Genomic DNA, 110,380 nt, shown 5'->3' with positions numbered 1-110,380 from the left:
AGGGTGCTCCTGTCGGGTTACACCGGTGCACCGGCCGGGAATTCGCCAATTTTGACCATTCGTGATACAACTGAACAGAAAAGGCCGGCTCGGATAAAAGCCGTTACAGGCCCGCCATTAATTGATGGCTTCCCTGCAAAAAGGGCATTTTGGAACGCAAAGGTGCAAAGGCGCAAAGAAACGCAGGAGAGAGCAACCCGAATCAGCGTTTATCTGCGTGGGTCAGCGTCCTCATTTGACCTTTGTGCAGTAGAGCTAATTTAGACGGATACGCAAATTATACGGAGGAAAACAATGACCGAAATCATCAGCATCGTCGGCCGGGAAGTCCTGGACAGCCGGGGCAACCCCACGGTGGAAGTGGAGGTGGAACTGGCCAGCGGAGCTGTCGGCCGGGCCATGGTGCCCAGCGGCGCCAGCACCGGTGCCCACGAGGCCGTGGAGCTGCGGGATGGCGATAAAGGGCGCTACGGCGGCAAAGGCGTCCTCCAGGCGGTGAAAAATGTCAACGAAACCCTGGCCGAGGAGCTGCTGGGTTTTGACGCCCTGGAGCAGGTCGCCATCGACGAATACATGGTGGCCCTGGACGGCACCCCCAACAAGGGGAAACTGGGCGCCAACGCCATCCTGGGGGTCAGCCTGGCCGTGGCCAAAGCCGCCGCCGAGGCCCTGGGCCTGCCCCTCTATCGCTACCTGGGCGGCGTCAACGCCCGCACCCTGCCCGTCCCCATGATGAACATCCTGAACGGCGGTAAGCACGCAGCCAACAGCACCGACTTCCAGGAATTCATGGTAATGCCGGTGGGCGCAGCCAGCTTCGCCGAGGCCCTGCGCTGGGGCTCCGAAATCTACCACAGCCTCAAGAAAGTGCTCCACGACGCCGGCTACAGCACCAACGTGGGGGATGAGGGCGGCTTCGCCCCCAGCCTGGGCGGCAATGTCAAGGCCGTGGAGGTGATCCTCCAGGCCATCGAGCAGGCCGGCTATCGACCGGGGGAGGACGTCTTCATTGCCCTGGACCCGGCCACCAGCGAGCTCTACAACCCCGAGAGCGGACGCTATCAACTCCCTATCGAGGGAAAGGAGCTGACCAGCGCTGAGTTGGTCGACCTCTGGGCGGACTGGTGCAACCGTTTCCCCATCATCAGCATCGAGGATGGCATGGCCGAGGACGACTGGGAGGGATGGAAGCTGCTCTACCGGCGACTGGGCGGGCAGGTCCAGCTGGTGGGGGATGACCTGCTGGTGACCAACGTGGCGCGCATCGAGCGGGCCATCCAGGAGCAGGCCTGTAACGCGCTGCTGTGCAAGGTCAACCAGATCGGCACCCTCACCGAGAGCATCGCCGCCATCGAGATGAGCCACCGGGCCGGTTGGGCCGCGGTGGTCAGCCACCGCTCGGGCGAGACCGAGGACGCCACCATCGCTGACCTGGTGGTGGCCTTTAACACCGGTCAGATCAAGACCGGGGCACCGGCCCGCAGCGACCGGGTGGCCAAGTACAACCAGCTCCTGCGCATCGAAGAGCAGCTGGGAGAGGCCGCCGTTTACCCCGGCCTCCAGGCGTTCCCCCACCTGCGAGGGGGGGCAGGCCGCTAACCCGCCGCCCGCTGGAAGCCGGCCGGCGGGCCATCCATTCACCTGAATATGCCGGGACCCCGCCCAAAAACCGGTGGGGTCCCGGCATGTTATTCCGGCCGTCGAATTTCGCCGACACCGAATTGAGACTTTTGACGTAGAAAATCTCCGCGGATCACGGTGTTGTTCCCATCCATAGCCGCGTAAACTGAGGAGGATGCCTTGCAGGGCTGGCCATCGCCGGGGAATCACTGTCTTTACTGCCAAAAGGGCATTTTTTTACGCAAGGGAGCGAAGAGGTAGAGGATTACCAGAAAGGAATCTGGCCAAATCCGTGTTCACCTGTGAAATCTGGGGTTCCTGCAGTAAAGCCATCTCTGGCACCTTTCAACCATATCACCCAATGCGCAATCCATGTTGACCTTGATTCCTGGGCTGTTCCAACGTCTGGAAGCGGAAATCGGCAGGCTTACCGCCCGGGCCGACGGCCTCTATACCCGCTACACCCTCCAAACGCTCCTGATTTTCCTCATCGGGGTGGTCAGCGTGTACGTGGTGGTGGCGACTGTCTTGTGGCAACTGGGGTTCATCGCCTATATTTCGCCGCTGACCAGTGGTCTATTGCTGCCCTTCTTCTGGGTCGGGCTCTGGTTGATCCGGCGCGACCGGTTTCGGGCGGCAGCCTATGTCTGTATCCTGGCCGTGTTCGGCTGTATTGGGCTGGTCATGGCCTTCTGGGGGGTCAGCCACTCCCTGGTGTTGGGGCTAACCCTGGTGACAATCCTGGCCGGGCTGAGCCTGGGTGGACGGGCGGCTGCCGCTTTCTTTGTGGCCGGCATGGCTGTCTATGCCACCGTCGTCCATCTGGAGCAACAGGGCATTTTCCCCCTGCTTGGGGATGTCAACCGAAGCTTCCTCCAGGAATTTTTGGACCTGGGCACCATGATGGGCTCGCTGGTCCTCTTCATCTGGTTTTCCACCCAGAAGCTCAAGCGCGCCTGGGAAAGCGAATCGGCCCTGGTAGCCCAACTCCAGGACAAGCAGGACGAGCTGGAATCCCAGGTGGTGGAACGAGCGAAAGAGCTGGCCACCCTGCAACGCCTGGCCGAACTCTTGCGGGACACCGAGTGTCCCCTGGACGAACTATTCCAGGCCATTGTGGCTGCGGTCCGGGGCGGGCTCTACGATGGAGAGTCCAGGGGCGTCAGCCTGAGCTTTGATGACATCTCGGTGCGGCAACCCGCCTACCAGCAGCCGACCCGGGTCGACCGGGTGGATTTCACCGCCGTCGGGAAGGCCGGCTTCATCGAGGCCGTCTACCTGCGCCCCTTTGGTACACCGGCCGACCGCACCCACATTGTCCACGAGCAGACGCTGCTCCATGCGGTAGCAGCCTATCTGACCCTCTACCTGGGACGACGGGCCGCGCTGACTTCTCTGGCCCATTCCAACAAAACCCTGACGGCCCTCTTCCAGGCAGCTCCGGTGGGCATCGTCGTCCTGGACGGCCAGCAGGGCCATGTGACCATGTGGAACCCCGCCGCCGAGCGCATCTTCGGCTGGAAGGCGGAGGAAGTCCTGGGCCAGCCCAGTCCGGTCATCCCGCCGGACAAACAGGAAGAATTCCGGGAACTGCTGGCGAGGGCCAGCCAGGGGGAATCGCTCCAGAACCTGGAATTGGTGCGCCAGCGCCGGGATGGCAGCACCGTCATCATCCAGCTCTCCACCGCCACCATCACCAACCCGGTCACCGGCTCCAGCGAGATCATCGCCATTGTGTCGGATATCACCGGGCAAAAGCGCTATGAGCGGGAGCTTCAGGAAGCCCTGCAGGCTGCCGAAGCGGCCACCCGGGCCAAATCGGCCTTTATCGCCAACATGAGCCACGAGATCCGCACGCCCCTCAACGCCATCGTGGGGATGTCCACCCTGCTCCGGGACAGCCGCCTGACGGCCGAGCAGAAGAGTCAGGTGGCCCTCATCCGCCAGAGCAGCGACCTGCTTCTCTCCCTCATCAACGACATCCTGGATCTGTCCAAGCTGGAAGCGGGCCAGCTGGAGCTGGAGCTGCGCCCCTTTGCCGTCCTGGAATGTGTCGAACAGGTTATTGAGCTTTTTGCCTGGCATGGAGCCGAAAAGGGCATCGAGCTTTTCTACCAGGTCGCCCCGGAGACCCCGGCCCAGGTCGTGGGCGACATGTCCCGCATTCAACAGGTGTTGGTCAACCTCCTGAACAACGCCATCAAGTTCACCGAGCACGGCGAGATCCTGGTCTCGGCCGAAGTGCGGCTGGCTGAAGCGCCCCAAAGCCCCCAGCTGCACATCGCGGTCCGGGACAGCGGCATCGGCATTCCGGCAGAGCGGATCCCAGAGCTTTTCGAGCCCTTCACCCAGCTGGACAGCTCCACCACCCGCCGCTACGGGGGTGCGGGCCTGGGGCTGGCCATCTGCCGCTACCTCACCCAACAGATGGGGGGCCGCATCCAGGTGGAGAGTGTGCCCGGCCAAGGGTCCACCTTTCACTTTTGCGTCCCCGTACACGTGGCCGATGCCAGGCCGGCGCAGGCATACCCGCCCCTGGCCGAGCAGGATAAGACGGTCCTCATCTGGAGCCATGCTTCCACCGGCCGCCAGCTACTCCAGGATCTCTGCCGTCGGTGGGGCCTGGAAGCCCTGGCCCCGGCCGACGAGGCCGAGGCTGTGGCGCTGTTGACCTCAGGCCGGCGACTGGATCTCTGCCTGGTGGACCTGCCCGCTGCCGCCGAAGCGACCCCCTCGGCGATCCTGGCAGCCATCCAGAAACGGTGGCCCCACCTGGCCACCATTTTCCTGCACCCCGTTCACCGCCCGCACCAAAATTTCAAGGCCGAGCATCTGGCCATTGTCTCCAAGCCAGTCAAATATGGCCAGCTCCACCAGGTCTGCCGGCGCCTGTTGACCCGCCGGCCAGAAGAGGCCGAGCCGCTAATCGGGGTGATCGGACAGACTTCCCGCCACTGCACATCCCTTCGCATTCTGCTGGTCGAGGACAACCTGGTCAACCAGAAGGTCGCCCTCAACCTGCTGCGACGCCTGGATTGCAGCGCGGACGTGGCCGCCAACGGGCTGGAGGCCCTGGAAGCCCTCAGCCGCCAGTCCTACGATGTGGTGCTCATGGACATCATGATGCCCGAAATGGACGGCCTGGAAGCCACCCGGCGCATCCGCCAGGAGTGGCCTGCCGAACGCCAGCCCTGCATTATTGCCCTCACCGCCAACACCCAGCCGGAAGACCGGACCCGTTGCATGGAAGCCGGCATGAACGCGTTTCTCAGCAAGCCCATTCGGGTCGAGCAGCTTCAGGAGGTCCTCCAGGCCTACTGCCAGGGTCAGCTGACCGCTGCCCGGCGCCTCTCCTGAGAGCCACGCTGCATTCTCCCAAGCCTCCCCGTGCACCCTGACGGCCCGGGCCTGGCGGGCCACTTTCTGGATTGTGCCCCAGGCCGGCGAGGAGGAGAGCTACCTGGCCGTGCTGCGGGTGGAGGGAGAAGGGTAAATCGACCGGGGGCGTGCTTTTCGGGCGCTGGCAGCCGCCTACTACAGTCTGGCGCAAATACCACGCCAGAAATTCGGCGGCACTACCTCTGGTGGAAACTATCGGCGGATTTCTGCCGGGATTTACTACTTCTTGAGGGGACCGATCCGCGCGATGGCGGCCTGGAAGGAGGCTCAGCCCGCGGCAGGAGAGGCGTCGCCTGCCTGGTCCAACAAACGCACGGTCAACGCCGTCCCCTGGCCGGGTTCGCTGTGGAGGCGCAGCCACCCACCATGGAGCTGTGCCCGTTCCCGGATCCCCAATAGGCCCAGGTGGCCCTGTTGAGCCAGGCGTGACGGATTAACAGGCACCTCGAAACCCCGACCATTATCTTCGATCCGGATGGTGATCCCATCCGGATCGAAGACGAGTTCCACATGGGCCCAGGTGGCATGGGCATGGGCTGCCACGTTTTGCAGGGCTTCCTGGATAATGCGATACGCACTGATTTCCACTGCCGGGTCCAGGCGACGTCTCTCGGTCCCGGAGACTTCGAAATCGACCACCAGGTGATGACGTTCGCCGACCTGGCGCACCAGCATCTCCAGGGCGGGGATAAAGCCCAGATCCTCCAGATACAGGGGCCGCAGGGCGTGGATCTGACGTCGGAGTTCCGCGAGGGTAGCTGTGATCCAGGGGCGCAGCTCCTTCACCCGGAGCAGGGCCTCCTCCGGCTGATGGGGCAGCCCACGTTCGATCAGTTCTGCCTGTTGATTGAGGGCAATCAACATCTGCACCGTCCCATCATGTAGTTCCCGGGCTAGGCGTCGGCGTTCCTCTTCCTGCCCCATGGTGATGGCACCGATATAGCTTCGGAACTCCTGCTGGTACTGCCGGAGCCGGCGGGCCATGTCGTCTAACGCCAGGCGCAAATCCTCGATCTCCTGGACGCCACCGACCGGGGCTTCGGCTGCATCAAAATCCCCCCAGCCAATCGAGATGGCCATTTTGTTCAGACGGCGCAGGGGATACACGATGTTCCGCAAGCCGAAATAGGCGGAACCCAGCGAGATGGCGGCTGCGGCAGCCACCACCAGGAAAACCAGGTTTTCGAAGCGAAGGACGGGCGGTGCCAGTTCGGCCCATGAGGCCTGCAGCGTTACCTGCCATGGAGCCAGGGGGACCTGAACGGTGGACTGGACAATTTTCCCGGTATCCGATGGATCATTGGGCCGGGCCAGCGAAAACACCGGGGTGCCGGTCTCGTCCGCGATCTCCAGGGTCACGTAATCGCCAGGCGATAGTATCTGTGGAATCTCGGCCAAATTCAACGCCGAGACCGGTAGCGCGCCCGCCACCAGCCAGAAATCGTCGTCGGTGGCTGGGGTCGCGATGGCCAAAATCAAATGGGGGTCATCCGGTGTCGGCCACCAGGTGATACTACCCGGCTCCCCCGCCTGGATTCGCGTCGTGAGCCGGTCTCGGACAGCCGGAGCGTCGGCCCAGGAGGCGGCCTCTGTCCGGGTCAACAGTTGACCGCTCCGGTTCCACACAGCCAACCCGGCAGGGAACCCATCCTGGAAGTCGGCCAGAAACTGAGACCAGGTCGCCGGGGAGCGTGTATGAAAGAAGGGGACAGCGGTCAGTTGAAGCAGCCGATCTCGCTCCCTGTCGAGCCGCATCCCAATGAACGCAGCGGCCGCCTGAGTCCAGTTATCGGCGCGCTCCTGGACCAGACGCGCCATGGCCCGCTCATGGCTGCGCAGTTCGGTCAGGGAAAGGGCAAAGAGAATGATGGCCACCGGGAGGGCGATCCACAACAGAAGCTGGACCCGAAGGCTGCGCAAACGGGCGATGGAGGACATGGACCGGGGCCCCTACGGCTGGGTGTCTTCCAACGTAATCAGGCCCTGTTGCAGGGCCACGGTGACGGCCTCGGTGCGGGAGGCGACGTGCAGCTTGCCGAAGATATTGGCCAGATGCCCTTGCACCGTCCGATCGCTAATGCCCAACCTCTGGCCGATCTCCCGGTTGGTCCACCCTTTGGCCACGCCGCGCAACACGTCCAACTCCCGGTCGCTGAGGGGTTCCAGGGAGCCGGCCCCGGTCAGGCCAGCAATCACCTTGGGGGCGATCTCGGCATCCAGTACCGCTTTACCTGCCGCCACGGTCTTGACCGCCCGAATCAGCTCGCCGCTGTCAGCCGTTTTGAGGATATACCCATCGGCACCGGCTCGGAGCAGGGCGAAAACGTAGGGCTCGTCGTCGTACGCGGTCAGGATGAGGACGCGTACCTGTGGGTAGTGGGCCTTAATCCGCTTCGTCAGTTCGATGCCCGAGAGGCCTGGCATGCGGATATCCAGCACGGCGACATCGGGCTGTTGGCGTGTCAACAGCGCCCAGGCTTCACCACCGTCGGCGGCCTCGGCGATTACCCGGATCTCCGGGTCCTCTGCCAAAAAATCCCGGATTCCCTTCCGCACGACCGCATGATCGTCCACCAGAAGGACATGTATCGGATGCATAGAACCGTTCCTGGGATTTGATCTCCGTCAACTTCACTCGATCTTGAAACAGCTTCTGTCGGCCGTGATATAGCGGGCCTACCACGCTATCATAGCCCACCTTCGCGACGAGGTCCAGTCCAAACGTGGGTGGGGTGGGTCCCAGATTGTTGGCCAGTAGGTGCGGTTTCCATACCGCACGGATGCGGTCCCGTATGGAAACGGGACCGACAACCTTGGAGGCGCCAGGGGACCGACACCGGGGACCCTGGCGGACGCCGCGTGCTGCGCCCGCTTTCCCAAAAGTCTGGGACGCACCCTCCGCCGGGTGCGTCCCAGACTTTTGGCCCATGCTGCCGGGTAGGGGCGTCAAACCTGCGTAGATGGGTTGGCAGAAGTTCGACTTATCGCGGCAGGCCGTCATAGGGGCAAGGATATCCCAGGTATCCAGAGGGCTCATGGGCCAGTTGTACGATATGCCTTTCCGGCATCCGTGCAAAGTGTTCCTGACACTGCTGACAGCAGAACCTGTATTCCTGTCCCATGAACACGATGGTCGGGGCGTCCCGGTTTGCCTCAAGCCGCCTGCCGCACATGGGGCAAATGGGCCGATACCGACCTGAGGGGCTGGATCGCATCCTGTTCATGGCTCCCTTCCTACCCGATCTACTGATGCCCAGCCATGGCCGATGCGGGGTGAATCATCTGCAAATGCGGCACGTGTGTCGCATTTGCAGCCCCTGGTTTCCCCCGCATGGACAAGGGTGCCCCGCGGAAAAGGTGCAGTTCATGGGGAGAGCAGGATAGCTGCCCACCGATCTTGAAAAACACGGTTGCAGTAACTGGAAATTTCTGCTACCTTTTCCCAGGGGAAGCCCCCCAAGCTGGCCTTTAACCGATGATTGAAATCATCGGCTGGTACAAAAAATCCTACCCCGGCACAACCCACGTGACAGCGCCGTACCGTCTGTCCACCCATTGGCGACTGATCCAGATTGACTTGAGCGATGCCCAAAATGACACGATTGCCCCAGATCCTGTTGACCACGGCCCTGTTCCTGGCGGGTTGTGTGCCCGTGCAGCCCATCACCGTCCGGGCCCAGGCCGGCAGCGGGGAGACAGAAACGCTATGGGTCGATGTCAGCCTGGGTCCGGGCATGGTGGACTGGTTCAACCGCACGGCCCGCTCCGATGACATTGCCCGCATCGATCATCTGAACATGCTGGATTTGCTGGACCAGATCACGGTCGGACAGACGCTGGTGGTCTTTAAGTCGATCCAGGAAGCCAGAGAGATCCTGCCGTCCATCAGCCACAAGGTGGATATCATCGGCTATAACCTGGAAAATGGTCCGGCCAATCTTCCTGGCGAAAAACGAGACCCGGTGGGCAGTGTGCGTCAGATGCGGGAACTGGCCGACCGCTATGGCGCGCGCCTGGCAGTTGGACCCGACCACGATTTTGCCCTCAACTACGGTGTAGCCATGGCCACGTATGCCGACCTGGTGGTCCTGCAGGTGCAGCGGATTCAGACCGATCCGGAGACCGTGGGAGAATTTGTCCTGCCCTTATCGGCTGCCATGCGCCAGGCCAACCCAGAGGTCGCGATCAGTATGCAGGTAGCTGCCACCGGCGATATGGCTGCCGTGGCGGCCCTGATCCGATCCGTAGCCCCCCACCTGGACGGCGTCTCCATCTTAACCGACCACGAATCCGCCGAGGTGGTATCCGCCTTGATGAAGGAGCTGCGGATGTCCCGGGAGACTCCTCCTGCACCGCCCCAGCTACCCACAGCCGTCTCCCCTGTGCCGCCCGCGCCATCCCCTGGGCCGGCCACCCTGTCCTTCAGCGCAACGGACTCCACCCGCCCATCGCCTTCACCGGCAAACCGCTCCCAGGCTGCGGCCTCTCCACCGGATTCCGTGGGCAAACGACCTCCACTGCTGGTGTATCTGGGCGTTTTGGTGTCCATTCTCCTCTTGGGGGCCATCACCTTCACGGGGCTCATCTATATGGCCCCATCGATCCGGCGCTATCTTGAGCCGAAAAAGAAGCCCTGAACCGGTGACAGATGTTCTGTGGCGCGGCCTCCTCCGGTGGGCATCGCTGCACTGCTTCATCAGCGGCGCCCTTGGGAAACCCGGTGGGGGCTGCCCGGGGCCGCTGGCCCCTTGCCCTGCCTCCTGTCCCCATCCAGAGGACAGCCCCCGTTCAGACGTCGTGGCTACTGGCTCACCAGCTCATATCCCGCCGCTTGCCAGGCGTTGAAGCCGCCATCCAGCTCATAGATGTTGGTGTAGCCGGCAGCGACCAGGACCTCGGCCGCGGCCGTGCTCATCCTGCCGCTGCGGCAGTAGAGCACAATGGGAGCATCGGGGGCCGACAGTTTATCCAGATTGGCCCCGATCTCGTTGTAGGGGATGAAGAGGTCGGTGTTGGGCAGTTCGCCTTCGTAGGGAATGTGGACGTTCACCAGGACAAAGTCCTTGGCCTCCATGGCGGCGGCCAACTGCTCCACGCTCAGATCCCTGTAGCCGTCGGCGTTCTTGGGCAGGTCGGGCAGGGCCATGGGGGTCGAGCCGGCGTAGGCCACCGAGGTCATCTGTACGCCATAGGCGCCGGCGCCCACGGCCACGGTGGCGACGAGGGTTTCCTGGGCCAGATCGATGATGGAGAGGGTGGCGTCACCGTTGTTGCTGACCACCAGCCAGCGGCCATCGCCGCTCAGGTCAAGCTGTTCAGGCGTTGCGCCCACGGCCAGGGTGCGGCGCACCTGGCCGCTCTGCACATCCACCAGGGCAACCGCGTCTTCCTGGCTCAGGGAGACATAGGCCGTCTCGCCGTCAGGGCTGAGCCGCACGGCGTGGGCCCCTGCCCCCACCGGGACCGTCATCTGCACTGTGCCATTGGGAATGTCGACGATGGATAGGGTGCCGTCGCCCTTGTTGGTGACATAGGCCAGCTCGCCGTTCACGCCGCCGGCAACAAGACCCCGGGGCTTATTGCCTACCGGAATCGTCTTGATGACCGCGAAGCTTTCGGTGTCCACCACGGTCAGGGTGGACGTGCCGGCCGTGGCCAGATAGAGCAGCCGGCCGTCGGGCGTCAACGCACCGTCATGGGGTTCGGGCAGATCGGAGATCGTGGTCACCACCCCCCAGGTAGCCGTGTCGATGACGGTCACCGATCCTTCGTCAGTATTGGTGACATAAACCCGGCTGCCGTCGGCGCTGGCGATGGGATGGGTTGGCCCCATGCCCACGGGCACCTGGACCAGGACCTGGCCGCTGGCAGCGTCGATGGCCCACAGGCTATAGCTCGTTCCATCCGGCTGATCCATGCTGCTGTCCGCTTTGTCCTCGTCTGCCTTCCCCGCTTCAGCCGATGGAGCCGTGTCCGCGCCATTGCCGCCGTGACCATGGGGATCGGGAGTCGCCTGGCTCGCTGCCTCCTCGGCGTGGGCATTGGGATCCCGGTCGTGCCCACCGGCATTGACGACATAGAGGATGCTGCCGTCGGGGCTGGTGGTCAGGATATGGGGATTCATGCCCACCGGAATGCGGGCCAACTCCTGGCCCGTGGCGAGGTCCACCACGCTCAGACTGTCGTCCATGCCGTTGGCGACCCAGGCCGTCCAGCTGAAACCAGCCGGCTGGGGGGTCTCGACGCCGGCGGCCTCGCTGGCCGTTGTCTCCACCGCGGTCGCTGCCTCGGTGGCAGCGGCCCCAGCCTGCTCGCCCTCGACCGCGGCGGGTGGGGAGGCCGTCGGCTCCACCAGGCCGCCGCAGGCGGCCAGCACCGGCACGGATAGCGCCAGCACACCGGTTATCACAACACTGCGAAGGTTCATGGTTCGGGTCTCTCCTTTACCTTTGACTCAATCCCGTTACATCCAATCATGTTGATACCTGATCATGCTACACAAAGGTGTGCTCCCGGGCCAGGGTTCTTTGGCCGGGAGCACACCGGGCAATTTGGCGCGGTCGCCGGGCTACCGCTTCAGCGTCTGGCGCATTTCCTCGTACTCTTCGCGGCTGATCTCGCCCCGGGCATAGCGTTCCTGGAGAATCTCCTCGGCTCTCTCCACCCTCTGGGGAGGATGGAAGCCATCGGGATTGCCGCCCCGATTGGAGGGACTGTTGTTGAGGAGCCACATGCCGCCCAGTACCAGCAGGAGGATGGGCAACAACCAGCCAAGTAGCATACCACCACCGAACATCATCGTGTGTTTTTCCTTTCTCGTGTGATCCTTCTGGGTAAACCAGCCCTGAATCAGGTGTTCACGCCCGATTGATTTTCGACTGCTTCCACCGGCTCCACCTGTACCTCCAGGCCACGGATGTCGACGATGCGCACCCGCTGATGGGGCAACAGGGGCCGGGCCTTCCACCATTCGCCCTGCCAGCGGATCGAGCCGTCGTCGCCGGTGGTCACCACCTGGCCCAGCAGGGCTTCTGGCCCGGTGGCGACGGGTACCTGCATGCTCTCCATGATCTTGTAGTACAGCAACAGCGACAACAACACGAGCACCAGGTAGAGGGCAAGGGCCGGGCTAAAGGGCAGCACAAAGAACAAGGCGAGCCCCAACAGTGGCATGGTCAGAAGAATGTGGCACCACATACGATCCTCCTCTGACCCCATGGGCCTACCGGCCCAAGCCGCCCATCATGCCCCCGCCCATGCCCTGGAAGCCACCCATCATGCCGCGGAAGCCATTCATCATGGTTCCCCAGGGGCTGTTGCCGCTGCCCATCATACCGCCCCCGTTGCCATGGCAGCCGCCGGTCTCGTTCATCCACTGGAGCATCTGCCCGGTCCACTCCGCGCCGTGGACCTGGGTCATGTGCTGGATCATCTCACCCCAGGCCTGGGGCCCCATCCACTCCTGCATCTGCTGGAGCGGTGTCTGGGTATCCGGATTGGGCGTCTCAGGGTCGGTGCCCTGGGCCAGCGCTGTGCCGGCAAAGATGAGCAACGAAACGACCAGGAGCCCCACAACGGTCAGATACTTCTGAACTCGGCTATTCATGATCTTTCCTCCCTTTGAATTGACTCACATGTGACCGAGATGGCCTTGTTGCTTCTCCGGGCCTCGCTGTCGACCCGTTCTGCTTCCATTGTGCGCCAGATTTGTGAAGGGAATATGAATCGATTGCGGACAATTTGTGTTTGTCTCATCGACCACCCATGGGCGCTGGCCAACTGGACGCCACCGGTGCCCCCCCAGGGCCGCGCCCATTGGAGAAAGGGGCGTCTGGGTTCAGGGTTCCTCCGGGACCTGCCTGGGTGGCCAGGTGTGACCGGGCCATTCTGCCTGCTCCATGGGCGGCCAATGGCGCGTGTCCCAGCCCCAGTCCAGGGGCCATACTGGTGACGAGCAGTCAAAGTCACCCGGGCCACCCTGTTGGCACCTGTTCGCAGGAGAACGAAGATGCACGACCAGAACCACCCAAACCACGGTCCACGGGAGAGGGGCCAGATAGGGCTGCTGATGCGCATTAGGCGGCCACCACGTCAGCGGGCTCCTCCAGTTCGCGCCGGCAGGCGACATCCTGCAGCCGCGCCCAGAGGGCGCCCCCACCACCCTGGAACTGGAACTCCAGGGCATCTCCGGCGTCCCCAGCCGGGTCTTCCGCTGGACACTGGATCCGTAAGTCGACGGCAAAAAGGGTCAAATGTACCGCTGAGTGATTCAAGTAAGGCGAGTGGAGAAGGCTCATGGGTTCAAAATCACGAAGACTCCGCAGACAGCCACCACCCCGTTCCCAACGACCCTTCGGCCCTCTGGCCTACGGTCTACTGGTGGTGGCCGTGTTAGGATTGGCAGGATACTTGCTCGTCAAGGCCTTCGTGCGCCCACCCCTGCCCGAACTGGCGGGCCATGTCATCGACGTGGCCGCAGACATGGGCGGTTTCGACCGGAAGGAGATCCGGGTCAAGGCCGGGGAACCGGTAACCATCCGGCTCCGGAGTCTGGACAACCAATACCACACCGACGGCGGCGGCCAGCACCAGTGGGCGGTGGATGAACTCAACGTCAGCGTCATCGCCCCACCCCTGGGCAGCAACACCATCACCTTCACGCCCACTGAACCGGGCGAATACCAGTTCTACTGCGACATCTGCTGCGGAGGCCGTGCCAATCCCAACATGCAGGGCACGCTGATCGTGGAGGCCTAGCCCATGGAGACTCCCTTCCTGCGCCGCACCGTCGTCCTCTCGGGGCTGCTGGTGGTTGCCATGGGGGCTGTGGCCCTGGCCGGACTCTGGCACCCCAACGCGCCGGACCCATCCATGCAAACGTATCTGCCCGCCATCACCCTGCCCACGGTCATCACCGCAGCCCTGGTGGACGGCATCAACCCGTGCGCGTTCACGGTGCTGTTGCTCTTCATCACCGCCATGCTGGCCACGGTCAAAGGGGAGCTGCTGGCGGGAAAGGGAGCCATCCAGGCCGACGCCCAGGGGCTGCGGGCCCTGGTGGGAGCCCCCCGGGCACGCCTCCTGGGCATGGGCAGCATCTTTATCGCTGCCATCTTTTTCACCTATCTGTCCCTGGGCGTGGGGTTGCTCAAGGCGACGGACCTCTTCACCCGCCAACATCTGCCCGCGCGCATGGGTGCGCTGCTGGCGATCCTTTTGGGGCTGTGGATGGTCAAAGATTTCTTCCTGCCGGACTGGGGCCCCCGCCTGCAGGCACCGAGCCAGGTGGGCGCCCTGGCGCGCCGCGCGGCGCGTACGGCTACCGTACCGACGCTGATGGTCAGTGGCTTTCTCATCGGCCTGTGCACGGTACCCTGCAGCGGAGCGGTCTATCTGGCCGTACTCAGCCTGCTCGCCCTGCAGCCAACCGCCCTGTTGGGCTACGCCTACCTGGTACTCTACAATCTGATCTTCGTGCTGCCGCTGGTGGCGATTCTGGTGGCGGCCTCGGCCCGCCCCACCCTCAACCGGCTGGCCCACTGGAACCTGCATCACAGGGAATGGGTGCGCCTGACGCTGGGCGGCGGTGTCGTCTTCATGGGGCTGCTCATCCTGGCGACGACATAATACCGATTGTCTAATCAAGAGGCATAAACCGCTTGTCCGGTATGGAAACCGGACCTACGAAATCATGAGCGCCACTTCGTAAGGCAATCGGTATAACTTGTAGGGATGCGGAGTACGGCGGCAGCACAACGGGCCGCCTACGTCCCCCGAACCCCGCCGTACCCCGGGCTTCTGGTTGGGAGCACATCTTTGTGGTAGATGAGCCAAAAACGAGGAGACCATGAACCTTACCCGAATGGGCGTCGGCCTGGCCGGCGTTGGCCTGGCCGCCTTTGTCTTGAGACAGGCATGGAGAACCGCCGACAGCGTGCGATGGTTGGAAATCCTCGCCCGGCCCACCGTACGCCAGGCCGCCCGCCGGGTCCTGCTGGAGCGCAACCGCAACCGCCAGCATCCAGAGCAAGGACGCTTCACCGGGGCAGACGTAAACCAGATCCTGGCGGAGACCTGGCAGCGCTACCGGGTGCTCGCCGCCGCCGGGAGCCCCCTGGGCACGGCGGAACCCACACCCGGCAGCCGGCTGACCGTGTTGCTGGCCTGTCTCTCCCTGGCCTGCCTGCAAACGTTGCTGAACCGGGGGCTGGATCGGGCCTACGCAGTGGAACTTTGCGCCGACATGGCCTGGCACATCTGTCAACGGTGGGCGCGCCTTCCGGACCATGGGATTCGGCTGATCGCGCGCACGCCGTTGCAGCGACTGCGTATGAACGTGGAGCTCTTTCTGCGCTTTCCCTTCAATCCGCCCGGCTACATAGTCGAGCGGCTGTCGGATGCAGGGGACGTCGCCTTCAACATCCGGCGCTGCCCCATCGCCGAGTATTTCCAGGCCCACGACGCGGTCGATCTCTGCACGGCGTCCTGGTGCAACCTGGACTACGCCCTGGCTGAAAGATGGGGTGGCCGCCTGGAGCGAAAGGGCACGCTGGCCTGGGGCGACGCCTGCTGCGACTTTCGGTTTCTACCGGAAAAAAATCGGGATACGCCCAGAACTGCCAGTAAATCCCGACAGAAATTCGGCGGTTGACAAACCACTCGAAACCTGGCCCGGTCGGGCAGTAGGCAAAATTGCCTACTGCCCGACCGGTCAAACGGCGCTATCCAGCATACCTGGGCTACCCTATACTCATCCCCGTGCGGACGAGACCGTATCAGTCTCTCGTCTCCCCTTGTCCAGCCAATGGGCTCTCCCGCCCTTCTTCCCTGTCACGCTGCTCCCCACATCCAATTTCACAATCCAGTCACCTGTATGGGCGGCAATCGTGCCGCAGCCGGGTATGGCATATCTGCCCACAGGGGATGCAGACATGCCTGACGGGGGGGATCTTCCTTCAGGTTGACGGCTACATCTCCTGGGGCCCATCCGTGATCCATGTTTAGAGATAGAAAGAGACCCCAAAACGTATGTTGAAACAGAATCAGTGGCAATGGAACAAACTGGTTGTAGCGCTCCTGGCAGTCATGTTGGTGGTCGGTGCTTACGGGGCGGGGAGACTCTCTTCCCCCCAGGCCCTGGCGGCCAAAACCGCAGTCACGCCCACAGCTCCCATCGAAAGCAGTAAAACAGAGGCCGGCCCCAGGGCCAGCGACGGCGGACATGACATGGGGCAAATGGGAAGCGCGCCCCCCACAGACGAAATGGGCGAGATGGATGCCATGGACACGATGGATGAAATGGGCCATGGGTCGAGGCCTATCCCATCGACAGGAGTGCCAGACGCCAGCGAGACCGTGGGTGGCCAGCCATTGGCCTACCGGGAAGAAGACGGCGTCAAAGTCTTTGAACTCACGGCCAGGCCCGTACGCTGGCCCATCCTGAGCGGCGATGGGTCCGTGGTGGTGACCGCCTGGAGCTACAACGGCACCGTCCCCGGCCCGATGATCCGGGTTACCGAAGGCGATCGGGTACGCGTCGTCTTGAAGAACGAACTGCCCACCGCCACCAGCATCCACTGGCACGGCATTCCTCTACCCAATGCCATGGACGGCGTGCCCCCCTTCACCCAAGAGCCTGTCCAGCCCGGCGAGATCTTCACCTACGAGTTCACGGCGCCGCCGACGGGCAGCTTCATGTACCATTCCCACGTAGACACCGACCTCCAGATCATGGCGGGACTTTACGCCCCGTTCATCGTCGACCCAGCGCGACCTCGGGCCGCGGGGCCCGACGTGGACGTGATGTGGATGTTGTCGGAGTGGCGGGTGGGGCCTGATGGGGAGACCTACCCGGCCATGCCCATGGCGGGCAGCGAGCCCAACTACTTCACCATCAACGGCAAAGCCTATCCGGACACGGAGCCAATCGTGGTGAAGAAGGGCGAGACCGTGCGCATCCGCCTGGCTGCCATCGGCCAGTTCACCCATCCCATGCACCTGCACGGCATGAATTTCCGTATTGTGGGCTACGACGGCGTGCCCCTGCCCCCTGCCCAGCAGCTCACGCGCAACACCGTGCCCGTCAACCCTGGCGAGATCATCGACATTGAGTTCACCGCCGACAACGTGGGCACGTGGATTTTCCACTGCCATGTCCTACACCATGTCACGAATGACGGTGTGGAGCCAGGCGGGTTGATTGGCGTGATCCAGGTGGTCGAATAGAGGACCGTCTATCCATCCATGGGTTTGACGGATGTCCCAGCGGGTGTGTCCCATTTGGGAGGACAACAGGCAGCGACGTTCATGCTGTGGCTGCTGTTGCCCCCAAATGGGGTACACACCCTGTCCCAGCGGTGACAGTCCCTGCAAGAGGCAACCGCCCCTATGGGCAGGGGCTGTCACCCTGCTCGCCGTGCCGGCGACTTGGCGGCAGGCTTACCCAGGATGCGGCGCCCGGTGTCCACCACAACTTGGGCAGACAAGGCCCAGGGGGTCCCCCGAACGGCAGGTGGAACAATGGCGTCTTCTGTCTCTTGGGTCGTGGCCACCACGACTCCATCCTGCACGATTTCGACCACGAACTGGTCCAGCGAGCGGGGAGCCGGGCCCTCGATGTAGTCACCCTCGGCCGTGAACTTGGAGCCATGGCAAGGGCACTCGAAGCGCTGGTTGGACTCGCTCCATTTGTAGAGGCAGCCCAGGTGGGTGCAGACCTGGTACAGGGCCTTGACGCCCACCTCTGTATGGACCAGCCAGTACTTGCCCGCCGTGCTCAGAACTGGGGGCAGTGTTCCCGGCGGTGGCAGGGAACTGGTCGGGCCCAGTTGAAACTTGCCGCCGAACTCCCCTGCGCGAAAACGCGGGAGCAGGAAGAAATAGGTGGCGGCGCCCCCTTCCGCTGCCAGGAGCCCCATGGCGACGCCCCAGGCGTAGGTCAAAAACTCGCGGCGATTGATGCCAGGCTGTCCGACTGCTTCCTCCCCCTGCGATGGAGTCTTCGCGCTCATGCCCTGTACGCTCCTTTCCCATGCACCTGAAAGCCAGCAACGCCTTTGCAGGATGGCTCCTCTGCCCCCAATATGGCGTGTTTTTCCGTTTCCATAAGCGCTGTTTCGCCTGGCGTCCATAGGCAATGTTGCCTGTCGCGGTGCCGGATGGGCGCCCTTAGTAAATCCCGACAGAAATTCCGGGAACCCTCTGGGTGCTGCGTACTCTGCTGTGAAACTTCCCAATATCAACACAACCTGACCAAAGGACGGAGAATTTCCCACACCCCGGCCGAGAAGGGGGAAATCTACTGGGGGGTCTTCATAAGGCCAGGCATCTTTGCCTATTGGAACGTGGCCAAATCGCCCTTGGCGTGGAGGCCCAGGGATGGTTACATCAGAGACAGAAGAGACCTTTCCTCTGTGGACACAGGCTGCCCTGGGGTTTTGGGATTTCAACCACGGCCAGGCATTGATGGCCGATGGCCGGCGACTGGCTAAACACTATCTGGCTGAAATGCCTGACCCTCGACCCTGGTATCTCCGGTGGCAAGACTGGTTGCGTCCCCTGCCGGGCAGAGTCTGTGCCGCGCCAGTGGGAGAAGCGACCCCTGGACAACAGGAGATGACGGTGCCAGACGAGATCACCTTGCACTGCTCGCCCAAGTTGCTGGTACAGATCGGAGCGGCGGTCGCTGCCCTGGGGCTGGCACTCTATCTGACCGATGTACTGATCCTGTTGGCGGTGGCCATGCTGCTGGCGGCCGTCATGCAGCCACCTCTTAACTGGTTGGCACGGCATGGGTTGCCCCGCGGCGTGGGTGTGTCGCTGCTCTATCTGCTTCTGTTGGCCCTGCTCGCCCTGGCCCTCTATGCCCTGGTCCCCGGGATCGTAGAGCAGGCCAGCCAGATCGCCAACGGTTCGTGGGCCGCCTGGCTGGATCAGATGACCATGCAATGGCAGCAGGAGACCGCCCGCTATCCTGGGCTGACCCCTCTACTCGAACTGCCTGTCCAGATGGGGGCCATGGTGCAGAACTGGATGGCTGGCATGGGACGCTGGGCCATTAACCTCAGCAGTCTGCTGATGGATGGGACGCTGGTCCTGGCCCTGGCCTACTTTCTGGCCATCGATCCCAACGCACCCCGTCGCCTGCTGTTTGACCTGTTGCCCGAACCCTATCACCTGCGCGCCTGGTACCTTTCCGCTCACCTGGGCCAGCAGGTGGTGCGCTGGACTTGGAGCCAGGGGCTGCTGGCGCTCTACATCGCCGTGGCGTTTGGGGTGGGGTTGTATCTGCTCGGGGTACCCTACGCCCTGCTCCTGGGCCTGGTCGGTGGGGTGCTGGAGGTGATCCCCTTTCTGGGGGGCGCCGTAACCATGCTGGCCGCAGTCCTGGTCAGTCTGCCCCACTCCTGGAACATGGCCTTGGGCGCGGTGGCGTGGTACATCGTCGTGAACCTGGTGGAGGGCTATGTGCTGGTGCCCCGCCTCTACCAGCGCACACTCCGGCTGCATCCGCTGCTGGTCCTCATTGCCTTCGTGGCTGGCGGACGACTGCTGGGGCTGGCGGGTGCCCTGTTGGCTGTTCCCTTGGCTGCAGCGATACAGGCGGCCTGGCAGCACCGGGATCGGGTGATAGCGGTCCCAGAGCAGGAGGGTGAGGCGGTGGCCCAGGACCCGGTGTGCGGCATGCGGCTTACCCCCGAGCTGGCTGCCTGCAAGCAGATTTACCGGGGACAAACCTACTTCTTCTGCTCCGAGCGATGCCACGACCTTTTCCTGACCTGGCCCGTGGACCCGGTCTGCCGACAGAAGGTGAGGCCAGAGGTAGCCGAGCAGGTCACTTACCAGGGTAAGATCTATTATCTGTGCAGCCCGGATTGCGCCCGCCGCTTTGCCGAGGCACCAGCGTCCTGGCTGGAACCGACGTCTGGGCCTGCCCAAGATAAGGAGGCAAGACCCATTCCCGCGTTGAAACCACCAGGTTGAGCACCGGGGGAAAGATTCCTGCTGGCGTGGGTACCGGCCATCTACGGCGTCGAGGTGGATTTTATCGGAAGATAGGAGGCATCATGGCCAATAAAAAACTGCTGCGCTGGGTGGGAGCCTTCCTGCTCCTGGACGGTGTTCCTTTGTTCACCTCAGGTCGCGCCTACGTGCGGCTGTGGCAAATCCCTCCAGCCCCAAAGGCCTATCGTCGAACGATGGCATGGCTGGCCGCCTGGCCCAACTGGCTGTTACGGGCCGCCGGTATGGCCGAAATCGGCCTCGGCCTGGCCGTACTGGCTAGAGCACCGGTGGAAGTACCAACCCTCTACCGCGCCGTCGCCAGCCGCTACGACGCCGCAGCCCCCCTCTGGCGGGACTGGCTCTACCCCGACGCCCACCTCGCCCTGGACCGGGCACTGGCCACCCATCTGCCTCCAGGCGGGCGTGTCCTGGACCTGGGTTGTGGCACCGGCGCCAACCTGGAGCGCTTGCTGGCCCTGGGGCTGCCCTTCGGCGCCTACAGCGGGGTCGATCGCTCCCCCGACATGCTGGCCCAGGCCCGGGCCAAGTTCGGCCATCTGGCTCACGTTGAGTTCCAGCAATTGGATCTGCTGGTCGATCCCTGGCCCGAAGGTCCCTTCGACCTCATCGTCTCTACCTGGGCCTTCGAACATCTACCTGAGCCGGAAGCGGTGGTGGCCAAAGCCTGGACGCGACTGCGTCCAGGCGGCCACATGATCCTGCTCACCGAAATCGCGGGGGATGCCTGGCGCATTCGCCTGTTGGCATGGATAGGGCACTTTTTCAGCGCTCGCCTCCTGAACGAGGAGGAGTACCGGCGCTTCCCAGGGCTGATCGCGGCCGAACACTTCAACGGTCCCCTGGCCCCCCTGGCCTTACTTATCCTCCACAAACCGGAGCACCCTCTCTGAGTCTCCCATTGGCCGTTGCGTGACCTTGGCCAATGGGGCCACACGGCCGGCCAGAACCATCTGGAGCTGGTACGCCTATTCGAGATGGAACCAGAAGGCACACTTTCTGGCGCGCGAGGCAGCCGGCCGGCGGAGAAGGAACTGCAGGAGATGGACTTGCGAAGCTGGACCGCGCCATTTTGCCTATGGATCACAGGCCAAACACCCCTCCCCCCATGGGGAGGGGTGCTCTATAGTAACAGCGTGGAGAAAGGAGCACGACGCCATGGACGTCCAAACCCGTACCGAAGTGACACGCCGGCTCCGCAGCGTCGAAGGCCACATCCGGGGGGTGGCTCACATGATAGACGAAGATCAGCCCTGCATGGCCATCCTGCAGCAGATGCAGGCAATCCAGGGGGCCATCAGGCAAATCAGCCTGCTGTTGTTGGCCAGCCACCTGGACCACTGCCTGCAGACTGTAGAGACGGCGCAGAGTGCCAAGGCACACCAACAGCTACGTGAAGAGTTGACGGCGCTTTTTGCCCAAATGTCTTGAGGAGGCGAAATCGTGAAAGAAACAAGTGGTGAAGTCCATGTCAGACAGACCGTGACCGATCCGGTCTGCGGTATGGAGATCAACCCGGCCGACGCAGCCCAAACCCGCACCGTGGATGGTGTGACGACATACTTCTGCTCGGACCGTTGCGCGGAGCAGTTCGACCGGGAACATGGCGGGCAAGTTGAGACAGTCATGCCTCACTCGGCCACAACCGGCTTCAATCCAGAGCTGGCAGGCCCCCTGGAATTGGAGCTGCCTGTGGCCGGGATGACCTGCTCGTCCTGTGTGGTGACGGTCGAGCGCACCTTGCAGTCGGTTCCAGGGGTCGAGAAGGCCCATGTCAATTTCTCCCTGGGCAAAGCCCATGTGGCCTACCACCCAGAGCAAGTGGACGTGGGAACCCTTGTCGGCGCTATCAAGCAGGCGGGCTACGACGTGGGGGCAGCCGAGATGCACGTGCGCATCACACCTGGACTGCACTGTGCTTCCTGCGTCCGCTTTATCGAGGAGGCCCTGTACCAGGTCCCCGGCGTGCTGGAAACCACGGTCAACCCGGGCACCGATTCGGCCCACATCCGCTACATCGCCGGCCAGGTGGAATTCGCCGCCATCAAACAGGCCATCGAATCCACCGGCTACCAGGCGGCTCGACCGGTGGAGCAGGAAGAGACCGTGGACGAGGAGACCGCGGCCCATCAGCGGGAATACCGGAACCTGATGCGCAAGTTCTGGTTCGCCGCCGCCATTAGCATCCCGGTGATGCTGGTGGCCTATCCGGAGCTGCCCTGGCTCTACCTGCCCAATCTCTTCGTAAAAAACGCATCGGAAAGCCTGATCTGGTGGCTCTTCGTCTTGTCGGGCATCGCCACCATCCCGGTGATGGCCTACTCCGGGCGACAGTTCTTCACCGGGGGCTGGACGGCCTTTAAGCATCACACAGCGGACATGAACACGCTGATCGCCCTGGGCACCAGCGCGGCCTGGATCTATTCGACTGTGGCCATCTTCTTTCCGAGCCTGTTCCCAGAAGGCACGGCCACACCCTTCTACGATGTGACCGCCGTGGTGACGGCCCTGGTGGTGTTGGGCCAGGCCCTGGAGGTGCGGGCGAAAGGCCAGACCAGCCAGGCCATCCGCAAGTTGATGGACCTGCAGGCCAAGACCGCCCGGGTCATCCGCAACGGCCAGGAGGTGGAGATCCCCGTGGAAGAGGTGCTGGTGGGCGACATCGTGGTGGTGCGCCCCGGCGAGAAAATTCCGGTGGACGGCGAGATCGTGGAGGGCCGCTCGGCCATTGACGAGTCCATGGTCACCGGCGAAAGCCTGCCGGTGGACAAAGGGCCGGGCGACGAAGTGATCGGCGCCACGGTCAACACCACGGGCAGCTTCAAGTTCCGGGCCACCAAGGTGGGCAAGGACACGGCCCTGGCCCAGATCGTCAAGATGGTCCAGGACGCCATGGGCAGCAAGGCGCCCATCGCCCGCCTGGTGGATGTGATCTCCGGCTACTTTGTGCCCACGGTGATGATCATTTCCATCCTCACCTTCCTGGTCTGGTTCAACTTCGGGCCCAGCCCTGTGCTGGCCTTTGCCGTGGTCACCGCGGTGACCGTGCTGATCATCGCCTGCCCCTGCGCCATCGGCATGGCCGTGCCCCTGAGCCTGGTGGCCGGTGTCGGCAAGGCCGCCGAACATGGCGTGCTCATCCGCAACGGCGAGGCCCTGCAGATGGCCTCCCAGCTCAAGGTGATCGTGCTGGACAAGACCGGCACCATCACCAAGGGCAAGCCGGAACTGACCGATGCCGTGCCGGCCAACGGTTTCGACGAGGCGACGCTGCTGCGCCTGGCCGCCAGCGCCGACCGGCCCAGCGAGCATCCCCTGGCCCAGGCCATTGTGGACGGGGCGCGCGGCCGCAACATCGAGCTGGTTGAACCGACCGAATTCGAGGCCATCCCCGGTCACGGCGTGGAGACCGTGGTGGACGGCCGTCAGGTGCTGGTGGGCAACGCCAAGCTGATGCAACGCTACAAGGTGGACACCTCCCTGGTGGATGCAGAGGTGACCCGGCTGCAGGAGGAAGGCAAGACGGCCATGGTCGTGGCCGTGGACGGTCAGGCCGCCGGTGTGGTGGCCGTGGCCGACACCATCAAAGAGGACTCCATCGAGGCCATCCGGGTGATGCAGGAGATGGGGCTGGAGGTGGTGATGCTGACCGGCGACAACGAGCGCACGGCCCGGGCCATCGCCCGCCAGGTGGGCATCGACCGGGTGCTGGCCGAGGTGTTGCCCGAGGACAAGGCCATGCAGGTGCACCTGCTGAAGGGCGGAAACCGCAAAGTGGGCATGGTGGGCGACGGCATCAACGACGCCCCGGCCCTGGTGGAGGCCGACGTGGGCTTTGCCATCGGCACCGGCACGGACGTGGCCATCGAGGCCGCGGACATCACCCTGATCGGCGGCAGCCTCAAGGGGGTGGCCTACGCCATCGAAATCAGCCGGGCCACCATGCGCAACGCCAAACAGAGCCTCTTTGGAGCGTTCATCTACAACACCCTGGGGATCCCGGTGGCTGCCGGCGTGCTCTACCCCTTCTTCGGCATCCTGCTCTCGCCCATCATCGCCGGGGCCGCCATGGCAGCCTCCAGCGTGACCGTGGTCACCAACGCCAACCGGCTGCGCTTCTTCAAGGCCAGGAGTTTTGCAGCGTAACGTGGTGCGTGGTGCGTGGTGCGTGAACCAGTATACGCACCACGCACCACGACCGAACATAGACTGGATAGACATAGGAGGTTCTCATGGACATCACAACGCTTTTCGTCAACATCGCCGGCCTGGCGCTCATCGCCTGGATCGTCTGGTATTTCTGGCTCTACCGCAAGGAGGGCGTGCAGGTGGCCGAGGTGGCCGGTGTGCAGGAAGTGCCCATCACCGTCAAGGGCGGCTACGATCCCGATGTCATCGTGGTCAAGCGGGGCAAACCCGTGCGCCTGCTCTTCAACCGCCAGGAGTCGGCCCTGTGCAGTGAAATGGTCGTCTTCGACAAGATCAACAAGTCGGCCAAGCTCCCAGAGGGGGAGACCGTGACCATCGAGTTCACGCCGGAGGAACCAGGGGAGATCCCCTTCCAGTGCCAGATGGGCATGCTGCGGGGCAAGGTGGTCGTCAAAGCATAGCCAGATGGGTCAACCGGGACTTCCCGGTCCCAATCAGAGGTTCACTTTCTCAACCCATTTCAAGAAAGGAGACGAGCAATGGCACAGGTCAAGGATCCTGTCTGCGGCATGATGGTAGACAGTGAAACCGCCCGGCACAAGTCCGAGTACCAGGGCCAGACCTACTACTTCTGCGCCCCTGGCTGCAAGACCGCCTTCGACAAAGAGCCGGAGAAGTACCTCCAGTCCGGCGAAGGTGAACATCACCAGCACCATCACTAAGGCCGAAGCGCGCAGGAAACCAACGGACGGGAAGGGATATCCCTTCCCGTCCGTTGGTTTCCGTCCCCCCATGACGCCGGCAGGCGACGCCCGTCACACACCTGCCTCCCTCCTGGACGAGCCCTTCATCTGGGACAGCAGCGGGGCCAACCGGGAGCGATTTCGACGGCGCCTTCCCCCTGGCCTTGTTCCTCCTGCCCAAGCCCGAACAGTCCGCCGCATCCCCAAGAAAAGGCCGACTTCATGCCTTGACAGGCAATTTCGCCTGGACCCAATAGGCCGCTCTGCGCTCCCACCGGGGGGCGTCTGGGGCTACCCTGGGGGACAGGTAAGGCATCGACTCGGCGTGAGGGAAAGTACGTATGCCGTTCTCTGGGCCCGATCACCCGCAGCATATCTGGTTTCGATGGTTTCCAGTGGAAAAGAATGTAGACCCGGCCGCCCTGGCCCAGGCCCAGACGACCTTGCTCCTGGTGCAGGGCATGGGCTGTCCGGTCTGCGCCATGCGTGTCTACGACAGTTTGCTGCGGCTGGAAGGGGTTCTGACGGTGGAAGTGGCCCTGGCGCCAGGCCTGGCCCGGGTGCGCTACGATCCGACACAGGTTTCTCCCGACGTCTTTCCAGCAGCCGTGGCTGCCGCCAGTGATGACGCCCATCACTATTCCGCCCGGATCCTGGCGTAGCGAGGACCGGGCCAATCGACGTCCATCGCATGAAGGAGTGTGACCGATGTGTGACCATGAGCAAGCATGTTCGGTAGAGCCGTTTGAAAAGCCCCTGGAGCCCGGTGCCCTGGAGACAGCCCAGGTAGCCTACCTGGCAGTTTGGGGAATGGGATGCCCACGCTGTGCCACCAGGGTGCGCAACGGCCTGTTACAGGTGGAGGGCGTGTTGATGGCCCAGGTTGCCCTGACCGATGGGATTGCCGCGGCGGCCTACGATCCCGAACGCGTCCAACCGGCCAGCCTGGTGGCAGCCGTGGCCGCGGCGGGCCATGACGGACGACACAGTTACCGGGCCCAACTGATGGCCACCATGGCACTCCAGACCCTACCAGATGGCTACTTTGCGGAAAACCCCTCGAGGAGCGCCGAGGATGAACGCTGACCCGGAAAAATTTCGAAGGCTGAAGCAGGCGCAACTGCAGCCGTATCTACACGACACGATCACAGTCCCTGAAGAACTTCAAAGTACGGTAGCAGTGACCACCCTGGACAGGCTCTACAACTGGAGCCGTGCCTCCAGCATGTGGCCCCTGCTCTTCGGCCTGGCCTGCTGTGCCATCGAGATGATTGCCGCCATGGCCAGCCGTTATGACTGTGCCCGTTTCGGCATGGAGGTGATGCGCCCCAGCCCCCGTCAGGCTGACCTGATGATCGTCTCCGGCACGGTGACCAAGAAGATGGTGCCGGCCATCGTGCGTATCTACAATCAAATGGCCGAACCGCGCTACGTGATCGCCATGGGCGCCTGCGCCACCGGCGGCGGCCCTTTCAAGGAAGGCTACAATGTCGTCAGCGGCATCGACAAGTATATTCCCGTGGACGTCTACGTGCCGGGATGTCCGCCGACGCCGGAAGCGCTGATCTACGGCATGATGAAGCTCCACGAAAAGATCGAGCGGCAGAGCATCGCCACGGTCCCCTGGTATCAAAGGGGTCGTTCCGGCTTTGTGCCGGTGCCACGGCTAGGGCCTGACCTCTTTGACCCGCGGCAGATCCAACTCATCAAGGAGCACACTTTGGCCGCGCTGGACGAAAGCCGCGGGCCGGGTGAAACAAAGAAACAGAAGAAGACAGGCGAGGGCAAGGCGGGTCCCACGCGGTTGTCGGAACAGGCGAAGGCGCGTATCGAAGCGGCCAAAGCCCGCTCCCAGGCCAGGCGGGAACGAAGTGGGTAGTCTGCAACAACCTGAAGACGGTCGGAGCCGGAGGAAACGATGAAAGTCTGGCATCTAACCCCGGATGCACCACGCTCCCCCCACCGGGTCAGCCCCGGTGAACGCGTGACCCTACTCATAGGCACCTGGCCCATTGAACTGGGGCAGCAGGTCGAGGTGGTGTATAGGGTGGAACAGGCAGATGGAACCACCCGCCAGGGCACCGTGGCCGCCACCTGGCAATACAACGCCGGTGTGAACAGTTACTGGCGGGCTGAGCTGGGCCCGTTTGACCCGGGCGATCGAGTGAGCTATCTCATGGAAGGCCACGGGCCCAACAGCCATGGGGTCAGCGATGTGGCGTCATTTCGAGTGGGCCCCAAGCTCTACCTGGCCCTCCTTTGGCACCAACACCAGCCGGTCTACAAGGAGCTGGCCCATCCCACCCAGGCGGGCAGTTATCGTTACCCGTGGGTGCGCCTGCACGCGATCCGCGACTACTACTCGATGGCCGCCCTGGTCGCGGAGCACCCTGACCTCCACCTGACCATCAATCTCACGCCGGCCTTGCTCTGGCAGATCGAGGACTACGTGGAACGGGGCGCCACCGACCGCGCCCTGGATCTGACCCTGAAGCCGGCCGAGACCCTGACCGACGGGGAGCGGGAATTCGTCCTCGCCAACTTTTTCGATGCCGACTGGCACAACCAGATCTTCCCCCATCCCCGCTACAAAGAGCTCTTCATCCAACGGCGAGAGGGCCGCCCTTTCACCGTTCAGGACCTGCGGGATCTGCAGATGTGGTTCAACCTGGCCTGGTTCGGCCAGGAGTTCCGCAAGGGGGAGGTGACCCTGGTGACGAACGAGGTCGCCTCGGTGAACCGTTTCGTGCAGCAAGGACACCATTTCAGCACAGCCGACATGGAAGCGATGGTCGCCGAGCAGTATAAGATCATGCGGGCGGTGATCCCCATCCACCGTCAGCTTCAGGAACAGGGACAGATCGAGGTCTCAACCACGCCCTTCTATCACCCCATCCTTCCCTTGCTGGTGGACACGGACCAGGCGACCATCGACCGACCCGGAACCACGTTTCCACCCCGCTTCGCCCACCCTGAGGATGCCGAAGCCCAGGTTCAGCTGGCCGTGGAAGCGTACCGACGCTGGTTTGGACGGACACCCCGGGGGATGTGGCCTGCCGAGGGCGCGGTCAGTCAGGCAGTGGTGCCCTTCTTCGCACGGGACGGCATCCATTGGATCGCCACCGACCGGGGTGTACTGGCCCGCTCTGGACGCTGGGGCTACGACGTGGACAACCCTGATGTGCTCTGTCAACCCTACCGGGCCGAGGAGGGGGACGCTGCCCTGAGCGTCTTCTTCCGGGATACCCAACTTTCCGACGCCATCGGCTTCCACTACCATGCCTACCCCGACGCCCAGCAGGCAGCCCGGGACTTCCTGGGCCAGATCCAGGAGCGATTCGTCCGACCGCTCCGCAGCGACGAGGACCGGATATTGACGGTGATCCTGGATGGCGAGAACGCCTGGGGCGCGTACCGGGAGGATGCCCGGCCTTTTCTCCACGCCCTCTACACCTTGCTGGAGCAAGAGACCGCCATCCAGACGGTCACTTTCGCCGAATACCTGGAGGGCAATGCCAGGCGGAACATTCCCCCGCATCCGCCGGCGCAACAGACAAAAGTGTACGATCTCTTCACCGGTTCCTGGATCGACGAAAATGGGTCCATGCCGGGTGTGGACCTGGGCACCTGGATCGGCGAGGGAGAGGAGAACCTGGCCTGGCAACTGCTAGGAGAGGCCCGAACCTTGCTCGACCACCTCAGGGCCGCCCCCGATGTCGCCCCAGCCCTGTTCACCGCCCTCTACATCGCCGAAGGCAGCGACTGGTTCTGGTGGTTCGGCGAGGACCAGAACTCGGGCAACGATCCAGAATTTGACGATCTGTTCCGCACCCACCTGAAGAGCGTCTACCAGATGCTCGGGGTCTCGGTCCCCGCGGACTTAAACCGGCATATCGTACCGCACACCGTGGTGTGGAGCTTTGTCGATCCGGTGACGCAGGTCTCCTCCGGAGACCGGCTGGTGATTCGCACCAACTGTCCAGGCACCCTCACCTGGTGGCCAGACGCCCTACCTGCCCAGACGGCCGAAATGGTGCCCGTGGGCGGTGTGATGGCCGGCGTGTGCCGTTATCAGCACACGCTGGGGCCCTTTCCAGCCGATGTGCAGGAAGTCCACTTCATCTTCCGTTGTACCCATGTAGACTGTGACGGGCAGGACATCTGCTGCCGGCCGGACAAATACACCGTGCAGGTTGTCTGATCGCCAGCCTTCGCCAGATCTTGGATGAGGAGATAACATCCCATGTCTGAATTCCGCCAGGACCCCACCACACGGGAGTGGGTCCTGCTCGCCCCAGAACGGGCGAAACGCCCGGAGGATTTCCCACAGCACCAGCGCCCCATGGCGCCGGCATGGGATCCGGATTGTCCCTTCTGTCCGGGCAACGAACAGCGCACGCCCGAAGAGGAAACCTTCCGGATTGGCACCCATGCGGGCTGGCAGGTGCGGGTGGTCACCAACAAGTACCCGGCGCTCACCCCCACGGGCAGCCTGACCCGCCGCCACCAGGGCGCCCTCTTCACGAGGATGGACGGCGTGGGCATCCACGAAGTGAGCATCGAGACGCCTGATCACGCCCGTCCCCTGGCTGAGATGGAAGCGGTTGAAGTGGAAAACGTCCTGGTGGCCTACCGGACACGCTACAACGCCTTGCGCCACGACCCCCGCCTCAAGATCATCCTGATCTTCCGCAACCAGGGCAAAGGGGCGGGAACGTCCCTGGCCCATCCCCACTCCCAGTTGATCGCCACCCCGCTGGTGCCGCCGCCGATCCGTCGCAAGCACGACGTGGCCCGTGCCTACTACGACGACACAGGTCGCTGCATCTACTGTGACTTGCGTGAGGCCGAAATCGCCGCTGGCGAGCGCCTCGTCTTTCAGTCCGAACACTTCACCGTACTGCAGCCGTTCGCTCCGCAAGCACCCTACGAGACCTGGATCCTGCCCAATCGGCATGTGGCTGCCTTCGGCGATGTAGCAGACGAAGAGCTCTCCGACCTGGCCGTTGTGCTGCGGGACACCTTGCGGGCGCTGACGGCGCAGTTGCAGGGCCTGGATTTCAACTACGTGATCCAGACGGCGCCGGTAGGGGAGGCACACTTGAACTACTACCTCTGGCACGTCCAGATCGTCCCCCGTCTCACCACCCCGGCCGGCTTCGAACTGGGCAGCGGCATCAGCATCTCCACCGCCCTCCCCGAGGAAACCGCGCGCCTGCTGCGGGCACAGGTGCGTCAGCGAAGGCTCGAAACTGAAGATTGATCATGATCACCATGCCCATCGATCCCATTCTCTTCACCATTGGCCACTTTACCGTGCGCTGGTACAGTCTAATCATCCTGCTCGCCATTCTCGTCGGCATTTGGGTCGCCAGGCGCGAGGCAAAACGCCGGGGATTGGGCCGAGAGGTCATCGACGATCTGGCTATCTGGCTCGTGCCGGCGGGCATCGTCGGCGCCCGCCTTTTCCACGTGGCCGACCACTGGGACCACGTCTACAGCCTGGATCCGATTCGGGTGCTTTACATCTGGCAGGGCGGGCTGGCCATCTGGGGCGGCGTGTTCGGCGGGCTGACAGCGCTGGTTGTCCTGGCCTGGCGGCGCGGCTGGCGGGTGCCGGTCCTGTTGGACACGTTGGCGCCGGCCGAGGCCCTGGGCCAGGGCCTCGGGCGGATCGCCTGTGTGATCACCGGCGACGCCATGGGCAAACCCACCGCCGGCCCCTTCGGCATTGCCTACACCAGCCCCCACGCCCTGGTGCCCGAGCTGGGCGTCTACTACACGCCCACGCCGATCTACGAACTGATCATGAATGTGGGCATCTTCGCTTTGCTGTGGCAACTGCGCAAACGAAATCTCCCGGACGGTGCGATCTTTCTGATCTACCTGCTGCTCTACTCCAGCGGACGCTTCCTCATCACCTTCTGGAGTGCCTACCGCCCGATTGCCTTTGGCCTGAACCAGGCTCAGCTCATCAGTCTGGCCGCAGTGGCCATGGGACTGCCGCTGCTGGTGTACGTGTGGCGCCGTCCTGGGGCTGCCCGCGCCGAATCCAATGTGTAGGATAGGGGTGCATATAACACCATCGGCATTGAACATTCCTATTTAATACATGCTGAGGCAGCCGCGAAGACGCTAATGACTTTGCAGTTCTTCTGGAACAGCCCGCAGGGCTCCGCCGCGGATGCAACCGGCGACACTACCTTTTTATTGGCCGGGGCGTTGAGGCTGCTGCATATGCTTCCCTTCCCTTTGCACCGAAAGTCGTCCTGCCCACCCTGCAGAGCCTGAACAAACTTTACCCCAAAGCCCTCTGCCAATATGGCTTCAAAGATGTCAACACGCCCCAGGACCGGGCCAAATTGCGGGGATCAAACCTGCAGACTGGCGCTGATGTCCCAGGAGACGCTGTGCTACATTTTGTATAACCCAGTGCGCTTGAGTTCCAGACATCTCGAAGCAAGGGGGTAAGTACAATGGGACCCTCCATGCAATACGGTCAAGACGACCCAAATGAACGGCCGCCACAGGGGGCGCGGTTTTCCCGCTGGTTCTGGCTGATACTGACCTTGATTGCTCTATTGTTGAACTTCTGGCTGTTCATTCCACATGAAGCACTACGGGCTGAGCTGCCCTACACCGCCTTTCTAGAGCAGGTGAAGGCTGGCAACGTGGCCCAGGTGGAGATCAAGGACCAGCAGGTGCAGGGCACGTTCAAAGAACCCATTCTCTGGGCGCCGGATGAACAGATCGAACCGGTGGAACATATGACCTTCGCCACCACCCTGCCGCCCGTAGAGGATGCGCGCCTGCTGCCGTTGCTGGAGGCCAAGGGCGTGGCGGTGACTGCCCGCGCAGCCGGCACACCATGGCCCGCGATGCTGTTGGTCAACGGTCTCCCCCTACTGCTGCTGGTCGGGCTATTCTACACTTCGGCCCGCCAGATGCGCCAAGCCCAGGGCAGCATCTTCGACTTCGCCCACAGCAAGGCCCGCCAGTATGATCCCGCCCGGCCCCGGATCTCTTTTGCCGACGTGGCCGGCGTGGAACAGGCCAAACTCGAACTGGCCGAGGTGGTGGACTTTCTCAAATCTCCAGCCAAGTACCGGCGGCTAGGAGCCAGGATCCCCCGCGGCGTGTTACTGGTCGGCCCCCCCGGCACCGGCAAGACGTTGCTGGCCCGTGCGGTGGCCGGGGAAGCCCAGGTGCCCTTCTATGCCATCAGCGCCTCGGAATTTGTCGAAGTCTTCGTGGGCGTGGGCGCCAGCCGGGTGCGCGATCTCTTCAAAAAAGCGAAAGAGACGCCTGCCAGCATCGTCTTCGTGGACGAACTGGATGCAGTGGGCCGCCAGCGCGGCGCCGGCTTCGGCGGCGGCAACGATGAGCGCGAGCAGACCCTCAACCAGCTGCTGGTAGAGATGGATGGCTTCGACCATGGTGATAACGTGATCGTCATCGCCGCCACTAACCGGCCCGACGTGCTGGACCCGGCGCTGCTGCGCCCCGGCCGCTTCGACCGCCAGGTGGTCGTCGGGCTGCCGGACCGGCTGGGCCGCGAGGGCATTCTCCGCATTCACAGCCGGGGAATGCCCCTGGCGGATGACGTGGATCTGGCCATGTTGAGTCGGGCGACTCCCGGCTTTGCGGGCGCCGATCTGGCCAACCTGTGCAATGAAGCGGCGCTCATCGCCGCCCGCCGCAACAAGATTCAGGTGGAGATGGTCGATTTCCAGGATGCGCTGGACAAGATCGTGCTGGGCGTGGAAGGCAGCCCGCTCCTGGACGAACGGGAACGCCGTACGGTGGCCTATCATGAAGCTGGCCACGCCTTGATCGCTAGCCTGCTTCCTGGCGCCGACCCTGTCCATCGGGTGACCATTATCCCCCATGGCCGGGCGCTGGGCCTGACGGCCCAGTTACCCCAGGAAGAGCGCTATAACCACAGCCGTGACGACCTGCTTACCCGGCTGACGGTCCTGATGGGCGGGCGGGCCGCCGAGGAGGTCGCCTTGCAGCAGATGACCAGCGGCGCCGAGAACGATTTCCTGCAGGCCACCTGGCTGGCCCAGGGCATGGTCGCCCGCTGGGGGATGAGCGAGGCGGTAGGTCCTGTGGGCTACCGGACCGGCGAAACTCACCCCTTTCTGGGCCGGGACCTGGCCCTGGAACGGGAGTACAGCGAGACCACGGCCAGTCTGATCGACCAGGAGGTAAAGCGCTTGCTGGAGGATGCACACCAACAGGCGGTGGACCTGCTGACCACGTACCGTGCCCAACTGGATCAACTGGCCACCGCCTTGCTGCACGAAGAAACGTTGGACGCCGCCCGTATTCAGGAGATCCTGGGCCTAATCCCGGCGGCTTTGGCAGGTCGGCGTCCTGTTGGGCGGCGTGTTGTTACTGCTGTTGTGCGGGCAGATCCTGAACCGGTTGACAGACCCTAAAATCCAATCAAATCTTTGAAAGCGAACCGATAACTCATGCAGATCACAACCAGGAGCGCCAACAGTCGCCAGCGTGGACCATTCCAGACCATTTCTGCCCCGGCGGCAGCCGCCCGCCCGGCCTTCAGCGCCGGCGATCGGGCCCGCCTGATTGCAGTGACGTTTTTGTGGGCGCTCTGCTACCCACTCATCGCCACCGGGCTGGCCGCGGCCCCTCCCCTGGCCTTTGCCGCCTTGCGCTCCTTGATAGCGGGTGCGGGATTGCTAACCGTCGCTGCTGTGCTACGCCGCCCGCTACCCCGAGATGCCAACACATGGCTGGCCCTCCTGGGTGCAGGCCTCAGCGCCACTGGCCTGGGCTTTACAGGCATGTTCCTGGCCGGCGGCGCCGTCAGCCCCGGCCTGGCCACCGTCATTGCCAACGCCCAACCCTTGATAGCGGCAGGTCTGGCCTACTTCGTGCTGGCGGAACGACTGGGGCCCCGTCGTCGAATGGGGTTGGCACTGGGCTTCGCCGGCATCATCCTGGTAGCCCTGCCCGGCTTCGGCAGCAACGCCAACAGTACGCCGCTGGGTGTGGCCTACGTGCTGCTGGGAGCATTGGGCGTGGCCGTGGGCAACGTCCTGCTCAAACGACTGGCCGGGCAGGTCGACCTGTGGATGGCCACGGGCTGGCAGTTTGTCCTGGGCAGCGTGCCGCTTTCCCTGGCCGCGCAGATCTTCGAGTCGCCCGTTCAGATCACGTGGGCGCCCACCTTCGTGGCCGTGTTGCTGGTGCTGAGCCTGTTGGGCACGGCGCTGGCCTTTGGGCTCTGGTTTTCCCTGTTGCATCGGGGCGAGCTGACCCGCCTCAACACCTTTACTTTCCTGACGCCGGCCTTTGCGCTCCTGTTGGGCGCTGTCTTCTTCGGCGAGCGGATGAGCCTGGTCGAAGGGGCGGGCATGGCGCTGATCCTGGCAGGCGTCTGGTGGATCAGCCGTAGGACGGATGTAGCCAGAGAGGCAGCCTCTGTCCGAGGCGTGCCCCATTGAAAGCGAGGTGACGCCATGAGAAAACGGTGGCTTTGGATCAGTCTGATGGTGATCGTCGTTCCGTTGTGGCTGACAGCTTGTAGCAACAATGAACGCGCCGTGCGCCAAACGGTGGAAGAGCTGGCGGATGCCGTACAGTCCGGGTTGAATCGCCGCAACCTGAACGCCGTCGAGCCGTTCTTCGCCACCCCGGACGAAGGGGCCAACGCGGCCGGCCTGGGCGAGACGTGGGAAGCGCTGCAGACTTTTGCCGATCAACTGGGCAGCAGCGACCAGGTGCAGTTCCACAGTTTTGACGTGGAGAGCGTGGCAGTCCACGAAGAAAACAAGCTGGCTCGCGTGACGTACCGGCTTCATTTCAGCGTGGTACGCAACGGGCTGCCCATCTACAGCGCCGTGGTCACCCAGAATCTGGCGTTGATTCGAACGTCCCGGGGCTGGCGCATCAGCGGCGGCGACGTGCCCCGCCTGGACGACGTCACCGGCCAGTGGCCGCCGCGCAGCAGCGCTACGACCATTCCTTGAATGGCAAGTGAGGAGGCTAATCCATGCAGACACAAACAGGAACTGGCAGGCAGACCAGCAAACACCTGGTGCTGCCGGTCTACCAGCTTGGCTGTAGCGCCAGCGACGCCCTGGTCCTCGAACGACGGCTGGCGCGGGTGGCGGGAATTCGCCAGGTGTACGTCAATCCGGTGACCGAGGTGGCCTACATCGACTATGACCCGACCCAAATCGACCCTGGCCAGATCCAGGCCGCCATCGACCGGGCGGGATACGGCAGGCCAGAAGGATAGAACCTCAAACCGGCCAATCAAACGATGGGGAAAACAGGCAATTCTGCTTCCCATCGGTGCGCCATCGCACGGTGTAGAGGGCTCGGGAAACACGCGATAATGCTGGTAGTAAATCCCGGCAGAAATTCGCCGACAGTTGCAACCAGAGGTGACACGCCCAGAGGAAACCCGGAATTTCTGCTTGGCCAGGCCTACCGGGCCTATCGAGCGCAGGTGCCGGCCTTCTGGCCCCGCCTCTCTGGCCTGAGGGTGCCACCGGATGAGGCCACACTGTCGACCATGGCAGCCAAGGCAGAGGAATGATCTGGATCCATCGGCAGCAGCCACGCCAGATGAGCGCGATGCCCCAATGGGTTACCGTACGATCAGAGACCCCATCGGCCGGTTGGAGTACGCCGGTCAAGGAGAGACGACGTGAACGGCCTCAAACAGTGGCTCCATCGCTTTACATCTTCAGAGACTATGGCTATCCTCCTGGTCATCTGGCTGTGCAGCCTGGTCGCCATTGGTCTAATCGTGACGCCGCTCTTTGGCGCCAGGGTTGCCGGCGCGACGGCGGTGAGCCTCCTGGTGGCGCTGCTCTTGCTCTGTTGGGGCCTCTGCCTGACTGGCTACTCCCATTGGCATCGCTGAAGTACATCGTGGAGCCGTGCCAGCAGGATACATGGGCACCGGCCCCCTCCAGAAGGGCCTGACAGGCTGTGTCCGCGGTGCGACTGAATCAGGAGAATGACCATGACCACCATCACGACTGACCGCAACGTGCGGATCGACTCACATTCGTTCTGGGAGAAAGTGGACGAGCGGCTGGGGCTGTCGGGGCTGGCCTACCCGGTACCCGAACACGCCAACAGCCTGCCCTACCTGCTAGGCGGCATCACCCTCTTTGGCTTCCTTGTCCTCATTGCCACGGGGGTGTTGCTGGCCCAATTTTACCACCCCCATCCGGCCAACGCCCATGACAGCGTGATTTATATCATTACCCAGGTCCCTTTTGGCGATTTTATCCGCAGCGTCCACTTCTGGACGGCCAACCTGGTGGTGGTGACGGCGCTGCTGCACCTGATCCGGGTCTTCACCACCGCCAGCTACAAACGGCCGCGCGAGATCAACTGGCTGGTGGGCCTCGGACTGCTGGCCGTGACCCTGGGCTTTGTCTTCACAGGTACCGTGTTGAAGTGGGATCAGGAGGGGGTGGAGGCCCTGGCCCACAACCGGGAGATCGGCGAGTTGCTGGGGCTATGGGGCGTCTGGTTCACCAGTGAGTTTAGCCGCAGCGTCCCGATTCTCACCCGCCTCTATCTGGGCCATGTCACCCTGTTGCCGGCCGCCTTCACCCTGCTCATCATCGCCCATATCTACCTGATCAAGCAGTTGGGCATCTCCCCTAAGGCAACGGTGGATGCCACCTCAGGGCCGCCTACGAAGGAGCAGGGAAGCTCCCGCTTCACGGTGCATCTGCGCAGGATGACCGGCTACGGCCTCCTGCTCTTCGCCTTGGTCGGCGTACTGGCCCTGGCCTGGCCAGCGCCTCTGGGCCAGGCCGGTGTTCCCGGCGCCGAGGTGACCAAGCCGCCGTGGATGTTCCTGCCCTTCTATCCCTTGGAAGACGTCTTTGGCATCCGGGGCCTGCTGGTGGGTAGCGGTGTCCTCTTTGCCCTGCTGGCGCTGGTGCCCTTCGTGGACCGTAGCCCCTGGCTCTCGCCCCGGCGACGGCGCTGGATAGTGGCGGCCGCCACCCTGCTGCTGGTCGTGCTGATCGCCCTGGCTGGCTACGCCTGGCTGAGCCGGCCCGCGCCCCACCTGATGGGGTGATTTCCTCAGGGGCTTGCATCGAACCCGGGATAAACGCAGGTTGGCACGAAACGATTCGACAAGGAAGTGACCCCATGAAGAGAATCACCACAACCTTTCTCGTGCTGTTGGCCCTGGCCACCTTCGCCTCCGGCCAACTGTGGATGGAGAGCAAAGCTGTGGCGGCCGGCGCCACCATGACCGTTCTGGACGTGGGTCAGGTGGTCGCCAGCGCCGTCCTGATGATCGTGACCGTGGCCGGCATGGCGCGCATGCTCCATCGCACGGCAACCCTTCCGGTGCCCGTGGAAAAGAAGGAGGACCGGTATGGCTAGGCAAGCATCGTTCCGCCGGCTCTGGCAGATGGGCGCGGTACTGCTCCTGGGGCTGATGCTGCTCCCCGCGGTCCCCGCCCTGGCCCACGGCGGGGCCGAGATAACCGTGGAGCCAGCGGTCGTGGTCCCCGGCGGTTCTATCAACGTGAAGGGGGAGGGCGTCGAGGCCGGTGAGGAATTCACCATCTCGTTGCAAGGCGTTGGTTTCGAGACTACTCTGGGCACGGTGACCGTGGGCGACGACGAGGACTTCCATCAGGAATTTACCATCCCCGCCAATGTGTCGTCCGGCATCTACCAGGTGGTCGCGGTCAGCGGCGAGGGCGAGACACTCACGGCCGAATTGACCGTGGAGGCCGGCGAGGGTGCGGCCGTCCCTGCCGAACCCTCGGCCGCGTTGATGGCCCTGGATCGCAGCAAGTCTCTGCTGGAATGGGGCGTGATCGGGGTCGGCCTGCTGCTCAGCCTCGGGTTGGGCCTGGTTCTGGTCCGGGGGAAAAGCTGATGGATGAGCATTTTGACGTGGTGATCGTGGGAGGGAGCTTTGCTGGCCTGGCCGTCGCCATGCAACTGCCGGATCACCGGGTTCTGCTGGTCGACCAGTACCCCATCGGATCCCACCCGATGTCCGCCTGTGGCACCCCGCTGCAAACGGTGCAGGCAGTCGGCGCTGAACGGTCCATCCAGGCTGTACATCGCACCCTGGTGCTGCACATCGGTCAGCGGGAAGTCCGCTTCCCCCTGCGCGATCCGTTCGTGACCTTCGACTACCGGCGCTTCTGCCAGGAGATGCTGGCCCAGACGAACGCCGACGTGTGGCAGGCCCGGGTCACGCAGATGGGAGCAGATTTCGCCGCCACGACGCGGGGCCGGGTACAGGCCTCATTCGTGGTAGATGCCTCGGGATGGCGATCACAGCCGGGCGCAGACACCCCAACGCAAGCCCCCCGGGGCTACGGCCTGGAGACCGAACTGCCCATCACCTGGGATGCACCGGGGCTCCACTTCTACGTGGAGAAAGCCCTGGTGGCCAACGGCTATGCCTGGATCTTCCCCTGTGGCCAGACGACCCGCTTTGGCGTCGGCAGCTTCGACAAAAGTCTACAGCTACGGCCTGTGCTGGCCCACTTTCTGTCCCGCTACCACCTCTCCCCTGGCGACACCCACGGTGGGGTTCTGGTGATCGCGCCGCGCGCGCCGGTGGTGAATGGAGTCTTCCGGGTGGGCGACGCCGCCGGCCACTGCCTGCCCCTGAGCGGCGAGGGCATCCGCACAGCCATCTTTCACGGCATTCACTGCGGCCGCGCCATTGCCGGCGTGCTGGCCGGTTCCCTCACCCGACAGGAGGCGGAGGCACTGTACCGGTTACAGGTACGCGGTAACGAGCGCTTCCAGGCCCGCCTGCTGACCCTGCAGACATTGGTGGCGCACACACCCGAATGGCTGCTGGCGCTGGCCGGGCAGATCTGCGCCAGGCCCGCGCTGACCCACCGGATCATGGGCAGGTACCTGACGGAGAGCGGCTGGTTCACCCGCGCGTCTGGGGTTGCGACGACCCACTCCCGGGAAAAACAGCCGCAGGAGCACCTGAGCAGGAGCCACTGAGCCACTGATATGGACGTAGCCTGCATCCATCGCATGAGCCCGGTAGAGGTCTCACTCTACATCCGAGAGGTAGAAACCACCTGGTAAATCCCGACAGACTGGTTTAGACTCCAGTCATCCCTTGTCCCGCACTGAAGTGCGGGACAACCTCGTGACCCCAAGGAGAAGAACGACCATGGTGAATGCTGCCGCGACGGAACAAACCCGAGCCCGCTATCAACGGATCGCTCCCCTCTACGACTGGATGGAGGCTTTGGCTGAAAGACGCTACCAGGGGTGGAGAGAACGGCTCTGGTCCCTTACCAGGGGCCCCCACATCCTGGAGGTGGGCGTGGGCACGGGGAAAAACATGCCTTTCTATCCACCAGGCACAGAAGTCACAGCCATCGATCTCACCCCCGGCATGTTCAAGCGGGCCCAGCGCCGGGCCCAGGCCCTGGGGGTAAAAGTAGACCTGCAACTGGGGGATGTCCAGGCGCTGAACTATCCCGACGATTCCTTTGACGACGTGGTAGCCACCTTCGTCTTTTGTTCGGTACCGGACCCAATCCTGGGCCTCCAGGAAATACGTCGGGTGCTCAAACCGGGCGGTCAGCTCCTCTTGCTGGAACATGTGCGCTCGGCCAACCCGGTCCTGGGGACGTTGATGGACCTGGTCAATCCCCTGGTGGTGCGGGTCATGGGCGCCAATATCAATCGACGTACCGTGGAGAATGTCCGTGCCAGCGGCCTGCATCTGGATCGGGTGGAAGATCTGGGCAGGGGCGGCATTTTCAAGCTGATGGTGGCCCACAAGGAGTAGAACAGTTATCTACCTGACAGCGCTAATAGCGGTAGCCACCATAGCTGCCGTTCTCTTCGTCCGCACCTTCCGAGCTCGGCGCAGGAGTCGCCTCAGCCTGGGATGTCTCAGCAGCCCCTGACACGCTCAGTTGCAGATCCATCCCGCGCCTCGCATGCCCATCTACGGGGCAATATACCCGGTACTCACCTGGCGGCAACTCGATCTGCATGGTGCGGGTTTCGCCGGGTGCCAGGGTGGTCTGGAATACTTCCTCAATGCCCTGGCCTTCAATCTTGAAGTTATGCGCGAAGGAACCCTCATTGGTCACCTCGAAGAGGGTTGGCCCTGCTGGAACCGTATTCGGCATTTCAATCGTGAATTCAGTCAGCGAAACCCGGACTGTCCTGGCCTCCGCCTTCTGGGCTTCCTGGCCCTCCGCAGTCGGTATGGATTCAGGTGTGGACGTTGACGGTACTGGCGTATTGGTGGGTACGGATGTGGCTGGCGACGCAGGCACGGCTGACTGACAGGCCGCCAGCAACAGCCCACTCGCGACCAGCAAGCTCAAAAGCCCTCTGAGTTGGGTTGTTTGCACAATTTTGTAAGTCTGCATCTCTGACCTCCCTTCTTGCCCCAACTGAGTGGAGCGTTTCTCCTTGAAAACGCTGCGTTCTCCGCGATCGCTGCGATGCCATCCCCCTTTTTGCAGTGGAGTCATCGTTCCATCCTAGAAAACGACGGCCAGGGGTTTTCTGGATTACTCGATGTTGCTTCCACTTCCCCCTGTACAATAGACGATGCCTACCATCCTACTGGCCCATCCACCGGTAACTGGTGGGTTGGAAGTTCAACCTCTGGCAGAGGTCGAACGTCTCTCATTCAACTGGACAACCGGACACCCCCCTACCGAGCCATCTCCAGCAGCCGTAGCAACGGTAGAAGGATGGCCAAAAGCACCGGCTGGTGCAGCAGGTAGATGGTCAGCGAGCGCAGCCCCAACCATTCCAGCCCGCGCACCGGCGGCCAGTCGGACAGGTTGGGCAGGCGGAAGCGCCGGGCCTTGCCATTGTAGAGCAGGTTACCCAAAAAGAGACCGATGAGCACGACGCCAAACCAGGGGATGACCGGGAAGTAGTCCACGTAGACGTGGTTCGCCGGTTCGAAGCCAAGCCACACCAGCCAGGGCCAGTCGAAGGTCCCGCGCTGCAGAACCTTGCCGGCCAGGATCAGCAGCACACCCAGCCCCAGGTTGAGCCAGCGAAAGCGCAGGAACGGGGTGGCCATCACGATGGAGACGCCGATGAAGTGGAGCACCCCAAACTTGATCGCCAGCCGCGGACCCAGGACAAGCCAGGTGACGGCTGTGATCACCATCCCCCAGCCGAAGATGCGCACGCCTCGTCGCCAATTTTGCCGCCAGAGGACTCGACCTGGCTCCCCCCTGGCCTGGGTCCGCTGGTACAGGATCGCCAGGGAAATCCCCACCAGGAGGATGAAGGTGCTGGCCGTGGTGCGCTGAAAGTAAAACCAAAAGGGCACCGTAAAGATGGCGTCGGTGATCTGGAAGTAGTAGAGGTCGTACATCAGATGGTAGATCACCATCATGACGACGGCCAGGCCGCGTACGGCATCCACCTCCCAAAATCGGCTACCCGGGTGCACCGTCCGGGGACGTCGGCGCGTGGCCAGCCATGCCCGCCAGGCCATTGGCTTCCATAGCTCTTCGAGCTGCATAGATCTCCTTTCTTGCCTCTACACTTGATTTTCCTCCACAGATAACACAGACAGGGTCAAAAAAACTGTGCCATCTGCGAAATCTGTGGATCGAATCTGCATGGTGAACAGTTCCGCAGTTTGATAACGCCTGGAATTTTACCGGTGGTGATCAACCCCTTGATAGCGTGCGATAAACTGGCGGATGCGCCCGGCATCAAATTCGTCGAATTTGTCGATGCGCTGCCAGGCGGTGAGGGCGATGCGACTGCCCATATCCTGGTGCAGCGGAATCGGGCCACCGTCTGTCCAGGTGGGATCGTTGGGGAGCAACACGACCCGTTGTTGCAGATCCAGATGCTCCTGCACCAGCGCCTCCAGCTGGTCAACCAGCTCTGGGCACCCTTCTTCCCCACACTGGTAGTAGATGATCACGCCACCGTCCTCCAGGTTATGGATGAGCTGTTCATAGCGCTGGGGTGTCCGGTAAATGCCCCAGGAGACCAGCCCTCCGTAGTGGGGGCCGGAGGTAGGCGGCGTGCTGTTATATTGGATGGGCGAAAGGGCCCCAGGCGCCAGGTGGGTATTGCCCAAGGAGGGAACCTCTTTCTCCGGGCCCACGGGCCGGGAACTGCGCACGTTGATGTAAATAACCAGAAGGGCCAGGGCCACCAGCAAAGCCGCTCCCCCCATGACGATCCGATCGGCATCCTGCCGTCGTCGGGTGGCTGTCTTTTGCCGTGCCGGTCGGCCAGAAGATTTGATCCGCCGTGTACCTGTCATCAGTCTCTCCCGAAAGGATTTCAGTCAATGCCGTAGATCACCAACCTCACACCAGTACACGCTGGCGTCAATCTGGAGCGCGACTGGCCGGGCTATACGCTCCGTCCACACCCGCATCTTTACCATAGGCCGGCCGAGAAATAAAGGATCTCGGAAAGATTCGCCCCTCCCCTCTGGGCGGCCCCTTCCCCCAGTGTAGGATTTGCCCCATCGGTTCCCCATTTGCTACGAACAGACGATTTCGCCTTCCTCACCCCGGCCATGGGGCGACCCTGTCGCATATCCGACAACGGTGTCGGATTCCATGACATTTTTCGCCCTCCAAGCGCCTCGGCCCCAGGGAAAGGGAGGGCCTCCTTGAAAATGCCCCTCCCTTTTATCTATAGTGAAGCCCGACAAATCGGGAGTGGATTGTCGACCCAAAGGATGGCAACGAAACCACCATGTCCAAAACAGACATATCGCCCATATCCCCCCGCTCCATCGGCGAGGAGGGCCTGCCCGCCACCTACTGGCGAGGGCTGATGATCGTGGTCCTCCTGCTCGGCCTGGCCTGGATCAACCTGAGTCGGGTCACCGACGCCAGCCTGATGGGCCAGGACGTGGAGGCCCCCAAGGCCGGTTTCCTGGCCCCGGACTTCCGTCTCACCAGCCTTGAAGATGGGAGCGTCCGCCTGTCGGACCTGCGGGGCAAACCGGTCATTCTGAATTTTTGGGCCACCTGGTGTCCCCCCTGCCGAAGGGAGATGCCCGCCCTGGAAGCCATCTGGCAGCGATATGGCCGGGGTGGGGTTCTTGTCTTGGGAATCGACGAGGGTGAACAGGCCAGTGTCGTGGCCCGGTTTGCCCGAGAACAGGTGGGAACCACTTTTCCGCTGTTACTGGACAGGCAGCAAGAGGTGGGAGCTCGCTACAACGTGCGAGCGATACCGACCACCGTCTTCGTCGACCCGAGCGGACGCATTCAGGACATTGTGGTGGGAGGCCCCCTGGACGAGGCAGCCCTGCTGGGTGGCGTGAACAAAATCACGGCCGGTCCATGAACCGCGCCGGATTCACGCCACCCCTGCCCCACCCCCTGTTTCGCATGGGGATCGGTGTCTCTGGAGAACCGATGACTCTACTGCAAAAAGGTCAAATTGGACGCTGCCCCACGCAGATAAACGCTGATTAGAACAATTCTCTCCTGCGTTTCTTTGCGGCTTTGCGCCCTCTGCGCCTTTGCGTTGAAAAATGCCCTTTTTACAGGGGAGTCACTGATAACTCCGGAAAAAACAAGGAGAAAGCAAAGAAGCATGTGGCCAGTCTTGCATTTCTTGGGATTGACCCTGCCCGTTGCCCCCCTGGCAGCCCTGCTCGCCTTTGCGGTGGGCAGCGAAGTGGGAAGCCGTACCATCCGCCGTTTCGCCGGCAAGGAAAAGGTCGCAGCGTCCTGGAGTGAGGCCTTCAACAACGCGACCTTTGTGGGCCTGCTGGCCGGGCTGGTGGCCGCGCGCGTCGCCTACGCCATGCGTTACTTTGATCTCTACCTGGCCGAACCGACATTGCTCTTCTCCCTGCGGCCGGGGACGCTGGCCTGGTGGCCGGGGATTGGGTTCGGTGCGGCGGTGGTGGTTTTCTACAGCCGCCGCCATCAACTCCCCCTGGCCGTGATCGCCGACGCGGGGGCGATGGGCGCGTTGGCGGCCCTGGTGATCTGGAACCTGGGCCAATTTTTGACCGGCGACGCCTACGGCGTGCCGGCCGAGGTGCCCTGGGCGGTGCAGCTCTGGGGTGAAGCCCGTCACCCGGTGCAGCTCTATGTGGCCGGGGCCTTGCTGGTGGGGTTGGCTGTCCTCTGGTGGCAACGCCAGGATGTCCGCCCCGGCCAGCTCTTCTGGAAGGCACTTCTGGTTTATGGGGCAGTCGAGCTCTTCTTCACCGCATTCCGCGCCAACCCCACTACCTGGGGGCCGGGCATTCGTACCGCCCAGGTATACGCGTTACTCGCTATCCTGACAGCCATGTACGTGCTCTCCTACTATGCCCGTCCTCCTCATCTGGAAGGAGCGCCCAAAGTCGATGAAAGCGTCAACGGCTTGTAGCGACTATCACCCGATGAAATTTAGCTGAGCGAGGCAATCCAATGAATCCACCGACCCACAAGAGCATCTTCATCGCCCTTCTCCTCCTCGCCGTTGCGGCAGGGCTCGCCGCCTGTACCGGCATCGACGATCCTGTTGCCAGGCAGGAGACCATCGCGGCCGCCGTGGAAGCCACCCTGACCGCTGTGGCGGCACCGGTCCAAGATGCGGCACCGGGCGCAGGGGCAGCCACGCCCACCCCGGCCCAATCCCAGCAGGTCATCCAACTGCCTGCGCCCCTCCCCAACTGGCAGCGCTATACGAATAAGCCCGCCACCAGCAAGGGCGCCCCCGACGCCCCCGTGGTGTTGGTGGAATACAGCGACTTCCAGTGTCCCTGGTGTGGACGCTTCGAGGCGGAGGTGATGCCCGAGCTGGTGCCCCTCATCGAGGCCGGCGACCTGCGCTTTGTCTACAAGCACTTCCCCGTGTTGGGGCCGGACTCGGTGACCGCGGCCCTGGCCTCCGAGTGCGCCGCCTGGCAGGGCGACTTCTGGTCCCTCCACGACTGGCTCTTCGACAACCAGTCGGCCTGGAAAAGTCAGGGCCAGCTCCGGGAGCGGATCCTGGACGCAGCCGCCGGTCTGGGCTATGACGCCGAAGCCCTGGCCACCTGCATGGATTCGGATGAAGCCAACCAGGCCATCAGCGCCGATTACCAGGAGACCCAGCAGCTCGGTTTCCGGGGCACGCCCAGTTTTATCCTCAACGGCCGCCTGATCCCCGGCTTTATGCCGGCAGAGACCTTCACCGGGCTGATCCAGGCGTTCAAAGCCGAAGCCACCGGGAAGGAGCTTCCCCCCGGCTACGCGCTGGCCCCCACCCCTGTGCCACCCGATACAGAGTTCGAGCCCGAGGAGTTCGCCGTCCAGGGGGACCCCAATGCGCCGGTGACCCTGGTGGAGTTCAGCGACTACCAGTGTCCCTTCTGCCAGCGCTTTTTCCAGGAGACGAAACCACTGATCGATGCCCAATACGTGGAGACGGGCAAGGTTCGCTTCGTCTATAAAGATTTCCCCATCGACAGCCTCCACGCCCAGGCCCGTGCCGCCGCCGAGGCAGCGGAATGCGCCGGCGCCCAAGGAGCGTACTGGCCCATGCACGACCGCATCTTCGTAGGCAAGGACGAGTGGGCCGAAAACCCCAACGCGGTGGACGTGTTCAAGGGCTATGCCGTCGAACTGGGATTAGATCCGGCGGCGTTCAACGCCTGCCTGGACGAAGGCACCTACGCCGACGAGGTACAGGCCGATTTCGAAGAAGGGAAGCGGGCCGGCGTCACGGGCACGCCCGGTTTCTTCATCAACGGCCGCAAAGTGGAAGGCGCCCAGCCCTTCGCCGTTTTTCAGGAAATCATCGAAGCGGCGCTCAACCAGCAGCCGTAGCAGTCGTCGAGGGAGGGGCTGACCGGTCCCTCCCTCCTGACCGGAGGTGGCACCCATGACCCAAAAGTTACACGATAGCCAACCTCTGTCCGGCCCACGCCATGACGGGACAGGAGCCCCGCCGGCGGCACGCCGCGCCCTGACCTGGGCGCCGGTCTTCCTGGCCCTGTTTGCCTTGCTGGCCCTGTTGGGGTGGGGACTCTTCCGGCAGGCCGGGGGCGTCAGCCCCTTCGGCACCAACGAGGGCCCGCTGCAGGTGGAAACCCTTCAGAAGGTGGCCGCCGACTTCGGCGGTCCCCTCTATACACCCTTCCGAGGGCAGAGTCAGATTCAACTCAGCGATCTTCGGGGCGAAGTCGTGGTGGTCAACTTCTGGGCCAGCTGGTGTCTGCCCTGCCGGGAGGAAGCGCCCATCCTGGAACAGACCTGGCGTCGCTACCAAAATCGGGGCGTGGTCTTCCTGGGCGTCAACATCTGGGATAGCGAGCAGGACGCCCGGGCCTACCTGGCCGAATTCGACATCACCTTTCCCAACCTGATCGACGAACGGGGCCGCATTGCGGTGGAGTACGGCCTCACAGGTGTACCCGAAACTTACTTTGTCACCCCGGATGGCCTGCTCAGCCGCCGGGTCATCGGAGCCATCAACCGAACGACCCTGGAGCAAAGCATCGAAGCAGCCCTGGCGGCCGGAGGAGCGGGTGAGTGATGGAAGGGCTGCCCCAGATCGGCCTGCTATTGGCCTTCGGCGCTGGCGTGCTCAGCTTCTTTTCCCCTTGCGTGGCCCCGCTGGTGCCGGGCTACCTCTCCTTCATCTCCGGCGTCTCCACCGGCGGGCGCACACCATCGCCGACGGTGGAGCGACCTCAAGCCCTGATGCAGACCGCAGTCACCAGCCTGGTCTTCGTGCTGGGCTTTACCCTGGTCTTTGTCACCCTTGGGGCCGGCGCGGCCCTGTTTGGCGGGCTGCTGGAAGCCTACCGTCAGCCCCTCAACCGGCTGACCGGTGCCGTTATGGTGGCCATGGGCCTGATCCTGGCAGATGTGCTGCGCCTGCCCGGCCTGGCCCGGGAATGGCGCTTTCAGCCCAACCTGCAGGCATGGGGGCCGAGCGCGCCCCTGCTGTTGGGCATGGCCTTCGCCTTCGGCTGGGTGCCGTGCATCGGCCCCATCCTGGCCGGCATCCTGCTCTACGCCAGCAGCGCGGCCACCGTGGGCACGGGCATTTGGCTGCTCCTGGCTTACAGCCTGGGACTGGGTGTGCCATTTGTGATCAGCGGCGTGGCCGCCGGCTGGATCCTGGGCACTGCTCGCCGTCTGAGGCGGATCTGGCCCTGGATCACCCGCCTCAGCGGTGGGCTGCTGGTGGGGATGGGCCTGCTGTTCCTCAGCGGCCGCTTCTTCTATGTGAATATCTTCATCCAACGGCTGACATACAGGCTGTTCTACTGACTGGAGAGTAACTGGAGAGGTCTATGCCACTTTCACTGGACATGGTCAACGTAGGGGCCGGCGCCCTGCAGCTGGCGCCGGTTTTCGCCGTCTACGCCATCGTGGTCGCCATCCTGGGTGACCGCGCCCCGGGGGCACCCGGCCGCCCAGGATGGCTGCTATCGGCCCGCCACGCTGTGCACGTGGTCACAGGACTGCTCCTGGTGGCCAGTGGCGCACTGGTCTATGCCTTTCTCACCCGGGACTACAGCGTCTTCTATGTCTTCCAGAATACCCGCAACAGCCAGAGCCTGCTCTATACCTGGACGGCCTTCTGGGGAGGCAACGCCGGCAGTCTGCTCTTCTGGGCCACGGGGTTGGGCATCTTTACCTCCATCGCCCTCACCCTCCACTGGCGCAGCCAGTATCGGCTCATGCCCATGGTCATGGCCGTGCTGATGGTCATTGCCCTCTTCTTTTTACTGCTCTTGAACTTCGTTGCCAGCCCCTTCAAGCGGCTGGATTTTATCCCCCTGGACGGCCGGGGCCTCAACCCCCTCCTGCAGGACCCGGGCATGGCCATCCATCCGCCCCTGCTGCTGACCGGCTACATGAGCATGAGCATTCCCTACGCCTTCGCCATGGCGGCCCTGCTCAGCGGCCAGCTGGATGCCGGCTGGCTGCGGGCCACCCGGCGCTGGACCCTGGCTGCCTGGGGCATCCTCAGCCTGGGGTTGCTCTTTGGCTCGTGGTGGGCCTATCGGGTATTGGGGTGGGGCGGCTACTGGGGATGGGATCCGGTGGAGAACGTGGCCCTGATCCCCTGGCTGGCCGCGTCCGCCTACCTGCATTCGGCCATCATCACCGAAAAGCGAGGCATGTTCAAGGTGTGGACCCTGGTCCTGGTCATCCTGGCCTTCGGGCTCTCCATTTTCGGCACCTTTATCGTCCGCAGCGGCGTCATCACCTCGGTGCACAGCTTTGCCCAGTCCAGCATCGGCCCCTGGTTCTTCGCGTTTCTGGGCACGGTGCTGATCGTCAGCCTGGCGGCCGTGGTTTACCGTCTGCCCCAGCTGGAGAGCCGGTATCGACTGGACGGTTTGCTCAGTCGGGAGAGTGGTTTTCTCTTCAACAACCTGCTGTTGATCAGCCTGGTGTTTGTGACGACCCTGGGCGTGCTCTTCCCCATGCTCAGCGAACTGGTCAGCGGCGTCCAGATCACCGTGGGGCCGCCCTTCTACAATCAGGTGAACGGTCCGTTGCTGCTGGCCCTCATGTTGCTCATGGGCATTGGGCCGCTGCTGCCCTGGCGTCGCGCCACCCGCGCCCAACTGTGGGCCCGGTTCCGCTGGCCGGTCGCCCTCTTGGGTGTCAGCCTGGGTGGCCTGCTGGTCGTGTTGCGGTCCTTCTGGCCTGCCCTGGGCTTTGCCGTGGCGGCCTTCACCGCCATGTCCGTTATCCAGGAATACGTGCGGGCCATCAGTGCCCGCCGGGCGGTCACGGGTGAGCCCTGGTTGCAGGCCACCGGGCGCCTGGTCAGCCGGGCGCGGGGCCGCTACGGGGGCTACCTGGTGCATGCCGGGCTGGTCTTCATTGCCTTCGGCGTGGTGGGCAGCCAGTTCTTCAAACTGGAGCGGGGCGTAACCCTGGCCCCGGGGGAGACCGCGGCCATCGGGCGCTATCAGTTGACCTATCTGGCGCTGGAGGAGCGCCGCACGCCCGCCGAACGAGTGGTCACAGCCCGCCTGAGGGTCGAGCGAAACGGCGCCCTGTGGACGGTGCTGGAGCCGGGGAAGCGCTTTCTGGCCGGCTTTGAGGAGCAGCCAACCAGCGCCATCGCCATCCGTTCCACCCTCCTGGAAGACCTCTACGTGGTGCTCACGGGCTGGGACGAAAACGGGGCCAGTTTCTTCCTCTTCGTCAACCCCATGATGATCTGGATCTGGCTGGGTGGGCTGGTCCTGACCGTGGGGGGCCTGGTCGCCTGGTGGCCACCCCGTCAGCCCCGGCCACGTCCAGTCCCCCAGGGGAACAGGCAAACGGTGAGCAGAGAGGCAGTGAGCCATGTCTAACCACCCCAAAGACCCCATCGAGGTGCGGTTGTCCTCCCAGCGCGGCGTCACCGTCGTGCTGCTGGGCGCCCTGGTGCTGGTTGCCGTCGGGCTGGCCTTGCTGGGAAGGGGACTCGCGTCCAACCTGCAGGTGACCCAGGCCTCGCCAGAAGCCCTCTCCGCCGACCAGCGCCTGATCCGGATCGCGGACCAGCTCCAATGTCCAATTTGCGAAGGTCAGTCGGTGGCCTTTTCCAACTCCCAACTGGCCGCGGAAATGCGCCGCCTCATCGCCGAGAAGTTGGCGGCCGGCGAGGAGGAAGAGCAGATCATCGCCTACTTTGTGGAACGCTACGGCGTACGCATTCTGCGGGAACCGCCCCGCAGCGGCCTCAACCTCTGGCTCTGGATCACACCCGCGCTGGCCTTTGCCGTGGCGGCCCTGGGCCTCACCTGGACCCTCTGGCGGATGGCCAGGGCCCAACCGGCGGCGGTATCGACTCCGGCGACGACCGACGGATCCGGCGATGCCCTGGACGATGAAGTGCGGGATCTGCTGGCCCAATACGACGAGGAGTTATTTTCCCGATGACCGAGCTGGTTCTGCTCTTGCTGGGTCTGGGAAGCGGCGCGTTCGTCATCTGGCCCCTCCTGCGCGAGGCGCGTTGGCCGTGGGTATCGGCCGATGCGCCGTCGGGCGAGGTCGAGGCCCTGCGCCAGGAAGAGCTCCTGGCCCTGGAGGCGCTGCGGGACCTGGCCACCGATCTAAAGCTGGGCAACCTTTCCGAGTCAGACTACCGGTCGCTGGCAGCTCCGCTGCGTGCCGGGCTCCAACGGGCCCAATCCCGTCGGGCTGAGGCGGAGAAGAGGTGGCCGGATGGGTGGATCATCCCGCCTGACCTGGACCGTCAATTGGAAGACGAGATTCTGGCCATGCGACGGGTCCCCCCCCTCCCCGCCGCTGGCCCCATGGAAGCGGGGCTGGTTCGTCGCTGTCCCACCTGTGCGACGCCCGCGGCGCCGGCGCACCGCTTCTGCGCGGCCTGCGGCACGGCCCTGCCGCCGGTTCCGGACGACGGACCGGAGGGCCCAGGGCCGGCCACCGGGGTATCGCCTTCGCCGGCCCTGGGGCCAGACGTCCCCCTCCGGCCCGATCCCCCCACGCCGACAGCCGAGGCCACCCCGACCGTTCCACCCATCTCCCTCCCCGAGGCCCGGTCGGCCGACACCGGGCGACGCCGCTATTGGTGGGGGATGGTGGTCGCCCTGGTCCTGGCCTGGGTGGTGGTGGTCGCGGTCCTCTACCTCAACGGCCGCAATCGACAGCTGGCCAACATACCCGTGGCCCAATTCGAGACCCCCATCCAGGCCATTGCTGCCGGCGGGGAAGTCTGGATGGTGGCCACGGGCGACGGTGTCCAGCGATCCGGCGACGGCCGTCGCTGGGTCCGCACCGGGCTGGCCGAAGCAGCCCAGGCCGTGGTCGCGCTGGATACGGCCGGCACATCCTGGCTGGCAACCACCGGCACGGGGCTATGGCGCAGCGACGACGGCGGCAACACCTGGCGCCCCGCCATGGGAAACGGCCAGGGGTTCGTCGCCCTGGCCTCTGCACCGCGCATGGGCATGGTCTGGGGCCTGACCGGCGATGCCCTCTACGCCAGTGAAGATGGAGGGGCAAGCTGGGCACTCCTCAGCGACCGCCTGCCTGGGCAGGGGCAGGCGCTGGCGGTGGGGCCGGGCGAGCTCTACCTGGGCACGGACCGGGGCGTCTTCCTCAGCCGGGATGGGGGACAGGGGTGGGCCGGCCAGAATGGGATGGTCAACGGGCGCATCGTCAGCCTGGACATTCGCGCCCTGGCCTACGACGGTGACAACAGGCTGCTCTACGCCGGCACGCCCGCCGGCCTGTCCTTTCTGAATACCGCCCAGGGAGGGGGCTGGGGACAGCGTGCCCTCCAGGGCGTGGTTACAGCCCTGTGGCTGGCCGGCGAAAACGGCCAGATGCTCTGGGCCGGTACAGAGGATGGCCGTCTCTTCCTCAGCCCCGATCGGGGCGTCACCTGGCGGTAACCGGCCCTCTATCCACCCGGAAGTGCCATCCACCCTGGATGGTCCAATGTCAGTATTGGGAGGCCTTCATGGACAAGCTGTTCCTCTGGCGGGTTCGCATCCTCTGCTGGATGGTGGGCTCCGGCCTGCTCTTGGGGCTGGGGTGGACACCGCTGGCTGTTCACGCCCAACATGCACGCCAGATCCCCCCAGCGTCGATGCAAAGTCCGGCACAGCTCGACAACCTGCCGCCGTTGCCCTTTTCCCGGCCCTTGATCCGGCCGCCGGCATCCACCTTCCGCACCGGGGCGGACGGGTTCCCATCTGGAGAAGCCCCCTCGGTGCGGGGCTTGATGGACGCGCCGGACCCGGCGACCTCGCCTGCGGTCCAGGCGGCCCGGGTCAAGGGTGAAAAATGGATCGAGGTGGACCTGAGCGAGCAGAAGGTCTACGCCTATGAAGGGGACCGACGGGTGAACACCTTCGTGGTGTCCACAGGCCTGCCGGGCACGCCGACGGTCACCGGTGAATTTCGCATGTGGATCCGGACACCGATCCAGGACATGTCCGGCGGCAACCGGGCGGCGGGCACCTATTACTATCTCAAGGACGTGCAGTGGGTCCAGTACTTCTATCAGGATTATGCCTTCCACGGCACCTACTGGCACAACAATTTCGGCCAGCCCATGAGCCGGGGCTGTGTGAACATGACCAACGAGGACGCCCAGTGGCTCTTCGAGTGGGCCTTTCCCCAGTGGAACGGGGAGCGGGGCTGGTTCAAGCCGACCGAGGAGAACGCAACCCTGGTGATCGTGCACCCCTGACATTGGATGGTTCGAACCAGGGGGGAGCAGTATCGAACGGACCTGAGCAAAGTGGAATGGTATAATGCTTCCCAGAGACCGACGATGCCGGTGAGGGCCGTTGTCCGTTCTGAGCGTGCAGAAGGGCTCAGCCCCCTCGACTGCGACGGCCACGCCGGATTGCCCAGAAGGGAGGCATCATGTCCCAGTCCTTTGATCTCATCGTCATCGGCACCGGCTCGGCCGGCTCGACCGTCGCCCACCGGTGCCGCCAGGCCGGATGGTCAGTTGCCATCGTGGATTCGCGCCCGTTTGGCGGAACCTGTGCCCTGCGGGGGTGCGACCCCAAGAAGGTGCTGGTGGGCGCTGCCCACGCCGCCGATTGGGTACGCCGCCTGCAGACGGAAGGCATCTTTACGTCGGACATTCACCTGGACTGGCCGGCCCTGATGCGGTTCAAACGCACCTTCACCGATCCAGTCCCGGCCAACCGGCTGCAGAGCTTCCGCAAAGCGGGCATCGAGCCCTTCCAGGGACAGGCCCGCTTTGTGGATGAGACAGCCGTGCAGGTGGGCGGTGAGACGCTCCAGGGGCGTCATGTGGTTATCGCGGCAGGCGCCCGCCCGGCCACCCTGGGCATTCCCGGGGAGGAGCATCTGGCCACCAGTACCGACTTCCTGGCGCTGGAACACCTGCCTCCACGAATCATCTTCGTGGGCGGCGGCTATATTTCCTTCGAATTCGCCCATGTGGCTGCCCGGGCCGGCGCCGCGGTCCGCATTCTCCAGCGGGGAGAGCAACCGCTCAAGGGATTCGAGCCGGATCTGGTGGCCCGGCTCGTGGCGTCCAGCCGGAACCAGGGCATGGAGATCCACCTCCACAGCGAAGTGCAGGCCATTGAGAAACGGGGTGATGAATACGTGGTTCTGGTCCGCCAGGAAGGCACAGAGCGGACTTTTCAGGCCGATCTGGTGGTCCACGGGGCAGGTCGTGTGGCCGAAATTGACGACCTGAACCTGGATGCTGCGGGCGTGGCATGGGAGCGCCGGGGGGTAACGGTCAACGAATACCTGCAGAGCGTCTCCAACCCGGCTGTCTATGCCGCAGGCGACGCTGCGGCCAGCGGGCCGCCGTTGACGCCTGTGGCCGGCATGGAAGGGGGCATTGTAGCCCGCAACCTCCTGGAGGGCAACCGCCACACGCCCCGGTACCAGGGCATCCCGTCCGTTGTCTTTACCATACCGCCTCTGGCCGGCGTCGGCCTGACAGAGCCCGCGGCACGGGCCCAGGGGCATCGCTTCCAGGTGAAACAGGAGGATACCTCGAGCTGGTATTCTTCTCGTCGGGTCAAGCTCAAGGAGACGGGCTTCAAAGTGCTCCTGGAGGAGGACAGCGAGCGGATCCTGGGGGCTCACCTGCTGGGTCCAGAGGCCGACGAAGTGATCAACCTGTTTGCCCTGGCCATGCGTCAGGAGCTGCCGGCGTCTGCCTTGCGGGAGCAGATCTATGCCTACCCCACGGCCGCGTCCGACATCAGTTACATGGTATCGTAACGCTCCGTATTTTCCCTCCACCGTCTATTCCTCTACCCAGCCCCAGGGTGCGGTTGAACCCCTCAGATTGGTTCAACTGCACCTGTCTTTTGGAGCCGCTCCGGGCTATTCTATGGGTGAAAAATCGATACAGCGTGAACGACCTGACAGAAAGATATGGACTCGGATTGTTCTCGCTGAGAAGCATCAAAGTCAACCATTGCAAGCCATATCGGCTCAAAGGAGGGTACAATGTCTGGGTTGAGTTCGCACAATCCGCTGATTCTCATTCTGGGGTTGGTGACAGCGGCCGGCGCGGCCGGTGCCGCATACATGCTCTACGTGGCCCAGGGGAAGGAAACCCCGGAGATCCGCAAGGAGTTCGGCGCCCTGTTCTTCCTCATCGGGCTCTTCTCGCTGGGTGGGTTCGTCCAGCTCATCTGGTCGGACTGGGCAGGGTTCCCCGCCGGCCACTACACGGAACTGTTCGGCGTGACCACGGGCCTGTTCTCGTTCATGCTGCTGGCCGCCGGCTTCTATCTCTACAGCGGCCTGGACCTGCGGGCCCTGGCCTGGCCCTCGGTCCTGTTGGGGCTCTACCTCATCCAGGGTGCCCGGGCGGTCATCACCTTTGGCCTGACCCGTAACCCGCCGGTGACCTTTGTCCTGTGGCTGGCGGCCGGCCTGGCCAGCATCGGGATGCTGCCCTTCGCCTATGCCAAGGACTCCACCCGGCGGACCCTGGCCTACGCAGGGGCCCTGGTCCTGGCAGTGATGGCTCTGGCCGCCTTCGTCACCGGGTTCGCCGGCTTCTTCGGCCACATCGCCGAAGTGGTCCAGGGCGGGTGACAGCCAGGCATAGCCTGCTCAATTCAACACGATGGGAACGGCGTGGAGATGCTCCACGCCGTTCCCGATCTCAAGGCAAAGTGGGGTGGGGGACCAATCTGTGGTTTCTGCGCTGGACTCGTGGACGGGAAGGAGGAGGCCATGGAAGGATGGGCGTTCAGTGCCCGGGCGCTGTGGAGCCTGGTCCACGGCGTCGTCCTGGGCGGGATTTTCCTGATTGCTGCCGTGGCAGGGCTACTGGGGATTTACAGCTACGGGCTCCGGGATGGGTGGCGAACCGATTCGGAGCTCCAGCCCCATCTGCGACGCCTCTCGGCAGGCACCTGGATCACGGCGCTGGTGGTCTGGCTGATGACCATCAGCGGCACCTTCATCCTCTACCCCTGGTATCGGGACCCGACGTGGGCCGGGATGCCCCGCTACCTGGTTTCCCGCACCTACCTGCTGACCCAGGAAGAGCTGGCTGTGTGGCACGTGTATGGAATGGCGTGGAAGGAGCACATGGGGTGGCTGGCGGCCATCCTGGCCACCGTGGCGGCAGCCATCACCGTCCAGTATGGGCCCCAACTGGGCGAGGATGACTTCCTGCGCCAGATCACCCTGGCCATCTTCGGCATCTCCTTCTTGGCGGCAGGAATCGCCGGCCTGTTGGGCTCCTTGCTCACCAAGCTGATGCCCCTGCTCTGAGGTGGACGGGAGGGAAAACCATGCGAGAGCCGGAGAAACGGCTGGCCAGAGGCCCGGCAGCGGCCGCCATCCTGGCCGGCGCTGTGGCCAGCGCCACCCTGGGCATCCTGACCGTCATTGCCGCCCGGCTTCCCCAGGCGGATCACCTGCTGAACTGGTACCCGCCGGCTGGCTCCCTGAGCGGGCGCACCCTGGCCACCACCCTGATCTGGCTGGCCAGCTGGTGGCTGCTCCACCGACGATGGCGAGAACGGGACGTTCCTCTGGGCCGCATCGCCCTCTGGGCAGGCTGGCTGCTGGCCCTGGGGCTCCTGCTCACCTTTCCCCCCATCTACCAGTGGCTGGCCGGCTGACCTCCGGGCCCTGTCACGAGTCTGACCGGGAAGTGTCCACCACGTTTTCGATGTGATGGCGCACCGCGTAGGTTGCCGCCTCGATGCGATTGGAGAGCCCCAGCTTCTGCAGGATGGTGCTCACATGGTTGCGGACGGTGATGGGGCTCAGGAACAGTTCCTCCGCGATTTCGGTGTTGCTCTTGCCCTCGGCCACCCGGGCCAACACCTGAAGTTCCCGCTCGCTGAGATCCCGGAAGGCGGCGCTGTGGGCGTCCGCCTCTGCCTGCTGCACCCGGGCCAACACCTGACGGGTCACTTTGGGGTCCAGCACGGCATCCCCCTGGGCCACAGCCCGCACCGCCCGCAGTAGCTCGTCGGTGCTCACCTGCTTGAGCACATAGCCGGCGGCGCCCGCGGCGATGGCCTCCCGCACCAGCTCGTCGTCCCCATAGGAGGTCAACATCAGCACCTGGACCCCAGGACAATGCCGACGGATCTCCCGGCAGGCTTCGATGCCGGTGCGATCGGGCAGGCGGATATCCATGAGAACAACGTCCGGCTGGAACTGTTGGCAGCGCTGGATGGCCTCGGCGGCGCTGCTCGCTTCGGCCACTACTTCCAGATCCGGCTCACCGTCCAGCAGGGCCCGCAGCCCCAACCGCACCACCTGATGATCATCCACCAACAACAGGCGTATTCGTTTCACAAGCAACTCCTATGGGGATGTCCACATGGACCTGGGTTCCCTGGCCCGGCGCACTGTGCAGGCGCATGTCGCCCCCCAGCAACCGGGCCCGTTCTCGCATGTTGTTGAGGCCATAGCCGGCCACCAGGTCCGCCGGTAGTCCCACGCCGTCGTCCTCGATGGTCAGCAGCAGGCGCTCCCCCGCCACCCGGGCCTGGATGGAGACATGGGTCGCCTGGGCGTGGCGAGCCACGTTGCTCAGGGCCTCGTTGACGATGGCCAGGAGGTGGGTCACCTGGCCAGGGGCCAGGGGCAATTCAGCCGGCAGCGCCAGTTGCAGCTCCACCTCCGCCAGAGACCGGACAGGGGAAGCAGTCACCATTTCCTGGAGGCCGGCGGTGAGGCTCTGGCCGGTGGGTTGGGGACGCAGCTGGCCGATATGGCGCCGGATGTCGGCCACAGCCTGATCCAGGAGGGCCATGCTCTGGGCGACCGCCTCCCGAATGGAAGCGACCTGGGGCTGGGCATCCAGACGTTCCAGGGCCCGTTGCACGGTGCCCAGGAGCAGGCCGGCCCCGTAGATGGTCTGGAGGGTGCTGTCATGCAGCTCCCGGCCGATGCGTTCCCGTTCGGCCAGCAGGAGCTGCTCTTCCTCCAGCTCCCGGATCCGGCGGTCCATCTCCATGCGAAAGACCTCCAGGGCCCGCATCATGGCCACAGCCATGACGAGCCCCAGCAGGCCGCGGTATAGCTGCACCGGGATCAGGGTCCAGGCCTGCAGTTGTTCCTGGTTGATCCAGTTGGCGGGGAAAAAGGGTGCTGCCGGCCCAACCAGCCCGGCGAAGAACGCATAGCCCAGCAGGGCCAGCCCGGCCAGACGCAACATGCGCACGATTCGGGTCAGGTTGAGGGGGGCGAGAACCAGGTGGGCGTGTCGGCGCAGGCCATAGGCAGCCAGCAACCCGCCCGGAAAGCCCATGGTGTAGCGGGCCAGGATGTCCCCCTGGCGGCGCCATGCGACCAGGTCATCGGCAAAGGCCAGGGCCGGGACATAGATCCAGAAGAGCCAGAGGAGCAAGATGGCGCCAGGCAGGTAGCGGGCATAGCGCCAACGACCTGGCAAGGGGCGCAGGCTTTCCACCCCGAACTGGAAAAGACAGAAAAAGGAAAGGGCCAGCACCAGGAGCCGGGCACTCCACAACAGCTCGACGAACGGCGGAGGCAGATATTGGGCCTGGATGGGGATAAATACGTCCCCCCACTCATGCAGGCCGTGAATGAGGCCAAAGGCGGCCAGCCAGGGCAGGATACGGGCCAGGGCCAGGCGACTGTGGCGCCAGGATTGCAAGGCGATCACCAAGCCCAGCACGAAAAAAACCTGTCCGTAGATGAACAGGATGATGAGCTGGTTGTAAGCGAAAAACTCCTGAATGGCGGTGCGCATGTCCGGGCGTTCTCTGCAGTGTTTTTGTCACTGTTACCAGTCTACCACAGCAGCCACTCCCTTTGCAGATTTGATTCGAGCCACGGATGCCCCAGATGGGCACGGACACTATCTTTGCACTGTATTTTCAGCCACAGATCTCACGGATTACACCGCATCTGAGGATGCTCACTCCGCCACTGGCCAACCATCGCGACGCGGGGTCGGTATCCTCAGATGCCGACCCCGTCGCTGTGCAGCCGTTGCCGTCCCTGCACCTGTCCGGATTGGGTGCAACATGTGCGTAGGGCGGGTCTCTGGCCCGCCGTGGGTGGCCGGTTCAACAGCGACAGCGGGCGGGCACGGCGGCCCGCCCCTACGGGAACGGACGCCCTTCCGGGCACCACCGTGCGGCCGGAGACCGCACCTACGACAGGAGCCGCCATCCGCGCAGAGCGGACGCCACGGATATGGGGGGCGGCTGTGAAATCGATGGGGCGGATCTGCAAAGATAGTGCACAGATTCAGTCCTTCCCGATAGCTGGCCATATGCGGAGGGAGCATCCTCAGGTGCGGTGTAATCCGTATCAGTCCGCTTTGTCTTGCCCAATTTTGGGCCTTGACTTTCCAGCAACTGGAAGGTTTACAATCCTCCTCAGTAAATCCCGGCAGAAATTCGCCGATAGTTTCCACCAGAGGCAATGCCGCCGAATTTCTGCCGTGGTATTGACGCCAGACCGTACTCAGAGCCACGATAGCCCGGAGGTTTTGTGCAATGACACAAGGGCAAAGAAGCGCTGACTGGACCCATAACAGGACATTGGCCCATCTGAACGCGCCCGATGCCTGGTCCAACAGAGACGACGCAGCCCGACTCCAGATTAAGGTGGGCGGCATGGCGTGTTCCTTTTGCGTCAACAGCATCACCCGCGCGCTGGAGCGGATGGACGGCGTCTACAGTGCCCACGTGAACCTGGCCCATGAGGAGGCGCTGGTGCGCTACGACCCCAGCCGGATTACGGCCCATCGCCTGCGCACCACCCTGCTTGACCTGGGCTACACCGTCCGGGACGCCCGGGAAGGGCCCACACCGGAGGAAGAAGAGGCCCAATTGCGGCGTCTGCGCCAGGATCTGCTGCTGGCCGCCGCCTTCAGCCTGGTGGCCGGTGGCTTCATGGTCGCCATGTGGGCCGGCCTGGTGACCATGGCGACCAGCTGGCCACTGTTGAGCTGGCTCATGCCCACCCTGGCCCTGGCCACCGTCTTCGGACCGGGCTGGCCCATCCTGGCCATGGCCTGGGCTTCCATGCGCCGGGGGATCCTCAACCAGCACGTCTTGCTGGAGCTGGGCGCCTTTGCCGGCCTCATTGGGGGCTTTCTGGGCTTCAACCATCCCAGCTTTCCCATGCCCGATTTCTTCGGCGTGGCGATCTTCGTCACCACCTACCACTTGCTCTCGGGCTATGTCTCCTTGCTGGTCCGCACCCGCAGCTCCCAGGCCGTCCGCGCGCTGCTGGCCCTGGCCCCACCCACCGCCCGGGTGGTCCGGGAGGGACGGGAAGAGGAAGTGCCGGTGGAGGAGGTCCGGCCGGGCGATTGGGTGCGCATCCGCCCCGGTGAGTCCATCCCGGTGGACGGGGAAGTGGTGGAGGGGCAGTCCGATGTGGACGAAAGCCTGGTGACGGGCGAGTCCATGCCGGTGGCCCGGTCGGTGGGCGACCCGGTGATCGGCGGCTCGGTCAACCAGACGGGCACCTTGCTGGTGCGGGTGACCCGGGTGGGCGAGGAGAGTTTCCTGCAACAGGTGGCCCGCCACGTGGAGGAGGCCCGGGCCCTGAAACCCAGCATCCTGGCGCTGGTGGACCGCATCCTTCTGGTCTATGTGCCGGTGGTGGTGGTCCTGGCCGTGGGGGCATTGCTGGGTTGGGGCCTGGGTGCGTGGTGGCTCACCGGCGAGCCTCGCTGGACCCGGGGCCTCTTTGCTACCATGGCGGTGCTGGTCATGGGCTACCCCTGTGCCCTGGGCATGGCCACGCCCCTGGCCCTCATCCGGGGTGGCGGCATGGCGGCGGCGCGGGGTATCCTCATTCGGGCCGGGACGGCCTTCCAGACCCTGAAAAACCTGACCCACGTGGTTCTGGACAAGACCGGCACCCTGACCCAGGGGCGGCCGGCGGTGACGGCTGTAGTACCGGCACCGGGCTGGGAGGAAGAGGCGGTGTTGCGCCTGGCCGCGGCCGCGGAACAGGCTTCCGAACACCCCCTGGCCCGGGCGGTGGTGACAGCCGCACAAGAACGGGGCCTCTCCATGCCCGCTGCCACCGGGTTCCAGGCCCTCCCCGGCCGGGGCGCCCGGGCCCTGGTGGATGGTCGCCAGGTGGTGGTGGGCAACCCCCGCTTCGTGGCGGAGGCGGCGGGAGCCTCGCCCGCCACCCTGGCAGCAGCGCTGGAGCGCCAACAGACCAGGGGACAGACCGTGGTCCTGGTCGCGGTGGACGGCCAGGTGGCCGGCCTCCTGGCCCTGGCAGACGAGCTCAAGCCCGATGCCGTCCAGGCGGTGGCCCGGCTCCGGGAGGCCGGGCTGCAACCGGTGTTGCTCACGGGGGACAACCGGCGGACGGCCCAGGCGGTGGCGGCCCGGCTGGGCATTGGCCAGTATCGGGCCGAAGTGCTGCCCCAGGAGAAATCCGCTGTGATCCGGGAATTCCAGCAGCAGGGTTTCTGTGTGGCCATGGTGGGGGACGGCATCAACGACGCGCCGGCCCTGATGCAGGCCGACGTGGGGATCGCCATCGGCGCCGGGGCCGACATCGCCATCGAAGCCGCCGATGTGGTGATCGTGGGCGAACGACTCCAGGCGGTGGTGGACACCTACACCATCGGCCGGGCCGCCTACCGCAAGACGGTGCAAAACCTGGCCCTGGCCTTTGCCTTCAACGGCATCGGCGTCCCCCTGGCCACCACCGGCCTGGTCCACCCCGTCTGGGCCATGATCGCCATGGTCGCCAGCGTGACCACCGTCCTGCTCAATTCATTCGGCGGCTGGCTGCTCCCCGGCGCGCCCAAACCTGGCCGCTGGATGCCTGGCCGCTTGCCTGTGGAGGTGAAACATGGGACGTAATCTGGTGGTCACGGCGCTCATCGCGGTCCTGATGGCCGGTTTCGTCCTGGCCTATCGGGGGCGGCTCCCCCTCACCCAGCCGACCATCCCGACGGTGGTGGGCTATGCGGCCGGGCAGGAGATCCGGTTTATCCACACCGAGGCTTCGGATGCCGAGATCGCGCAGGTGCTGACGGACATGGTGGGCTCGCCGGTGCTGGTGGTGCCGGCCCTGGCCCAGACACCGCCGGCGTTGCGGGGCCGGGTCTATGTCTTCACCAACGGCGTGCGGGGCGGCGGGCCCCTGGACTACCAACCCGACGTCTTCGACGGGCCGCCGGGCACGCCAGAGTACCGGCCCCTGCGGGAGATCGTGCTGGTCACCTGGCAGCCGGAGGCCCGGCCGCGGGTGCTCACCGACGCGGCCCAGGTGCTGGACGCTGCCGCAGCCGGACAGGTCACCCTGGAAGCCACGGGGGTGGTGGTCAACATGCCCTTCGTCACCTGGCCCGGGGGCCACCGCTGACCGGGCACTGTCACGATGAATTCATGGGAAGGAGACCGATTGGATGGAGAGTCAACCCACAGCGGTATTGACCGCTGAGCTGAAAGTCATCGGCGAACAACGTCTGCACTGTGCCGGCTGCGAGAACGCGGTGCAGCGCGGCCTGCTACGGCTGCCCGGTGTCCAGGAGGTCACGGCCGACCACCGGACCCAACGGATCGTCGTCACGGTGGATACGGCCCAGATCTCCCTGGCCGCCATCCAGGAGCGGCTGGGCTGGATGGGTTGGCAGACCGCCCTACAGAGCGATGGGAGCGCTTCAACCGACTAAAACCGACACGGTTTTTTCCAGGCGTCATCGAGCCAGAGCTGAGCTTGTGAAGAAGAGTCCATACAAGGAACCACTACAAGGAATCCGAAAGAGGAGGAACCCATGAGCCAATCCTGGCAGATCGGCCAGGTCGCCCGCCAGGTCGATCTCAGCCCCAAGACGATTCGATACTACGAAAGCATCGGCCTGCTGCCCGAGCCCCGACGCGGTCCCAACGGATACCGTCAATACACGGCGGAGGAGATTGAACGGATCGACTTCATCCGACGGGCGCGTACCCTGGGCTTCGGCCTGGATGAGATCCGGGAGATCCTCGCCCTGCGGGATCGCAACGAGGCCCCCTGTCCGTATGTGTTGTCCCTGATTGCCAGCAAGATCCAACAGGTGGAACGACAAATTGCCGATCTACGCCGATTGCAGAAGGAGTTGGAAACACTACGTCGCCAGGCGGAAGCCATTCCCCTGGAAGTGCTGGCCAACAAGAGTTGCCTGTGCCATATCATTGAAAACCTGGCGCTGGAGGAGGCGCAGTAAGCCATGGCAGATGGATGGATCGGACTGGCGCTGGGATTGGGGATACTGGCGGCGTTCACGCCGTGCGCGTTTGCGGTCAACGGCCTGCTGCTGGCCTACGTTCACGGGGAGCCTCGCCGGAAGCGGCTGACCACCCTGGCCCAGTTTGCCGCGGTCCGGGCCATCTTTCTGGCCCTGTTGGGCGCCCTGCTGAGCCTGGTGGCCGGGCACAGCGGCCTGATCACCCATCGCTATCAGCAGGTCATCGACCTCTTACTGATTGGGCTGGGGCTCCTTTTTATCGTGAACCTGTACCGACCGCTACCATGGCCTGCCCTGACGCCTGGCCGGTGGCTGGAAAACCGACGGGGCGTCACTTTGGGGCTGGGTGTGCTGGTGGGCCTGGACGTCCCCACCTGTGCGAGCCCGCTCTTCTTTGCCCTGCTGGGACACACGATTTTCCGGGGCGACCTGGCCACCGGCACCGGATCTCTCCTGGCGTTTGGGCTCGGGATGACCCTGCCGGTGTTGGGGGCCGCCACCTCGGATCGGCTGTACCGCTCGTTCCAGCAAGTAGCCCGGCGACACCGGAGGTTATGGACCTGGGTGGGCGGCCTGGTCCTGATCCTGGCCGGGCTGTTGGAGCTGCCGGCCGCACCACCGGTCATTCCCACCCTGGGCCTGGGGGAGGTGGTACGTCAGGCGGCAGGGATCGTCCTGTGGTGGGCGGGGCTGGTGACGCTGCTCCTGATCCTGGCCGGCGCGATCTGGCGGTACAGCAGGCGCCGTACCGCCAGGCAAAGTCCATATGTGGAAGAATAGCGGCGTGGCCGTCGCCAGGACGCGCCGGCGCTGCCGGGATTTGTTAGGGCGAAACCTTTTCCGTCAGGTGGTCCAGCACCCGCCGCAGCCGGCGGTCCGCCTCCTGGGCGATGGGCTCCAGCTGGGGATTTTCCACCACGCCTAACATCTGGATGGGGTCCACAATGCTGACGGTGCTGGTGCCGTCGCCGTTGTCGTAGACGATGACGTTGCACGGCAAGAGCAACCCCAACTCCGGTTCGGCCTGCAATCCCTGGTAGGCCAGGTGTGGGTTGCAGGCCCCCAGGATGATGTAGGGCTTGTAGTCCACGTCCAGCTTCTTCTTGAGGGTAGCCCGGACGTCGATTTCGGTCAATACCCCGAAGCCTTCCTCCTTGAGCGCCTCGGTCACCCGCGGAATCGCCTCCTCATAGGGCACATGAAGGCTGGCCCGCAATCCATAGTCTTTACCCATGATGTTTCTCCTTGGTTGAACAGCTTGAGTTGAACAACTCGAGCACGAAGGAGGCAACCCCTGGTCTGGCCGTCAGGGAGTGCCCCCGTGGTTCTAAACGACGAACGACCCAAAGGCCCCCGGTGGTTCCGATGGTCCCGGAGGCCTGTCCAGATTCGCCTTCCCGAGTCAGCGGCCAAAACCACCCATCATGCCGCCCATCCAGCCCATGGGACCGGCCCCGTGGCATGGGCCACCCTCGTTCATTTGCTGCAACATCTGACCGGTGGCCTCTGGACCGTGGACCTGGGTCATGTGCTGGATCATCTGTCCCCAGGCCTGGGGGCCCATCCATTCCTGCATCTGCTGCAGGTGCGACTGGCCGTTGTTGCCAGTGGTTCCTGGCGTGTCACCGGCATGGGCGAACGCTGTGCCCGCCACACCCAACAGCAATACCAGTGCCAGCAGGAGCCCGGTCAGGGTGAAGAAAAGCTTCGTTTGGCGTTTCATGGGTCTACCTCCATCCCACAAGTGTTCACATAATCTGTACACGAGCCATCCTTGTTCCATCTACCACCAGGGTAACTCGCGTCTGTGAAGAATTTGTGAAGGAGGCATGACCAGATTATGCGCGGATGTCTTGGTCCGCCACTCAGGCATGGAGGATGACGGTACCATCCTCAACCGTCACCGGGTAGGTCTCCACCGACTCGTCCTCATCTTCCGACGGGGCGGCCTCCCGTTCCACGGTCACCTCGTAGGTTTTGACCCGCATCTTGTGGGGGTTGAAAACCGAACGGCCGGTGGTGATGTCGAACTCCCAGCCGTGCCAGGGGCAGCGGATGATCTCGCCATCCCGGGCCCAGATGTACTGGCCGGGCTGGCTGGGCAGGGTGGTGCCGGTGATGATGCCCCGGCACAGAGGGGCGAACTGGTGGGGACAAAGGTTGCGGATGGCGTAAAAGGTTCCATGCACATTGAAGACGCCGATGGAGCGGCCGCCCGCGTCCACAATCTTGCGGCTGCCCGGCGGGAGCTCACTCACTTTACCAACCACATATCGAGCCATGATGGATTTCCTCAAGTGTATCCTGGGTGTGTTCCGGGTAGGTCAAGCGCGGATCTACCCGCCCATTATAAACAGCGCGAGGGGTGGGAACAAGCCAAGGGGCAGACGGCGGTCCGCCTGCCCCTCGTACCCGCGTGGATTGACCTCGCCCCCAGGGATGGGGTGCTACATCATGCGCTGGAGGAGCTTCTGGGCCTGTTCCTGGCTCAGCCCCAGGGGGCGATAGGCCAGGGGACCGCCCTGGGCCAGCACCGGCTCCTTCTCTTCCAGGGTAGCACGCCCTTCCGAACGGAAGAAGAGACCGGTGTAGATGGTATCGCCCCAGACCATGGCCTTCTCACAGGCAGCCTTCCAGTCGCTGGGGTCGTGGCCTTCGTCCTCCAGCCGCTTGACCCGCTCCCGGAAGAAGGGGTAGGTGTTGTCGTGGTTGAAGGTCACGCAGGGGCTGAAGACGTCGATGTGGGCAAAGCCCCGATGCTGGATGGCCTGTTTGATCAGCTCCACCAGGTGTTTGCCATCGCCGCTGAAGCCCCGGGCCACGAAGGTCGCGCCGGCCATGATGGAGATCAGCAGCGGGTTGATGGGCAATTCCACACTGCCAAAGGGCGAGCTCTTGGTCTTCATCCCTTCCCGGCTGGTGGGTGAAAGCTGCCCCGTGGTCAGGCCGTAGATCTGATTGTTCATGACGATGTAGGTCAGGTCGATATTGCGGCGGGCGGCGTGCATGAAGTGGTTGCCGCCGATGCCATAGCCATCGCCATCCCCGCCGGTGACGATGACGGTCAGCTCGTGGTTGGCCAGCTTGGCACCGGTGGCCACGGCCAGAGCCCGACCATGCAGGGTGTGCATGCCGTAGGCATTGAAGAAGCCGGGGAAGTTGGAAGAACAGCCGATGCCGCTCACGGTCAGGATCTCGTGGGGGCGCAGGCCCAACTCGGCCACGGCCCGCTGGACGCTGTTGAGAACGCCGAAGTCCCCACAGCCCGGGCACCAGTCCGGGTTGACCTTGCCTTTGAAGTCCTTGGCGGTCAGTTGGATGACCGTCCCCTCACGCCGACCTGCCTCTGACTTGGTGGGTACCGCCATAGGTTTACCTCCCTTGTATCTGTGGACGCCGGATGAACGGCGAACGTCGCTAGACCGTGTGTCGAATTGAGCGTGTTGCATGTAGACCGCGTGTTGGATGCCCATGCCTGCCCCAGGGGGCGGCCATGGGCTGAAAACTGCCGGCCCACCCCAGGTAGCCTCAGACGATGAACTCGTGTTCCGGCACGAAGCGGGTGGTCTCGCCGGCCAGTTGGGCCAGCACCCCCTCGACGATGTGATGGGGCATGAAGGGCTCGCCGTCGTACTTTCGGATGTGGCCATGGGCGGCGAAGCCGGTCTCGCTGCGCAGGTAGCGGGCAAACTGGCCAGAGTAGTTGTTCTCCACCACAATCACCCGCTTGGCCTTATTCAGGATGGCGGATACCTCTTCGCTGTGGAAGGGGATGATCCACTTGATGGGCAGGTGATTGGCCGTCACCCCCCGCTCTTTCAACTGGTCGATGGCCTCCTTGATGACGCCGTAGGTGGAGCCCCACCCCACCAGGGTGACCTCGGCATCGGCCGGCCCTTCCAGCGCCGGCGGCGGCACCTCTTTGGCCACATGCTGCAGCTTGCGGGCCCGCTTTTCCACCATTTTGCGGCGCTTGTGGGGATTGGTGAACTCGTCGCTGATGAGGACGCCATCCTCGTCGTGCTCGTCGGTGGCGGCCACGTAGACGTAGCCCTCCAGGCCCGGCAATGCCCGGGGCGAGATGCCGGTCTCGGTGTCCTGATAGCGCAGGTAGCCGTTGGTGTCGGCGCCGTTGGCCCCATCGGCGCTGCGGGGCTGGGTGATGAGCTCTCCCCGGTCAATGGGGGGGAACATGTTGATGGCGTCGGGGTCGACGCTGAAGGTGCCTTCGGAGATGAGGAGATCCGACAGGAGGATGCCGGGGCACTGGCACTTGTCCACCAGGTTGAAGAGCTCGGGGATGGTGTTGAAGGCATCTAGGGCATTTTTGGGAGCGACGATGAAGCGCTCGTAGTCCCCCTGGCTGGCGCCCAGGGCCTGCCAGAGGTCGCCTTGTTCCGTCTTGGTGGGCACCCCGGTGGAGGGGCCGGCTCGCTGGACGTTGATGAAGACCACGGGCACCTCCATCATGCCGGCCATGCCGATGGCTTCGGTCATCAGGGCGAAGCCGCCGCCAGAAGTGGCACACATGGCCCGGCAACCGGCGTGGGCTGCGCCGATGGTCATGTTGGCCACGGCCAGCTCATCTTCCGCCTGGCGCACCATGATGCCCAGGTCCCGGGCGTTGGCCGCCATCCAGTGGAGGATGCCGGTGGAGGGACTCATGGGGTAGGCGCAGTAGAAGCGCACCCCGGCAGCGGCTCCCCCCATGGCCAGGGCTTCGTTGCCCGACCAGACGGCCAGGGGTTTGGCGCCGGTGGGCACCGGCCGATCCAGGGAGGGGAAATGGGCCTGGGCATGGTCAAAGCCCCCTCGGGCCGCCTGGACATTCTCCTCCACCACCTCCTTGCCCTTGCGGCCCAGCTCCCGTTGCAGGGCAGCCTCCAGGGTCGCGAAGTCCAGCCCCAGGATAGAGACGATGGCACCCAGGGCCACCGTGTTCTGGATCACCTTGTTGCGGGAGTCGTTGGTCAGCGCTTTGACCGGCATGGGGCACATGTGAACACCTTCCGCGGCGTCGCCGGGCACAATATCGTCGCTGTTGAAAAGCACCCAGGTACCCGGTCGCATGTGGCGCAGGTGCCGGTTCATGGTGTCCTGGTTCAGACAGAGCAACAGGTCCAGGTTATCGCCGTGGCTGTGGATCTCGTGCTCTGCCACCCGTAGCGCCAGCAAGATATGGCCGCCGCGGATGATGGATTGGTGGGCGTTGTAGGCGCAGAGGTGAAGGCCGCGACGCACAAAGGTGCGGGCCAGGATGTTGCCGGGGGTGGCAATGCCCTGGCCAGCGGCCCCGCCAATGCCGATGACGAAATCGAAACGGGCTGATTCCATAGGGTCCTCCTCTTGAACGGGAAACCGAACGCACAACGCTCCCGGAACGGAGCGGCCGTTTGCAGGTGGAGGAGCAATGTGGGCAGTGATGTCAACCGGCAATGGGATGCAATTGCTTGCGTGTGGGGCAACGATATTCACCTGAATCTTATCACTATCTGGCCCAGGGATCAATGTTGCAAAAAATCCTTTCCCATGGCCAGGGGGCCGGGAGATGCACTCCCTGTGTTATACTACGCGGGAGACAGTTTCGATCTGCCTTCTGGGGCGAGGAAAGTGCAGGGAAAGAGGTCAACCCATTTGGAGACGCGCACCGGTTATCTCTCCGTCCTGGTTTTCACCGCGGGGGCGACCACCCTGGGCATGGAGCTGAGCGCCTCCCGCCTGCTGGAGCCAGTCTTCGGCAACAATCAGCTGGTCTGGGCCGCGCTCATCGGCCTGATCCTGCTCTACCTGGCGGTGGGCGCCTGGCTGGGGGGCCGGCTGGCCGACCGCTATCCCCGTCAGCGGGAGCTGGATCTGGTCGTCAGCCTGGCGGCCCTGGGCGTGGCCCTGGTCCCCCTCTTGAGCACGCCCATCCTGCGGCTGGCCGCCACGGGCATCCAGGGCTTCGTGCCCGGCCTGCTGGCCGGTTCGCTGCTGGCCGTGCTGCTCCTCTTTAGCGTACCCGGCATCCTTCTGGGCACGGTCAGCCCCTGGGCGGTGCGCCTGGCCCTGGCGGATCTCGCCCATGCCGGGCAGGCGGCCGGGCGCCTCTACGCCCTTTCTACCGCGGGCAGCCTGGTGGGCACCTTTGTCCCGGTCCTGTGGCTGATCCCGACCATCGGCACCCGCTGGACCTTCTACGTGCTGGCCCTGGCGCCGCTGCTGGTGGTCAGCCTGGGCAGCCGCCGCCAGCCCTACCGCTGGGCGCCAGCCCTGGCCCTGGTAGCGGTGCTGCTGCTGGCCCTGCTCACCCGGCCCGGCCTGGCCGTCCGCAGCGGCTGGGATGACGGCGCGAGCGGAACTTTGTTGTACGAAGATGAGAGCCTGTACAACTACATCGCGGTGCGCCAGTGGGGCAGCGAGCGCCACCTCAAGCTCAACGATGGCATCGGGATCCACAGCGTCTACCATCCAGAGAGTACGTTGAGCCAGGGGATTTGGGACTACTTCCTGCTGCCGCCCCTTTTCAACCCACCCCCGGCCCTCCCAACGCCGTCCGACCAGGTGCTCCTCATCGGCCTGGCCGCGGGCACGGTCAGCGGGCTGCTGACCGACATCTACGGTCCCATGCCCATCACCGGCGTGGAGTTGGACCCGGAAATTTTGGAAGTGGGACGGCGCTATTTTCAGATGGAGCGGCCTAATCTCACCGCGGTGGCGGCGGACGGTCGCCGCTGGCTCCTGCAGCAGCCGGCTGAAGCCCGCTGGCGCTACATCGCCATCGATGCCTACCGGCCGCCCTACATTCCCTTTCACCTAACCACGGTGGAGTTCTTCCAACTGGTGCGCAGCCACCTGACGGAAGATGGCGTGGTGGCGGTCAACGTGGGGCGCACGGCCCACAACTTCGCCCTGGTGGATGCACTGGCCGCCACCCTGGCCCAGGTCTTCCCCCAGGTCTACATCATCGACGAGCCCGGCCCACCGGACACCCTGGGCAACTCCCTGGTGGTGGCCACAGTCCAGCCCACCCGGCTGGGGTACTTTGCACAAAATGTGGCGGCTTTGCCGACCTCCCTGCCCCCGGATTTCCTGGCGTTTGCCGCGGCCGCGGTGACACAGGCGCGGCCCGCGACCCCACCGGCCGATACGCCCACTTTCACCGACGACCGGGCGCCGGTGGAGCGCATTGTGCACAGCATCGTCCTGGACTTCTTCCGGGGAAGATAATAAAACACGGTTTCGTGACGTGAGACTTCGCGCCACGAAACCGTGTCGATGGATATCGTTGTACCGTTGTCGCCATTGGGGCTGGCGCCTGCTACGACACCTGCCGCGGCAACACCGGACGAAACTTGTAGCCGTAGATGATCTGCCCCTCGCCCCCGTCTTCCCGCAGCTTCCGGGTCACCATCTCCACCCGCATGCCGATGTGGACATCGGCCGGGTCCACGTCAGTTAACTGCGCAGTCACCATGGGGCCCTCGTCCAGCTTGATCAGGGCCACGGTGTAGGGCTTCTGGTCGTCAAACCCTTTGGGCACCGTGTACATGGTGGAGAAGCTGTACACCTCCCCATATCCTCGCAGGTTGTGGGTCAGGCCCACCAGCTCACTCTGCTTCTTGGACGCCATGCTCACTTATCTCCACCCATCATGCATCGGGCCATCGTTCATCGGGTGCATCCCCCACGCTGGGGTTTGCAGCGACGCTCCCATGGCGCTGCCAGCCGCTCCCCCCAAGGGGACCACACCCGTCAATCATCCCCGCCTGGGCGCACAGCCAGGGATGGAACCGCCGAAAAGGCATAGGTGAAAGCCTGCCCGTGGGCGACCTCATGCTGCCCGGCGGCTTCTTCGTCTCGACCGCAGTAGGGGCAGATCCGACGGGGCGGAAAGACAGCCCGCTCACAGGCAGGGCAAATCTCGCCCTGGAGGGCATAACGCTGCTTTTTCGTACGCCAAAGGATGGGAACAGCCATAGTAAGGTCCAACTCCTTGTCTATCTGTTTTAGTCCATCTGTCTTGTCGGCACGAATTGCCGGCATCGATCCACATGCATGGATCCACATACATGCACGTATGTTAACCCATCCCGGCTTTCATTTCCTACCGATTCCCATCCAGGGTCATTTTGAGAGCTTTTGACAGTTTTTTCCAGAGTACGCGTCAGAGGTCGGCCACACGTCTCCCGTTGAGAAGAAACGCGCGACCGACCCCCTGGAAGGCTCGCGCCGGGGCGCGGCTGAAACCGACGGGCAGAAAAAAGCTAGCGGGCCAGGCGCTCCCGCACCGCCTGCACGATGGCCTCAGGCTCCGGGAAACCACCATCCCGGGCCATGGAGTGGACCAGCTCGCCGTCGATGGCGACATCAAACGCGCCATCCTGCCATGGGATCAACTCCACCTCGGCCAGCTCGTGCATGAAGCTGTTGATCAGGGCCTCGGTCAGGGCCAGGGTCTGGGGCTGATAGCCACACTCGGCGCAGTAGGTGATGCTCACCTTCACCGCGCCATTGCTCGTGGGCCGGGCCGGGCGGCTGGGTACCCGAGGCTGGGCCACGCTCTGGGGTTGCTGAGTTGGCCGGGCCTGGGGCAGGCCGCGCTCCAGCAGGGCGCGAATCTCCCGCACCACTTCCCGGTTGGCAAAATCCCGGTTCTCGCTGCGGAAGCGGGCAAAGGCGTCCCGCACCCGATTCCGGGCTTCCTCTGGAAGCTGGCCAAAGGGCGTGTCCGGGTCTAGGCCGGCCAGGGCCGGATCGCTGGCAAAAAGTTCCTGGCGTAGCTGTGCCATCTGCTCGGTAACCCGGGCAGGTCGCTCGATCCAGTGGCCCAGCTCGTTGAAGTCGGCATCGAAGAAGACGAAGGTGGGAATGGAACGAAACTGGCCGTCCTTGAGGTACTGATCCATCAGATCCAGGTTCTGATCCCGCAGGAAGATGCGCAAATTGAGCTTGCCGCTCTCCTGGGCCAGGCGCCCCAACACGGGCAGGTTGGCGATCACGTCGCCACACCAGTCCTCGGCCAGGACCAGGACGTTGAGGGGGTGAGGCAGCCCGGCGAAGAAGGCCAGGTCGTCGGGATCAAAGGTCACCGCAGCTTCGTTGGCCTCAAACTGTTCCCGGTTGCGGGTCATCTGGGCCTTATAGGCTTCATAGGTCATCCCCTGTTCGAAGCGTTCCCTGGTTACAGACATGGTTTGACTCCCCTGTGTGTTGAATGCAATGCAGGCACATTCCTGGGACAGCAGGACGGAATCAGGTCCATTGTGGTGCGTGAACCTGCTGTCGCCCCACCCGTATCGCTCTACAAACCGAAGCGCTATGCTTTCCGTAGCGAAATTATTGTATCGCAACCACTGGTCACACGCAAACTGGCGCCCCCCATTGGAGCGAAATGAAGTGTTTGCGGTGTGATGCGCCGCAAACACAACCGCCAACATAAACGTAGGTCCAACCTCCCGGCTGGACCTACGAATTCGTACCGCTTGCCCTGGGCTCTAATTGCGCTGTCGCGTGCTAGCTGCCCAGGATGTGGGTGACAATGGTGGCGCCGCTGCCGCCGATGTTCTGGGCCATGCCCAGGCGGGCATTCTTGACCTGATTGGCGCCGGCTCGGCCGGAAAGCTGCAAGACCAGCTCCACGATCTGGTAGATGCCTGTCGCGCCCACGGGGTGTCCCCGGCTCTTAAGGCCCCCCATGGTGCTGATGGGGATCTGGCCGTCGATGCCGATGGCCTCTTCCTGGGCCAGTCGCCATCCTTCTCCCCGGCCAGCAAAGCCGCAGGCCTCCAGGCTCAAGGCCGCCATGATGGTAAAGGCATCGTGCACCTCAAAGAGGTCCAGCTCCTGGGGGGTGATCCCGGCCTGGCGGTAGGCCTTCTGGCTGCTGATGGCAGCCGCCTCCAGGTAGAGGGGATCCCGGCGGTCGTGGACGGCCAGGGTGTCGTTGGCACTGGCGCTGGCCAGGATCTGGACCGAGCCCCAGTGGTGGCCGGTGGTGAATTCCTTCACCCGCTCGGTGGGCACCAGGACCACGGCAGCCGCACCATCGCAGACGGGGCTGCTGTCCATGATGCTGATGGGCGTGGCCACCACCGGCGCTTTGAGATAATCCTGCAGGGTGATGGCCTCCCGGAACATGGCGTTGGGGTTGTTGGCGCCGTTGCGGTGGGCGTTGATGCTGAAGCCGGCAAAGGCGTCCAGGGGCACGTCAAACTCGTACATGTAACGCTGCATGATCAGGGCATTCAGGGCCACGAAGCTGACCCCATGGAGGGCCTCATACTCGGCGTCGGCTGCGGTGGCCAGGCCGGCGGTGGTATCCTTGCCCACCGTGTCCGTCATTTTCTCCACCCCGGCCACGATCACCACGTCGTGGAAGCCGCTGGCCACGGCCATGGCCCCCACCCGGAGGGCCGCGGCGCCGCTGGCACAGGCAGCCTCCACCTTGGCTGCTTCGATGCCGTGGAGCCCACAGGTGTCTGCCACCAGGGTGGCCATGTGCTCCTGGTCCAACAGGTTGCCGCTGAGCATGTTGCCCAGGAAGAGGGCATCCGCCCGGTCGATACCGGCATCGGCCATGGCTGCGCTGATGGCCGTGTAGGCGATTTCCCGGGCCGAGCGATCCCAGAGCTCGCCCACAGGCGACTGGCCGATTCCGATGATGGATACGCTGCGCATAGTTTCTCCCTTCAACGGCATGCGCCCCAATGGGCTGCACCGGTGGTCGTCAATCTTCCCACTGATTCAACACCGGTTTTTCATTTCAGTATGTAATACGTCGCGCGTTTTTCCCCGATGCGCAACAACAGATTCTTCTCGACCAGGTCGGCCAGATCCCGCCGGATGGTCTCGGCACTGACGTCCGGCGCCAGGGCCTGATACTCACTGTTGGTGATGCGGCCGTGTTGCTGCACGTAGGCCAGGGCCCGCTCCTGGCGCTCGTTCAGGAAGAGATGCCCCCACGGCTGCTGCTCCGGCTGGGGACTGACCAGCTCGGCGCTGGCGGACTGGAGGGTGACCTTGAAGCCGGCTGCCGTCTCCTCGAAGATGGGTTCCGGCAGGCCGGCCTCCTGCATGGTGGCGATCATGCGATCGATGCCATAGCCCAGACGCTCGATGTAGCCCATGTCGCTGAGGACGGCCACGATGGCCTCGTTGCGACTGTAGCGCTCGTCCTTCAGGTTTTCCAGGGTGACATGGCCGGGCAGCCGCCCCGGGCTGTAGACCTCCAGCCGGTCGCTGAACATGAGCAGGCGAATACCCTCTCCCCGGATACTGTAGTCCCGGTGGGCGATGGCATTGACGATGGCCTCTCGCACCACGGGCAGGGGATATTCGGTCACCTCTTCCCGGGCCAGGCCGGCGATCTTCATACCACGGCGCATGTTGCTCACCACAAAAGCTTCGGCCTGGCGCGCCTGGTCGGCCAGGGGGCCGGTGATGTCCTGCCGTACGAATTCATCGCTCATCTCCCGGTCGGGATAGCGCACGCAGATGATCTCGGCACTGCGCAGGAAGCGCTGGGGATCCCGGCCGAACAGGAGGATGCCGGCTACGGTGGGCGCCAACTGGCCCCGGCCGCTGCCATCGGCCGTAAAGCCCTGCCCTGTGTCGGTGTAGGCGATGCAGCCCCGGGCCAGCAACACCTGTTGCACATCTTCGTGGGGGGCAAAGGCGATCTGCTCCAGGTAGCGCTCGATGCGGCCTGGGTCCAGGTCCTCCAGGGTGGCGCCGGGCACCAGTTGCGCCTCAAAACCCGTATCGCTCCGCTCCAGCAACAGGCGGCGCAGCTCGGGCGTAGTCAGGGGGCGATTCTGGCCGGCCGTCCGGGTCAGGTAGAGGCCCTGGAGGCTGTAGATGTGGGGCAGGCCCGGCGGCACCTGGACCACCACCACCGCTCCCCGGGGCGTATCCACCACCTGGGGGCTGGGCAGGACGATGGGTGGATCGGTCAAAAGGCCAGCCTCCACCACGGCTTCACAAAGTGGACGGGGATCGGCCTCCTTCTGGGGCGTACCCCGGGCCGTCACGCCGAGGATGACCAGCCCGCCGTTGGCATTGGCCATGGCCGCCAGGGTTTCAGCCAGCTGGCGGGTGGTGGTTCGGGCCGGCAGGAAGGCGACCCGATCTCCCGGGCCGGCCTCCAGGTGACTGGCCAGCTCTTCTGGGGTCAATGCCTGGGGGCGCCTCCGCACAATCATGGTCCGTGTTCCCGTTGACTCCGAACAGTCATGATCTTTCCCTGTTGGTTCACGCCTGGGCCCTGGTTGGCTCGATGCTGCCGATGATTGTAGCCCATCCTGGGGTGGTTCGACAAGGATACAGGATTTTGCGCACAACGGTTTCCCCGCACCTCCATTCCCCCTCCCCCGAGCTCCAAAACGCCATCTTCCCCCTTTTCGCTTCCCTCCGGGCCGATTGTACGCGTCCAGACACTTCCACTATAATGGCACTATAATGGGAGGCATAGTAAATCCCGGCAGAAATCGCTGATCGTATCCACCAGCGGTAGCGCGCCCAGAGGGTACCCGGAATTTCTGCCGTGGTATTTACGCCAGACTGTCGTAGTGAGAGGGACCGGCGATCCTTCTGTGTGAGGCAAGGACCCATGAAAAACTCCTGGCACGCCTGGCGTGGACTTCGGCTGGAATGGTCCCGCCTGATCCTCCCCGGCCTGCACATCAAGCGTTGGATCCTGCTTCTGCTGGTGGGCATGTTGGTGGCGGGTCTGGGCTTTGCCCAGCTTCTGCCGGCTTTCGTCCACCAGGTGGGCGGGCACGCTCCCCTGGTGACGATCCTGACCCTGGCCTTTCTGCCGGAGTGGCTGCGCGGACTCCTTCTGTTGGGGCTGGGCTTTTTGATCAGCGGGGTGGCCGTCTGGTCGTTGAACCGCTCCATCCTGCGGGCCCTGTTGCCCGGGCGTCATACACCCCGGGATCTGGAAATGCTCCAGACCGTGATCCAGCGCCAGCGCCGACGCCAGGGTCCCAGGGTGGTGGCCATCGGCGGCGGCACGGGCATGCCCCAACTGCTGCGGGGGCTGCGGGAATATACCGACCACATCACCGCCATCGTCACCGTGGCTGATGACGGCGGCAGCAGCGGTCGCCTGCGCCGGCAGATGGGCATGTTGCCCCCGGGCGACTTCCGCAACAACATCGCGGCCCTGAGCGAGGCCGAAGATCTGATGACCCGGCTCTTCCAGTATCGCTTTGCCGGCAACGAAGTCGGCGATGGCATGGGCGTGGGCGAACTGGCCGGCCACAGCTTCGGCAACATCTTCATCGCCACCATGGCCGCGGTCACCGGCAGCTTCGAGGCGGGCATCGCCGAAAGCAGTCGGGTACTGGCCGTGCGGGGGCAGATCCTGCCCAGCACCCTGGAGCATGTCTGCCTCTGTGCGGAGGTGTGCCGGGTCACCGAGGATGGGCGGGAAGAGTGGCTGGTGGTGGAGGGGGAGAGCCAGATTCCAGAGACGGGCGGGCGTATCATCCGGGTCTTCCTCAAGCCGGACCCGGCCCGGGCCTACCCGGCGGCCATCCAGGCCATCCTCCAGGCGGACCTGATCGTGGCGGGGCCGGGCAGTTTCTTCACCAGCGTCCTGCCCAACCTGCTGGTCCCGGCCATCCGCAACGCCATCATCGCCGCGGACGCGCCCCGCATCTACATCTGCAACGTGGCAACCCAGCGGGGCGAGACCGACGGCTACACCGTTTCGGACCATATGCGCCAGCTCCGCTTCCACGCGGGGGAAGCCTTTACCACCGTTCTGGCCAACAGCAACTACGACCCGTCGACGCCGGCGCCCTTCAACGGCGAATGGGTGCGGCTGCCAGCGCCCGACGAAGAGTACGACTACCGGCTCTTCACCGGCGACCTGATCGACAGCCAGCGGCCATGGCGCCACGATGCCCGGAAGCTGGCAGCCCGGCTGATGGAGGTCTACGGGGAGCTACAGGCAGAACGCCTGGCCCGGTCCACCCATGGCCGCCCCCGCCCCTGGCGATCCAGGGTTGGGGCAGCAGGGGTTTCCTGAATCGAAACAATGTCAAATATCCGTTCCACATGAAATATGATAAAATGTGATGTGGGTCACAAACCGATGATGGTTTGGACACAGCCATCGAGGCAAAGGGACAATGCATGTCCGTTTCTTCTACGGCAGATAGTTCTCTGGCAAACGGTTTTCAGCAGACGCTGTTTTCGACCATACAGTTCTGCGAACTGTTGATGTTCTGAAAGCGTACATCACAAAAATTCTGAAGGAGATTCACATGGCAACTCGAATTGCAATCAACGGCTTTGGCCGCATTGGTCGCCAGGTCACCAAGGCCCTGCTGGAGAAGTATCGGGACCAGTTTGATCTGGTCGCCTTCAACGACCTCAGCGACGTCAACACCAATGCCCACCTCTTCAAATACGACAGCAATTATGGCATCTACCCCGGCACCGTGGAAGTCGACGGTGGCGATATCGTCATCGACGGCGACCGCATTAAGGTGCTGAGCGAGCGGGATCCCAGCAAGCTGCCGTGGGCCGACCTGGGGGTCGACATCGTGGTGGAGAGCACGGGCATCTTCACGGCCCGGGAGAAGGCCGAGCTGCACCTGAGCGCAGGCGCCAAAAAGGTGATCATCAGCGCGCCCGCCAAAGGGGAGGACATCACCATCTGCATGGGCGTGAACCACGAGAAGTACGACCCGGCCAAGCACCACGTGATCAGCAACGCCAGCTGCACCACCAACTGCCTGGCGCCCGCGGCCAAGGTGGTGAACGACACCTTTGGCATCGAACAGGGCGTCATGACCACGGTCCACGCCTACACCAACGACCAGCGCATCCTGGACCTGGTCCACAAGGACCTGCGCCGGGCCCGGGCCGCGGCCCTGAGCATCATCCCCACCACCACCGGCGCCGCCAAGGCTGTGGCCCTGGTCGTGCCGGAGCTGCAGGGCAAGTTCGACGGCATGGCCATGCGCGTCCCCACCTCCACCGTTAGCGTGGTGGACTTTGTGGCCAAGGTCTCCAAGCCCGGCACCAAGGAGGATCTGCTGGCCGCCTTCGACGCGGCTGCCGCCGGCCCCATGAAGGGAATCCTGGCCGTCAGCCGGGAGCCGCTGGTGAGCATCGACTACAAGGGCAACCCCCACAGCAGCACCATCGACGCCGAGTTCACCGCTTTCTACGGTGACCTGGTGAAGGTGGTGGCCTGGTACGACAACGAGTGGGCCTACAGTGTGCGGGTGGCCGACCTGGCCAACTACATCGTGAGCCAGGGGCTGTAAACAGCCCTCCATCCTCCAACCGCCTTCCCCCGCTGGGGGAAGGGGAAATGGTGGAATTTTTGGGCTGGGTTGCGCCCTGTTGCGGTGCAACCCAGCCCAAAATCGAGTGATTTTTCTCCCAAAACGGCGGTGAAACCCCATGAAAAAAAAGACCATCAAAGACATCGACTGGCAGGGTAAAAAGGCGCTGGTTCGGGTGGACTTCAACGTCCCCCTAAGCGACGGCCACATCACCGATGACACCCGCATCCAGGCGGCGCTGCCCACCATTCGTTACCTGTTGGACCACGGCGCAGCGGTGATCCTCATGAGCCATCTGGGCCGCCCCAAGGGCAAGCCGGATCCCCAATACAGCATGAAGGTGACGGCTGATCACCTGGCCACCCTCATTGACGCGCCCGTCCGCTTCGTGCCGGCCATCACCGGCCCCGAGGCCGAGGAGGCCGCAGCAGCCCTGAAGCCAGGGGAAATCCTGGTGCTGGAGAACACCCGCTTCGATCCCCGGGAAACCAAGAACGACCGCTCCATGGCCGAGGAACTGGCCCGCCTGGGCGACGTCTTCGTCAACGATGCCTTCGGCAGCGCCCACCGGGCCCACGCCAGCACCGCCGGCGTGGCTGAATTCCTGCCGGCCGTGGCTGGCTTCCTCATGGAAAAGGAGCTCAACTACCTGGGCACCGCGCTGGAAAACCCCAAGCGCCCCTTTGTGGCTATCCTGGGTGGGGCCAAGGTGAGCGACAAGATCGGGGTGATCCAGGCCCTGCTGGAAAAGGTGGACACCATCCTCATCGGCGGAGGCATGGCCAACACCTTCCTGGCCGCCGAAGGCTATCCCATGGGCAAGAGTCTGGTGGAAACTGACGTGCTCCCCATCGCGGAGCAGCTCTTGCGAGACGGCGCCGGCATCATCCAGCTGCCGGTGGACCTGCGGGTGGCGGCGGAATTCGCTGCGGACGCGGACAACGATGTGGTGAGTGTCCAGGATGTCCCGCCGGATTGGATGGCCCTGGACATTGGCCCGGCCACCATTGCGCACTACGCGAATCGCCTGGCCGGGGCCAAAACCGTTGTCTGGAACGGCCCCATGGGCGTCTTCGAGTTCCCGGTCTTTGCCCAGGGCACGGTGGCCATCGCCGAAATCCTGGCCTCTCTGCCCAATGCCATTACCATCATCGGCGGCGGCGACAGCGCCGCGGCCGTGCGCCAGGCCGGGCTGGAGGACAAGATGTCCCACGTGAGCACCGGTGGCGGCGCCAGCCTGGAATTTCTGGAAGGGAAGGAGCTGCCCGGCGTGGCAGCCCTGGACGATGCGGACTGAAACCTGGCGCGGGGTCACCGTGCTGTGTGGCCTCGCGCCGGGTTTCAGGGAGAAAGTTCTGACAGGGGCATGCCGATGAATCTATTTCAACGTCTCGCCAGGCTGTTGGGAGGTGGCGCTGGGGGCGGCCAGGATCGCCGCACCCTCACCATCTATGTCCTGAGCCACCGCTGCAATGAACCCATCGCCGGGAACGTCGACCTGCTCAACGAACTCAGCCAGGCGGAAGAAGGGAGCGGCTACGCCTACTACACCCGCAAGGTGCTTCACACCTCGGGAGAACGGCGCTGTTTCGACCAGGTAGAAGTGGAGATCTGGTTCGATAAGAACAAGCAGCCCATTCACCACGAGGTGAAGGGCGGGCGCTGGCTGGAGGAGCCGGCGTACCAGGCAGAGCTGGCCCGGTTCCAGGCTCCGCCTGACGAGCCGGAAGCCCCTCAGCATCCAGAGAACGACACCGACGAATCAGCCACGAAAGAGGAAAGCTGATATGCGTACACCCATGATGGCCGGCAACTGGAAGATGAACAAGACCATTGCGGAAGCTGTGGAGCTGGCCAGAAGCATTCGTGCCCAAGTGGAGGGATTCTCCAGCGTAGAGCGGGTACTCTGCCCGGCCTTCGTCTGCCTGCCAGCGGTGGCAGAGGCACTCCAGGGAAGCACCATTGCCCTGGGCGCCCAGAACATGCACTGGGCCGACAGCGGTGCCTACACCGGTGAAGTCAGTGGGCCCATGCTCCAGGGGCTGGTCAGCCACGTCATCATCGGCCACAGCGAACGGCGTCAATACTTTGCCGAAACCGACGAGACAGTAAACCAGAAGATCCACGCCGCGCTGCGCCATGGCCTTACCCCCATTGTCTGCGTGGGAGAATCCCTGGCCCAGAACGAAGCAGGTGAAACCCACGAGTTCGTGGGCGGCCAGGTACGGGCTGCCCTGGCCGGGCTGGAGGCGGAACAGGTGCAGCGAATCATCATCGCCTACGAGCCCATCTGGGCCATCGGCACCGGCAAGGCGGCTACGGCCGAACAGGCCCAGGCCATCTGCGGCGGCACCGTCCGGGCCACGCTGGCTGAGCTCTACGGCGACCCGGTGGCCCAGCAGGTGCGGGTGCTCTACGGCGGCAGCACCAACCAGAACAACATCCGGGAGATCATGGAGCAGCCGGACATCGACGGCGCGCTTATCGGCGGGGCTTCCCTCCAGGCGGACAACTACAGCAACATGGTGCGCATCACCGCGGAGCTGTATGCCTGAAGGAGCCACAAGAACGCCTTATTCCGCCAGTTCCACCTGGGCCCGTTCTTCCTGGCTCAACTTCGCCAGAATCCGCGCCCGTTGATGGGTCAGGCCCGCCGCCGAGGCTTCCTGATACGCGCTGCGGAGGAAATGGCGCCGATATTCCTGACTGCCCATCTTGCCATACATCTCTGCCATCGCCCTCAGCAAGAGGGTTCGGTGCAGGGGGCCGACGAGGGGCATGTATGCCAGCGCGTCATAGCAGCCTCGTAAGACGACCTCGGCCTTGTTCAATCTGCGTCGGTTGGCATTCCGGATGTAGGCCCGCCCCAGCGAGACCTGGATCAGGAAGAGGAGCAACTGGCCGAAAGGGCTCTCCAGGGTGTGGCCAGAGGCACGCTCGATGACCTCCTGCGCCCGGTGGGCGATGTTTTCCGCTTCTCCGATGGAGAAACGAGGGGTGTACATGAGCGCGTTCAGCTTGTTGCGATAAAGGTGGGGAAGCCAGTTCTCCTGGAGGCGCGTGGTGCCAGCCTCCGCCAACAGGGCCTCAGCCTGGTCGCAGCAGGCATATTCCTCGCCATACAGCCCCAGGTTGTGGTAGGCGGTTGCCGTGGCCAGCAGGCCATAGACCTGGTAGTGAATGGCCTCTTCCCGGTCCCGGAGAGCTTGAAGCCAAATTTCCTCTGGCACGTAGTTCACCTGCCTGGCCATCCACAGGGCGCTCACGGGATAGTTGAGCACGTTGGCCGCGTTGTGGGCCACGAGGGAGGCCTCGATAAAGACCCGCAGGTCCTCTCGTGGCCCTACGACCTGGGCCAGATACCGTCCTCCCTCATAGACCAGACGATACTTCACCCTGGAAACTGCATTGGGGCCGAACTGGGCTTCCGCCGAAGCCTGGAGCAACTGGTGCAGGTGCTCTTCGGCGTTGAGGAGCACGCTCCGCCGGCCTTCTAAAAACGCGGCGCGCCGGGCCTCTAGCCGATTGACCTGGCAGAGCATGAGATGCTCCCACAAGGTCGCCCGTTGCTCCGGCTCCAGGGGCAATGCGGCGACCAGGCGGCGCGCCAGGGCCGGGCTGGGCGTCCGATGATTCCACGGATCCAGGAGATAACTCAGGTATTGGGGGGAGACGCCTAACTGACGTGCCAGACGCTCCTTGCTGCCCCGTTCACGAAGTAACCCTTGGAGCGTCTGCACCGCCACTTCGCGATGTAGCAGGGCCTCTTCCAGGGGGGTCAACCATTCCATCGCGTCATTGAAAAACCGGACACAAAATTAAACAGGAGATTCTGAAGGGAGCACGTAGAATAACAAACCAGGAACACAACCAGGCGGGAGCACTGTTGCGTGCTGCATGGGTACAACGCCCCAACCCCAGAATCGGTCGGGAGCAGGGAGCTCCTCGCCGTGCTCAGCCACAGCGTCCTCCACTGGGATCGGATTCCCGGGGCTGTGGTTGGGCCTTTTGTTGTTCCTGCCGACTTCCGTCTACCGATTGGAAACGTTATACCACCATCCAGCCCTATCGGTCCAACTGTTCGGTGCCCAGAATGCCATGCCGCGGGAGATGGCCACGGGCGCCTGTTCCCGGGGCAAGCCGGCAGTCATAAACAGCCGGTGGCACCACCGGAGGCGAAGTTTTCCGCTTGCAAGATCGGCGCCATCTTGTTACAATCTTTGAAGCAGACGCAAGGCCGCGTCACGATGCTTCAGGGGGGATGCCCGCTCCCCCTTCCCGCACCGGGTCGAGATCCGGGGGCGGTCGACCCCGCCGTTTCCCCCCATCGATCCGTCCAGGGCGCCAGTAAATCCCGGCAGAAATCCACGCCTGGTGTCCACTTCAGTCGATGGAACCAGTTTCGATGGAACTGGTTTGCCGCCGCGGTATTTACGGTATCGACGCCCAACGGTGCGGGCATCCGTGCAGTCGCCCGCAGTCCTGAGTCCATAACCCAAAACCCCATATCGCCGCGCGGCCGGATTCGGCCGCAATGCCCCGGCCACAGTCGCCTGGGGAAGGTTGTGTCGTTCCAGCAGTCGTTCCAGCAGCGGGGTACCGGTTTGTGCACGGGCCGTCCAGGCCTCTGTTCGCCCGGTGCCATCTGGCCCGACTGCATCTGGCCCGACTCATGACGTGCAGAAACGGATAGGCGATGTCCATGATTGGCCACAAGGTCGTGGATCTTCAGGTCATGGCATCCAATCCTGGCGTTTTTGCTGGCGATGGTCCCCCGGAGGATATGGATGCACTACACCGAAACAGCCGGCCGCATGTTGCGGCGGCTCCGACTTCAACGAAATTTGACCCTGCAGGATGTAGCAACCCAGTTAAATGTCTCTGTGGCGGCGCTGTCCCGCAAAGAACGGGGTATCGACGCCATTAACCGCATCGATATTCGCCTGGCCATTCAGGCGCTTCAACTGACCCCCTGGGAAGCCCATGAACTGTGGACCGCGGCCGGCTTCATCCCCGAATCTGGATTGGTGGAGCCGCGGGACCACGATCTGCGCACCTTTGCCGAAACTTTGCTCTCTGGCCTGCCCTACCCGGCCTATATCAGCGACCTGATTGGCTATGTCCAGGCCTGGAACCAGGGCTTTGAGGCCCTCTGGGAAGCCAGCCAGTCCACGTCCAGGCCGCTGCACCTGCTCCAGGAGCTCTTCACCAGCCGGGCCCGGGCCAGATTGGGAGAACGATGGCAATCCTGTGTGGAGCAGACCATCGCCCTCTTCTACCAGAAGACCCTCCGGCTCAGCAATGACCCACGCTTCCGGGCCCTCCTCCAGCGGCTCCAGGAGCAGCACGGCGCTGAATTCACGGCCATGTGGAATCAGGCTCAGCAGCGGCGCGATCGGGGCGACCTGCCACTGCCGGTGGCCATGGGCGGCACCCTGGTCTCCTACGCCAGCCCCCTGGGCTCGATTGAGTATCTGCTCATGCAATCCAGCTTCCAGCTGGCGGTGCCCTATGAGCTCTACCTCTATGTGCCCTTCGGCGAGGAAAGCCAACAACGATACAGCCAGTTCCAGGCGCTGCTCGGGCCGGACCAGATCTACTATGCCGAAGGGCCAGCCTACGACGAGGGGAACGGCTCCGCCCAGTGATCACGCCCTATCCCGGTCGCCACTTTGACGCATCGGCGCCCCCATGGTATTCTGACGCCCAGAATCGAGATCGGCTGCAGCTGGCATGTTGTCGGCTGCAGCCCTGGTGTGGCGACCATGAACCATTCAACCTTGCGTTCCGGCTGGCTTCCCATCTTCATTCCGACTGTCACCATAGCCACGTTTCTACTCCTGACCTGGCCCGTCTGGCGCTGGCTGTGGGAAGAATGGATGGGCAATCAATATTACAGCCACGGTATTTTGATTCCCCCGGTCACTGCTTTTCTGGCCTTTCAGCGCTTTCGGCATGATAAAGAGCTGCGCCGGCGCTCCAACACCGGCAGTAACACGGGCCTGATCGCCCTGGCGGCGGGCCTGGTGCTGTTTTTGCTGGCCCTGGAGTGGCGGGCTTTTTATCTGGCTGCCTTCGCCATGATCGGCCTGATGGCTGGCATGACCTGGTCCTTTGGCGGCCGCCTGGTGGTGCGCAAACTGCGCTTTCCCCTGGCCTACCTGGCCTGGATGGTACCGCTGCCGTTCCTAGATCGGTTGACCCTCCCGCTGGCCCTGTTCACAGGCGTCTGCGCCGGCGGGCTGACCCGCTTCCTGGGGCTGGACGTGGCCATTGTGGGCAATGCGGTCAGCCTCCCCAATGCGGACCTGGTCATCGGGGCCCAGTGCAGCGGCATCAACAGCATCATCGCCCTTTCCGCCCTGATGTCCCTGGCCGCCTATCTGTTGGATGGCCCCTTGTGGGGACGTCTGGCGCTGGTTTTGCTGGCCGTTCCCCTGGCCATGTTGGGGAATATTCTCCGGGTGGCGTCGTTGTTGTTTGTGGCCCGTTCCATGGGGGCAGAGGCGGCATTCATCTTTTACCACGACTATTCCGGCCCGGCCTTTTTCATCATCGTGCTGTTGCTGCTCTTACCCATCAGCCGGTTATTACGCTGCCATACGGTCCGGCCGGAAGTGTTGTAGAGGCCACACCACCTTGGTGGCATTCCACCCGCAAAGGAGGCTGAAGCAGATTATGAGCCCCATTGGGCCCGGCAGAATCTCCCTGCGCAGCCTGGCCGTCGTGCTGTTGCTCAGTGTCGGGCTACTCGGCGCCTATTGGCCCCAGATCTCGCCAGTCATCCTGGGGCAGGATCAGGCCCAGGCGTCTGAGTACACCTATATCGCCGACCTGGACTTCTGGCAGCGCACCGAGCGGGAGACCCGGGTAGAGGCCCGGGCCCACTTCAGCCTGGATTACGATCTGCGCGAAGTTCCCCTCCAACTGGGCGACTGGCAGGGACAGGAAGTCCCAGAGTCGAACCAGGAAGTGATCATCCTGCTGGACCCGGAACAGTACGTGCAGCGCCTCTATCAAAACAGCCGGGGCCAATACATCTGGCTAAGCCTGATCGGTGGACGCAGCTCCCAGCCCTTCCACGCGCCGGATATCTGCTACGATGCGGACGGGTGGCAGTATAACCTGAGCTCTACAGCCTTCCCCCTGGATGGGGGCGGCCAGATCCACGGCCTCTGGATGGAGGCCCATAAGCAGTTCCCCGGCGACGATTTTCTGACCGAACACGTGGTTTTCTATTTCTACCTGTTTCCCAACCGTAATCGGGAACTGAAGGATGGGATTGTGCTGTTCAAGCTCACTTCTGTGCGTTATGGAACCGTCGAAGAGACCCTCGCGCTGCACGCCGATTTCGTCCGACAGCTCTTCAGCCGGGCGACCCAGCCGTGATCACCGGGTGGGCCGAACGGTGAAACCTTCCAGCCTTGACCGCCCGATTGGGCCCGGCCTGCTCTACCCGGTATCGAGGGTTGTACATTCCTGGCACTGGGATCGAACGGTGCGGGGCGCGCGGTGCACGGAACGTGTCCCCATCCGCGCACCACGTCAGCATTCATGGGGTTTTTTACGCCGGTCTGTATTGGGCATCTTCGTCCTGGCCCTCGTCCTGGCAGCCTGCATCCCCAGTCAGACGGGTGAACCCACCGCTGCCGCTGGCACCACCGCCGGGGATCAGGCAGTCGGCTCCTGTAGCCTCTCTCTCCCGGCGGAAGCCACCGACGAGGAGGCCATCCGCGCCGTGCTGCTGGCCGAAAGTCGCTTCATGGTGGCCCAGGACATCAACGCCCTCATGCGACTCTGGGCAGAGGACAGCTCTGTGGTGGATGCCAAGAACACGCCCGACGATCCCAGCGACAACCAGAGCTGGCTGGGCCGGGATGCCATTCGCCACCGCTATGTACGGACTGTCTTTCCCGGCGCGCCATCGGAGGCCCAGCCCCAGGATCTGGAGATCCAGATCGACGGCCAGGTGGCCACTGTGCGGGCTACCACCCACATCGGGGAGGAGATCTCGCCAGCCGGAGATCGGTGGACGCTGATTAAGGTGGACGGCTGTTGGCTGATCCAAAACCTGACCTACAACCTGGAAACCCTGCCCTGAACCGACCACCTCTTTGCCGCGGAAGCCATGCCTCTGACCGTCCCATCTGTCCAGCTCTGGCTTGGCCTGGTGTTGTTGTTTCTGGCCCTGGTCTGGCTAAGCCGACAGATCAGCCTGCAGATCCAGCTCCTGGTCTACTGCCTCACCCGATCCGAGGAGAGGGCCACCCTGGCCCTCTTCCTCATCTTTCTGCCGGGGATTCTAGTCCATGAGGCGGCCCACTGGGCCACCGCCCGCCTGCTGGGGCTCAAGGCAGGGAAGTTCCGGGTCTGGCCCAAACGGCAGGGGCAACAGATCGGCCTGGGAAGTGTCAGCGTCCAGAGCGGCGGCGCCCTGGCCGACAGCCTGGTGGGGATCGCCCCCCTGGTGGTAGGCTCGCTGGCAGTGGCCCTGATCAGCCACCAAATCTTCAACGCGGCGCGGCTGGGCACCGCCCTGGCCCAGGGCGACTGGCTGGCCACGGTCCAGGCGTTCACAGCCTCCCTCGGCCAGCCCGATGGGCTGCTGTGGGCCTACCTGCTCTTCGCCGTGGCCAACGCCATGATGCCCAGCAGCAGCGACCGGGAGCCCCTGAAACCGGTGCTGCTCTACGCCGCCCTGGCCGTGGGGATGTACATCATCCTTCAACTTCCCCTGCCTTCCCTGCCCCAGCTCATGACGTGGCTGGGGCCGCCCCTCCAAAGCCTGAGCAGTGCCTTCCTCTTTGTGACCCTGCTGGATCTTCTGATCCTGGCCGGCCTCTCCTTGACCCTGCTCCTCGTGGGACGCCAGCCGTTGTAGCGCCGGCTGGTCACCCGGAGAGCTGGGGCAAACGCTTCAGGCTCTCCTGGATCGCCTCTTCGGGGTAATCGTAATCCTCCAACCGGCCGTTCAGGAAGGCGTCATAGGAGGAGAGATCGAAGTGGCCGTGGCCGCAGAGGTTGAAGACAATGGTCTTCGCCTGGCCGCTTTCCTTGCAGGCCAGGGCCTCCTGCATGGCGCCCCAGATGGCATGGGAGGGCTCCGGCGCGGGCAGAATCCCCTCCGCCCGGGTGAAGCTCAAGGCCGCCTCGAAGATGGCCCGCTGGCGGACGTTGACCGCCTCGATCAGGCCGGCCTCTTTGAGGGCGCTCACCTGAGCACTCATGCCGTGATAGCGGAGGCCGCCGGCGTGGATGGGCGCGGGCACAAAGTCGTGCCCCAGGGTGTGCATCTTGATCAAGGGGGTAAGGGAGGCGGTATCGCCGAAGTCGTAGGCGTAGACGCCCCGGGTCAGGCTGGGGGCAGCGGCCGGCTCCACGGCCACAATGCGGGTCTGCTTGCCGGCGGTGATGTTTTCCCGCAGGAAGGGGAAGGCAAAGCCGCCGAAGTTGCTGCCGCCGCCGGTGCAGGCCACCACCACGTCTGGCCAGTCGGCCCCGGCCACCTCCAACTGCTTGATGACCTCCTGGCCGATGACTGTCTGGTGTAGCAGGACGTGGTTGAGGACGCTGCCCAGGGCATACTTGGTATCATCCCGGGTGGCAGCCTCTTCCACCGCCTCGGAAATGGCGATACCCAGGCTGCCGGTGCTGTTGGGATCCGCGGCCAGGATGGCCCGCCCGGCGTTGGTCTGGTCGCTGGGGCTGGGGACCACCGTGGCTCCCCAGGTCTGCATCAAGATCTTGCGGTAGGGTTTCTGTTCGTAGCTGATCTTGACCATGTAAACCTTGCACTCGATGCCGAACATCTGGCAGGCGAAGCTGAGGGCGCTGCCCCACTGGCCGGCACCGGTTTCGGTGGTCAGACGCTTGACCCCCTCTTTCATGTTATAGTATGCCTGGGGGACGGCCGTATTGGGCTTGTGGCTCCCGGCCGGACTGACGCCTTCATATTTGTAGTAGATGCGGGCCGGCGTGTCCAGCGCCTTTTCCCAGCGGCGGGCCCGGTAGAGGGGCGTCGGCCGCCAGAGTTTGTAGATCTCCTGCACCTCCTCGGGAATTTCGATGTAGCGCTCGGTGCTGACTTCCTGGGCGATGAGGGCCATGGGAAAGAGCGGGGCCAGGTCGTCCGGGCCCAGGGGTTGGCCGGTGCCTGGGTGCAGGGGAGGCGGCAATTCCACGCCGGCAGCACCCAGGTCGGCGTTCAGGTTGTACCAATGGGTGGGCATGTCGCGCTCAGAGAGCACGATCTTGGTCAGCTCGCTCATGGGATCGATTCTCCGCTGAAAAATGGATGGGTGATTACAATGGTCGGGCCTGGGGTGATTATACCAGGGGCCATCGGACACCACAAACCCCTGTCGAAGCCACGGCCGCCGCCCAAGGAAATCCCGGTGGGCGCAGGTCACGCCTCCTGACTGGCCAGGAGACCGGATCTAGAGCATGGGGCGCCCTCTACGAAGCCCAGGCGTCCCAAATCAAACAGGGCGCCCGTACGGGCGCCCTGCTATCCCCTTGGGAACCTGTCCGGCGAGGACAGGCACTCAGCCCAGGTGGGGCTCCAGGCGGCTGAGGAGCTGCGGCTTCGGCTGAAAGCCGACGATGCGCTCCACCGGTTCGCCGTCCTTGAAGAGGAGAAGGGTGGGGATGCTGAAGACCCCATAGGCCATGGCCGTGCTCTGATTTTCATCCACGTCCAGCTTGCCGATGGTGAGCTTGCCTTCCAGCTCCTTGGCCAGATCTTCCAGGACCGGTGCAATCATCTTGCAAGGGCCGCACCACTCTGCCCAAAAGTCCACCAGCACGGGCTGCTGGGCCTTGATGACCATCTCTTCAAAGGTGCTGTCTGTGACCTCAACCGGACTGCTCATTCGTCATCTCCTTCACACAGTGACTGATAAATCGGCCAGCCTTGCATCGGCTGGTGTCTATTTCCCGGCGAAAACCTATCACGCGACCTCCCCCAGCCAAAAGCACGGATTTCACGGCGTTTGACGTCGGGAGTTTCCAGTATCCGCTGCGCCTCTTCGGCGAGAGGACAGGCCTGGCTCCGCCGGTCGATGCTGTTTGTTTTATCCCATATCAGCTCAAGACACGGTAAGTTCCACTACGAAAAATATAGTAAACGGGAAAGAAATTTTTGTCAAACCGGAGCCTCGTACAGTTCGGCATAAATACCACAGCAGAAATGCGGCGGCACGACCGCTGATGGGAATCTTCGGCAAATTTCTATCGAGATTCTCCAGGTGGGAGGGACAACACTTACTTTTCCATCGGCGCCAACGGGTCTATAATCAACTCAGCAGCATCGTTCCCCAGGCACCACGCCCAGCAGGGCGGGGGCCGCAGATGTGCCACATGACAGGAAAGGAGAAACCCATGTCCATTCTGAGAGAGCTTCAACAACACGGCCAAAGTGTCTGGCTGGATTACATCGAGCGTGGGATGGTTCAATCCGGCGAGCTGGCCCGCCTGGTGGAGGAAGGGGTGACCGGCGTCACTTCCAACCCGACCATCTTCCAACAAGCCATCTCCCAGAGCGACGCCTATCAGGATGAATTGGCCGCACTGGTGCGGGTGGAGCAGGATGAAAAGGCCATCTTCGAAACATTGGCCATCGCCGACATCCAGGCGGCCGCCGACATCCTGCGGCCGGTCTACGAAAGCGCCCAACGCCGGGATGGCTACGTCAGCATCGAAGTGGCGCCGGATCTGGCCTACGACACCCAGGGAACGGTCCAGGAGGCCAAACGGCTCTTCGCCCAGGTGGATCGCCCCAACGTCATGGTGAAAGTGCCGGCCACCCAGGCAGGCATCGACGCCATCCGCCAGCTCATCGCGGCCGGCCTCAACATCAACGTCACGCTCATCTTCAGCCGGGAACGATACGCAGCCGTGCGCCAGGCCTTCCTGCAGGGGCTGGAGGAGCGCCTGGCCGCCGGACATCCCATCGACCACGTGGCTTCGGTGGCCAGCTTCTTCGTCAGCCGGGTGGACACCAACGTGGACGCTCGCCTGGAAGCCCTGGCCAAGGCCCACCCGGATCGTGCTGAGTCCATCCGGGGGTGGATGGGCAAGGCAGCCGTGGCCAACGCCAAGCTGGCCTACCGGGACTTCCAGCAGGAATTCCAGGGAGAACGTTGGGAGAAACTGGTCGCCGCCGGCGCTCAGGTACAGCGCCCCCTCTGGGCCAGCACCAGCACCAAAAACCCGGCCTATCCGGACCTGCTCTACGTGGAGCCCCTCATCGGTCCCCACACGGTGAACACCATGCCCCCCAAGACCCTGGACGCCCTACGCGATCACGGCCGGGTGGCCCGCACAGTGGATCAGGACCTGGACCAGGCCGAAGCTACCATGGCCGAGCTGGCCCGACTGGGGATTGATTTTCAGGAAGTCACTGAAGAGCTGGAACGGGAGGGCGTGCAGAAATTCGCGGACTCCTACAACGAGTTGCTGGATGCCATTGCCCAGCGGCGCAAAGAGCTGTTGGCCGTTAGCTGAAGTCGGCACGTGATGCGGGCAGGGGGCGGGCTCTCTCCCCGCCCTTCGCCATGTACGTCACGCGGCCATCACCCAGCCGGGTCGTCGTCCTTCCGCCCAGAGCGCTTCAGGAAGGCGGCGAACTCGGCGGGGTCCAGACCCGAGGATTGGCGGTCTGCCCGCCCTTTCCGGCGGGCGGAGGTGGGAACATCAGCGGAAGAGGATGGCAGGCGAGGCGCAGGGGACTCGTCCCACAGATAGTCCAGGGTAGGCGCCAGCAGCTTGGCCACTCCTTCCAGGCAGCGGGCGGCTGCTCCTGCCCCACCGGGCAGATTGAGGATCAGGGTTCGCCCGCGGATGCCAACCCTGCCCCGATGAAGCCATGCCAGCGGTACGTCTGGGGCCGCATGGGCGCGCATGGCCTCGGCCAGGCCGGGCAGATCCCGCTCCAGCACCGCAGCGGTTGCATCGGGCACCACTTCCCGGCTGCTGGGGCCCGGCGCCGGCAGGGTCCCGCCGATGGTCAGGATCAGGTCCATCTCCTCTTCATCGCACCAGCGCTGCAGTAAATCTTCCAGCCAGTACCGCTGGTTGGCCGCGCTGGTCTCCGCCACGATAAACAGATGGGGAACGGCCTGATGGAGCAGGGCGCGCACGGCCTGGCTGGCCTGGTCATCAATCTCGGGCACAAACAGGATGCCGGCTCGGATGGCTCGCATCACCTCCTCCTTTGGATCCTTAGGCCAATGGAAAACCTCCAAGGGGCGACTGCCCGGGGGCAGCCAGCCCTTGGAGGCTGGTTTCCAGTACAGCCCGGCGTCAACACCAGGGATTTTGACAGGGTACGTGATGCACCCAAGCAAAGGCCCCCATAGGCCACGCATCCCTGCGTGATAGGGGCACCGGGAATGCAGGCGCCCCTGTCCGGCCAGGAGGCCGGACCTACAATAAATTGCTGCCGGGATTTTCTAGCGCTTGGTGTACTGCGGCGCCTTACGGGCTCGCTTGAGGCCGGGCTTCTTGCGTTCCTTGGCCCGGGCATCCCGGGTGAGAAAACCCGCCGCTTTGAGCACAGGCCGCATGTTGGGGTCGGCCTCCACCAGGGCCCGGGCAATACCATGGCGCACTGCATTGGCCTGGCCGGATTCACCGCCGCCCCGCACCCGTACGCTGATGTTGTAGGCGTTCTCGGTGCCGGTCAGGGCCAGGGGCTGGCGCAGGATCATGCGATCCAGGGCCCGACCAAAGTACTCTTCCAACGGCTTTTCGTTAACCACAATTTCACCGTTGCCGGGATAGAGCCGCACCCGTGCCGTAGCGGTCTTGCGGCGACCGACTGCCTCAATATATTGAGCCATACCTTCTCCTCCTGCTCGCTCTGCTGGCCAAGCTGTTCAACAGGCCCTAGATTTCCAGGACTTTCGGCTGCTGGGCCGCGTGGGGATGCTCACTGCCGGCATAGATGCGCAGCTTCTTCATCTGGGCCCGTCCCAGGCGCGTCTTGGGCATCATGCCCTTGACCGCGGCGTAAAGCACCCGCTCTGGGAAGCGCTGAAGCTGTTCCCGCATGGTCCGGCTCTTCAAGCCGCCGGGATAGCGAGAATGGCGATAGTAGCGCACGGTGTCCAGTTTATTGCCCGTTACCACGATTTTTTCGCAGTTGATGACGATCACAAAATCGCCACCGTCCACATGGGGGCTATAGGTCGGCTTGTGTTTGCCTCGCAAAACTTTTGCAATCTCTGACGCCAGACGCCCCAAGGTCTTGCCCGTGGCATCCACCACCCACCACTCACGGCTGCTTTTGGCCTCTTCGGCGCTTGGGCTGTATGTCTTCACGCGATCTACTCCTCTAATCAACCCGTTAATCAACCAGTCGAATCTTCACCACACCGGAATCTCCACCACACCGATCTTCATGGCATCGATGTTCATGGCACTCGACATGACATCCCACATGACATCGATGCCGTGGGGCCATGCTTTATGCCGGCCGGGCCCCTCCGGGTACGCTGCCGTCCCCTCCATCAAAAGGAGCTAACCCGGGCGGATAGTGCACTCGCTCCAGGACCAGGCCGGCCGGCGATGCGGGCGGCGGTGCCTGGCTGCGGTCCCGGGCCTGGAGGGCGGACTCCAACATCTCCAGGCTCCAACGGCCCCGGCCCACCTCCAACAGGGCGCCCACCAGGGCTCGGACCATCTGCCGCAGGAAGCCATTGGCGGTGACCGTAAAGACCAGGTGCTGCCCGGGAAAGGGGTCCAGCGGCGTCAAGTTGGTCTCCACCACCTGCCACTCGGCCTGGTCCACCCGGCGCACCGTGCTGTCCCCCTGGGTTGGCTGGCCAAAGGTGGCGAAATCGTGCTGCCCCCGCAACAGTGCCGCGGCCTGATTCATACGATCCACATCCAATGGCCGCGGCTCAAACAGGGCATAGCGGTCGGTCAGCGGCGACCGACGAGGCCGGGGCAGGGTGGCCGGTGTTCCATCCACGTAGACCCAGTACCGGTAGGTCCGGGCAACGGCGCTGAAGCGAGGATGAAACCCCTCGGGCACCTGGACCAATCCACGCACGCTGATATCCGCCGGCAGATGGGCATTCCAGGCCTGCAACAAGCTTTCCAGGCTATGGCGCCAGCGCACCCGAACCGCCACCACCTGGCCGCTGGCATGGACGCCAGCATCGGTGCGGCCGGCGCCGACCACCCGGCTCACCGGTTCGGCGAAGCGCTGCAGGGCCTCCTCCAACGTTCCCTGGATGGTGGGCACGCCCACCTGGTACTGGAAGCCGTGGTAGGCCGTGCCGTCATACGCCACCAGGGCACAGGCGTACAGGGTTGGAATGGCGTCGACCACTACCTGTGCTACCCTTGCCGCCCTGGGGATGCAGCCCTATTCCGCCGCTTCCACCAGCTCGATGATGGCCATATCCGCAGCGTCGCCCTGGCGCTTGCCCAGTTTGATGATGCGGGTATAGCCGCCGTTGCGGTTCTGATAGCGGGGGGCCAGCTCGTTGAAGAGCTTGGTGGCCACCCCCTTGTCGTTGAGATAGGCCACCACCTGACGTTGGGCGTGGACCCGGTTGCCGCCCTCGGCCAGGCCCCGCTTGGCCTTGGTGATCAGCTTTTCCGCATCGGCGCGGATGGCCCGGGCTTTGGCCTCTGTGGTCACGATCCGCTCATGAATGTAGAGCTCTCGAATCAGGTTGCGAAAGAGCGCTTTGCGGTGGCCGCTATCGCGGCCGAGAATTCGTCCTGCTACTCGATGTCGCATTTTTCTCTCATCCTCAGCCTATATGAATCACAGGCCTGACGGTGTTCGTATGGCACCGGCGCAGAAGCCCGACAGAAATCGGCAAGGTACACCGGGCCCCGCATCAGGGCCGGGCCATTTCTGTCGGGTTGCGCCAGGAATCCAGAGCGGAGGACTCAGGCCCCGCTCGCCTCATTCACCTCATCCGTGGCCACTTCGTCGTCCGAGGCATCATCCGCCTCGTCATCCGATCCGTCCGATTCGCCCGCGGCCTCGTTGCGGTAGCCGTCGCCGAAGAAGGCGCTCAGGTCCACACCGGGCACGTTGAGATAGTTCTTCTCTCGCAGGCGTTCCACCAGCTCGTCCAAGGACTTCTTGCCAAAGTTGCGGATGGCCAGCATCTCCTCTTCGCCTTTTTCCATGCGCTTGAGGATCTCGCCGACCTTGGTGATCCCGGCCCGTTTGAGGCAGTTGTAGGCCCGCACGGTCAGTTCCAGCTCTTCGATGGGCGTCTCGTAGATGCCGACCGGAATGCCTTCTTCTTCCTCAACGGGCTGTTCCACCTCTACCTTTTCGGCCCCTGCCAACAAGGTGAGGTGCTGGACCAGGATATCGGCGGCCTGGCGCAGGGCGTCCTCAGGCGAGATGGTGCCATCGGTCCAGATCTCCATGTTCAGGCGGTCGTAGTCGGTCTGCTGCCCGATGCGGGTCCGCTCCACCCGATAGGCCGCCTTCTTAACCGGGCTGAAGAGCGCGTCCACGGGGATCTCGCCCAGGGGGAGGCGGCCCCGTTCCTCGGCGGGGCTGTAGCCCCGGCCCACGCTCACCACCATTTCGATATCCAGGTCTACGTCATTGGAATCCGCCGTCAGCAGATAGAGGTCTGGATTGACGACCTCCACCTCTGGTGGGCAGACCAGATCGCCTGCGGTAACCGGACCTTCGTGGGTCACTTCCACGTGGATCCGCACGGGCTCTTCGCTGTGGCAGCGCAGACGAATCTGTTTGATGTTTAAGATCAGACGAGTCATGTCCTCCCGCACATGCGGGATGGCCGAGAATTCGTGGTGAATCCCACTGACCCGGATCGACGTCACCGCCGCGCCGGGCAGGCTGGACAACAACACACGTCGCAAGGCGTTGCCTAATGTAATCCCGTAGCCGCTCTCCAGCGGACTGATCACGAAGTGACCGTAGTTCCGCGAACTCGCCTCAACTTCGATTTTTGGTAAAACCATGTTTAGCAACGGCAACCCTCCCTACTGTTCAGCACACGCAAAGCCGGCCCCAAATCGAACGATTCCACCCGCCTGGTTGGGCGACTGGATCTGGCGACTGGCCTGAAGGTACACCCCTTTGCCCAGGCCGCGGCCCAACCCGGACAAGGCGGGGACAAGGCCAGAGCTTTGTACAGCCCGGCGCAAAGACCACGGCAGCCGTTCGACGGCCCACCCCCTGGGAGCAGCCGACCACGTACTGCCGGGGTTCTGACTAGCGGCTGTAATATTCGACAATGAGCTGCTCGTTGAGAGGAATCTCGATATCCTCTCGGCTGGGCTCGCCGACGACGGAACCGCTCAACGTCATCGGGTTCAGGCTCAACCACGCAGGGACTTTGGCGCCGTTCTGGATAATCTGGGCCCGTTCTTTAAAGTAGGCGTTGTTCTGGCTATTGGCACGCACGGAGATGACGTCGCCAACAGAAACCAGGTAGGAAGGGATGTCGGTCTTGCGGCCATTGACTTCGAAATGGCCGTGACGCACCAACTGCCGCGCCTGGGAACGGCTATCGGCAAAGCCGAGCCGGTAGACCACATTATCCAAACGACTTTCCAGAATGGTCAGCAAGGTCGCGCCGGTCAGCCCTTTGCGGCGAGACGCCTCGCGGAAATAGCGTCGGAACTGCTTTTCCATGACGCCATAGATGCGTCGGGCCTTCTGCTTTTCCCGCAGCTGCATGCCGTAATCTGAAACTTTCCGCCGGAAGGTGGCCTTCTTGCCATGCTCACCCGGCGGGTAGGGTCGGCGCTCAATCGCGCACTTGGGGCTCAGACAGCGCTCGCCTTTTAAGAAGAGCTTCTGGCCCTCGCGCCGACACAATTTACATACTGCATCCGTATAATTCGCCATCTTTCCTCCGGAAGTGATTGCTCCGTCACAGATAGGAACGATCCCCTACCGCGCACACCGCCCCTCCCCGGCGTGCCTGCAGCCTGAGCCCAGAATGGGTTCCTGCAGCCGTCGGCAGGGGCAGTTGGACGGTCGCCAACGTCCCGTCTTAGACCCGTCGCTTCTTGGGCGGGCGGCAACCGTTATGCGGAATCGGCGTGACGTCGGTGATGGAGAGCACGGTCAACCCGGCCGCCTGCAGCGAGCGAATGGAGCTCTCCCGGCCAGGCCCCGGCCCCTTGACAAAGACATCGACTTCACGCAGATTAAAATCATTTTTGGCCGTGTTGGCTGCGTTCTGGGCAGCCAGCTGAGCCGCGAAGGGCGTAGACTTGCGGCTCCCTTTGAAGCCGCTGCTGCCGCTGCTGGCCCAGCAGAGGGTATTCCCCTCCAGGTCCGTAATGGTTATGATCGTATTATTGAAAGACGCATGGATGTGCACCTGCCCATGGGGCACATTTTTCCGTTCCCGTCGGCTGGAACGCCGATCCCGTCTTCGCTGTGGTCGGGCCATGGTTACTCCTCGTTGAACCTTTGCTGATATTCACACGGCGCAAGCGCGCATCACGATAGGACCGCTACGCAAAGTGCAATGTAAGCCTGGGCTGTGGGGCAAGCCCAGGCCGGGCACACTACTTGCGGGCACGCTTCTTGCCGGCCACCGTCTTGCGGGCACCCCGCCGGGTGCGGGCGTTGGTCCGGGTGCGCTGACCCCGGACGGGCAGGTTCCGGCGATGGCGCAGCCCCCGGTAACAGCCGATCTCCATCAGGCGCTTGATGTTCATGTTGACCTCACGCCGGAGGTCACCTTCCACCTGGTAGTTGCGATCGATGTATTCCCGCAGGCGGGCCAACTGATTTTCATCCAGATCTTTTACCCGAATATTGGGGTCGATCTGGGTTGCTTTCAAGATCTCTTTGCTGGTGGTCCGGCCAATCCCATAAATGTAAGTCAGGGCGACCTCGACCCGCTTATCCCGGGGGATATCCACACCGGCAATACGTGCCATGACGCTCTCTCCTTCTCTTACCCCTGCTCTTAGCTCTTACCCTTGTCGCTGCTTATGCTTCGGGTTGCTACAGATCACGTAAATAACGCCACGCCGCCGCACGATTTTGCAATTCTCGCATATTTTCTTGACGGAGGGTCGGACTTTCATGATAGGAATCCCCTTCCCGAAATCTTTTCGGCACAACTTAGTCAGTCTAACATAAGGTCAGGGCAGAGTCAAAATTTCTGGCCCATTGTGGGTAATAGCAACCGTATGCTCGTAGTGGGCGGCCAGGCTACCGTCCGCGCTGACCACCGTCCAGTTGTCGCTCAGGGTGCGGGTTTGCCAGGTTCCTTGCTGGACCATAGGTTCGATGGCGATCACCAGGCCAGGCTGGATGACATAGTTGCCATCCACGTCGTTCGAGACGTAGTTGAGGACCTGGGGCGGCTCGTGCATCTGCCGTCCGACGCCGTGGCCGGTGTATTCCCGCACCACGTGGAAGCCATGTTCCTCCACGTACCACTGGATGCTGCGGCTGATGTCTACGATGCGATTGCCGACCCGGGCCTGCTCGATCCCGGCGTAGAGACAGGCTTCGGTCACCGCCATCAACTGCTGGGCCTCCTGGCTGACCTCCCCTACGGCGTAGGTCCAGGCGCTGTCTCCGATGAAGCCCCGGTAGCGGACGCCCACATCGATGCTGATGATATCCCCGGCCCGCAGCACTCGCTCCTTGCTGGGGATGCCATGGACCAGCTCCTCGTTGATGCTGGTACAGATGTGGGCCGGGTATCCCCGATAGCCCAGAAAGGCCGAGGTCGCGTTATATTTTTGCATGACCTCCACCGCGATCTGGTCCAGCTCCCAGGTGCTGATGCCAGGACGCACCGCTTCCCGCATGGCGGCGTGGACCCGGGCCACAATCCGCCCGGCTTCCCGCATGATCTGGATCTCTCGCGGGCTCTTCAGGATGGGCATTTTCCGCTGTTGCACCGGTTGATTCAACTTCCGTCGTAAAAACTTTCGACTACCCCGTCTAAACATGGGTCACCCGTACCATCCTCCGCGCGTCCCGGCCTGCATGTCCCCACCGGGGAGGTCATACAGGAAAGCCGGACTCGCCTCCCGGAGCATTCTCCAGGATGGAAACCATCGGCCAAGTTCGGCCGGAATTCACGACTCCAACACATCCTGGGGCAACACGGACAGGAGCTCCCGGTTGACCTCTTCAATGGGCCGAGAGCCATCGATCTCCACCAGCAGGGACTTGGCAAAGTAGTAACCGATAAGGGGCGCCGTCTGCTTGTAGTAGACATACAGCCGGTTCCGTACCGTCTCGGGCTTGTCGTCGTCCCGCTGGTAGAGTTCACCGCCGTCGATGTCGCAGATGCCTTCCCGGGCCGGCGGATTGAATTCCACGTGATAGACCGCGCCACACTGTCGGCAGACCCGGCGCCCTGTGATGCGGCGCATGGCCTCCTCATCCTCCAGGTGGATCAGGGGGGCCAGGGAGATGCCGCCATGGGGAGCGGTCATCTGATCCAGGGCCGTCGCCTGGTTCAGGTTGCGGGGAAAACCATCGAAAATGGCGCCCCGGGCACAATCCTCCTGGCGGATCCGCTCTGCCACCATCTGGATGGTCACTTCATCCGGTACCAGATCGCCCCGATCCATGTACTGTTTGGCCAACAGCCCCAGTTCCGTCTCGTGGCTCAGGTTATAGCGAAACAGATCCCCCGTGGAAATCTGAGGAATCTGCAGTTTCTCCGACAACAACCTCGCCTGTGTGCCTTTACCGGCGCCCGGCACACCGAGCAACACCAGATACATGCGCCGTTGATCGTTCATGATCCTTCCTCAAAGTCCTGCTGGTCCCTACACCGGCGCCGAGCTCTAGTATAGCCTGGCGTAAATACCACGGCAGAAATTCCGGGCGCCCTCTGGGCGCGCTCCCTCTGGTAGAAACCATCGGCGAATTTCTGTCGGGATTTACTAGCCCACACCGGTGCCGGGAGTGCTCCCGGGCCCGAAGGCCCAGGAGCGATTGAGTCGTGCGAACCATCCGTCTCTGGCCGGCCAGATGGACGGCTCAGCGGATGAAGCCCTCGTAGTTACGCATGAGCAACTGAGCTTCGATCTGCTTCATGGTGTCCAGCACCACACCGACCACGATCAGCAGGCCTGCGCTGCTGATGATGAGCGACTGGTAGCCGGTCAATACGCCGGCGCCGCCAAAGATGCTGTCCGCGGCCACACCCACCAGGTAGGGCAGGATGGCGATGAAGCCCAGAAAGAGGGCCCCCACCAGGGTGATCCGGGAAAGGACGCCGTTGAGGTAGGCCTCTGTACGGGGCCCGGGCCGGATGCCAGGGATGAAGCCGCCCTGCTTCTGGAGGGTCTCCGGCAGATTCTGCTGCCGGAACATGACGTCGGTGTAGAAATAGGTGAACGCCACGGTAAACAGGAAGTAGAGCAGCCAGTACAGGAAGTTGGTGGGGCTCATGGCGTTACTCACCCAGAGGGCCACGCTGCCCAGCCAGTCCGGCCGCGCCACAAAGTAGCTGGCCACCGTGCTGGGGAGGATGAGCAGGCTCTGGGCGAAGATCAGGGGGATCATGCCTGCAGTGTTCACCCGCAGGGGCACGTGGGTGCTCTGTCCGCCCACCATCATCATGCGATTCCCCCGCATGGTACGGACCCGTTTCCCGTATTGAACCGGGATGCGCCGTTGTCCTTCCTGCACCCAGACGATCAGGGCCACGGTCAGGACGGTGATGATGACGAAGATGACCAGGAGCACCGGCTGCTGGGAAAGCTGGCGGATCTGGAACGGCACCGATGAGAGGATCCCGGCAAAGATGATCAGGGAGACGCCGTTCCCGATGCCCTGCTCCGTGATCAGCTGCCCCAGCCAGACGCCAAACATGGTGCCGGCGGTCATGCCGAAGATGATGGTCAGCGAGGGCAGGAGTGCGTCCCCGGTGAAGCCCCAGTTGGGCAGGATCACCAGGCCGCCACCCACCGGGCGGCTGAGCAGCGTCCCCTGGGCAATGGCCTGCAAGACAGCCAGGGGCACGGTCATCCAGTAGGTGTACTGGTTGATCCGCATGCGCCCCTGCTCCCCCTCCTTGCTGAGCTCTTCCAATGCGGGCACAATGGGCGTCAGCAGCTGCATGATGATGGACGCGGTGATGTAGGGATAGACCCCCAACGCCATGACGCCCATCTGGGCCAGGCCGCCACCGCTGAAAAAGTTCAGGAGGCTGAGGAGCATATTCTGATCGTCGCCCCGGAACAACTGGGCCAGGGCATCCCGGTCTACGCCAGGCAACGGAATGTTGGCGGCAAACCGGTAGAGGATCAGAATGCCGATGGTGACCAGGAGCTTGTGGCGCAGATCCGGCAAACGGAATGCATTACGTACAGCCTCAAGCATAAAGATCTTCCCCCTTGATAATCCAGCACGGCCCATCACTTCCCGATGGGCGGCTCAGGTCGCTCCGGCCTGGGGCCGGGACGGCGGGCCACCCACCGGGGTGACAGGCAATACGGCAACAATCGGACAGACCGACGTAACGCATCCGTCTCAGGAACGGGGCAGATTTTTGTTGACGAAGACGGGCAACAGCTCGATGGAGCCGCCCGCGGCCTCGATCTTTTGGCGGGCGCTTTCACTGACCCGGTGGGCCTTCACATGTACCGGCTTGCCGATCTCCCCTCGCCCCAAGATGACGATGGGATCGCCCCGATCGATCAGCCCCCGATCGGCCAGGCTGTCGGGCGAAACCTGGTCGTTGGCCTCAAACAGCCGGTCCAGCACATCCACGTTGATGGCCGCATAGTGCACCTTGAAGCGGTTGTTGAAACCCCGCAGCTTGGGCAGGCGTTTCACCAGGGGAAGCTGGCCACCCTCAAAAGTCGGGCGGACCCCACCGCCGCTGCGGGCGTTTTGGCCCTTGGTGCCGCGCGTACTGGTTTTCCCACGACCGGAACCAGTACCACGACCTACTCGCTTGCGCTTTTTCTTGGCACCTTCTGCAGGACGCAGGTCATGTAGTTTCATGGTCTTCTATCCTTTATAAATTCGGCGACGTCCTCGGGCTTGGCGGGCTCTCTACACGCCATTTCGGGCCTCGCCCGCCGGAGGGCGTCCCGGTCCGGTCTCAGGCCTCTTCGACCACCACCAGGTGGGAGACCTTGTTGATCATCCCCCGGATGACAGGGGTGTCTTCCTTCTCCACCGTCTGATGCAATTTGCGCAGCCCCAACGCTTCCACCGTCGCCTTCTGGCGCTTGCTGTAGCCGATGGGGCTCTTCACCAGGGTGATCTGCAGGGTTTTGGACTCAGCCATGCATCTCCTCCTTGTACCAGAAGGGCGCCAGGTGGCGAGGATCGACACCCCGCCGCTCCGCCTCGACGCGGAAGTCCTGGAGCTGCTTCAGGGCGGCGAAGGTGGCCTGCACCACGTTGAGGATGTTGTCACTCCCCAGGGACTTGCTCAGCAGATCCTTGATGCCGCAGGCTTCCACCACCGCGCGGACACCGCCGCCGGCGATCACGCCGGTGCCGGGGCTGGCCGGCTTCAGCAGGACTTTGCCAGCGCCGAAGTTGGCCTCAATGGCATGGGGAATGGTGGTCCCCAGCAGCGGAATCTGGGCCATGCTCTTGCGGGCCCGCTCCGAGGCCTTGCGAATGGCATCGGGCACTTCTCGGGCTTTCCCAACGCCCACGCCGACGCGGCCCTTCTGATCCCCGACCACAACCACGGCCCGGAAGGCAAAGCGTCGCCCTCCTTTGACCACCTTGGCCGTGCGGGCGATATGGACGACGCGCTCGTCTAGCTCTTCGCGCTCCTCCCGTTCCCGGTCCTTCCGTCTTTCCCGTCGATTATCCCGTCGATCTCCACGTGCCATGTTTTTCTCCCAACAAACTCAGAAAACGAGTCCACCTTCCCGGCTCCCCTCGGCCAGGGCCTTGACACGGCCGTGGTAGGGATAGCCGCCTCGGTCGAAGACGACCTTTTCAATTCCCTTGGCCCGGGCTCGCTCCGCCAGGGCCCGCCCCACAGCACGGGCCCTGGATTGGGGATCCAGGGAAGCCAGCTCGCTGCGCAGCGCCCGGTCCAGGGTGGAGGCGGAAACCAGGGTCGTCCCGGTGGTGTCGTCGATGATCTGGGCGTAGATTTGATACAGGCTGCGATAGACGTTCAGCCGCGGGCGCTCAGGGGTCCCAAAGACCTTGCGCCGAACACGGCGGTGGCGACGTTTGCGCGCCTGTGCACGATTTTCCTTGGCCATCTTTCTTTCTGCTCCTGTTGCCGTTCACTCACCGCTCCCGAGGGCGCTGGATGGCGCCCGCCAGGAGATGAGGATGCTTTTTAGCGGCTCGCCTTGCCGGCCTTGCCCGCCTTCATCCGCACATACTCGCCTTCGTAGCGGATCCCCTTGCCCTTGTAGGGCTCCGGGGGGCGGGTCTTGCGGATCACGGCAGCCAGCTCACCCACCGCGCACTTGTCAATCCCCGAGACGACCAGCGAGCGGCCATCCCGGTCCACTTCGAAGGTGATGTCCTTGGTCGGCGGGCGGAAGATCACCGGATGGCTTTTACCCACCTGCAAGACCAGGTTGTCGCCCTGCTTTTCAGCTCGATAGCCGACGCCGTGGATCTCCAGTTTCTTGGAGAAGCCCTGGGTCACGCCCACCACCATGTTGTTCAGCAAAGAACGGGTCAGGCCATGTTGGGCCCGGTGGTGGCGGGAATCGCTGGGGCGCTTCACAATGATCTGGCCGTCTTCCTGGACGATCTCCATGGCGGGGCTGAGCTGCGCCTCGAGCGTCCCCTTGGGCCCAGTCACCGTCACCCGGTTTCCCTTTTCCACTTTGACGGTGACGTTGGCCGGTACCGGAATCGGCTTGCGTCCTATGCGTGACATGATACCCTCCTGACACGAATCACGTTTCCAGGCCGGGCATAGAGGCCGTCCCTGGAAAGGGATCCTTTTTCACCAGATGTTACAGAGAATCTCGCCGCCGACCTTCTCGCGCCGGGCCTGGCGCCCCGTCAGCAACCCCTTGGGCGTAGAGATGATGTTGATGCCCAGGCCACTCCGGACCCAGGGGATCTCCCGATAACCGGTGTAGACCCGGCGACCGGGCTTGCTGACCCGTTCCAGGCCGTTGATCACCGGCGCGCCGCGCCCCGTGTACTTCAAGGTCAGCACCAGATTGGGCTGGGGGCTGTCCCCGGTCACGGTGTAGTCTTCGATAAAGCCTTCCTCCTTCAAGATACGGGCGATGCCGATCTTGAGCTTGGAGGCAGGCATAGCCACCTGCCGGTGTTGCACCATGCAGGCGTTGCGGATGCGAGTCAGCATATCCGCAATAGGATCGGTAACCATTTCTATCTCCTTCGGCTACTCTTGCAATCTCCTGCAATTTGTCTTTTCCCGACGGCCAGGAGCCTGGGAAAAGCCGCAACCACAGGTTGGAACTATACAAGCCCCAAATTGCAGTCGCACAAACGGCAGGTATCCTGCAGAAAATTGTAGTTAGCAACCTGAAACGTGGATCGGCCACCACATCAAAACCATCACATCAAAACCATCACATCAAAACCACCACATCAAAAGCAGTATCAAAAGCAGTGGGCCGATCGTCCTACAGGGCAAACCTTACCAGCTGGACTTGACGACGCCCGGCAGGTTGCCCTTGAGGGCCTCATGTCGGAAGCAGATCCGGCACAGGCCAAAGCGGCGCATGTAGCCCCGGGGCCGGCCACACATCTTGCAGCGGTTGCGCACCCGGACGGCGTACTTGCGCTTCTTCTCACGAGCAATCATGGACTTCTTCGCCACGGTAATCCTCTCCGACTGTTCTGGTTGGCGCCAGGATTCGCGCACCGGCACCAGGGTCTCACGCCAACGGTCTCAAGTCACAAGCACCACGCCATAGACGAGTTGCGACCAAATGGGCCGCAACCGGCCGGTCTGGCGCTTAGGAACGCTTGAAGGGCATGTCCATCAAGGCCAGCAGGCGGCGGGCCTCTTCATCGGTCTCGGCAGTGGTGACAATGGTCACCTCCAGGCCACGCACCTTGTCGATCTGATCGTAGTCGATCTCCGGGAAGACCAGCTGCTCCCGCAGGCCGATGCTGTAGTTGCCCCGGCCGTCAAAAGAGTCGGGGGAGACGCCCTGAAAATCCCGCTGGCGGGGCAGGACGATGTTGATCAACCGGTCCAGGAAGTCCCACATGCGATCCCCCCGCAGGGTCACCTTGGCGCCGATGGGCATCCCCTCGCGCAGCTTGAAGGTGGCGATGGAGCGCCGGGCCTTGGTGATGACCGGTCGCTGGCCGGTCATGACGGCCAGGTCGTTGGACGCCGCCTCCAGGGCCTTGCTGTTCTGCAGGGCCTCGCCCAGGCCGATGTTGACTGCGATCTTGGTGATGCGGGGAACCTGCATCACGTTACGATAGCCGAACTCCTTCATCATGGCCGGCACCACTTCCTCCCAGTAGCGGGTCTTCAGTCGAGGTACCGGCCTGGGGCTCTTGCCGTTTTCGCTCATTTTTCTTCACTCCTTGCCCGCAAGCGCCGCCCAGTACGGCGCCAGGTCAGGCCATTGATCTCTTTTCAAAGGTGAATCGCCGGCGCCTTCCCCCTGGGAAGCCGCCCACGCCAGGTGTCCCCAGATAGCCCGGGGCACACCGCCTGTCAGGCACTCTCCCCAGGGGAAGGCAGCGGTTCGCCGGTCCGGCGGTCGATGCGAATCTTCTCCCCGTTGGAGGCCACCTGGTAGCCAGCCCGGGTGGGACGGCCGTCGGTCCCCACCAGCATCACGTTGCTGATGTGGATGGGCGCCTCCCGCTCGATGCGACCGGTCTGGGTTCGCACATTGGGGGTGGCCCGCTGGTGCTTGATCACCATGTTGGCACCGCTGACAATGACGTAGACCCGGTTGGGGTCGTAGCTGCCGTCCTTCCGCTTCTTGCGGATCACCTGCTGGACCTGACCCCGGTAGCCTTTATCGTTGCCGGCGATGATCTCCACCGTATCGCCCTTTTTAATCTTGACCTTCATCTTTCAACACGCTCCTCTTGTCGCAAGGGAGTCAAAGCGAGACACACTCGCCTGCCTGGATTCCGATGCTCATCTACCATCTGACCGGGGCCCGGGAAAGGGATGCTCCCAGCCGCCGTCACAGAACTTCGGGCGCCAGGGAGACGATGCGCATGTAGCCCTTTTCCCGCAACTCCCGCGCGACCGGGCCGAAGATGCGCGTGCCCCGGGGGTTCTTATTGTCGTCCACGATGACGGCCGCGTTCTCGTCGAAGCGGATGTAGCTGCCATCCGCCCGCCGCAGGGGGCGCCGGGTGCGCACGATCACGGCGCGCACGATGTCCCCCTTTTTCACGCTCCCGGTGGGGGAGGCCGACTTCACCGTGGCCACAATCTCGTCCCCGATGGCAGCGTACCGACGCTGGCTGCCGCCCTTCACGCGGATGGTCAAAAGCTCTTTGGCACCCGTGTTATCGGCTACTCGGAGCCGGCTTTCTTGCTGAATCATGGTCTCTGTTCCTCGTGTTAGACGACGTCGGCCCGCTCCAGGATCTCCTGGACGAAGAACTTTTTTTCCTTACTGATCGGCCGGCATTCGCAAATGCGCACCAGATCGCCCTCTCGGGCTTCGTTGTTCTCGTCGTGAGCCTTATATTTTTTGTTGACTTTGATCACCTTGCCGTACAAGGGGTGGCGAGTGATCCGTTGGACCGTGACGACCACGGTTTTGTCCATCTTATCGCTGGTGACCACCCCAACCAGCGTCCTTCGTCGTTCCCGCATGGCTCAATCTCCTCACTCGCTCATCCCTGCCAACTCACGTTCCCGCAGGATGGTCTTGATGCGGGCGATGTCCCGCCGCACCTGCCCCAGGCGGGCTGTGTTGGTGAGTTTGCCGGTGCTCTTCTGAAAACGCAGGTTGAACAACTCCTGGTACAGGTCGTCCAACTGGTTGGCCAATTCCGCGTCGGTCATGGCTCGCAATTCGCTTGCTTTCATCGGTTACCCTCCTCACGTGAACCCTGTCGTTGCGCCGATCCACCGCCTGGCGATGGCCGGGCCCGAACCAGGTTCAACTGCCGGTATGGTCCTCGCGGGCCACAAACTGTGTCCGCATGGGCAGCTTGTGGGAGGCCAGACGCAACGCCTCCCGGGCCTGTTCCTCCCGCACCCCTGCCATTTCGAACAGGATGCGCCCGGGCTTCACCGCCGCCATCCAGTATTCCACATTCCCCTTACCGGAGCCCATGCGGGTCTCGGCGGCCCGCTTGGTGAAGGGCTTATCCGGGAAGATGCGGATCCAGAGCTTGCCGCCCCGGCGGATGTAGCGCACGATGGCCCGACGTGCCGCTTCGATCTGGCGGCTGGTCACGTAGTGGGGCTCCACCGCCTGCAGGCCGTAGGTCCCGAAGGCGATCTGGTTGCCCCGGTAGGCCTTCCCCTTGAGGCGCCCGCGCTGCTGCTTTCGATACTTGACCCGTTTTGGCATCAACATGGTTCAATCCTCCATCCGCTGGCGCCGGCCGTCAGGAGGCCGCTTCGGCGCTGTAGCGTGCGTGATATTCCTCACCCGGCAACACTTCGCCGTGGTAGATCCAGACTTTGACGCCGATCACCCCGAAAGTGGTGTTGGCTTCGGCCGTGCCGTAGTCGATGTCGGCCCGCAGGGTGTGCCGGGGCACCTGGCCTTCCCGCACGGTATCTACCCGGCCCATTTCGCTGCCGCCCAGGCGGCCGGCGACGGTGATCATGATGCCCTTGCCACCGGCACGCATGGTCTTCTGAACGGCCTGTTTCATGGCCCGCTTCCAGCTGATGCGCCGCTCCAACTGCTCGGCGATGCTTTCGGCCACCAGGCGGGCGTCCAGTTCCGGCTTGGCGATCTCCCGCACATCGATCTTGACCTTCTTGTGGGTCAGATCTTGCAACTTGGACCGCAGCTGGTTAACGCTGGCGCCCTTGCGGCCGATGATGACGCCCGGCCGGGCCGTGTCGATGATCACATGGACCTGGTTCGGCTGGCGCTCGATTTCGATGCTGCTGATGCCGGCCCTGGGCAGGTCCGCGTGAACCACCTCCCGGATCATTCGATCCTCGTCCAGCTGTTCGGTATAGGTCCTGCCGGTGGCAAACCAGCGGCTGCGGTGCTCTTTAATGATTCCCAGACGGAATCCCCTGGGATGTACCTTGCGACCCAATGCTCCCCTCCTTAGCTTTCGCCCGCGACACGTTCTTCCAACACGACGGTAATGTGGGAGGATCGGCGAATCCAGGGCTTGAAGCGCCCCCGGGCGCCAAAGCGCCGCCAACGGCGGCGGGGAGCTTCATCGGCCACGATCTTGGCGATGTACATGTCCTCCGCCTCCAGGCCGTAGTTTTCCGTGGCGTTGGCCAGGGCGCTCTTGATGGTTTTGGCCACCACTTTCGCCGCTGCCTGGGGCATGAACTGAAGCTGTACCAACGCGTCTTGGGCGCGTTTCCCCCGCACTTCGTCAACGACCAGCCTGGCCTTCTGTGCGCTGATCCCCGTATATTTGGTCACTGCTTGCACTTGCATAGTTCGGCTCTCCACGCTGTCCGCCTTTACGCTTTCTGACAGGATCGGTCCTACCGGCGAGCCCGGGTGCTCTTTTCAGATTTGATGTGGCCCCGGAAGAACCGCGTCGGCGCAAATTCGCCCAGCTTGTGGCCGACCATGTTTTCGGTGATGTAGACAGGAACATGGCGGCGTCCGTCATGAACGGCGATGGTGTGGCCGACAAATTGTGGGAAGATGGTGGAGGCGCGGGACCAGGTTTTGATCACCTTGCGCTCTCCCTTCCGATTCATCTCTTCGATTTTCTTGAGCAGCTTGGGGGCAACGTATGGCCCCTTTTTCAGTGAACGAGACATATGGCTTTCCCCTACTTCTTTCCACCACCGCGACGACGCACAATGTACTTACTGGTGCGCTTGTTGCGCCGGGTTTTCTTGCCCAGGGCAGGCTTGCCCCAGGGTGTCTTCGGCCCAGGCATCCCGATGGGCGAGCGGCCTTCGCCACCGCCATGGGGATGGGAAGCCGGATCCATAGCCACGCCGCGCACGGCCGGCCGCCGGCCCAGCCAGCGCTTCCGCCCGGCCTTGCCGAGGGTGATGTTGGCGTGATCCGGGTTGGAAACCTGGCCGATGGTGGCCAGGCAGTTCATGTCGATGTAGCGCACCTCCCCGCTGGGCAGGCGAACCTGGGCCATGGCCCCTTCTTTGGCCACCAGTTGGGCCGCGTTGCCTGCACTGCGCACCAGCTGACCACCCCGGCCCGGATAGAGCTCGATGTTGTGGATGGTGGTACCCAACGGGATGAGACGAATGGGCAGGGCATTCCCCGGCCGGATGTCGGCATCAGGCCCGGACATGACCGTGTCGCCCACGTTCAACCCCACCGGCGCCAGGATGTAACGCCGCTCGCCATTCTGGAAGACCACCAGGGCGATGCGGGCGCTGCGGTTGGGATCGTACTCAATGGATTCCACCCGCCCGGGGATGCCGAAGTTGTCCCGCCGGAAGTCGATGATGCGATAGCGCCGCTTATGGCCGCCACCCCGGTGGCGGACGGTCACGACCCCGCGGCTGTTGCGCCCACCCTTCTTGCGCAGGGGGGCCAGCAGGGATCGCTCCGGCTCTTTGCGGGTGATGTCATCAAAGGCCGAGACGCTCATGCCCCGGCGCCCGGGCGATGTGGGTCGGTAAATTTTGATAGCCATGGACGTCTACTCCTTAAACCCCTTCAAACAGCTGGATGGACTCGCCCGGTGCCAGCGTGACAATGGCCTTTTTCCACTTGGGCTTCCGAATCATGACGCGTCGCCCCCGCCGCCGGGTCTTGGCCGGCATGACGGCGATGCGCACATCCTCCACTGTCACCCCGAAGGCAACCTCTACGGCGTCCTTCACCTGAAGTTTGTTGGCCCGCATGTCGACTTCGAAGACGTATTTGTTTTCGTCTTCGGCTGCAATCATGCTCTTTTCCGTAATGATGGGCCGCCGAATCACTTCGTAAACGTGCATGGTTATTCCTCCGCCTCGGCTACCGCGGCTGTGCTCTGTCCGGCCACATCAGCACCCAGCCACTCTTCCACGTGGGCCACAGCCTCCCGGGTCATGAGCAGGACATCATAGCCCAGCAGGTCCCGGATGTTCAGGTACCCGCTCAGCAGGGATTTCACCTCGGGGAGGTTGCGGGCGCTCAGCTGCACCACTTCGTCCTTTTCGGGCAATACCAGTAGCACCCGCTGCCCATTCAGCCCCAGGGCCTCCAACAGGGCCACCATGGCCTTGGTCTTGGGCTGCTCCATGGTCAGCTGGTCCAGCACCACAATCTGGCCGGCGCTGGCCTTCACCGAAAGGGCACTGCGCAGGGCAGCCCGGTGCATCTTCTTGGGCATGTCCTTGATGTATTTGCGCGGTCGGGGGCCGAAGACCGTCCCGCCGCCGACCCAATGGGGCGCACGGATGGAACCCTGTCGGGCCCGACCGGTCCCCTTCTGGCGCCAGGGCTTCCGGCCACCGCCAGAAACCTCGCCTCGGGTCTTGGTCTTATGGGTGCCCAGTCGTGCGTTGGAGAGCTGACGGACCAACGCCTGGTGCATGAGGGGCCGGTTGATGGGCGCCCCAAAAACCAGGTCGCTGACCTCCAATTCCCCGATCTGGTTCCCGGCCATATCTTTCACAGGCAGCAACATGGTCACTATCTCCTCTTCTTCTTGTTTGCCTTCTTCACAGCTTCACGCACCAGCACGAGGCCGCCACGCGGGCCGGGAACAGCACCTTTGACGGCGATCAGATTGCGCTCTGGGTCCACCAGGGCCACCTGCAAATTCTGAACGGTGACCCGTGCGTTGCCCATGTGACCTGGCGCCTTGGTGCCCGGGAAGGTATGGCCGGGGGTCGTGCCCGCGCCGCGGGAACCGGTGGCGCGATGACGGTCCGACTGGCCATGGGTCTTGGGACCGCCAGCAAAGCCGTGTCGCTTGACCGCGCCGGCGAAACCACGGCCCTTGGAGACGCCGATCACGTCTACCCGTTCGCCTTCTTCAAAAACGTCGGCCTTAATCACATCCCCCAAGGAGAGGGTCGGGGGCTCGGCATAGCGCAACTCCCGCAGCCGGCGCAGAAGCGGAGTGCCGGCCTTTTGGAGATGGCCCTTTTGGCCCTTGGTGAGCTTGCGCTCTGCCACTTCTTCGAAGCCGATCTGGACGGCGTTATACCCATCGGTCTCCGCCGTCTTGACCTGGGTCACATAGCAGGGGCCGGCCTCGATAACGGTTACCGGGATGGCCACACCGCTCTCATCGAAGAGCTGGGTCATCCCTACTTTTTTGCCAAGAATTCCTCGCATCATATCCTCCTGGGACTGACGGTTACAGAGAAAATGGCGTAAACCACATCATCCCATGGGGCCTGCCGGACCTGGAGCCCGACGGCCGCCTGATTGTTGTGCGCTGCAGGGCCCTCACCTCCGTGGACGCCGCGGGAATGCCCGGCGCGCATCCGGAGGTGGAAGCGCTACAGTTTAATTTCGATATCGACGCCTGCCGGCAGATTCAGCCGGGTCAGGTTTTCAATCGTCTTGCTGCCCGGATCGAGGACGTCGATCAGGCGCTTGTGGGTGCGGATCTCGAACTGCTCCCGGCTGTCCTTGTCGATGAACGTGGACCGCATGACCGTGAACTTCTCGATCCGGGTCGGCAGGGGGACTGGACCAACGACCTGGGCGCCAGTCTGTTCAGCAGCATCCACGATCTGCCGGACAGAGGCATCCAACACCCGATGATCGTAGGCTTTCAGTTTGATCCGGATTCGCTGCTTTGCCATAGGTCATCCTTTCTTAAGGGGGTAGTCGGCAGACGGTATTAGGTAGGCGGTAACATTAACATGAGGGGCCACACCCTACCGACTACTGACTACCGACTACTGACTACCGTCTACTGACTACCCCCATCTGCGAATGCTTACTTCAGGATCTCGGTGATGACGCCGGCACCGACGGTGCGCCCACCTTCCCGAATGGCAAACCGGCTCCCCGTCTCCAACGCCA

At 63.5% G+C, this 110,380-nt stretch carries 120 protein-coding genes; 59 read left to right on the top strand and 61 right to left on the bottom strand.

The window, feature by feature from the left end; genetic code table 11:
* The first annotated feature begins 294 nt into the window (after positions 1–294).
* Both eno and FKZ61_RS07870 read left to right on the top strand, forming a co-directional pair.
* Positions 295–1,599 carry a phosphopyruvate hydratase gene (gene eno / locus FKZ61_RS07875; RefSeq protein ID WP_141609537.1) on the top strand — a complete coding sequence of 435 codons (1,305 nt, stop codon included), beginning with the start codon at positions 295–297 and terminating at the stop codon, positions 1,597–1,599.
* Between the two features lie 393 nt (positions 1,600–1,992).
* Complete coding sequence (locus tag FKZ61_RS07870) at positions 1,993–4,977, top strand: hybrid sensor histidine kinase/response regulator (protein ID WP_141609536.1); 2,985 nt, start codon at positions 1,993–1,995, stop codon at positions 4,975–4,977.
* A 309-nt stretch (positions 4,978–5,286) separates the two neighbouring features.
* Here FKZ61_RS07870 and FKZ61_RS07865 read toward each other — a convergent pair whose 3' ends face one another.
* Together FKZ61_RS07865 and FKZ61_RS07860 are read right to left on the bottom strand one after the other, a co-directional pair.
* Complete coding sequence (locus tag FKZ61_RS07865; RefSeq protein ID WP_141609535.1) at positions 5,287–6,957, bottom strand: HAMP domain-containing sensor histidine kinase; 1,671 nt, start codon at positions 6,955–6,957, stop codon at positions 5,287–5,289.
* A gap of 12 nt (positions 6,958–6,969) precedes the next feature.
* The gene (locus tag FKZ61_RS07860) at positions 6,970–7,617 is read right to left on the bottom strand and encodes a response regulator transcription factor (protein WP_141609534.1); all 648 of its coding nucleotides are present in this window, start codon (positions 7,615–7,617) and stop codon (positions 6,970–6,972) included.
* 995 nt (positions 7,618–8,612) lie between these two features.
* Here FKZ61_RS07860 and FKZ61_RS07855 point away from each other — a divergent pair.
* Positions 8,613–9,656, top strand: coding sequence for a hypothetical protein (locus FKZ61_RS07855; RefSeq protein ID WP_141609532.1), 1,044 nt, complete (start codon positions 8,613–8,615; stop codon positions 9,654–9,656).
* Positions 9,657–9,820: 164 nt separating this feature from the next.
* Here FKZ61_RS07855 and FKZ61_RS07850 read toward each other — a convergent pair whose 3' ends face one another.
* From FKZ61_RS07850 to FKZ61_RS07830, 5 genes are all read right to left on the bottom strand, one after another.
* Positions 9,821–11,446, bottom strand: a complete 1,626-nt coding sequence (locus FKZ61_RS07850; protein ID WP_141609531.1) for a YVTN family beta-propeller repeat protein — start codon at positions 11,444–11,446, stop codon at positions 9,821–9,823.
* 141 nt (positions 11,447–11,587) lie between these two features.
* Positions 11,588–11,800 carry an SHOCT domain-containing protein gene (locus FKZ61_RS07845; protein ID WP_141609530.1) on the bottom strand — a complete coding sequence of 71 codons (213 nt, stop codon included), beginning with the start codon at positions 11,798–11,800 and terminating at the stop codon, positions 11,588–11,590.
* Between the two features lie 68 nt (positions 11,801–11,868).
* Complete coding sequence (locus FKZ61_RS07840) at positions 11,869–12,216, bottom strand: NfeD family protein (protein ID WP_170199420.1); 348 nt, start codon at positions 12,214–12,216, stop codon at positions 11,869–11,871.
* A gap of 25 nt (positions 12,217–12,241) precedes the next feature.
* On the bottom strand, positions 12,242–12,625 hold the full coding sequence (locus FKZ61_RS07835) for a hypothetical protein (RefSeq protein ID WP_141609528.1): 384 nt from the start codon (positions 12,623–12,625) through the stop codon (positions 12,242–12,244).
* Between the two features lie 469 nt (positions 12,626–13,094).
* Entirely contained in the window at positions 13,095–13,271 is a 177-nt protein-coding gene (locus FKZ61_RS07830) for a hypothetical protein (RefSeq protein WP_170199418.1), read from the bottom strand.
* Positions 13,272–13,428: 157 nt separating this feature from the next.
* On the opposite strand from FKZ61_RS07830, the gene FKZ61_RS07825 reads away from it, so the two are divergent.
* The 4 genes from FKZ61_RS07825 (at position 13,429) to FKZ61_RS07810 (ending at position 17,244) form a co-directional block, all read left to right on the top strand.
* The gene (locus tag FKZ61_RS07825; RefSeq protein ID WP_170199416.1) at positions 13,429–13,776 is read left to right on the top strand and encodes a cupredoxin domain-containing protein; all 348 of its coding nucleotides are present in this window, start codon (positions 13,429–13,431) and stop codon (positions 13,774–13,776) included.
* A gap of 3 nt (positions 13,777–13,779) precedes the next feature.
* Positions 13,780–14,646, top strand: coding sequence for a cytochrome c biogenesis protein CcdA (locus tag FKZ61_RS07820; RefSeq protein ID WP_141609526.1), 867 nt, complete (start codon positions 13,780–13,782; stop codon positions 14,644–14,646).
* A gap of 220 nt (positions 14,647–14,866) precedes the next feature.
* Entirely contained in the window at positions 14,867–15,670 is an 804-nt protein-coding gene (locus FKZ61_RS07815; RefSeq protein ID WP_141609525.1) for an L-2-amino-thiazoline-4-carboxylic acid hydrolase, read from the top strand.
* Between the two features lie 377 nt (positions 15,671–16,047).
* Complete coding sequence (locus tag FKZ61_RS07810) at positions 16,048–17,244, top strand: multicopper oxidase family protein (RefSeq protein WP_141609524.1); 1,197 nt, start codon at positions 16,048–16,050, stop codon at positions 17,242–17,244.
* A 176-nt stretch (positions 17,245–17,420) separates the two neighbouring features.
* Here the strand turns inward: FKZ61_RS07810 and FKZ61_RS07805 are convergent, their stop codons facing one another.
* Positions 17,421–18,029 (bottom strand): QcrA and Rieske domain-containing protein, encoded by a 609-nt coding sequence (locus FKZ61_RS07805; protein WP_170199414.1) that lies wholly within the window; start codon positions 18,027–18,029, stop codon positions 17,421–17,423.
* Between the two features lie 367 nt (positions 18,030–18,396).
* On the opposite strand from FKZ61_RS07805, the gene FKZ61_RS07800 reads away from it, so the two are divergent.
* The 22 genes from FKZ61_RS07800 (at position 18,397) to FKZ61_RS07695 (ending at position 39,741) form a co-directional block, all read left to right on the top strand.
* Entirely contained in the window at positions 18,397–20,001 is a 1,605-nt protein-coding gene (locus tag FKZ61_RS07800; RefSeq protein WP_141609522.1) for an AI-2E family transporter, read from the top strand.
* Positions 20,002–20,084: 83 nt separating this feature from the next.
* Complete coding sequence (locus tag FKZ61_RS07795; protein ID WP_141609521.1) at positions 20,085–20,933, top strand: class I SAM-dependent DNA methyltransferase; 849 nt, start codon at positions 20,085–20,087, stop codon at positions 20,931–20,933.
* Between the two features lie 265 nt (positions 20,934–21,198).
* The gene (locus FKZ61_RS07790; RefSeq protein WP_141609520.1) at positions 21,199–21,471 is read left to right on the top strand and encodes a metal-sensitive transcriptional regulator; all 273 of its coding nucleotides are present in this window, start codon (positions 21,199–21,201) and stop codon (positions 21,469–21,471) included.
* A gap of 12 nt (positions 21,472–21,483) precedes the next feature.
* Positions 21,484–24,186 (top strand): heavy metal translocating P-type ATPase, encoded by a 2,703-nt coding sequence (locus tag FKZ61_RS07785; protein WP_211358460.1) that lies wholly within the window; start codon positions 21,484–21,486, stop codon positions 24,184–24,186.
* Positions 24,187–24,272: 86 nt separating this feature from the next.
* Positions 24,273–24,650: a cupredoxin domain-containing protein gene (locus FKZ61_RS07780; RefSeq protein ID WP_141609519.1), complete on the top strand. Its 378-nt coding sequence runs from the start codon at positions 24,273–24,275 to the stop codon at positions 24,648–24,650.
* Positions 24,651–24,728: 78 nt separating this feature from the next.
* Positions 24,729–24,911 carry a YHS domain-containing protein gene (locus FKZ61_RS07775; protein WP_141609518.1) on the top strand — a complete coding sequence of 61 codons (183 nt, stop codon included), beginning with the start codon at positions 24,729–24,731 and terminating at the stop codon, positions 24,909–24,911.
* Positions 24,912–25,327: 416 nt separating this feature from the next.
* A complete protein-coding gene (locus FKZ61_RS07770; protein ID WP_170199412.1) occupies positions 25,328–25,594 on the top strand; it encodes a heavy-metal-associated domain-containing protein in 267 nt (88 codons plus the stop codon).
* Positions 25,595–25,640: 46 nt separating this feature from the next.
* Positions 25,641–26,018 carry a heavy-metal-associated domain-containing protein gene (locus FKZ61_RS07765; protein WP_141609516.1) on the top strand — a complete coding sequence of 126 codons (378 nt, stop codon included), beginning with the start codon at positions 25,641–25,643 and terminating at the stop codon, positions 26,016–26,018.
* Positions 26,008–26,811 carry an NADH-quinone oxidoreductase subunit B gene (locus FKZ61_RS24250; protein ID WP_141609515.1) on the top strand — a complete coding sequence of 268 codons (804 nt, stop codon included), beginning with the start codon at positions 26,008–26,010 and terminating at the stop codon, positions 26,809–26,811. The genes FKZ61_RS07765 and FKZ61_RS24250 overlap by 11 nt, the downstream gene beginning before the upstream one ends.
* A 39-nt stretch (positions 26,812–26,850) precedes the next feature.
* Positions 26,851–29,133 (top strand): glycoside hydrolase family 57 protein, encoded by a 2,283-nt coding sequence (locus tag FKZ61_RS07755; RefSeq protein WP_141609514.1) that lies wholly within the window; start codon positions 26,851–26,853, stop codon positions 29,131–29,133.
* Positions 29,134–29,175: 42 nt separating this feature from the next.
* Positions 29,176–30,195, top strand: a complete 1,020-nt coding sequence (gene galT / locus FKZ61_RS07750) for a galactose-1-phosphate uridylyltransferase (protein ID WP_141609513.1) — start codon at positions 29,176–29,178, stop codon at positions 30,193–30,195.
* A gap of 2 nt (positions 30,196–30,197) precedes the next feature.
* Positions 30,198–30,995, top strand: coding sequence for a prolipoprotein diacylglyceryl transferase (gene lgt, locus FKZ61_RS07745; protein WP_141609512.1), 798 nt, complete (start codon positions 30,198–30,200; stop codon positions 30,993–30,995).
* Between the two features lie 413 nt (positions 30,996–31,408).
* Positions 31,409–33,376 (top strand): ATP-dependent zinc metalloprotease FtsH, encoded by a 1,968-nt coding sequence (gene ftsH / locus FKZ61_RS07740; RefSeq protein ID WP_141609511.1) that lies wholly within the window; start codon positions 31,409–31,411, stop codon positions 33,374–33,376.
* Between the two features lie 36 nt (positions 33,377–33,412).
* On the top strand, positions 33,413–34,408 hold the full coding sequence (locus FKZ61_RS07735) for a DMT family transporter (RefSeq protein WP_141609510.1): 996 nt from the start codon (positions 33,413–33,415) through the stop codon (positions 34,406–34,408).
* Between the two features lie 99 nt (positions 34,409–34,507).
* Complete coding sequence (locus FKZ61_RS07730; protein WP_141609509.1) at positions 34,508–34,933, top strand: hypothetical protein; 426 nt, start codon at positions 34,508–34,510, stop codon at positions 34,931–34,933.
* A 23-nt stretch (positions 34,934–34,956) separates the two neighbouring features.
* Positions 34,957–35,205: a cation transporter gene (locus FKZ61_RS07725; RefSeq protein ID WP_141609508.1), complete on the top strand. Its 249-nt coding sequence runs from the start codon at positions 34,957–34,959 to the stop codon at positions 35,203–35,205.
* Positions 35,206–35,619: 414 nt separating this feature from the next.
* Entirely contained in the window at positions 35,620–35,838 is a 219-nt protein-coding gene (locus FKZ61_RS07720; RefSeq protein WP_141609507.1) for a hypothetical protein, read from the top strand.
* 102 nt (positions 35,839–35,940) lie between these two features.
* Complete coding sequence (locus tag FKZ61_RS07715) at positions 35,941–37,020, top strand: cytochrome b (RefSeq protein WP_170199408.1); 1,080 nt, start codon at positions 35,941–35,943, stop codon at positions 37,018–37,020.
* Between the two features lie 74 nt (positions 37,021–37,094).
* Positions 37,095–37,334, top strand: a complete 240-nt coding sequence (locus tag FKZ61_RS07710; RefSeq protein WP_141609505.1) for a hypothetical protein — start codon at positions 37,095–37,097, stop codon at positions 37,332–37,334.
* Positions 37,327–37,839: a hypothetical protein gene (locus tag FKZ61_RS07705; RefSeq protein ID WP_141609504.1), complete on the top strand. Its 513-nt coding sequence runs from the start codon at positions 37,327–37,329 to the stop codon at positions 37,837–37,839. The genes FKZ61_RS07710 and FKZ61_RS07705 overlap by 8 nt, the downstream gene beginning before the upstream one ends.
* Entirely contained in the window at positions 37,839–38,939 is a 1,101-nt protein-coding gene (locus tag FKZ61_RS07700) for an NAD(P)/FAD-dependent oxidoreductase (RefSeq protein ID WP_170199406.1), read from the top strand. The genes FKZ61_RS07705 and FKZ61_RS07700 overlap by 1 nt, the downstream gene beginning before the upstream one ends.
* A 175-nt stretch (positions 38,940–39,114) precedes the next feature.
* Complete coding sequence (locus tag FKZ61_RS07695) at positions 39,115–39,741, top strand: class I SAM-dependent methyltransferase (RefSeq protein ID WP_141609502.1); 627 nt, start codon at positions 39,115–39,117, stop codon at positions 39,739–39,741.
* A gap of 22 nt (positions 39,742–39,763) precedes the next feature.
* On the opposite strand, the gene FKZ61_RS07690 is transcribed toward FKZ61_RS07695, so the two are convergent.
* The 3 genes from FKZ61_RS07690 to FKZ61_RS07680 all read right to left on the bottom strand — a co-directional run bounded on the left by FKZ61_RS07690 (position 39,764) and on the right by FKZ61_RS07680 (position 42,219).
* The gene (locus tag FKZ61_RS07690) at positions 39,764–40,441 is read right to left on the bottom strand and encodes a cupredoxin domain-containing protein (RefSeq protein WP_141609501.1); all 678 of its coding nucleotides are present in this window, start codon (positions 40,439–40,441) and stop codon (positions 39,764–39,766) included.
* Positions 40,442–40,626: 185 nt separating this feature from the next.
* Complete coding sequence (locus tag FKZ61_RS07685; RefSeq protein ID WP_141609500.1) at positions 40,627–41,457, bottom strand: heparan-alpha-glucosaminide N-acetyltransferase; 831 nt, start codon at positions 41,455–41,457, stop codon at positions 40,627–40,629.
* A 138-nt stretch (positions 41,458–41,595) separates the two neighbouring features.
* On the bottom strand, positions 41,596–42,219 hold the full coding sequence (locus tag FKZ61_RS07680) for a DUF3105 domain-containing protein (protein WP_141609499.1): 624 nt from the start codon (positions 42,217–42,219) through the stop codon (positions 41,596–41,598).
* Between the two features lie 443 nt (positions 42,220–42,662).
* Between FKZ61_RS07680 and FKZ61_RS07675 the strand changes: the two genes are divergently transcribed.
* The 13 genes from FKZ61_RS07675 (at position 42,663) to FKZ61_RS07615 (ending at position 55,485) form a co-directional block, all read left to right on the top strand.
* Positions 42,663–43,262, top strand: coding sequence for a TlpA disulfide reductase family protein (locus FKZ61_RS07675; protein ID WP_141609498.1), 600 nt, complete (start codon positions 42,663–42,665; stop codon positions 43,260–43,262).
* Positions 43,263–43,514: 252 nt separating this feature from the next.
* On the top strand, positions 43,515–44,303 hold the full coding sequence (locus FKZ61_RS07670; protein ID WP_141609497.1) for a prolipoprotein diacylglyceryl transferase: 789 nt from the start codon (positions 43,515–43,517) through the stop codon (positions 44,301–44,303).
* Between the two features lie 41 nt (positions 44,304–44,344).
* On the top strand, positions 44,345–45,727 hold the full coding sequence (locus FKZ61_RS07665; protein WP_141609496.1) for a DsbA family protein: 1,383 nt from the start codon (positions 44,345–44,347) through the stop codon (positions 45,725–45,727).
* A 55-nt stretch (positions 45,728–45,782) separates the two neighbouring features.
* A complete protein-coding gene (locus tag FKZ61_RS07660) occupies positions 45,783–46,436 on the top strand; it encodes a TlpA family protein disulfide reductase (RefSeq protein WP_141609495.1) in 654 nt (217 codons plus the stop codon).
* Complete coding sequence (locus tag FKZ61_RS07655) at positions 46,436–47,179, top strand: cytochrome c biogenesis CcdA family protein (RefSeq protein WP_141609494.1); 744 nt, start codon at positions 46,436–46,438, stop codon at positions 47,177–47,179. Before FKZ61_RS07660 ends, FKZ61_RS07655 begins: the two co-directional genes overlap by 1 nt.
* A gap of 23 nt (positions 47,180–47,202) precedes the next feature.
* Entirely contained in the window at positions 47,203–49,230 is a 2,028-nt protein-coding gene (locus FKZ61_RS07650) for a heme lyase CcmF/NrfE family subunit (RefSeq protein ID WP_141609493.1), read from the top strand.
* Positions 49,223–49,801, top strand: a complete 579-nt coding sequence (locus FKZ61_RS07645) for a cytochrome c-type biogenesis protein (protein ID WP_141609492.1) — start codon at positions 49,223–49,225, stop codon at positions 49,799–49,801. Before FKZ61_RS07650 ends, FKZ61_RS07645 begins: the two co-directional genes overlap by 8 nt.
* Positions 49,798–51,282, top strand: coding sequence for a hypothetical protein (locus tag FKZ61_RS07640; RefSeq protein ID WP_141609491.1), 1,485 nt, complete (start codon positions 49,798–49,800; stop codon positions 51,280–51,282). The genes FKZ61_RS07645 and FKZ61_RS07640 overlap by 4 nt, the downstream gene beginning before the upstream one ends.
* A gap of 68 nt (positions 51,283–51,350) precedes the next feature.
* The gene (locus FKZ61_RS07635) at positions 51,351–52,085 is read left to right on the top strand and encodes a L,D-transpeptidase family protein (RefSeq protein ID WP_170199404.1); all 735 of its coding nucleotides are present in this window, start codon (positions 51,351–51,353) and stop codon (positions 52,083–52,085) included.
* A gap of 179 nt (positions 52,086–52,264) precedes the next feature.
* Positions 52,265–53,617, top strand: a complete 1,353-nt coding sequence (locus FKZ61_RS07630; protein ID WP_141609489.1) for a dihydrolipoyl dehydrogenase family protein — start codon at positions 52,265–52,267, stop codon at positions 53,615–53,617.
* A 231-nt stretch (positions 53,618–53,848) separates the two neighbouring features.
* Entirely contained in the window at positions 53,849–54,445 is a 597-nt protein-coding gene (locus tag FKZ61_RS07625) for a DUF981 domain-containing protein (RefSeq protein WP_229964179.1), read from the top strand.
* A 141-nt stretch (positions 54,446–54,586) separates the two neighbouring features.
* On the top strand, positions 54,587–55,132 hold the full coding sequence (locus tag FKZ61_RS07620) for a hypothetical protein (RefSeq protein ID WP_141609488.1): 546 nt from the start codon (positions 54,587–54,589) through the stop codon (positions 55,130–55,132).
* Between the two features lie 20 nt (positions 55,133–55,152).
* Positions 55,153–55,485, top strand: a complete 333-nt coding sequence (locus tag FKZ61_RS07615; protein WP_141609487.1) for a hypothetical protein — start codon at positions 55,153–55,155, stop codon at positions 55,483–55,485.
* A gap of 13 nt (positions 55,486–55,498) precedes the next feature.
* On the opposite strand, the gene FKZ61_RS07610 is transcribed toward FKZ61_RS07615, so the two are convergent.
* Both FKZ61_RS07610 and FKZ61_RS07605 read right to left on the bottom strand, forming a co-directional pair.
* Positions 55,499–56,173: a response regulator gene (locus FKZ61_RS07610; protein ID WP_141609486.1), complete on the bottom strand. Its 675-nt coding sequence runs from the start codon at positions 56,171–56,173 to the stop codon at positions 55,499–55,501.
* Positions 56,142–57,596 carry a sensor histidine kinase gene (locus FKZ61_RS07605; RefSeq protein WP_141609485.1) on the bottom strand — a complete coding sequence of 485 codons (1,455 nt, stop codon included), beginning with the start codon at positions 57,594–57,596 and terminating at the stop codon, positions 56,142–56,144. Before FKZ61_RS07605 ends, FKZ61_RS07610 begins: the two co-directional genes overlap by 32 nt.
* A gap of 754 nt (positions 57,597–58,350) precedes the next feature.
* Between FKZ61_RS07605 and FKZ61_RS07600 the strand changes: the two genes are divergently transcribed.
* From FKZ61_RS07600 to FKZ61_RS07580, 5 genes are all read left to right on the top strand, one after another.
* Positions 58,351–60,696, top strand: coding sequence for a heavy metal translocating P-type ATPase (locus tag FKZ61_RS07600; protein ID WP_141609484.1), 2,346 nt, complete (start codon positions 58,351–58,353; stop codon positions 60,694–60,696).
* Entirely contained in the window at positions 60,686–61,201 is a 516-nt protein-coding gene (locus FKZ61_RS07595; RefSeq protein WP_141609483.1) for a DUF7482 domain-containing protein, read from the top strand. The genes FKZ61_RS07600 and FKZ61_RS07595 overlap by 11 nt, the downstream gene beginning before the upstream one ends.
* 43 nt (positions 61,202–61,244) lie before the next feature.
* The gene (locus FKZ61_RS07590) at positions 61,245–61,511 is read left to right on the top strand and encodes a heavy-metal-associated domain-containing protein (RefSeq protein ID WP_141609482.1); all 267 of its coding nucleotides are present in this window, start codon (positions 61,245–61,247) and stop codon (positions 61,509–61,511) included.
* A 102-nt stretch (positions 61,512–61,613) separates the two neighbouring features.
* Complete coding sequence (locus FKZ61_RS07585; RefSeq protein WP_141609481.1) at positions 61,614–62,045, top strand: heavy metal-responsive transcriptional regulator; 432 nt, start codon at positions 61,614–61,616, stop codon at positions 62,043–62,045.
* A 3-nt stretch (positions 62,046–62,048) separates the two neighbouring features.
* A complete protein-coding gene (locus FKZ61_RS07580) occupies positions 62,049–62,846 on the top strand; it encodes a cytochrome c biogenesis protein CcdA (protein WP_141609480.1) in 798 nt (265 codons plus the stop codon).
* A gap of 43 nt (positions 62,847–62,889) precedes the next feature.
* Here the strand turns inward: FKZ61_RS07580 and FKZ61_RS07575 are convergent, their stop codons facing one another.
* The 5 genes from FKZ61_RS07575 to FKZ61_RS07555 form a co-directional block, all read right to left on the bottom strand.
* Complete coding sequence (locus tag FKZ61_RS07575; RefSeq protein WP_141609479.1) at positions 62,890–63,300, bottom strand: DUF302 domain-containing protein; 411 nt, start codon at positions 63,298–63,300, stop codon at positions 62,890–62,892.
* A gap of 168 nt (positions 63,301–63,468) precedes the next feature.
* A complete protein-coding gene (locus FKZ61_RS07570; protein WP_141609478.1) occupies positions 63,469–63,789 on the bottom strand; it encodes a hypothetical protein in 321 nt (106 codons plus the stop codon).
* 142 nt (positions 63,790–63,931) lie between these two features.
* Positions 63,932–64,348, bottom strand: coding sequence for a Rieske (2Fe-2S) protein (locus tag FKZ61_RS07565; protein ID WP_141609477.1), 417 nt, complete (start codon positions 64,346–64,348; stop codon positions 63,932–63,934).
* Positions 64,349–64,513: 165 nt separating this feature from the next.
* Positions 64,514–65,434 carry a 2-oxoacid:ferredoxin oxidoreductase subunit beta gene (locus FKZ61_RS07560; protein ID WP_211358457.1) on the bottom strand — a complete coding sequence of 307 codons (921 nt, stop codon included), beginning with the start codon at positions 65,432–65,434 and terminating at the stop codon, positions 64,514–64,516.
* 160 nt (positions 65,435–65,594) lie between these two features.
* Positions 65,595–67,400, bottom strand: a complete 1,806-nt coding sequence (locus tag FKZ61_RS07555) for a 2-oxoacid:acceptor oxidoreductase subunit alpha (protein WP_141609476.1) — start codon at positions 67,398–67,400, stop codon at positions 65,595–65,597.
* 300 nt (positions 67,401–67,700) lie between these two features.
* Here FKZ61_RS07555 and FKZ61_RS07550 point away from each other — a divergent pair, with 300 nt between their 5' ends.
* Complete coding sequence (locus FKZ61_RS07550) at positions 67,701–69,275, top strand: spermidine synthase (RefSeq protein ID WP_141609475.1); 1,575 nt, start codon at positions 67,701–67,703, stop codon at positions 69,273–69,275.
* 91 nt (positions 69,276–69,366) lie between these two features.
* Here FKZ61_RS07550 and FKZ61_RS07545 read toward each other — a convergent pair whose 3' ends face one another.
* The 5 genes from FKZ61_RS07545 to FKZ61_RS07525 all read right to left on the bottom strand — a co-directional run bounded on the left by FKZ61_RS07545 (position 69,367) and on the right by FKZ61_RS07525 (position 74,248).
* Complete coding sequence (locus FKZ61_RS07545) at positions 69,367–69,678, bottom strand: Zn-ribbon domain-containing OB-fold protein (RefSeq protein WP_141609474.1); 312 nt, start codon at positions 69,676–69,678, stop codon at positions 69,367–69,369.
* A 122-nt stretch (positions 69,679–69,800) separates the two neighbouring features.
* Entirely contained in the window at positions 69,801–70,025 is a 225-nt protein-coding gene (locus FKZ61_RS07540) for a zinc ribbon domain-containing protein (protein WP_141609473.1), read from the bottom strand.
* A 287-nt stretch (positions 70,026–70,312) separates the two neighbouring features.
* On the bottom strand, positions 70,313–71,239 hold the full coding sequence (locus FKZ61_RS07535) for a SelT/SelW/SelH family protein (RefSeq protein WP_211358456.1): 927 nt from the start codon (positions 71,237–71,239) through the stop codon (positions 70,313–70,315).
* Positions 71,240–71,561: 322 nt separating this feature from the next.
* Complete coding sequence (locus FKZ61_RS07530; RefSeq protein ID WP_141609472.1) at positions 71,562–72,725, bottom strand: thiolase domain-containing protein; 1,164 nt, start codon at positions 72,723–72,725, stop codon at positions 71,562–71,564.
* Positions 72,726–72,805: 80 nt separating this feature from the next.
* The gene (locus tag FKZ61_RS07525) at positions 72,806–74,248 is read right to left on the bottom strand and encodes an ATP-binding protein (RefSeq protein WP_141609471.1); all 1,443 of its coding nucleotides are present in this window, start codon (positions 74,246–74,248) and stop codon (positions 72,806–72,808) included.
* A 407-nt stretch (positions 74,249–74,655) separates the two neighbouring features.
* On the opposite strand from FKZ61_RS07525, the gene FKZ61_RS07520 reads away from it, so the two are divergent.
* From FKZ61_RS07520 to tpiA, 5 genes are all read left to right on the top strand, one after another.
* Entirely contained in the window at positions 74,656–76,083 is a 1,428-nt protein-coding gene (locus tag FKZ61_RS07520) for a gluconeogenesis factor YvcK family protein (protein ID WP_141609470.1), read from the top strand.
* Positions 76,084–76,321: 238 nt separating this feature from the next.
* Positions 76,322–77,332, top strand: coding sequence for a type I glyceraldehyde-3-phosphate dehydrogenase (gap, locus tag FKZ61_RS07515; protein ID WP_141609469.1), 1,011 nt, complete (start codon positions 76,322–76,324; stop codon positions 77,330–77,332).
* A 139-nt stretch (positions 77,333–77,471) separates the two neighbouring features.
* Positions 77,472–78,650 carry a phosphoglycerate kinase gene (locus tag FKZ61_RS07510; RefSeq protein ID WP_141609468.1) on the top strand — a complete coding sequence of 393 codons (1,179 nt, stop codon included), beginning with the start codon at positions 77,472–77,474 and terminating at the stop codon, positions 78,648–78,650.
* Positions 78,651–78,725: 75 nt separating this feature from the next.
* Positions 78,726–79,139: a hypothetical protein gene (locus FKZ61_RS07505; RefSeq protein WP_141609467.1), complete on the top strand. Its 414-nt coding sequence runs from the start codon at positions 78,726–78,728 to the stop codon at positions 79,137–79,139.
* A gap of 1 nt (position 79,140) precedes the next feature.
* Positions 79,141–79,908 carry a triose-phosphate isomerase gene (tpiA, locus tag FKZ61_RS07500; RefSeq protein WP_141609466.1) on the top strand — a complete coding sequence of 256 codons (768 nt, stop codon included), beginning with the start codon at positions 79,141–79,143 and terminating at the stop codon, positions 79,906–79,908.
* Positions 79,909–79,926: 18 nt separating this feature from the next.
* Here tpiA and FKZ61_RS07495 read toward each other — a convergent pair whose 3' ends face one another.
* Positions 79,927–81,144, bottom strand: coding sequence for a hypothetical protein (locus FKZ61_RS07495; protein ID WP_141609465.1), 1,218 nt, complete (start codon positions 81,142–81,144; stop codon positions 79,927–79,929).
* Between the two features lie 996 nt (positions 81,145–82,140).
* Here FKZ61_RS07495 and FKZ61_RS07490 point away from each other — a divergent pair.
* From FKZ61_RS07490 to FKZ61_RS07470, 5 genes are all read left to right on the top strand, one after another.
* On the top strand, positions 82,141–83,001 hold the full coding sequence (locus tag FKZ61_RS07490; protein ID WP_170199402.1) for an MmyB family transcriptional regulator: 861 nt from the start codon (positions 82,141–82,143) through the stop codon (positions 82,999–83,001).
* A gap of 117 nt (positions 83,002–83,118) precedes the next feature.
* Positions 83,119–83,979, top strand: a complete 861-nt coding sequence (locus FKZ61_RS07485) for an exosortase/archaeosortase family protein (RefSeq protein WP_141609463.1) — start codon at positions 83,119–83,121, stop codon at positions 83,977–83,979.
* A 52-nt stretch (positions 83,980–84,031) separates the two neighbouring features.
* A complete protein-coding gene (locus FKZ61_RS07480) occupies positions 84,032–84,742 on the top strand; it encodes an exosortase-associated EpsI family protein (protein WP_141609462.1) in 711 nt (236 codons plus the stop codon).
* Positions 84,743–84,932: 190 nt separating this feature from the next.
* Positions 84,933–85,454: a YybH family protein gene (locus tag FKZ61_RS07475; protein ID WP_141609461.1), complete on the top strand. Its 522-nt coding sequence runs from the start codon at positions 84,933–84,935 to the stop codon at positions 85,452–85,454.
* A gap of 27 nt (positions 85,455–85,481) precedes the next feature.
* Positions 85,482–86,234, top strand: a complete 753-nt coding sequence (locus FKZ61_RS07470; RefSeq protein ID WP_141609460.1) for a hypothetical protein — start codon at positions 85,482–85,484, stop codon at positions 86,232–86,234.
* 10 nt (positions 86,235–86,244) lie between these two features.
* Here FKZ61_RS07470 and FKZ61_RS07465 read toward each other — a convergent pair whose 3' ends face one another.
* Together FKZ61_RS07465 and trxA are read right to left on the bottom strand one after the other, a co-directional pair.
* Entirely contained in the window at positions 86,245–87,621 is a 1,377-nt protein-coding gene (locus FKZ61_RS07465; protein WP_141609459.1) for a TrpB-like pyridoxal phosphate-dependent enzyme, read from the bottom strand.
* A gap of 276 nt (positions 87,622–87,897) precedes the next feature.
* Positions 87,898–88,224, bottom strand: coding sequence for a thioredoxin (gene trxA / locus FKZ61_RS07460; RefSeq protein ID WP_141609458.1), 327 nt, complete (start codon positions 88,222–88,224; stop codon positions 87,898–87,900).
* Between the two features lie 508 nt (positions 88,225–88,732).
* Between trxA and tal the strand changes: the two genes are divergently transcribed.
* Positions 88,733–89,857, top strand: coding sequence for a transaldolase (tal, locus tag FKZ61_RS07455; RefSeq protein ID WP_141609457.1), 1,125 nt, complete (start codon positions 88,733–88,735; stop codon positions 89,855–89,857).
* 68 nt (positions 89,858–89,925) lie between these two features.
* Here tal and FKZ61_RS07450 read toward each other — a convergent pair whose 3' ends face one another.
* From FKZ61_RS07450 to FKZ61_RS07280, 35 genes are all read right to left on the bottom strand, one after another.
* The gene (locus tag FKZ61_RS07450; RefSeq protein ID WP_170199400.1) at positions 89,926–90,555 is read right to left on the bottom strand and encodes a MogA/MoaB family molybdenum cofactor biosynthesis protein; all 630 of its coding nucleotides are present in this window, start codon (positions 90,553–90,555) and stop codon (positions 89,926–89,928) included.
* 249 nt (positions 90,556–90,804) lie between these two features.
* Positions 90,805–91,194 carry a 30S ribosomal protein S9 gene (gene rpsI / locus FKZ61_RS07445; RefSeq protein ID WP_141609455.1) on the bottom strand — a complete coding sequence of 130 codons (390 nt, stop codon included), beginning with the start codon at positions 91,192–91,194 and terminating at the stop codon, positions 90,805–90,807.
* Between the two features lie 46 nt (positions 91,195–91,240).
* Positions 91,241–91,675, bottom strand: coding sequence for a 50S ribosomal protein L13 (rplM, locus tag FKZ61_RS07440; RefSeq protein ID WP_141609454.1), 435 nt, complete (start codon positions 91,673–91,675; stop codon positions 91,241–91,243).
* Between the two features lie 145 nt (positions 91,676–91,820).
* Complete coding sequence (gene truA / locus FKZ61_RS07435; protein WP_170199398.1) at positions 91,821–92,690, bottom strand: tRNA pseudouridine(38-40) synthase TruA; 870 nt, start codon at positions 92,688–92,690, stop codon at positions 91,821–91,823.
* A 36-nt stretch (positions 92,691–92,726) separates the two neighbouring features.
* On the bottom strand, positions 92,727–93,107 hold the full coding sequence (gene rplQ, locus FKZ61_RS07430) for a 50S ribosomal protein L17 (RefSeq protein WP_141609452.1): 381 nt from the start codon (positions 93,105–93,107) through the stop codon (positions 92,727–92,729).
* 155 nt (positions 93,108–93,262) lie between these two features.
* Positions 93,263–94,324, bottom strand: coding sequence for a DNA-directed RNA polymerase subunit alpha (locus FKZ61_RS07425; RefSeq protein ID WP_141609451.1), 1,062 nt, complete (start codon positions 94,322–94,324; stop codon positions 93,263–93,265).
* 253 nt (positions 94,325–94,577) lie between these two features.
* On the bottom strand, positions 94,578–95,216 hold the full coding sequence (gene rpsD / locus FKZ61_RS07420) for a 30S ribosomal protein S4 (RefSeq protein WP_141609450.1): 639 nt from the start codon (positions 95,214–95,216) through the stop codon (positions 94,578–94,580).
* 148 nt (positions 95,217–95,364) lie between these two features.
* Positions 95,365–95,769 (bottom strand): 30S ribosomal protein S11, encoded by a 405-nt coding sequence (gene rpsK, locus FKZ61_RS07415; protein ID WP_141609449.1) that lies wholly within the window; start codon positions 95,767–95,769, stop codon positions 95,365–95,367.
* A gap of 118 nt (positions 95,770–95,887) precedes the next feature.
* Positions 95,888–96,265 carry a 30S ribosomal protein S13 gene (gene rpsM, locus FKZ61_RS07410; RefSeq protein ID WP_141609448.1) on the bottom strand — a complete coding sequence of 126 codons (378 nt, stop codon included), beginning with the start codon at positions 96,263–96,265 and terminating at the stop codon, positions 95,888–95,890.
* 36 nt (positions 96,266–96,301) lie between these two features.
* On the bottom strand, positions 96,302–96,415 hold the full coding sequence (gene rpmJ / locus FKZ61_RS07405; protein ID WP_141609447.1) for a 50S ribosomal protein L36: 114 nt from the start codon (positions 96,413–96,415) through the stop codon (positions 96,302–96,304).
* A 57-nt stretch (positions 96,416–96,472) separates the two neighbouring features.
* Entirely contained in the window at positions 96,473–97,228 is a 756-nt protein-coding gene (gene map, locus FKZ61_RS07400) for a type I methionyl aminopeptidase (protein ID WP_141609623.1), read from the bottom strand.
* Positions 97,229–97,423: 195 nt separating this feature from the next.
* A complete protein-coding gene (locus tag FKZ61_RS07395) occupies positions 97,424–98,080 on the bottom strand; it encodes an adenylate kinase (RefSeq protein ID WP_141609622.1) in 657 nt (218 codons plus the stop codon).
* A 259-nt stretch (positions 98,081–98,339) separates the two neighbouring features.
* Positions 98,340–99,686: a preprotein translocase subunit SecY gene (gene secY, locus FKZ61_RS07390; RefSeq protein ID WP_141609446.1), complete on the bottom strand. Its 1,347-nt coding sequence runs from the start codon at positions 99,684–99,686 to the stop codon at positions 98,340–98,342.
* A 150-nt stretch (positions 99,687–99,836) separates the two neighbouring features.
* Complete coding sequence (rplO, locus tag FKZ61_RS07385; RefSeq protein WP_141609445.1) at positions 99,837–100,313, bottom strand: 50S ribosomal protein L15; 477 nt, start codon at positions 100,311–100,313, stop codon at positions 99,837–99,839.
* 100 nt (positions 100,314–100,413) lie between these two features.
* Positions 100,414–100,602 carry a 50S ribosomal protein L30 gene (rpmD, locus tag FKZ61_RS07380; RefSeq protein WP_141609444.1) on the bottom strand — a complete coding sequence of 63 codons (189 nt, stop codon included), beginning with the start codon at positions 100,600–100,602 and terminating at the stop codon, positions 100,414–100,416.
* Entirely contained in the window at positions 100,595–101,164 is a 570-nt protein-coding gene (gene rpsE, locus FKZ61_RS07375; protein WP_141609443.1) for a 30S ribosomal protein S5, read from the bottom strand. The genes rpmD and rpsE overlap by 8 nt, the downstream gene beginning before the upstream one ends.
* Positions 101,165–101,182: 18 nt before the next feature.
* Positions 101,183–101,548 carry a 50S ribosomal protein L18 gene (rplR, locus tag FKZ61_RS07370; protein WP_141609442.1) on the bottom strand — a complete coding sequence of 122 codons (366 nt, stop codon included), beginning with the start codon at positions 101,546–101,548 and terminating at the stop codon, positions 101,183–101,185.
* A gap of 80 nt (positions 101,549–101,628) precedes the next feature.
* Positions 101,629–102,183, bottom strand: a complete 555-nt coding sequence (rplF, locus tag FKZ61_RS07365) for a 50S ribosomal protein L6 (RefSeq protein WP_141609441.1) — start codon at positions 102,181–102,183, stop codon at positions 101,629–101,631.
* Positions 102,184–102,252: 69 nt separating this feature from the next.
* A complete protein-coding gene (rpsH, locus tag FKZ61_RS07360) occupies positions 102,253–102,648 on the bottom strand; it encodes a 30S ribosomal protein S8 (RefSeq protein WP_141609440.1) in 396 nt (131 codons plus the stop codon).
* Between the two features lie 273 nt (positions 102,649–102,921).
* On the bottom strand, positions 102,922–103,104 hold the full coding sequence (locus tag FKZ61_RS07355; RefSeq protein ID WP_141609439.1) for a type Z 30S ribosomal protein S14: 183 nt from the start codon (positions 103,102–103,104) through the stop codon (positions 102,922–102,924).
* Positions 103,105–103,243: 139 nt separating this feature from the next.
* Positions 103,244–103,816: a 50S ribosomal protein L5 gene (gene rplE, locus FKZ61_RS07350; protein ID WP_141609438.1), complete on the bottom strand. Its 573-nt coding sequence runs from the start codon at positions 103,814–103,816 to the stop codon at positions 103,244–103,246.
* Positions 103,817–103,962: 146 nt separating this feature from the next.
* Positions 103,963–104,328, bottom strand: a complete 366-nt coding sequence (gene rplX / locus FKZ61_RS07345) for a 50S ribosomal protein L24 (protein WP_141609437.1) — start codon at positions 104,326–104,328, stop codon at positions 103,963–103,965.
* 118 nt (positions 104,329–104,446) lie between these two features.
* On the bottom strand, positions 104,447–104,815 hold the full coding sequence (gene rplN / locus FKZ61_RS07340) for a 50S ribosomal protein L14 (protein ID WP_141609436.1): 369 nt from the start codon (positions 104,813–104,815) through the stop codon (positions 104,447–104,449).
* Between the two features lie 17 nt (positions 104,816–104,832).
* The gene (gene rpsQ, locus FKZ61_RS07335) at positions 104,833–105,090 is read right to left on the bottom strand and encodes a 30S ribosomal protein S17 (protein ID WP_141609435.1); all 258 of its coding nucleotides are present in this window, start codon (positions 105,088–105,090) and stop codon (positions 104,833–104,835) included.
* Between the two features lie 12 nt (positions 105,091–105,102).
* Complete coding sequence (rpmC, locus tag FKZ61_RS07330; RefSeq protein ID WP_141609434.1) at positions 105,103–105,306, bottom strand: 50S ribosomal protein L29; 204 nt, start codon at positions 105,304–105,306, stop codon at positions 105,103–105,105.
* Positions 105,307–105,379: 73 nt separating this feature from the next.
* On the bottom strand, positions 105,380–105,802 hold the full coding sequence (gene rplP, locus FKZ61_RS07325) for a 50S ribosomal protein L16 (protein ID WP_141609433.1): 423 nt from the start codon (positions 105,800–105,802) through the stop codon (positions 105,380–105,382).
* 31 nt (positions 105,803–105,833) lie between these two features.
* Entirely contained in the window at positions 105,834–106,505 is a 672-nt protein-coding gene (rpsC, locus tag FKZ61_RS07320; protein WP_141609432.1) for a 30S ribosomal protein S3, read from the bottom strand.
* A gap of 11 nt (positions 106,506–106,516) precedes the next feature.
* Positions 106,517–106,864, bottom strand: a complete 348-nt coding sequence (rplV, locus tag FKZ61_RS07315) for a 50S ribosomal protein L22 (protein ID WP_141609431.1) — start codon at positions 106,862–106,864, stop codon at positions 106,517–106,519.
* Positions 106,865–106,914: 50 nt separating this feature from the next.
* Positions 106,915–107,199 (bottom strand): 30S ribosomal protein S19, encoded by a 285-nt coding sequence (rpsS, locus tag FKZ61_RS07310; protein WP_141609430.1) that lies wholly within the window; start codon positions 107,197–107,199, stop codon positions 106,915–106,917.
* Positions 107,200–107,210: 11 nt separating this feature from the next.
* Positions 107,211–108,047: a 50S ribosomal protein L2 gene (rplB, locus tag FKZ61_RS07305; protein ID WP_141609429.1), complete on the bottom strand. Its 837-nt coding sequence runs from the start codon at positions 108,045–108,047 to the stop codon at positions 107,211–107,213.
* Between the two features lie 13 nt (positions 108,048–108,060).
* Entirely contained in the window at positions 108,061–108,351 is a 291-nt protein-coding gene (gene rplW / locus FKZ61_RS07300) for a 50S ribosomal protein L23 (RefSeq protein WP_141609428.1), read from the bottom strand.
* A 2-nt stretch (positions 108,352–108,353) separates the two neighbouring features.
* Positions 108,354–109,025: a 50S ribosomal protein L4 gene (gene rplD, locus FKZ61_RS07295; RefSeq protein ID WP_141609427.1), complete on the bottom strand. Its 672-nt coding sequence runs from the start codon at positions 109,023–109,025 to the stop codon at positions 108,354–108,356.
* Positions 109,026–109,030: 5 nt separating this feature from the next.
* Positions 109,031–109,684 carry a 50S ribosomal protein L3 gene (rplC, locus tag FKZ61_RS07290; protein ID WP_141609426.1) on the bottom strand — a complete coding sequence of 218 codons (654 nt, stop codon included), beginning with the start codon at positions 109,682–109,684 and terminating at the stop codon, positions 109,031–109,033.
* A 164-nt stretch (positions 109,685–109,848) separates the two neighbouring features.
* Positions 109,849–110,157, bottom strand: coding sequence for a 30S ribosomal protein S10 (rpsJ, locus tag FKZ61_RS07285; RefSeq protein ID WP_141609425.1), 309 nt, complete (start codon positions 110,155–110,157; stop codon positions 109,849–109,851).
* Positions 110,158–110,294: 137 nt separating this feature from the next.
* Positions 110,295–110,380 (bottom strand): EF-Tu C-terminal domain-related protein (locus tag FKZ61_RS07280; protein ID WP_141609621.1); only part of this gene is annotated, 86 nt, incomplete at its 5' end.

Origin of the sequence: Litorilinea aerophila (assembly GCF_006569185.2) — a bacterium.
GTDB lineage: Bacteria > Chloroflexota > Anaerolineae > Caldilineales > Caldilineaceae > Litorilinea > Litorilinea aerophila.
This window is presented reverse-complemented; position numbering and strand designations above follow the sequence as displayed.

Excerpts from the sequence above, each read along its gene's own strand:
- eno (WP_141609537.1), top strand. The coding sequence starts at position 295 with ATGACCGAAATCATCAGCATCGTCGGCCGGGAAGTCCTGGACAGCCGG.
- FKZ61_RS07870 (WP_141609536.1), top strand. The coding sequence starts at position 1,993 with ATGTTGACCTTGATTCCTGGGCTGTTCCAACGTCTGGAAGCGGAAATC.
- FKZ61_RS07865 (WP_141609535.1), bottom strand. The coding sequence starts at position 6,957 with ATGTCCTCCATCGCCCGTTTGCGCAGCCTTCGGGTCCAGCTTCTGTTG.
- FKZ61_RS07860 (WP_141609534.1), bottom strand. The coding sequence starts at position 7,617 with ATGCATCCGATACATGTCCTTCTGGTGGACGATCATGCGGTCGTGCGG.
- FKZ61_RS07855 (WP_141609532.1), top strand. The coding sequence starts at position 8,613 with ATGACACGATTGCCCCAGATCCTGTTGACCACGGCCCTGTTCCTGGCG.
- FKZ61_RS07850 (WP_141609531.1), bottom strand. The coding sequence starts at position 11,446 with ATGAACCTTCGCAGTGTTGTGATAACCGGTGTGCTGGCGCTATCCGTG.
- FKZ61_RS07845 (WP_141609530.1), bottom strand. The coding sequence starts at position 11,800 with ATGCTACTTGGCTGGTTGTTGCCCATCCTCCTGCTGGTACTGGGCGGC.
- FKZ61_RS07840 (WP_170199420.1), bottom strand. The coding sequence starts at position 12,216 with ATGTGGTGCCACATTCTTCTGACCATGCCACTGTTGGGGCTCGCCTTG.
- FKZ61_RS07835 (WP_141609528.1), bottom strand. The coding sequence starts at position 12,625 with ATGAATAGCCGAGTTCAGAAGTATCTGACCGTTGTGGGGCTCCTGGTC.
- FKZ61_RS07820 (WP_141609526.1), top strand. The coding sequence starts at position 13,780 with ATGGAGACTCCCTTCCTGCGCCGCACCGTCGTCCTCTCGGGGCTGCTG.
- FKZ61_RS07815 (WP_141609525.1), top strand. The coding sequence starts at position 14,867 with ATGAACCTTACCCGAATGGGCGTCGGCCTGGCCGGCGTTGGCCTGGCC.
- FKZ61_RS07810 (WP_141609524.1), top strand. The coding sequence starts at position 16,048 with ATGTTGAAACAGAATCAGTGGCAATGGAACAAACTGGTTGTAGCGCTC.
- FKZ61_RS07805 (WP_170199414.1), bottom strand. The coding sequence starts at position 18,029 with ATGAGCGCGAAGACTCCATCGCAGGGGGAGGAAGCAGTCGGACAGCCT.
- FKZ61_RS07800 (WP_141609522.1), top strand. The coding sequence starts at position 18,397 with ATGGTTACATCAGAGACAGAAGAGACCTTTCCTCTGTGGACACAGGCT.
- FKZ61_RS07795 (WP_141609521.1), top strand. The coding sequence starts at position 20,085 with ATGGCCAATAAAAAACTGCTGCGCTGGGTGGGAGCCTTCCTGCTCCTG.
- FKZ61_RS07790 (WP_141609520.1), top strand. The coding sequence starts at position 21,199 with ATGGACGTCCAAACCCGTACCGAAGTGACACGCCGGCTCCGCAGCGTC.
- FKZ61_RS07780 (WP_141609519.1), top strand. The coding sequence starts at position 24,273 with ATGGACATCACAACGCTTTTCGTCAACATCGCCGGCCTGGCGCTCATC.
- FKZ61_RS07775 (WP_141609518.1), top strand. The coding sequence starts at position 24,729 with ATGGCACAGGTCAAGGATCCTGTCTGCGGCATGATGGTAGACAGTGAA.
- FKZ61_RS07765 (WP_141609516.1), top strand. The coding sequence starts at position 25,641 with ATGTGTGACCATGAGCAAGCATGTTCGGTAGAGCCGTTTGAAAAGCCC.
- FKZ61_RS24250 (WP_141609515.1), top strand. The coding sequence starts at position 26,008 with ATGAACGCTGACCCGGAAAAATTTCGAAGGCTGAAGCAGGCGCAACTG.
- FKZ61_RS07755 (WP_141609514.1), top strand. The coding sequence starts at position 26,851 with ATGAAAGTCTGGCATCTAACCCCGGATGCACCACGCTCCCCCCACCGG.
- galT (WP_141609513.1), top strand. The coding sequence starts at position 29,176 with ATGTCTGAATTCCGCCAGGACCCCACCACACGGGAGTGGGTCCTGCTC.
- lgt (WP_141609512.1), top strand. The coding sequence starts at position 30,198 with ATGATCACCATGCCCATCGATCCCATTCTCTTCACCATTGGCCACTTT.
- ftsH (WP_141609511.1), top strand. The coding sequence starts at position 31,409 with ATGGGACCCTCCATGCAATACGGTCAAGACGACCCAAATGAACGGCCG.
- FKZ61_RS07735 (WP_141609510.1), top strand. The coding sequence starts at position 33,413 with ATGCAGATCACAACCAGGAGCGCCAACAGTCGCCAGCGTGGACCATTC.
- FKZ61_RS07725 (WP_141609508.1), top strand. The coding sequence starts at position 34,957 with ATGCAGACACAAACAGGAACTGGCAGGCAGACCAGCAAACACCTGGTG.
- FKZ61_RS07715 (WP_170199408.1), top strand. The coding sequence starts at position 35,941 with ATGACCACCATCACGACTGACCGCAACGTGCGGATCGACTCACATTCG.
- FKZ61_RS07710 (WP_141609505.1), top strand. The coding sequence starts at position 37,095 with ATGAAGAGAATCACCACAACCTTTCTCGTGCTGTTGGCCCTGGCCACC.
- FKZ61_RS07705 (WP_141609504.1), top strand. The coding sequence starts at position 37,327 with ATGGCTAGGCAAGCATCGTTCCGCCGGCTCTGGCAGATGGGCGCGGTA.
- FKZ61_RS07700 (WP_170199406.1), top strand. The coding sequence starts at position 37,839 with ATGGATGAGCATTTTGACGTGGTGATCGTGGGAGGGAGCTTTGCTGGC.
- FKZ61_RS07695 (WP_141609502.1), top strand. The coding sequence starts at position 39,115 with ATGGTGAATGCTGCCGCGACGGAACAAACCCGAGCCCGCTATCAACGG.
- FKZ61_RS07690 (WP_141609501.1), bottom strand. The coding sequence starts at position 40,441 with ATGACTCCACTGCAAAAAGGGGGATGGCATCGCAGCGATCGCGGAGAA.
- FKZ61_RS07685 (WP_141609500.1), bottom strand. The coding sequence starts at position 41,457 with ATGCAGCTCGAAGAGCTATGGAAGCCAATGGCCTGGCGGGCATGGCTG.
- FKZ61_RS07680 (WP_141609499.1), bottom strand. The coding sequence starts at position 42,219 with ATGACAGGTACACGGCGGATCAAATCTTCTGGCCGACCGGCACGGCAA.
- FKZ61_RS07675 (WP_141609498.1), top strand. The coding sequence starts at position 42,663 with ATGTCCAAAACAGACATATCGCCCATATCCCCCCGCTCCATCGGCGAG.
- FKZ61_RS07670 (WP_141609497.1), top strand. The coding sequence starts at position 43,515 with ATGTGGCCAGTCTTGCATTTCTTGGGATTGACCCTGCCCGTTGCCCCC.
- FKZ61_RS07665 (WP_141609496.1), top strand. The coding sequence starts at position 44,345 with ATGAATCCACCGACCCACAAGAGCATCTTCATCGCCCTTCTCCTCCTC.
- FKZ61_RS07660 (WP_141609495.1), top strand. The coding sequence starts at position 45,783 with ATGACCCAAAAGTTACACGATAGCCAACCTCTGTCCGGCCCACGCCAT.
- FKZ61_RS07655 (WP_141609494.1), top strand. The coding sequence starts at position 46,436 with ATGGAAGGGCTGCCCCAGATCGGCCTGCTATTGGCCTTCGGCGCTGGC.
- FKZ61_RS07650 (WP_141609493.1), top strand. The coding sequence starts at position 47,203 with ATGCCACTTTCACTGGACATGGTCAACGTAGGGGCCGGCGCCCTGCAG.
- FKZ61_RS07645 (WP_141609492.1), top strand. The coding sequence starts at position 49,223 with ATGTCTAACCACCCCAAAGACCCCATCGAGGTGCGGTTGTCCTCCCAG.
- FKZ61_RS07640 (WP_141609491.1), top strand. The coding sequence starts at position 49,798 with ATGACCGAGCTGGTTCTGCTCTTGCTGGGTCTGGGAAGCGGCGCGTTC.
- FKZ61_RS07635 (WP_170199404.1), top strand. The coding sequence starts at position 51,351 with ATGGACAAGCTGTTCCTCTGGCGGGTTCGCATCCTCTGCTGGATGGTG.
- FKZ61_RS07630 (WP_141609489.1), top strand. The coding sequence starts at position 52,265 with ATGTCCCAGTCCTTTGATCTCATCGTCATCGGCACCGGCTCGGCCGGC.
- FKZ61_RS07625 (WP_229964179.1), top strand. The coding sequence starts at position 53,849 with ATGTCTGGGTTGAGTTCGCACAATCCGCTGATTCTCATTCTGGGGTTG.
- FKZ61_RS07620 (WP_141609488.1), top strand. The coding sequence starts at position 54,587 with ATGGAAGGATGGGCGTTCAGTGCCCGGGCGCTGTGGAGCCTGGTCCAC.
- FKZ61_RS07615 (WP_141609487.1), top strand. The coding sequence starts at position 55,153 with ATGCGAGAGCCGGAGAAACGGCTGGCCAGAGGCCCGGCAGCGGCCGCC.
- FKZ61_RS07605 (WP_141609485.1), bottom strand. The coding sequence starts at position 57,596 with ATGCGCACCGCCATTCAGGAGTTTTTCGCTTACAACCAGCTCATCATC.
- FKZ61_RS07600 (WP_141609484.1), top strand. The coding sequence starts at position 58,351 with ATGACACAAGGGCAAAGAAGCGCTGACTGGACCCATAACAGGACATTG.
- FKZ61_RS07595 (WP_141609483.1), top strand. The coding sequence starts at position 60,686 with ATGGGACGTAATCTGGTGGTCACGGCGCTCATCGCGGTCCTGATGGCC.
- FKZ61_RS07590 (WP_141609482.1), top strand. The coding sequence starts at position 61,245 with ATGGAGAGTCAACCCACAGCGGTATTGACCGCTGAGCTGAAAGTCATC.
- FKZ61_RS07585 (WP_141609481.1), top strand. The coding sequence starts at position 61,614 with ATGAGCCAATCCTGGCAGATCGGCCAGGTCGCCCGCCAGGTCGATCTC.
- FKZ61_RS07580 (WP_141609480.1), top strand. The coding sequence starts at position 62,049 with ATGGCAGATGGATGGATCGGACTGGCGCTGGGATTGGGGATACTGGCG.
- FKZ61_RS07575 (WP_141609479.1), bottom strand. The coding sequence starts at position 63,300 with ATGGGTAAAGACTATGGATTGCGGGCCAGCCTTCATGTGCCCTATGAG.
- FKZ61_RS07570 (WP_141609478.1), bottom strand. The coding sequence starts at position 63,789 with ATGAAACGCCAAACGAAGCTTTTCTTCACCCTGACCGGGCTCCTGCTG.
- FKZ61_RS07565 (WP_141609477.1), bottom strand. The coding sequence starts at position 64,348 with ATGGCTCGATATGTGGTTGGTAAAGTGAGTGAGCTCCCGCCGGGCAGC.
- FKZ61_RS07560 (WP_211358457.1), bottom strand. The coding sequence starts at position 65,434 with ATGGCGGTACCCACCAAGTCAGAGGCAGGTCGGCGTGAGGGGACGGTC.
- FKZ61_RS07555 (WP_141609476.1), bottom strand. The coding sequence starts at position 67,400 with ATGGAATCAGCCCGTTTCGATTTCGTCATCGGCATTGGCGGGGCCGCT.
- FKZ61_RS07545 (WP_141609474.1), bottom strand. The coding sequence starts at position 69,678 with ATGGCGTCCAAGAAGCAGAGTGAGCTGGTGGGCCTGACCCACAACCTG.
- FKZ61_RS07540 (WP_141609473.1), bottom strand. The coding sequence starts at position 70,025 with ATGGCTGTTCCCATCCTTTGGCGTACGAAAAAGCAGCGTTATGCCCTC.
- FKZ61_RS07535 (WP_211358456.1), bottom strand. The coding sequence starts at position 71,239 with ATGTCTGTAACCAGGGAACGCTTCGAACAGGGGATGACCTATGAAGCC.
- FKZ61_RS07530 (WP_141609472.1), bottom strand. The coding sequence starts at position 72,725 with ATGCGCAGCGTATCCATCATCGGAATCGGCCAGTCGCCTGTGGGCGAG.
- FKZ61_RS07525 (WP_141609471.1), bottom strand. The coding sequence starts at position 74,248 with ATGATTGTGCGGAGGCGCCCCCAGGCATTGACCCCAGAAGAGCTGGCC.
- FKZ61_RS07520 (WP_141609470.1), top strand. The coding sequence starts at position 74,656 with ATGAAAAACTCCTGGCACGCCTGGCGTGGACTTCGGCTGGAATGGTCC.
- gap (WP_141609469.1), top strand. The coding sequence starts at position 76,322 with ATGGCAACTCGAATTGCAATCAACGGCTTTGGCCGCATTGGTCGCCAG.
- FKZ61_RS07510 (WP_141609468.1), top strand. The coding sequence starts at position 77,472 with ATGAAAAAAAAGACCATCAAAGACATCGACTGGCAGGGTAAAAAGGCG.
- FKZ61_RS07505 (WP_141609467.1), top strand. The coding sequence starts at position 78,726 with ATGAATCTATTTCAACGTCTCGCCAGGCTGTTGGGAGGTGGCGCTGGG.
- tpiA (WP_141609466.1), top strand. The coding sequence starts at position 79,141 with ATGCGTACACCCATGATGGCCGGCAACTGGAAGATGAACAAGACCATT.
- FKZ61_RS07495 (WP_141609465.1), bottom strand. The coding sequence starts at position 81,144 with ATGGAATGGTTGACCCCCCTGGAAGAGGCCCTGCTACATCGCGAAGTG.
- FKZ61_RS07490 (WP_170199402.1), top strand. The coding sequence starts at position 82,141 with ATGCACTACACCGAAACAGCCGGCCGCATGTTGCGGCGGCTCCGACTT.
- FKZ61_RS07485 (WP_141609463.1), top strand. The coding sequence starts at position 83,119 with ATGAACCATTCAACCTTGCGTTCCGGCTGGCTTCCCATCTTCATTCCG.
- FKZ61_RS07480 (WP_141609462.1), top strand. The coding sequence starts at position 84,032 with ATGAGCCCCATTGGGCCCGGCAGAATCTCCCTGCGCAGCCTGGCCGTC.
- FKZ61_RS07470 (WP_141609460.1), top strand. The coding sequence starts at position 85,482 with ATGCCTCTGACCGTCCCATCTGTCCAGCTCTGGCTTGGCCTGGTGTTG.
- FKZ61_RS07465 (WP_141609459.1), bottom strand. The coding sequence starts at position 87,621 with ATGAGCGAGCTGACCAAGATCGTGCTCTCTGAGCGCGACATGCCCACC.
- trxA (WP_141609458.1), bottom strand. The coding sequence starts at position 88,224 with ATGAGCAGTCCGGTTGAGGTCACAGACAGCACCTTTGAAGAGATGGTC.
- tal (WP_141609457.1), top strand. The coding sequence starts at position 88,733 with ATGTCCATTCTGAGAGAGCTTCAACAACACGGCCAAAGTGTCTGGCTG.
- FKZ61_RS07450 (WP_170199400.1), bottom strand. The coding sequence starts at position 90,555 with ATGCGAGCCATCCGAGCCGGCATCCTGTTTGTGCCCGAGATTGATGAC.
- rpsI (WP_141609455.1), bottom strand. The coding sequence starts at position 91,194 with ATGGCTCAATATATTGAGGCAGTCGGTCGCCGCAAGACCGCTACGGCA.
- rplQ (WP_141609452.1), bottom strand. The coding sequence starts at position 93,107 with ATGCGACATCGAGTAGCAGGACGAATTCTCGGCCGCGATAGCGGCCAC.
- FKZ61_RS07425 (WP_141609451.1), bottom strand. The coding sequence starts at position 94,324 with ATGGTTTTACCAAAAATCGAAGTTGAGGCGAGTTCGCGGAACTACGGT.
- rpsD (WP_141609450.1), bottom strand. The coding sequence starts at position 95,216 with ATGGCGAATTATACGGATGCAGTATGTAAATTGTGTCGGCGCGAGGGC.
- rpsK (WP_141609449.1), bottom strand. The coding sequence starts at position 95,769 with ATGGCCCGACCACAGCGAAGACGGGATCGGCGTTCCAGCCGACGGGAA.
- rpsM (WP_141609448.1), bottom strand. The coding sequence starts at position 96,265 with ATGGCACGTATTGCCGGTGTGGATATCCCCCGGGATAAGCGGGTCGAG.
- rpmJ (WP_141609447.1), bottom strand. The coding sequence starts at position 96,415 with ATGAAAGTCCGACCCTCCGTCAAGAAAATATGCGAGAATTGCAAAATC.
- map (WP_141609623.1), bottom strand. The coding sequence starts at position 97,228 with ATGCCCATCCTGAAGAGCCCGCGAGAGATCCAGATCATGCGGGAAGCC.
- FKZ61_RS07395 (WP_141609622.1), bottom strand. The coding sequence starts at position 98,080 with ATGTATCTGGTGTTGCTCGGTGTGCCGGGCGCCGGTAAAGGCACACAG.
- secY (WP_141609446.1), bottom strand. The coding sequence starts at position 99,686 with ATGCTTGAGGCTGTACGTAATGCATTCCGTTTGCCGGATCTGCGCCAC.
- rplO (WP_141609445.1), bottom strand. The coding sequence starts at position 100,313 with ATGAAACTACATGACCTGCGTCCTGCAGAAGGTGCCAAGAAAAAGCGC.
- rpmD (WP_141609444.1), bottom strand. The coding sequence starts at position 100,602 with ATGGCTGAGTCCAAAACCCTGCAGATCACCCTGGTGAAGAGCCCCATC.
- rpsE (WP_141609443.1), bottom strand. The coding sequence starts at position 101,164 with ATGGCACGTGGAGATCGACGGGATAATCGACGGGAAAGACGGAAGGAC.
- rplR (WP_141609442.1), bottom strand. The coding sequence starts at position 101,548 with ATGGCCAAGGAAAATCGTGCACAGGCGCGCAAACGTCGCCACCGCCGT.
- rplF (WP_141609441.1), bottom strand. The coding sequence starts at position 102,183 with ATGTCACGCATAGGACGCAAGCCGATTCCGGTACCGGCCAACGTCACC.
- rpsH (WP_141609440.1), bottom strand. The coding sequence starts at position 102,648 with ATGGTTACCGATCCTATTGCGGATATGCTGACTCGCATCCGCAACGCC.
- rplE (WP_141609438.1), bottom strand. The coding sequence starts at position 103,816 with ATGAGCGAAAACGGCAAGAGCCCCAGGCCGGTACCTCGACTGAAGACC.
- rplX (WP_141609437.1), bottom strand. The coding sequence starts at position 104,328 with ATGAAGGTCAAGATTAAAAAGGGCGATACGGTGGAGATCATCGCCGGC.
- rplN (WP_141609436.1), bottom strand. The coding sequence starts at position 104,815 with ATGATTCAGCAAGAAAGCCGGCTCCGAGTAGCCGATAACACGGGTGCC.
- rpsQ (WP_141609435.1), bottom strand. The coding sequence starts at position 105,090 with ATGCGGGAACGACGAAGGACGCTGGTTGGGGTGGTCACCAGCGATAAG.
- rpmC (WP_141609434.1), bottom strand. The coding sequence starts at position 105,306 with ATGAAAGCAAGCGAATTGCGAGCCATGACCGACGCGGAATTGGCCAAC.
- rplP (WP_141609433.1), bottom strand. The coding sequence starts at position 105,802 with ATGTTGATGCCAAAACGGGTCAAGTATCGAAAGCAGCAGCGCGGGCGC.
- rplV (WP_141609431.1), bottom strand. The coding sequence starts at position 106,864 with ATGCAAGTGCAAGCAGTGACCAAATATACGGGGATCAGCGCACAGAAG.
- rpsS (WP_141609430.1), bottom strand. The coding sequence starts at position 107,199 with ATGTCTCGTTCACTGAAAAAGGGGCCATACGTTGCCCCCAAGCTGCTC.
- rplB (WP_141609429.1), bottom strand. The coding sequence starts at position 108,047 with ATGGCTATCAAAATTTACCGACCCACATCGCCCGGGCGCCGGGGCATG.
- rplW (WP_141609428.1), bottom strand. The coding sequence starts at position 108,351 with ATGCACGTTTACGAAGTGATTCGGCGGCCCATCATTACGGAAAAGAGC.
- rplD (WP_141609427.1), bottom strand. The coding sequence starts at position 109,025 with ATGTTGCTGCCTGTGAAAGATATGGCCGGGAACCAGATCGGGGAATTG.
- rplC (WP_141609426.1), bottom strand. The coding sequence starts at position 109,684 with ATGATGCGAGGAATTCTTGGCAAAAAAGTAGGGATGACCCAGCTCTTC.
- rpsJ (WP_141609425.1), bottom strand. The coding sequence starts at position 110,157 with ATGGCAAAGCAGCGAATCCGGATCAAACTGAAAGCCTACGATCATCGG.